This is a genomic window from Novosphingobium sp. HNCC26BN242 (genome assembly GCF_057180525.1).
This window is the reverse complement of record NZ_JBXUGM010000003.1, coordinates 55,135-168,055: the sequence shown is the minus strand read 5'-3', so window position 1 is coordinate 168,055 and position 112,921 is coordinate 55,135. Positions and strand designations below refer to the sequence as shown.

112 protein-coding genes, 3 tRNA genes and 1 pseudogene (2 of these 116 running past the window's edge) are annotated in these 112,921 nt (G+C 60.6%); 37 read left to right on the top strand and 79 right to left on the bottom strand.

Going from position 1 to position 112,921, the window contains the following annotated elements; genetic code table 11:
• Positions 1-517: the 3' portion of a lipopolysaccharide biosynthesis protein gene (locus AC2A1F_RS12925; RefSeq protein WP_484209184.1), read on the top strand. The gene continues 986 nt to the left of window position 1, outside the view; only the last 517 of its 1,503 coding nucleotides appear in the window; the start codon falls outside the window, past its left edge; its stop codon occupies positions 515-517.
• A 73-nt stretch (positions 518-590) separates the two neighbouring features.
• Positions 591-1,271 carry a sulfotransferase family protein gene (locus tag AC2A1F_RS12920; protein ID WP_484209183.1) on the top strand — a complete coding sequence of 227 codons (681 nt, stop codon included), beginning with the start codon at positions 591-593 and terminating at the stop codon, positions 1,269-1,271.
• Between the two features lie 251 nt (positions 1,272-1,522).
• On the opposite strand, the gene AC2A1F_RS12915 is transcribed toward AC2A1F_RS12920, so the two are convergent.
• The 21 genes and pseudogenes from AC2A1F_RS12915 to aspS form a co-directional block, all read right to left on the bottom strand.
• Complete coding sequence (locus AC2A1F_RS12915; protein WP_484209182.1) at positions 1,523-3,508, bottom strand: hypothetical protein; 1,986 nt, start codon at positions 3,506-3,508, stop codon at positions 1,523-1,525.
• Positions 3,509-3,821: 313 nt separating this feature from the next.
• A complete protein-coding gene (locus AC2A1F_RS12910; RefSeq protein WP_484209181.1) occupies positions 3,822-5,123 on the bottom strand; it encodes an outer membrane beta-barrel protein in 1,302 nt (433 codons plus the stop codon).
• A gap of 20 nt (positions 5,124-5,143) precedes the next feature.
• Positions 5,144-7,312, bottom strand: a complete 2,169-nt coding sequence (locus tag AC2A1F_RS12905; protein ID WP_484209180.1) for a GumC family protein — start codon at positions 7,310-7,312, stop codon at positions 5,144-5,146.
• Positions 7,313-7,479: 167 nt separating this feature from the next.
• Positions 7,480-8,991, bottom strand: coding sequence for a GMC oxidoreductase (locus tag AC2A1F_RS12900; protein ID WP_484209179.1), 1,512 nt, complete (start codon positions 8,989-8,991; stop codon positions 7,480-7,482).
• A gap of 165 nt (positions 8,992-9,156) precedes the next feature.
• Positions 9,157-9,849, bottom strand: coding sequence for a hypothetical protein (locus tag AC2A1F_RS12895; RefSeq protein ID WP_484209617.1), 693 nt, complete (start codon positions 9,847-9,849; stop codon positions 9,157-9,159).
• Between the two features lie 3 nt (positions 9,850-9,852).
• Positions 9,853-10,152 (bottom strand): annotated as a pseudogene (locus AC2A1F_RS12890) (glycosyltransferase family 2 protein); the annotation flags it as partial.
• Between the two features lie 10 nt (positions 10,153-10,162).
• Positions 10,163-11,251, bottom strand: coding sequence for a glycosyltransferase family 2 protein (locus AC2A1F_RS12885; protein WP_484209178.1), 1,089 nt, complete (start codon positions 11,249-11,251; stop codon positions 10,163-10,165).
• A gap of 161 nt (positions 11,252-11,412) precedes the next feature.
• Positions 11,413-12,399, bottom strand: coding sequence for a glycosyltransferase family 2 protein (locus tag AC2A1F_RS12880; RefSeq protein WP_484209177.1), 987 nt, complete (start codon positions 12,397-12,399; stop codon positions 11,413-11,415).
• Between the two features lie 66 nt (positions 12,400-12,465).
• A complete protein-coding gene (locus tag AC2A1F_RS12875; RefSeq protein ID WP_484209176.1) occupies positions 12,466-13,125 on the bottom strand; it encodes an acyltransferase family protein in 660 nt (219 codons plus the stop codon).
• 219 nt (positions 13,126-13,344) lie between these two features.
• Complete coding sequence (locus AC2A1F_RS12870) at positions 13,345-16,299, bottom strand: restriction endonuclease (protein WP_484209175.1); 2,955 nt, start codon at positions 16,297-16,299, stop codon at positions 13,345-13,347.
• Between the two features lie 470 nt (positions 16,300-16,769).
• Complete coding sequence (locus AC2A1F_RS12865; RefSeq protein WP_484209174.1) at positions 16,770-18,725, bottom strand: site-specific DNA-methyltransferase; 1,956 nt, start codon at positions 18,723-18,725, stop codon at positions 16,770-16,772.
• A 23-nt stretch (positions 18,726-18,748) separates the two neighbouring features.
• Positions 18,749-19,156, bottom strand: a complete 408-nt coding sequence (locus tag AC2A1F_RS12860; protein WP_484209173.1) for a hypothetical protein — start codon at positions 19,154-19,156, stop codon at positions 18,749-18,751.
• A 26-nt stretch (positions 19,157-19,182) separates the two neighbouring features.
• Positions 19,183-20,013 carry a DUF4391 domain-containing protein gene (locus AC2A1F_RS12855; RefSeq protein WP_484209172.1) on the bottom strand — a complete coding sequence of 277 codons (831 nt, stop codon included), beginning with the start codon at positions 20,011-20,013 and terminating at the stop codon, positions 19,183-19,185.
• Positions 20,010-23,030, bottom strand: a complete 3,021-nt coding sequence (locus AC2A1F_RS12850) for a helicase-related protein (RefSeq protein ID WP_484209171.1) — start codon at positions 23,028-23,030, stop codon at positions 20,010-20,012. The genes AC2A1F_RS12855 and AC2A1F_RS12850 overlap by 4 nt, the downstream gene beginning before the upstream one ends.
• A gap of 505 nt (positions 23,031-23,535) precedes the next feature.
• A tRNA-Thr gene (locus AC2A1F_RS12845) sits at positions 23,536-23,611 on the bottom strand.
• 60 nt (positions 23,612-23,671) lie between these two features.
• Positions 23,672-24,958 (bottom strand): adenosylmethionine--8-amino-7-oxononanoate transaminase, encoded by a 1,287-nt coding sequence (locus AC2A1F_RS12840; protein ID WP_484209170.1) that lies wholly within the window; start codon positions 24,956-24,958, stop codon positions 23,672-23,674.
• 31 nt (positions 24,959-24,989) lie between these two features.
• Complete coding sequence (locus tag AC2A1F_RS12835) at positions 24,990-25,517, bottom strand: 2'-5' RNA ligase family protein (RefSeq protein ID WP_484209169.1); 528 nt, start codon at positions 25,515-25,517, stop codon at positions 24,990-24,992.
• A gap of 233 nt (positions 25,518-25,750) precedes the next feature.
• Positions 25,751-26,728: an endolytic transglycosylase MltG gene (gene mltG / locus AC2A1F_RS12830; protein WP_484209168.1), complete on the bottom strand. Its 978-nt coding sequence runs from the start codon at positions 26,726-26,728 to the stop codon at positions 25,751-25,753.
• 28 nt (positions 26,729-26,756) lie between these two features.
• Positions 26,757-28,019 (bottom strand): beta-ketoacyl-ACP synthase II, encoded by a 1,263-nt coding sequence (fabF, locus tag AC2A1F_RS12825; RefSeq protein ID WP_484209167.1) that lies wholly within the window; start codon positions 28,017-28,019, stop codon positions 26,757-26,759.
• Positions 28,020-28,153: 134 nt separating this feature from the next.
• The gene (locus AC2A1F_RS12820) at positions 28,154-28,390 is read right to left on the bottom strand and encodes an acyl carrier protein (protein WP_292624576.1); all 237 of its coding nucleotides are present in this window, start codon (positions 28,388-28,390) and stop codon (positions 28,154-28,156) included.
• Positions 28,391-28,508: 118 nt separating this feature from the next.
• Positions 28,509-30,302 carry an aspartate--tRNA ligase gene (gene aspS / locus AC2A1F_RS12815; RefSeq protein ID WP_484209166.1) on the bottom strand — a complete coding sequence of 598 codons (1,794 nt, stop codon included), beginning with the start codon at positions 30,300-30,302 and terminating at the stop codon, positions 28,509-28,511.
• Between the two features lie 166 nt (positions 30,303-30,468).
• On the opposite strand from aspS, the gene rnd reads away from it, so the two are divergent.
• From rnd to AC2A1F_RS12800, 3 genes are all read left to right on the top strand, one after another.
• Positions 30,469-31,686, top strand: coding sequence for a ribonuclease D (gene rnd / locus AC2A1F_RS12810; RefSeq protein ID WP_484209165.1), 1,218 nt, complete (start codon positions 30,469-30,471; stop codon positions 31,684-31,686).
• 180 nt (positions 31,687-31,866) lie between these two features.
• Positions 31,867-32,763 (top strand): hydrogen peroxide-inducible genes activator, encoded by an 897-nt coding sequence (locus AC2A1F_RS12805; RefSeq protein ID WP_484209164.1) that lies wholly within the window; start codon positions 31,867-31,869, stop codon positions 32,761-32,763.
• A gap of 6 nt (positions 32,764-32,769) precedes the next feature.
• A complete protein-coding gene (locus tag AC2A1F_RS12800) occupies positions 32,770-32,922 on the top strand; it encodes a type II toxin-antitoxin system CcdA family antitoxin (RefSeq protein ID WP_484209163.1) in 153 nt (50 codons plus the stop codon).
• A gap of 4 nt (positions 32,923-32,926) precedes the next feature.
• Here the strand turns inward: AC2A1F_RS12800 and pgsA are convergent, their stop codons facing one another.
• On the bottom strand, positions 32,927-33,520 hold the full coding sequence (pgsA, locus tag AC2A1F_RS12795; protein ID WP_484209162.1) for a CDP-diacylglycerol--glycerol-3-phosphate 3-phosphatidyltransferase: 594 nt from the start codon (positions 33,518-33,520) through the stop codon (positions 32,927-32,929).
• Positions 33,521-33,658: 138 nt separating this feature from the next.
• On the opposite strand from pgsA, the gene AC2A1F_RS12790 reads away from it, so the two are divergent.
• Entirely contained in the window at positions 33,659-34,969 is a 1,311-nt protein-coding gene (locus AC2A1F_RS12790) for an MFS transporter (RefSeq protein ID WP_484209161.1), read from the top strand.
• A 3-nt stretch (positions 34,970-34,972) separates the two neighbouring features.
• Here AC2A1F_RS12790 and AC2A1F_RS12785 read toward each other — a convergent pair whose 3' ends face one another.
• From AC2A1F_RS12785 to AC2A1F_RS12775, 3 genes are all read right to left on the bottom strand, one after another.
• Positions 34,973-35,242, bottom strand: a complete 270-nt coding sequence (locus AC2A1F_RS12785) for a hypothetical protein (RefSeq protein WP_484209160.1) — start codon at positions 35,240-35,242, stop codon at positions 34,973-34,975.
• Positions 35,243-35,433: 191 nt separating this feature from the next.
• The gene (locus AC2A1F_RS12780; RefSeq protein WP_484209159.1) at positions 35,434-35,616 is read right to left on the bottom strand and encodes a CsbD family protein; all 183 of its coding nucleotides are present in this window, start codon (positions 35,614-35,616) and stop codon (positions 35,434-35,436) included.
• An 81-nt stretch (positions 35,617-35,697) separates the two neighbouring features.
• A complete protein-coding gene (locus AC2A1F_RS12775; protein ID WP_484209158.1) occupies positions 35,698-36,141 on the bottom strand; it encodes an EVE domain-containing protein in 444 nt (147 codons plus the stop codon).
• Positions 36,142-36,204: 63 nt separating this feature from the next.
• Between AC2A1F_RS12775 and AC2A1F_RS12770 the strand changes: the two genes are divergently transcribed.
• Complete coding sequence (locus tag AC2A1F_RS12770) at positions 36,205-37,146, top strand: isopenicillin N synthase family dioxygenase (protein WP_484209157.1); 942 nt, start codon at positions 36,205-36,207, stop codon at positions 37,144-37,146.
• 145 nt (positions 37,147-37,291) lie between these two features.
• Here the strand turns inward: AC2A1F_RS12770 and AC2A1F_RS12765 are convergent.
• Positions 37,292-37,367: transfer RNA gene (locus AC2A1F_RS12765), tRNA-Ala, on the bottom strand.
• A 168-nt stretch (positions 37,368-37,535) separates the two neighbouring features.
• Complete coding sequence (locus AC2A1F_RS12760; RefSeq protein WP_292632198.1) at positions 37,536-37,853, bottom strand: FYDLN acid domain-containing protein; 318 nt, start codon at positions 37,851-37,853, stop codon at positions 37,536-37,538.
• A gap of 198 nt (positions 37,854-38,051) precedes the next feature.
• Between AC2A1F_RS12760 and aroA the strand changes: the two genes are divergently transcribed.
• The 3 genes from aroA to AC2A1F_RS12745 all read left to right on the top strand — a co-directional run bounded on the left by aroA (position 38,052) and on the right by AC2A1F_RS12745 (position 40,527).
• Positions 38,052-39,377 (top strand): 3-phosphoshikimate 1-carboxyvinyltransferase, encoded by a 1,326-nt coding sequence (aroA, locus tag AC2A1F_RS12755; protein ID WP_484209156.1) that lies wholly within the window; start codon positions 38,052-38,054, stop codon positions 39,375-39,377.
• Positions 39,374-40,000 (top strand): (d)CMP kinase, encoded by a 627-nt coding sequence (locus tag AC2A1F_RS12750; protein WP_484209155.1) that lies wholly within the window; start codon positions 39,374-39,376, stop codon positions 39,998-40,000. The genes aroA and AC2A1F_RS12750 overlap by 4 nt, the downstream gene beginning before the upstream one ends.
• Before the next feature lie 122 nt (positions 40,001-40,122).
• On the top strand, positions 40,123-40,527 hold the full coding sequence (locus tag AC2A1F_RS12745) for a hypothetical protein (protein ID WP_484209154.1): 405 nt from the start codon (positions 40,123-40,125) through the stop codon (positions 40,525-40,527).
• A gap of 2 nt (positions 40,528-40,529) precedes the next feature.
• Here the strand turns inward: AC2A1F_RS12745 and AC2A1F_RS12740 are convergent, their stop codons facing one another.
• The 3 genes from AC2A1F_RS12740 to AC2A1F_RS12730 form a co-directional block, all read right to left on the bottom strand.
• Positions 40,530-41,987, bottom strand: coding sequence for a M48 family metalloprotease (locus AC2A1F_RS12740; protein ID WP_484209153.1), 1,458 nt, complete (start codon positions 41,985-41,987; stop codon positions 40,530-40,532).
• Between the two features lie 11 nt (positions 41,988-41,998).
• The gene (locus AC2A1F_RS12735) at positions 41,999-42,643 is read right to left on the bottom strand and encodes a LemA family protein (RefSeq protein ID WP_484209152.1); all 645 of its coding nucleotides are present in this window, start codon (positions 42,641-42,643) and stop codon (positions 41,999-42,001) included.
• 97 nt (positions 42,644-42,740) lie between these two features.
• Entirely contained in the window at positions 42,741-45,260 is a 2,520-nt protein-coding gene (locus AC2A1F_RS12730) for a TonB-dependent receptor domain-containing protein (RefSeq protein WP_484209151.1), read from the bottom strand.
• Positions 45,261-45,665: 405 nt separating this feature from the next.
• Here AC2A1F_RS12730 and rpsA point away from each other — a divergent pair, with 405 nt between their 5' ends.
• The 5 genes from rpsA (at position 45,666) to AC2A1F_RS12705 (ending at position 50,008) form a co-directional block, all read left to right on the top strand.
• A complete protein-coding gene (rpsA, locus tag AC2A1F_RS12725; RefSeq protein ID WP_484209150.1) occupies positions 45,666-47,372 on the top strand; it encodes a 30S ribosomal protein S1 in 1,707 nt (568 codons plus the stop codon).
• A gap of 206 nt (positions 47,373-47,578) precedes the next feature.
• Positions 47,579-48,343, top strand: a complete 765-nt coding sequence (gene gloB, locus AC2A1F_RS12720; RefSeq protein WP_484209149.1) for a hydroxyacylglutathione hydrolase — start codon at positions 47,579-47,581, stop codon at positions 48,341-48,343.
• A gap of 44 nt (positions 48,344-48,387) precedes the next feature.
• A complete protein-coding gene (locus tag AC2A1F_RS12715; RefSeq protein ID WP_484209148.1) occupies positions 48,388-49,413 on the top strand; it encodes a LacI family DNA-binding transcriptional regulator in 1,026 nt (341 codons plus the stop codon).
• Positions 49,410-49,727, top strand: a complete 318-nt coding sequence (locus tag AC2A1F_RS12710) for a type II toxin-antitoxin system ParD family antitoxin (RefSeq protein WP_484209147.1) — start codon at positions 49,410-49,412, stop codon at positions 49,725-49,727. The genes AC2A1F_RS12715 and AC2A1F_RS12710 overlap by 4 nt, the downstream gene beginning before the upstream one ends.
• The gene (locus tag AC2A1F_RS12705) at positions 49,724-50,008 is read left to right on the top strand and encodes a type II toxin-antitoxin system RelE/ParE family toxin (RefSeq protein ID WP_484209146.1); all 285 of its coding nucleotides are present in this window, start codon (positions 49,724-49,726) and stop codon (positions 50,006-50,008) included. The genes AC2A1F_RS12710 and AC2A1F_RS12705 overlap by 4 nt, the downstream gene beginning before the upstream one ends.
• 76 nt (positions 50,009-50,084) lie before the next feature.
• Here the strand turns inward: AC2A1F_RS12705 and AC2A1F_RS12700 are convergent, their stop codons facing one another.
• The 8 genes from AC2A1F_RS12700 to AC2A1F_RS12665 all read right to left on the bottom strand — a co-directional run bounded on the left by AC2A1F_RS12700 (position 50,085) and on the right by AC2A1F_RS12665 (position 56,807).
• The gene (locus tag AC2A1F_RS12700; RefSeq protein ID WP_484209145.1) at positions 50,085-50,636 is read right to left on the bottom strand and encodes a F0F1 ATP synthase subunit B family protein; all 552 of its coding nucleotides are present in this window, start codon (positions 50,634-50,636) and stop codon (positions 50,085-50,087) included.
• A complete protein-coding gene (locus AC2A1F_RS12695; protein WP_484209590.1) occupies positions 50,629-51,123 on the bottom strand; it encodes a F0F1 ATP synthase subunit B family protein in 495 nt (164 codons plus the stop codon). The genes AC2A1F_RS12700 and AC2A1F_RS12695 overlap by 8 nt, the downstream gene beginning before the upstream one ends.
• 136 nt (positions 51,124-51,259) lie before the next feature.
• Positions 51,260-51,487, bottom strand: a complete 228-nt coding sequence (locus AC2A1F_RS12690; RefSeq protein WP_011444975.1) for a F0F1 ATP synthase subunit C — start codon at positions 51,485-51,487, stop codon at positions 51,260-51,262.
• Between the two features lie 46 nt (positions 51,488-51,533).
• Positions 51,534-52,316 carry a F0F1 ATP synthase subunit A gene (locus AC2A1F_RS12685; RefSeq protein WP_484209144.1) on the bottom strand — a complete coding sequence of 261 codons (783 nt, stop codon included), beginning with the start codon at positions 52,314-52,316 and terminating at the stop codon, positions 51,534-51,536.
• Positions 52,317-52,355: 39 nt separating this feature from the next.
• A complete protein-coding gene (locus AC2A1F_RS12680; protein WP_292632182.1) occupies positions 52,356-52,676 on the bottom strand; it encodes an AtpZ/AtpI family protein in 321 nt (106 codons plus the stop codon).
• 218 nt (positions 52,677-52,894) lie between these two features.
• Positions 52,895-53,293, bottom strand: a complete 399-nt coding sequence (locus tag AC2A1F_RS12675) for a YdbL family probable chaperone protein (RefSeq protein WP_484209143.1) — start codon at positions 53,291-53,293, stop codon at positions 52,895-52,897.
• 29 nt (positions 53,294-53,322) lie between these two features.
• Positions 53,323-53,577 carry a YnbE family lipoprotein gene (locus tag AC2A1F_RS12670; RefSeq protein ID WP_484209142.1) on the bottom strand — a complete coding sequence of 85 codons (255 nt, stop codon included), beginning with the start codon at positions 53,575-53,577 and terminating at the stop codon, positions 53,323-53,325.
• Positions 53,574-56,807 (bottom strand): intermembrane phospholipid transport YdbH family protein, encoded by a 3,234-nt coding sequence (locus AC2A1F_RS12665; RefSeq protein ID WP_484209141.1) that lies wholly within the window; start codon positions 56,805-56,807, stop codon positions 53,574-53,576. Before AC2A1F_RS12665 ends, AC2A1F_RS12670 begins: the two co-directional genes overlap by 4 nt.
• 86 nt (positions 56,808-56,893) lie before the next feature.
• Between AC2A1F_RS12665 and radC the strand changes: the two genes are divergently transcribed.
• Positions 56,894-57,631, top strand: a complete 738-nt coding sequence (gene radC, locus AC2A1F_RS12660) for a RadC family protein (protein WP_484209140.1) — start codon at positions 56,894-56,896, stop codon at positions 57,629-57,631.
• Here the strand turns inward: radC and AC2A1F_RS12655 are convergent, their stop codons facing one another.
• Positions 57,632-57,754 carry an entericidin A/B family lipoprotein gene (locus AC2A1F_RS12655; protein WP_484209589.1) on the bottom strand — a complete coding sequence of 41 codons (123 nt, stop codon included), beginning with the start codon at positions 57,752-57,754 and terminating at the stop codon, positions 57,632-57,634. It lies immediately after the preceding gene.
• A 95-nt stretch (positions 57,755-57,849) separates the two neighbouring features.
• On the opposite strand from AC2A1F_RS12655, the gene AC2A1F_RS12650 reads away from it, so the two are divergent.
• From AC2A1F_RS12650 to AC2A1F_RS12620, 7 genes are all read left to right on the top strand, one after another.
• Entirely contained in the window at positions 57,850-59,817 is a 1,968-nt protein-coding gene (locus tag AC2A1F_RS12650; RefSeq protein ID WP_484209139.1) for an acyltransferase family protein, read from the top strand.
• Between the two features lie 92 nt (positions 59,818-59,909).
• The gene (gene purB / locus AC2A1F_RS12645) at positions 59,910-61,226 is read left to right on the top strand and encodes an adenylosuccinate lyase (RefSeq protein ID WP_484209138.1); all 1,317 of its coding nucleotides are present in this window, start codon (positions 59,910-59,912) and stop codon (positions 61,224-61,226) included.
• Positions 61,227-61,450: 224 nt separating this feature from the next.
• Positions 61,451-61,765: a LapA family protein gene (locus tag AC2A1F_RS12640; RefSeq protein ID WP_484209137.1), complete on the top strand. Its 315-nt coding sequence runs from the start codon at positions 61,451-61,453 to the stop codon at positions 61,763-61,765.
• On the top strand, positions 61,762-62,436 hold the full coding sequence (gene pyrF / locus AC2A1F_RS12635; protein WP_484209136.1) for an orotidine-5'-phosphate decarboxylase: 675 nt from the start codon (positions 61,762-61,764) through the stop codon (positions 62,434-62,436). Before AC2A1F_RS12640 ends, pyrF begins: the two co-directional genes overlap by 4 nt.
• A 4-nt stretch (positions 62,437-62,440) precedes the next feature.
• Positions 62,441-62,956: a GNAT family N-acetyltransferase gene (locus AC2A1F_RS12630; protein WP_484209135.1), complete on the top strand. Its 516-nt coding sequence runs from the start codon at positions 62,441-62,443 to the stop codon at positions 62,954-62,956.
• A gap of 70 nt (positions 62,957-63,026) precedes the next feature.
• Complete coding sequence (locus AC2A1F_RS12625; RefSeq protein ID WP_484209134.1) at positions 63,027-63,779, top strand: SIMPL domain-containing protein; 753 nt, start codon at positions 63,027-63,029, stop codon at positions 63,777-63,779.
• Between the two features lie 44 nt (positions 63,780-63,823).
• On the top strand, positions 63,824-64,468 hold the full coding sequence (locus AC2A1F_RS12620) for a phosphoribosylanthranilate isomerase (RefSeq protein ID WP_484209133.1): 645 nt from the start codon (positions 63,824-63,826) through the stop codon (positions 64,466-64,468).
• A 75-nt stretch (positions 64,469-64,543) separates the two neighbouring features.
• Here the strand turns inward: AC2A1F_RS12620 and AC2A1F_RS12615 are convergent, their stop codons facing one another.
• Positions 64,544-65,002: a hypothetical protein gene (locus AC2A1F_RS12615; protein ID WP_484209132.1), complete on the bottom strand. Its 459-nt coding sequence runs from the start codon at positions 65,000-65,002 to the stop codon at positions 64,544-64,546.
• A gap of 399 nt (positions 65,003-65,401) precedes the next feature.
• Between AC2A1F_RS12615 and trpB the strand changes: the two genes are divergently transcribed.
• The 4 genes from trpB (at position 65,402) to AC2A1F_RS12595 (ending at position 69,866) form a co-directional block, all read left to right on the top strand.
• Positions 65,402-66,616 (top strand): tryptophan synthase subunit beta, encoded by a 1,215-nt coding sequence (gene trpB, locus AC2A1F_RS12610; RefSeq protein WP_484209131.1) that lies wholly within the window; start codon positions 65,402-65,404, stop codon positions 66,614-66,616.
• 187 nt (positions 66,617-66,803) lie between these two features.
• Positions 66,804-67,604, top strand: coding sequence for a tryptophan synthase subunit alpha (gene trpA / locus AC2A1F_RS12605; protein ID WP_484209130.1), 801 nt, complete (start codon positions 66,804-66,806; stop codon positions 67,602-67,604).
• Entirely contained in the window at positions 67,601-68,452 is an 852-nt protein-coding gene (accD, locus tag AC2A1F_RS12600) for an acetyl-CoA carboxylase, carboxyltransferase subunit beta (protein ID WP_484209129.1), read from the top strand. Before trpA ends, accD begins: the two co-directional genes overlap by 4 nt.
• Before the next feature lie 106 nt (positions 68,453-68,558).
• The gene (locus AC2A1F_RS12595) at positions 68,559-69,866 is read left to right on the top strand and encodes a bifunctional folylpolyglutamate synthase/dihydrofolate synthase (protein WP_484209128.1); all 1,308 of its coding nucleotides are present in this window, start codon (positions 68,559-68,561) and stop codon (positions 69,864-69,866) included.
• Here the strand turns inward: AC2A1F_RS12595 and AC2A1F_RS12590 are convergent, their stop codons facing one another.
• Positions 69,867-71,195: an AmpG family muropeptide MFS transporter gene (locus AC2A1F_RS12590; RefSeq protein WP_484209126.1), complete on the bottom strand. Its 1,329-nt coding sequence runs from the start codon at positions 71,193-71,195 to the stop codon at positions 69,867-69,869.
• Between the two features lie 112 nt (positions 71,196-71,307).
• Between AC2A1F_RS12590 and AC2A1F_RS12585 the strand changes: the two genes are divergently transcribed.
• Together AC2A1F_RS12585 and rsmD are read left to right on the top strand one after the other, a co-directional pair.
• Positions 71,308-72,204 (top strand): pseudouridine synthase, encoded by an 897-nt coding sequence (locus AC2A1F_RS12585; protein ID WP_484209125.1) that lies wholly within the window; start codon positions 71,308-71,310, stop codon positions 72,202-72,204.
• Positions 72,201-72,746: a 16S rRNA (guanine(966)-N(2))-methyltransferase RsmD gene (rsmD, locus tag AC2A1F_RS12580; protein WP_484209124.1), complete on the top strand. Its 546-nt coding sequence runs from the start codon at positions 72,201-72,203 to the stop codon at positions 72,744-72,746. The genes AC2A1F_RS12585 and rsmD overlap by 4 nt, the downstream gene beginning before the upstream one ends.
• Before the next feature lie 144 nt (positions 72,747-72,890).
• Here rsmD and AC2A1F_RS12575 read toward each other — a convergent pair whose 3' ends face one another.
• Both AC2A1F_RS12575 and AC2A1F_RS12570 read right to left on the bottom strand, forming a co-directional pair.
• Complete coding sequence (locus AC2A1F_RS12575; RefSeq protein WP_484209123.1) at positions 72,891-74,186, bottom strand: MFS transporter; 1,296 nt, start codon at positions 74,184-74,186, stop codon at positions 72,891-72,893.
• 118 nt (positions 74,187-74,304) lie between these two features.
• Positions 74,305-74,973 (bottom strand): hypothetical protein, encoded by a 669-nt coding sequence (locus tag AC2A1F_RS12570; protein ID WP_484209122.1) that lies wholly within the window; start codon positions 74,971-74,973, stop codon positions 74,305-74,307.
• 122 nt (positions 74,974-75,095) lie between these two features.
• On the opposite strand from AC2A1F_RS12570, the gene AC2A1F_RS12565 reads away from it, so the two are divergent.
• Both AC2A1F_RS12565 and AC2A1F_RS12560 read left to right on the top strand, forming a co-directional pair.
• On the top strand, positions 75,096-75,425 hold the full coding sequence (locus AC2A1F_RS12565; protein WP_484209121.1) for a hypothetical protein: 330 nt from the start codon (positions 75,096-75,098) through the stop codon (positions 75,423-75,425).
• A 79-nt stretch (positions 75,426-75,504) separates the two neighbouring features.
• Complete coding sequence (locus AC2A1F_RS12560; protein WP_484209120.1) at positions 75,505-77,787, top strand: ATP-dependent helicase; 2,283 nt, start codon at positions 75,505-75,507, stop codon at positions 77,785-77,787.
• Between the two features lie 737 nt (positions 77,788-78,524).
• Here the strand turns inward: AC2A1F_RS12560 and AC2A1F_RS12555 are convergent.
• Positions 78,525-79,934, bottom strand: coding sequence for a DEAD/DEAH box helicase (locus AC2A1F_RS12555; protein WP_484209119.1), 1,410 nt, complete (start codon positions 79,932-79,934; stop codon positions 78,525-78,527).
• A gap of 141 nt (positions 79,935-80,075) precedes the next feature.
• Positions 80,076-80,663, bottom strand: coding sequence for a hypothetical protein (locus AC2A1F_RS12550; protein ID WP_484209118.1), 588 nt, complete (start codon positions 80,661-80,663; stop codon positions 80,076-80,078).
• Between the two features lie 162 nt (positions 80,664-80,825).
• On the opposite strand from AC2A1F_RS12550, the gene AC2A1F_RS12545 reads away from it, so the two are divergent.
• Positions 80,826-82,244: an FAD-binding oxidoreductase gene (locus tag AC2A1F_RS12545; RefSeq protein ID WP_484209117.1), complete on the top strand. Its 1,419-nt coding sequence runs from the start codon at positions 80,826-80,828 to the stop codon at positions 82,242-82,244.
• 108 nt (positions 82,245-82,352) lie between these two features.
• A complete protein-coding gene (locus AC2A1F_RS12540) occupies positions 82,353-83,132 on the top strand; it encodes a SapC family protein (RefSeq protein ID WP_484209116.1) in 780 nt (259 codons plus the stop codon).
• Between the two features lie 271 nt (positions 83,133-83,403).
• On the opposite strand, the gene AC2A1F_RS12535 is transcribed toward AC2A1F_RS12540, so the two are convergent.
• Positions 83,404-84,366: an N-formylglutamate amidohydrolase gene (locus AC2A1F_RS12535; RefSeq protein WP_484209115.1), complete on the bottom strand. Its 963-nt coding sequence runs from the start codon at positions 84,364-84,366 to the stop codon at positions 83,404-83,406.
• Positions 84,367-84,567: 201 nt separating this feature from the next.
• On the opposite strand from AC2A1F_RS12535, the gene cpdR reads away from it, so the two are divergent.
• Both cpdR and AC2A1F_RS12525 read left to right on the top strand, forming a co-directional pair.
• Positions 84,568-84,951, top strand: coding sequence for a cell cycle two-component system response regulator CpdR (gene cpdR, locus AC2A1F_RS12530; protein WP_484209114.1), 384 nt, complete (start codon positions 84,568-84,570; stop codon positions 84,949-84,951).
• A gap of 97 nt (positions 84,952-85,048) precedes the next feature.
• Positions 85,049-85,123, top strand: a tRNA-Val gene (locus AC2A1F_RS12525).
• A 40-nt stretch (positions 85,124-85,163) separates the two neighbouring features.
• Here AC2A1F_RS12525 and AC2A1F_RS12520 read toward each other — a convergent pair.
• Both AC2A1F_RS12520 and AC2A1F_RS12515 read right to left on the bottom strand, forming a co-directional pair.
• Positions 85,164-86,288 carry a glycosyltransferase family 87 protein gene (locus AC2A1F_RS12520; RefSeq protein WP_484209113.1) on the bottom strand — a complete coding sequence of 375 codons (1,125 nt, stop codon included), beginning with the start codon at positions 86,286-86,288 and terminating at the stop codon, positions 85,164-85,166.
• A 135-nt stretch (positions 86,289-86,423) separates the two neighbouring features.
• Entirely contained in the window at positions 86,424-87,188 is a 765-nt protein-coding gene (locus tag AC2A1F_RS12515; RefSeq protein ID WP_484209112.1) for a crotonase/enoyl-CoA hydratase family protein, read from the bottom strand.
• A 186-nt stretch (positions 87,189-87,374) separates the two neighbouring features.
• On the opposite strand from AC2A1F_RS12515, the gene AC2A1F_RS12510 reads away from it, so the two are divergent.
• Entirely contained in the window at positions 87,375-88,598 is a 1,224-nt protein-coding gene (locus AC2A1F_RS12510) for an NADP-dependent isocitrate dehydrogenase (RefSeq protein ID WP_484209111.1), read from the top strand.
• A 149-nt stretch (positions 88,599-88,747) separates the two neighbouring features.
• Positions 88,748-90,532 (top strand): cation:proton antiporter domain-containing protein, encoded by a 1,785-nt coding sequence (locus tag AC2A1F_RS12505; protein WP_484209110.1) that lies wholly within the window; start codon positions 88,748-88,750, stop codon positions 90,530-90,532.
• 5 nt (positions 90,533-90,537) lie between these two features.
• Here AC2A1F_RS12505 and AC2A1F_RS12500 read toward each other — a convergent pair whose 3' ends face one another.
• The 31 genes from AC2A1F_RS12500 to fusA form a co-directional block, all read right to left on the bottom strand.
• Entirely contained in the window at positions 90,538-91,104 is a 567-nt protein-coding gene (locus AC2A1F_RS12500) for a hypothetical protein (protein ID WP_484209109.1), read from the bottom strand.
• Positions 91,105-91,164: 60 nt separating this feature from the next.
• Positions 91,165-93,822, bottom strand: coding sequence for an alanine--tRNA ligase (gene alaS / locus AC2A1F_RS12495; protein ID WP_484209108.1), 2,658 nt, complete (start codon positions 93,820-93,822; stop codon positions 91,165-91,167).
• A 43-nt stretch (positions 93,823-93,865) separates the two neighbouring features.
• Positions 93,866-94,693, bottom strand: coding sequence for a class I SAM-dependent methyltransferase (locus AC2A1F_RS12490; protein WP_484209107.1), 828 nt, complete (start codon positions 94,691-94,693; stop codon positions 93,866-93,868).
• A 12-nt stretch (positions 94,694-94,705) separates the two neighbouring features.
• On the bottom strand, positions 94,706-95,332 hold the full coding sequence (locus tag AC2A1F_RS12485; protein ID WP_484209106.1) for a glutathione S-transferase family protein: 627 nt from the start codon (positions 95,330-95,332) through the stop codon (positions 94,706-94,708).
• 745 nt (positions 95,333-96,077) lie between these two features.
• A complete protein-coding gene (gene recA / locus AC2A1F_RS12480; protein WP_484209105.1) occupies positions 96,078-97,148 on the bottom strand; it encodes a recombinase RecA in 1,071 nt (356 codons plus the stop codon).
• A 271-nt stretch (positions 97,149-97,419) separates the two neighbouring features.
• Positions 97,420-98,214 carry an SRPBCC family protein gene (locus AC2A1F_RS12475; RefSeq protein WP_484209104.1) on the bottom strand — a complete coding sequence of 265 codons (795 nt, stop codon included), beginning with the start codon at positions 98,212-98,214 and terminating at the stop codon, positions 97,420-97,422.
• Between the two features lie 47 nt (positions 98,215-98,261).
• A complete protein-coding gene (locus tag AC2A1F_RS12470) occupies positions 98,262-98,912 on the bottom strand; it encodes an adenylate kinase (RefSeq protein ID WP_484209103.1) in 651 nt (216 codons plus the stop codon).
• Positions 98,913-99,010: 98 nt separating this feature from the next.
• Positions 99,011-100,378: a preprotein translocase subunit SecY gene (gene secY / locus AC2A1F_RS12465; RefSeq protein ID WP_484209102.1), complete on the bottom strand. Its 1,368-nt coding sequence runs from the start codon at positions 100,376-100,378 to the stop codon at positions 99,011-99,013.
• A gap of 150 nt (positions 100,379-100,528) precedes the next feature.
• The gene (rplO, locus tag AC2A1F_RS12460; RefSeq protein WP_484209101.1) at positions 100,529-101,053 is read right to left on the bottom strand and encodes a 50S ribosomal protein L15; all 525 of its coding nucleotides are present in this window, start codon (positions 101,051-101,053) and stop codon (positions 100,529-100,531) included.
• A 153-nt stretch (positions 101,054-101,206) separates the two neighbouring features.
• A complete protein-coding gene (gene rpmD, locus AC2A1F_RS12455; protein WP_054107573.1) occupies positions 101,207-101,383 on the bottom strand; it encodes a 50S ribosomal protein L30 in 177 nt (58 codons plus the stop codon).
• 6 nt (positions 101,384-101,389) lie between these two features.
• Positions 101,390-102,121 carry a 30S ribosomal protein S5 gene (gene rpsE, locus AC2A1F_RS12450; protein ID WP_292632110.1) on the bottom strand — a complete coding sequence of 244 codons (732 nt, stop codon included), beginning with the start codon at positions 102,119-102,121 and terminating at the stop codon, positions 101,390-101,392.
• A 2-nt stretch (positions 102,122-102,123) separates the two neighbouring features.
• On the bottom strand, positions 102,124-102,474 hold the full coding sequence (rplR, locus tag AC2A1F_RS12445; protein ID WP_292632109.1) for a 50S ribosomal protein L18: 351 nt from the start codon (positions 102,472-102,474) through the stop codon (positions 102,124-102,126).
• On the bottom strand, positions 102,474-103,007 hold the full coding sequence (rplF, locus tag AC2A1F_RS12440) for a 50S ribosomal protein L6 (protein ID WP_484209100.1): 534 nt from the start codon (positions 103,005-103,007) through the stop codon (positions 102,474-102,476). Before rplF ends, rplR begins: the two co-directional genes overlap by 1 nt.
• The gene (gene rpsH / locus AC2A1F_RS12435; RefSeq protein WP_292632106.1) at positions 103,007-103,402 is read right to left on the bottom strand and encodes a 30S ribosomal protein S8; all 396 of its coding nucleotides are present in this window, start codon (positions 103,400-103,402) and stop codon (positions 103,007-103,009) included. Before rpsH ends, rplF begins: the two co-directional genes overlap by 1 nt.
• A gap of 10 nt (positions 103,403-103,412) precedes the next feature.
• Positions 103,413-103,718 (bottom strand): 30S ribosomal protein S14, encoded by a 306-nt coding sequence (gene rpsN, locus AC2A1F_RS12430; protein WP_305616357.1) that lies wholly within the window; start codon positions 103,716-103,718, stop codon positions 103,413-103,415.
• 42 nt (positions 103,719-103,760) lie between these two features.
• Positions 103,761-104,342, bottom strand: coding sequence for a 50S ribosomal protein L5 (gene rplE / locus AC2A1F_RS12425; protein ID WP_292632103.1), 582 nt, complete (start codon positions 104,340-104,342; stop codon positions 103,761-103,763).
• Positions 104,335-104,652, bottom strand: coding sequence for a 50S ribosomal protein L24 (rplX, locus tag AC2A1F_RS12420; RefSeq protein ID WP_484209099.1), 318 nt, complete (start codon positions 104,650-104,652; stop codon positions 104,335-104,337). Before rplX ends, rplE begins: the two co-directional genes overlap by 8 nt.
• On the bottom strand, positions 104,652-105,020 hold the full coding sequence (rplN, locus tag AC2A1F_RS12415) for a 50S ribosomal protein L14 (RefSeq protein WP_292632099.1): 369 nt from the start codon (positions 105,018-105,020) through the stop codon (positions 104,652-104,654). Before rplN ends, rplX begins: the two co-directional genes overlap by 1 nt.
• A gap of 104 nt (positions 105,021-105,124) precedes the next feature.
• Complete coding sequence (rpsQ, locus tag AC2A1F_RS12410; RefSeq protein ID WP_484209098.1) at positions 105,125-105,394, bottom strand: 30S ribosomal protein S17; 270 nt, start codon at positions 105,392-105,394, stop codon at positions 105,125-105,127.
• A gap of 10 nt (positions 105,395-105,404) precedes the next feature.
• Positions 105,405-105,611, bottom strand: a complete 207-nt coding sequence (gene rpmC / locus AC2A1F_RS12405) for a 50S ribosomal protein L29 (protein WP_484209097.1) — start codon at positions 105,609-105,611, stop codon at positions 105,405-105,407.
• A gap of 11 nt (positions 105,612-105,622) precedes the next feature.
• A complete protein-coding gene (gene rplP, locus AC2A1F_RS12400; RefSeq protein ID WP_144902025.1) occupies positions 105,623-106,057 on the bottom strand; it encodes a 50S ribosomal protein L16 in 435 nt (144 codons plus the stop codon).
• 22 nt (positions 106,058-106,079) lie between these two features.
• The gene (rpsC, locus tag AC2A1F_RS12395; RefSeq protein WP_292632091.1) at positions 106,080-106,775 is read right to left on the bottom strand and encodes a 30S ribosomal protein S3; all 696 of its coding nucleotides are present in this window, start codon (positions 106,773-106,775) and stop codon (positions 106,080-106,082) included.
• A 2-nt stretch (positions 106,776-106,777) separates the two neighbouring features.
• A complete protein-coding gene (gene rplV, locus AC2A1F_RS12390) occupies positions 106,778-107,155 on the bottom strand; it encodes a 50S ribosomal protein L22 (protein WP_484209096.1) in 378 nt (125 codons plus the stop codon).
• Complete coding sequence (gene rpsS / locus AC2A1F_RS12385; protein WP_292632087.1) at positions 107,155-107,433, bottom strand: 30S ribosomal protein S19; 279 nt, start codon at positions 107,431-107,433, stop codon at positions 107,155-107,157. Before rpsS ends, rplV begins: the two co-directional genes overlap by 1 nt.
• A gap of 5 nt (positions 107,434-107,438) precedes the next feature.
• Positions 107,439-108,275, bottom strand: coding sequence for a 50S ribosomal protein L2 (rplB, locus tag AC2A1F_RS12380; RefSeq protein WP_292632086.1), 837 nt, complete (start codon positions 108,273-108,275; stop codon positions 107,439-107,441).
• A 9-nt stretch (positions 108,276-108,284) separates the two neighbouring features.
• Positions 108,285-108,590 carry a 50S ribosomal protein L23 gene (locus AC2A1F_RS12375; protein WP_292632085.1) on the bottom strand — a complete coding sequence of 102 codons (306 nt, stop codon included), beginning with the start codon at positions 108,588-108,590 and terminating at the stop codon, positions 108,285-108,287.
• Positions 108,583-109,206: a 50S ribosomal protein L4 gene (gene rplD / locus AC2A1F_RS12370; RefSeq protein ID WP_484209095.1), complete on the bottom strand. Its 624-nt coding sequence runs from the start codon at positions 109,204-109,206 to the stop codon at positions 108,583-108,585. Before rplD ends, AC2A1F_RS12375 begins: the two co-directional genes overlap by 8 nt.
• A gap of 3 nt (positions 109,207-109,209) precedes the next feature.
• On the bottom strand, positions 109,210-109,965 hold the full coding sequence (gene rplC / locus AC2A1F_RS12365; protein WP_484209094.1) for a 50S ribosomal protein L3: 756 nt from the start codon (positions 109,963-109,965) through the stop codon (positions 109,210-109,212).
• Between the two features lie 366 nt (positions 109,966-110,331).
• A complete protein-coding gene (gene rpsJ, locus AC2A1F_RS12360) occupies positions 110,332-110,643 on the bottom strand; it encodes a 30S ribosomal protein S10 (RefSeq protein ID WP_039334374.1) in 312 nt (103 codons plus the stop codon).
• A 171-nt stretch (positions 110,644-110,814) separates the two neighbouring features.
• Complete coding sequence (gene tuf / locus AC2A1F_RS12355; RefSeq protein ID WP_484209093.1) at positions 110,815-112,005, bottom strand: elongation factor Tu; 1,191 nt, start codon at positions 112,003-112,005, stop codon at positions 110,815-110,817.
• A gap of 92 nt (positions 112,006-112,097) precedes the next feature.
• Positions 112,098-112,921 carry the end of an elongation factor G gene (gene fusA, locus AC2A1F_RS12350; protein ID WP_484209092.1) on the bottom strand. Its footprint extends 1,249 nt past the window's final position, so 824 of the gene's 2,073 nt are visible here — the last part of the coding sequence; its start codon lies beyond the right edge, outside the window — the gene reads right to left on this strand; it ends in the stop codon at positions 112,098-112,100.

The window sequence follows — 112,921 nt, the reverse complement described above, 5'->3', positions numbered from 1 at the left end:
CATCGGGGGGCTGCAAGCGCTCGGCATGCTGGTGGGTCCGCTGGCGATGTCGCTCGATCAAACCCGCAGCCTTTTTCAGCGCGATATCGTGATTCTGGCGGTCAGACTTGTCGCATTAATCGGGGGAGCCTTGCTGATGGGGGTTCCCGGTGTCATAGTAGCCGTGGTGGCAACGGGTCTTTTCATACTTTTTCTGAACCTTGTATTCGTGAAAAGACTGATTCAAATAGCAGTTTTTCACCAAATCTTTGCGAACAACCGAGCTTTGGTGTCAGTATTGATCATGGCGGTTTTTGTAGTCTCGGGTGATCTGTTCACTCCAAAGGGAAGCGATTGGTTATCTCAAGTGATCAGGCTGGCGTCGCTGGTTGGGGGAGGTGCCGTGACGTATCTGACCTCAATGGCGTTTCTGTGGAGAGTGCAGGGCTGTCCAGCAGGTCCTGAATCTGAAGGACTGGTCGTTCTGAGAAAGGTCCTGAGCAAGGTATCGCACGCAACCGGGAAGACCATACCGTAAAGGCGGATCGGACAATCTCATTCAGTTCTAAAACTGTCTGGTTTGCAATTCTTTCGTGGAAAAGGAACAATTGATGAAAACTACTTCCCGAAATCCCAGCACTCTTACAATCCCCGATCGTGTAGCACAAAAGTTGATCCGTATGGCGGTAGCAACGCCTTTCATACCATCCCCACGACGCTATGACATTACAATAAGCACTAAGCACAAGTTTGTATGGTTTCGTAATCCCAAGGTCGGGACGCAGACCATTTTTAATCGTCTCGCTGACGATGCGGTTGAATTAGAAGTCGATAGTCCTTACGGAATTCACTATCTTCCAAAGCTTTATTCTGAATATTTTAAGTTCGCATTCGTCAGGAATCCCTGGGATCGTCTGGTTTCTGCGTGGCACAATAAGGTGGTTGATCGGAATTTTTATAAATTCGATGAAAAAACACATAGCGAACTGAAGGATTTCTCGAATTTCGTCGAGTGGGTGGAAGGTCTGGATCAGAAGACGGCAGATATTCACCTGCGGCAGCAAGTCACAATGATTGATATTGACAACTGCGATTTTCTGGGTCGCATGGAGAACTTTGAGAAAGATCTCGGGACTGTCTTCGACATCATTGGCCTGCCTAACAAGAGCCGTAGAAACGAAAACGTTACCTTGGTTCGCAAGACTTACCGTGAATATTACACTGATGATTTGAAAGATCGGGTCGAAAAAATTTATCGCAAAGATATCCAGATCTTCGGATATCAATTTTAACGCAACTCACTTTAGTCTGATTAAAGTTGACTGCGGCGCAGGTGGATCGGTTTGTTCCCATCCGCGCCGCACCGTATCGTGCGCGATGCGCAGAACCTCGCGCCTCCCATCCTTCCTTGCATAGACCCGAACGGTCGATCAAACCGCTCGTTACTCTTGAGAATTCGCCTGAAGTTGCAACCACAAGACCGGCCTGTCATCGTTGCAAACGCCTCCAAGGATGAAGGGCAACGTAACGATCGTGATCTAAGTCAATGCCGCCTGCGCAGTAACCGCGCTGCCACGCGCCGGCCAGTACGGATCCATAACAGCAGCCACCGTGCCAAAAGCCCTGCCCGCGCCTCTGCCATCTCTGGCCATAGTGTCGGCCCATGACCAAGGTTGAAACGTTGGCGCCACCGATAGGGAACAAGTTGCATCAACGCGGTGTTAAGCCGCCAGGGCTCCGCAATGGCATGGGCTCCAGACTGTTTGCCGTCAGTTTCGGCCAGCAGTTGCGTTAGACCCGCAAGCTCATAGCGGTGCGCTTGCGATACGAAGTGCCTTAACAGCGTATCTGTCAGAACAGTCACCTCGTCATTGCTGCAATCTGAAAGAAAAATGGTATCGGCGATACCCGCAAACTGAGCGATCCGGTCGGAGAGGTTCTGTGTCGCGGCTTGACGGACATTCGATACATCGCCTTCGGTTGCGCAATAGTTGCCGTCCGCAGTGCGGGCATATCCTGTCGCAGAACCATGCGGCGCCAATCCCATCAGATGTTCGACAAGAATTCGGCGGTCGAACACAAAGTTTGCGCTGCCATTGCGATCGAGACACCATGCCTGTTCGTAAAACATGGCTGAAGCCGGCCCTGCTATCGCTTCGGTCACGCGATGCAACGAAAGTGCAAGGTAGGCGCCTTCGCCAAATCCATTAGGGCCGTGGGCGTCGAGTATTGATTTGAATGCAGCCTGAAGATTGAGGAACCAGCCAACATCGAAAATCAGAAAGGGCGTTCCATCGAACATGCCCTCTTGTCGAAGGTAACCGACCACGTTGGCGCGGCGCTCCTCCAGTTCTCTTTGGCGCACATCGGAAAGTTGCACGTTGTCGATGGCCGAGACTAGCGCGTATATGGCCGCGTCATCACGTAAACGCGTGTCTGGCAAAATACCGATGTCGCCACTTGCCAGGCCGGGCTCCACCTCGGCCCAAAAATAGCCCAACCGCTCAACGATCTGTCGCGCCGTCAGGTCACTCCAGGATTGCTTGATCCAGAATGCGCCAAAGGCACCCAGATGGGGAATGGCGGCAATAAGTGAGCTACGCGACAGCCGGACATAACGAACGTCGATATCCTGCATTGCCGTGGGCATGCAAGACGCCGCGCGCCAGGGAACATAACCGTCGCGCGCAACAAAATAGATGCGCTTTGTTCCGGCATTGCGCGCCAGTTGCGCGGTCCAGCAGGCGATCAGCACGCCTAACGGTCCCAGAAACGCAGTAACCTCGTCACCTGCCCGTGCCGCACCGCTCTGAAGTCGGGCAATCCGCATCGCTGCCGCCATATGCGATGCCGCCATACCTACACCCGGTGCGGCCAGCACGGCCTTCTCAGCGGCGTTCAGCCGTGTATCAGGATAATGTTCCGCATTGATCCCGCGACGGCGTGGCTGATTGTAATCACTAGTAAGATTATCGCCCAGATGGAATAGCTGGCTAGCTGAAATCCCTTCGCTGATCAGAACATGGTCAAACAGCCTGCCGCTATGCTTCAGCAAACCAATTTCGCTCGATGCGTAAATCTCGGCTTCGTCTGTGCATAGATCGAATTTGGACAGCCATCGAAACAAGGTCTGGCAACGGTAATAGATGTCGGAAATGAAGATTACCCGGTGACCTGCAGCCCGTAAATGCGCGATCCGCTCTGCTATTGCAGGGTTGGGCAACAATTGCTCTTCATCACAGGCAATCTCGATTGCGCAATCTTCTGCGCAAATGTGTCCGGGCATCAGCCGAGCAAGCTCTGCCCATACCGCCTCGATTGTGCAATCTTCAGTGCCTGTGGCTGCATGAGCCCGCGCGTATGCCAGATCTCTGGCCGAGAGGAATGTCTCCACGAACCGTTTGCGATTGCCGGATAAGCATTCCCGCTGGGCCAGACGTTGGCCGACAAGCTTGATGACATCGCTCGAAATAGCAACTTTGCGGACGAGCACGGTGTCAAATACATCGAAGGAATAGACTTTGGTCATGCGCCAGCCATCCCGCCAAACCAGCCTGCCTGCATCGCGCAGTCCTTCATAAAGCTGCCAGTCTCAGACTCTGCTCGCGCAGCCATGAATGACGTTTGCCATGCCCAGATGTGCCCGGCGATGCCCAAAAAGCGCGGACTTTATCGAAAGCCGTGGACGTTGCGCACCGATGACGATTTTCTCACGCTGCCAAGACAAGCCTGCAGCCGCGACGGCAAAACTTTGCGGCAGAATGCCAGCGAGTTCAGCCGAAAAAAGACCAATCAGATCGGCATGCGGAACTGCTAAATCGGGCACTGAAGGCCCCCGCTGGTCAGAATGCATATCGCAGACCCAGCGTCGCGCTGTTTGCGCTGAACTCCAGAGCTCTGTTATTTGAAGAGCTACGAGCCACATGGCGCAAATTGAACGTCAGTCGCAACCGGTTGGTCAGATAATAGCGCGGCTCAAACGAGAATTCCCGTTCGCGACTGTTGCCTATATTGGTCCCGGTCGCCTCTGCCGGGTTAATCCAGGCCAATCGGGCGCGCGCAGAAACAATGAGTTTGCGAAGAAGCTCGTGATCCACTGACAGACGCAGTTCGTCACGCAAGTTCCCTGCAGTGTTGGGTGAGACCGTTTCGTCTATGTTGCGTTCGCTGTCGAAGCTGACAGTGGTCAAAGGCGTTGGGTTCCAGCGCACAGTCGCAAAATAGGCAAATGCCTTCACGTCCTTCACCGCCGGATCGGGATAGCGGAAATTAAGATAACCGATCCGAATCGTCGCTGTGATAAGTTCATTCAGCTCGCGCTGCACGCCGACTTCAAGCCGCGTACTGTCAGCGCTTCGGTCTAAGCCAGTCAGAGGGTCGAAGCCTGAATCGCCACGACGCAAGGCATAGCGCCGCGCTTCATACGAAAAACGTGAGAAAACCTGGGTGAACGGGCTAATATAATACCCAGCCTGTAGACTGCCGCTGACAATATCAAAGTTGCGGAAGGATTGATCGAGGTCCCGACCATTGGTCAAAAGAACATCGTCATACTTCCATTGGCGCACCCGCCCTTCGAAACCAAGGGCAAGATTGCCAAACCTCTGATCCAGTCTGATCCGGCCTCCAAGGGTAGAGAATGTTGCTCGCTCAGCGCTTGTCTGAATGCTGCCAAGATCTCCACGCCGCTCTGCCTGGCGCACAAGGTCAGCATCGAGACGCAGACGGGTCTGGCTTGAAACATCAATGCGCCCACTGGCCGCCAGGGTATACTCGCTAGCGTCTTCGGACGAATTCTCAAGATATGCCACACGCTGGAAGGATCCCAGCAGGCGAATCTGATGAACGTTCCAGTTTGACTCCACTTCGACGTGCGGGCGAACCGTCAATATGCCGTCGGATGTAGTATTGGAAGAACTCGCCAGGATATTGTCGTTATAAGACATCTCTGCATCAAGCATCGGCAGGATTGTAAAAGCGCCTGCACGTATTCCGTCCTCGCGCAACCGGGCTGCCTCTCGCGAGCGCACATCATCACCGAGGGTATCACCGCTTTGCCCAAATGCTGGCGATACCAAGGCTACCTGGCAGGTGCTTACCAGCAAGGCAAACGCGCCAACTTTGCGTGTCTGATCTAATGACAATTCCGTGCCCCCCAGCGTTGTCAGTTTACGTAATAACCGCGAAACTGCCTTTGGTAGTTATACATCTCATTATGGCCAGCACTACCTGCCTTGCGAATATCAACCTGACTAAGCGCAACACCGCTGATCTTTGCACCCGCGCCAATCAGGATTTCCAGTGTCGCCTCTACCGCGTCGAATGATGTCTTGGCCCAGCGAGCAATGACGAGAACCCGGTCTGCCGCTGCGGCAACCACGCGCGCATCGGCAACGCCCAAAACGGGTGCCGTATCAAGAATGATGACATCGAAGCGCTGGCGAAGTTCGTCCGTCATTCGCGCCATGTTCTCCTGCGACAGAGGATCTCGTGCATCGCTGGGCGGAGTGGAAGTGCCCAGCAGGTACATTCCGCTTGGCTCATGCAAAACCAGGGCGTCATCAAGCGACACTTTGCCAGCAAGGTATTCGACAAGCCCGGGCCGAGGCGCATTGATCAACAGCGCACTTGAACCCCTGCGCCGCAGATCGCAATCTACCAGAACGGTGCGCACTCCGCTGGAAGCGACGACGCGTGCTAGGCAGGTTGATGTTGTAGTCTTGCCTTCCTGTGGAAGAGCCGACGTAATCGCGATAACGCGACCACCATTTTTCGTCTGGTCGCGGCCACCTCCCAACATCATCACTGCCTGCAGCGAACGGAAACTTTCGGCAAAAAGCGAGAACGGGTGCGAAAGCACGTATTCCTGGGGTGGTTCAGCCGCGGCGACGCCGTTGAGCGTTGAGGCGACGTCGGGAATAGCCCCTGCATAGCGGATGCGCAGGCGCTTCTCTACGTCGCTCTTCGTGCGGACATTGCCACGCGCGTATTCCGCAATGGCAATCGCGGCAAGGCCGGCCAGAACGCCACCAACCAGGCCGATTACAGCTGCCAAACGGCGGTCGGGGAAGATTGGGCTTTCCGGTGCTGCGGCAGAATTGGTCAGGCGGGCATTGGCGGCCTGCAACCCTTCTTGTGCAGACGTTTCCTGCAGTCGCTTGAGGAAGGTTTCATAGATGCCCTTCGCAGCTTCGGCGCGCCGTTCAAGCTCCATCAGGCCAACCGCGGCGGAATTGTTGGCCGCAAGCGAACCATTTGCACGCGCCCGGCTTTCGCGCAGTGATGAAAGGCGCGAAGAGGCGACGCGAACATCTGCTTTAAGGTTGGACAAAATACGGTCGATTTCCTGCTGGATTTGCGAACGGATTTCGGTGAGTTCACTCTTTGCGCGGTTAAGGTCGGGATGAAGTGGACCGTACCGTGACGACATTTCGGCAACTTTAGTGCTGGCCGCAGCCTCGCTTTGCCGCAAGCTGCCAATCGTGCCAGAACCCAGCGCTGCACCGACATCGGCTCCACCACCACCTGCTCGAAGCTGCGCTTCTGCAGCGGAAAGGCGCCCTTGCTTTTCGGCAAGTTCAGCCTCTGCCTCGGAAATCTGCTGATTGAGCGTGGAAATCTCCTGCTCGGCCATTGTGGAGCCTTGCGCACTCATCAGGCCATTGCTGATCTTGTACTGCTGCAGAGCCGCATCGGCTTTTGATGCTTCGGCCCGCAACTCCGTCGTTCGCGCGGCCAGAAACTTTCCAGCATCGCTGTTGGCGTTTACCTTGGCTTCGCGCTGCGCAACAAGATAGGCGTTTGCAACAAGATTGGCTGCTGCCGCTGCAAAGGCGGGATCACTGGATTGGGCCGTCACGTCAATCACGAACGTCACCCCCACTCTTGCCACAGTAATGCTCTCCAGAAGTTCCTGGGCAAGCAGTTCGCGATCAGCAGATTTTGACCGGGGATCGGTTGGATAGCGGGTGGCATAGAGCATAGCCGCACGGCGCGCGATCTCAGGCGAGCCGATAATGCGCACCTGCGTTTCGATCGCCTCGCTGTTGTTTGCCATATCGCGGGACACCGCCTTCACATCGACGACGTTCGGACTGTCAATCTCCACGAGCAGGCTGGCAACGCTTTCGTAGATTGGCGTTCTGGTCAGTGTCCAGGCGGCTACGGCAGTGACCACGAGTCCGGCAACCACCAGGAAAAGCAGCAGGTTGCGGCGGAATGTAAGCCACAAGACACGAGGATCAGGCAAGATGGCTGGCCGCGTAGCAGTCGAGGCGCGCGGATCCTCGACCGGATCGAGCGCTGCGTTTTCACGCGTCAGTATGCCATTCATGGGTGTGCGTCCGCCTCAAATGCGATAGGCTATTGGCACCGTTCTATTGTGCACCTGCAACAAATGCAAACGCTCTACTACGGGCGCTGTTGCAATCTGGACTGATTGTTCTGAATCGGATCAATTTCTTTTTTTGTACTAAGGACGGTACCTGCCAAATCACGTGATCAACTGCTTTTTTGCTTCGTCAATCCATCTGCAAGCCTGATGGCAAACGCAACGATTGAGAGCGTCGGATTTACGTGCCCGCCGGTGGCCATCACGCTGCCGCTACAGGCATGCAAATTCGCAGTGCCATGAACTTTAAGATTCGCATCGACCACGCCATCAGCAGGCGACGCGGCCATGCGAGTTGCCCCAAGGTGGTGATGACTGTCGAGCATGAATTCTCGGGGCAAGGGTTCCTGCTCCATGACCCCGGCAACCGGCACCGCATGGCCGAGACCTGCGCGGTTGATCCAATCGACCATCAATGAAGTCACGCTGGCAAGCGTACGACGATCGCGGGGCGAAATGCGCCAGTCGATCACGGCTTCCTTCATGCCATTGCGATCACGCCGATCGCGCAGAAGAATGCGGCTGTCGACGCAGGGTTCCTGTTCAACATCAAGCGTGATCATTCCGCCCACATGCCCGAAAACTGGATGCAAGCCTGCGATGCGATGGAGGAGCGAACGGGCAGAGCGTTTCACGGCAAAATCATCGAATCGGGTGCCGTAGCGCCGATAGTCGATCCATGCAGCGGCGTTGAGCAATTCCTTGCTCTGTTGTGCCTCTGCCGAAAGACTGACGCCGGTCTGAAAGTGCTGCCCTCTTGGCTTGCGAAAGCGGTTGAAACCCTGCTGAAGAACGACAGACTGGTGCGGCGCTGCTTCAATCGTTGCGGTTACTGCCCGAAAGTGTTGCATGAAACAGCGCCCAAGCATCGGGATCACTGCGGCGAAACGGATCGGCTCGGCTTCGGCAAGATTAAGAAGCAATCGCGTGGTCTCTACCCCGCCACAAGAAAGGACGAAATCGTCAGCTTCAACCACCAGTTCCCGGCCGTCGCGAGTCTTGAGCCTTGCACTCTTCACCCTGTTGTCATGCCATTCATTCACGCCGGTCATCGTCGTATGGAGCAAAACGGTGACGTTGGCGGATCGGCGAAAAGCCTTTTTTACCCGGGTTCCCCAGTGTTGGAAGCGTTCACGTCTCATCGCCCAGTGGCGCCAGGCATAGGGCTCTAACGACGATGGCCGCCCACCTAACGCTGTTAGCGTGGAAAGCGGCGGGGCTTCATCCTGCCAGCCGGGCGCAAACCCGCACCAGCGCATCGCGCGGTCCTCGAATTTTGCCAATTCACTCCATTCAAGCGGCCAGCCACTGCGGTTGATCCAGGGGCGGGGTGCCAAGTCTATTGGATCGAGCATGCCAACGCGACCGGTCCAATAGCGTGTAAGCCCGCCAAGCGCATGGAACTGGTCCGTGATTTCGTCTGCCGGCTCGCCGATGGATTCGAAAAAAGTGTCCGGCTGAAGATCCTCGTCGACCTCAAGGCCGCCTGCCTCGACAACAAGTATCTGGCGCTTGCCATCATCAAGCTCACCGGCCAGTGTCAGGCCGGCTGCACCGGATCCGATGATGACAATATCAACTGAAAAGCGGGTTTGCTCGATCTGTCTGCCATCAATAATCATTTAAATTCGCCGGATCCCAATTCGGATTGAATGGAAGCTCTCCCGACAGAAGCTCAGGCTGAAAACCGATCGCCAGCCTAGAATATTTCCATATTATGTCCAATGCGACTCGCACAATTTCTGAAACAACTACAGGATTAACCTGTCCAATTGGGACAAATCCAATCAAGTGTCTGATGCAATGTGAAAATCAGACTGAGAAAGCAAAAATCGGTCGGCCGTAGTGTGGCATACAACCCCCGCCCTTCGCTTGTCGCGAATGATATCGATGCCGACGTGCGCCAATCCTAAGGGGCTTGTAGCCAGCGAAAGGGCGGCTCTCACAAGCCCGATGTCACGCTTTTCGGCAAGAAATCGGCGATGCTGCACCTTGCGTTCAATCGAGGCCTGATGGCGTTTCAGAACAGCTTTGGCTTCTCTCGATACCTGTGCAGTCTTTGCAAATTCCTTGCTTGCCGCAGCAAGTGCTTCAAGGTCCTGGATCGAGTGCCGTCCGCTGAGCGAACCGGCGTGTTCAATCGCTACGTAGCCGCAACACAAAGACAGCTTGAACTTTGCTCCGCCCATCAAGGCCTTGGTATAGAGCACGAAGTCCTCACCAAGACGGACCTCCTCCGCATAGCGCAGGCCTAACCGTTCGAGCATGGCGCGCCGCATGACCGGCTTGAGAAACCCCAGTTCACTGCGGCTCCGGCCAGGGCGCGAGATGTTGCGATCAACAAATTCGGCCAGCCCAAGCACCCTCTGCCGGTCTGGAAACGCCGCAAGGCGCTCCACCGGCAGCGCCGCGTGTTCAAACTCTTCGGGCCGGAACAAGATATTATCGGCAATCAAATCCCAGTCACCGCCAGCCGCCACAAGCGTTCGAAAGCGTCCGGGCAACAGCCAGTCATCGGCATCAAGCATCGTGACGAATGGTGCCTGTCCCAGCGACAGCGCGTGATTTCGAGCAGCCGCTGGACCCCTGTTCCGGGTGAACCGCTCAATCCTTAGCCGATGGTCGCCAGCCGCGGCACGCTCCGCCACAACAGCAGTTTCGTCGGTTGAGCAATCATCTACCACAATCACGCAAGCCACTTCAGGCTGCGCCAAAGCCGAAGCGACTGCTCGGCCGATTGAACTTTGCGCATTGTAAGCCGGGATCAGGACATCAACGTGCACGTTCCCTCCATCATCGCCAAATCGCCTTGAACAAGGCACGCGGCCATAATGCCATCGGCGAAAGGGAAGTCGCCTTGCTGATCTGTCCGGCCTTGAGCATGCGCGCCGAGGCTTGCGACAGATACCAGCGCATTTCCATGGCGTTGCGCATGGGCACAACACAGCCTTGTTTCAATGCATCGGCTACGACCCGGCAGTCTTCCTCGTCCAGTTCATATGGCCGATAATTGGCCAGTTCGAGCAGCTTGAAAGCCACCCGCAACCTGAACGGCGCCACTTCGTTCCGGTCCAGTTGGGGCTCAACAAGCGCCAGCATACCGGCAAGGCTGCTTGCTGCACGAAGGGTAGATATTGTCAGGTTGGTCAGGTCGGGTTCGGGCACAAGCGCCCTTCTGCGTTGCGCGCACAAAGCTCCCAACTGCGATCCCACTGCCATGATCCGGCCGTTCAGCACTGAACTGCCAGAGATCGAGGCCGTATGAAACCGATAGTCTCCCAGAATTTCGGTCAAATTGTGCAATCGCCCGATTTCCGCCAGACGCCAATACAAATCGCTGTCTTCCGAATGAGGCATAGCGCGATACCCCCCGGCGATGCGAACCGCGTCCGTCCTGGCCATAAGGAACGGATGGACAATGTACGGCTCGCGTACAGGGAACCAGTCCATGTCCGCGCTGGCCGGGTCGCCAGGATGCGGCATGCCGGCTATCGGCGCATCATCTTGATCGATATGGCGTACCCGGCAGCCCAACGCCACGCAATCTGGATGCTGCTGCAGATAAGCATGCTGCCTTGCCAGTCGATCAGAATAGCAAAGGTCATCAGCATCCATTCGCGCGATCAGCGGCGCGTTGGCAAGAGCCAGAGCCATGTTCAACGCAGCGACAATTCCAGCGTTTTCTTGGTGGATGATGTGAAACCGCGGGTCTGTTTTGGCAAAAGCATCCAGCATTTGCGATGATCGGTCGCTTGATCCGTCATCCACAATCAACACCCGGAAATCGGAAAACGTTTGCGCTGCCACGCTTTGTAGCGAAGCTTCGAGCGTTTCCTCGGCATTGTAGACCGGGATCAGAATATCGATTGCTGCGCCAGCCATCTATTTGCCGCTATCTGCTTTAATCGCATGCGAAGGCGATGAGTTGGCAATCCATATGCAGCCCATCGCAAATGGCATCTTCAACAAATTCCGGGCGTCGCTGAACGCCAGGCGCATGGTGCTGGCAAGCACCCGCTGTGCATGTTCAAATCCCTTTGGCGTCACGTCTTTCTAGCTTCGCTTATATAGCCACGCCACCACTCGTAACCCCACCACTTGAAAGAACGTTGCACCATATCAGGCTGCAATGTGGCGCGCAGCCACATCGTGCCCAGTTGCACGCAGGAAGGCACCAAGCGCAAGAATTTGCGCCCTTCCCAAGGTGCAGAGCGTAACGAGCCGGACTTGCGATCAAGCATGGCTCCGCTTCGTCCATCCCTGAATGCCTGGGAACGAAAGAAAGCCATCGTGGTCTGATTTGGCCTGACGATGTGATTGACGGTGGGACCTTTTACAAAGGCGGCACGCCACCCTGCTGCCGCAGCTCTTCGCAGAAAATCTGTCTCGCTTCCGGTCGGATAATTCGGATCAAGAGCATTCGGCCCGACTTTTTCGTCAAAGATCAGCCCGCTGTCGAATACACGGCGGCGCACAGCCATGTTCGGGCCAAAAATTTCGGTTGCCTCGATTTCACCCTCTGGAAAATCACGCTGGGAAAACGCAGCTTTGGATTCCCGGGCAAGCCGCACTATCCATCGCGGTGGATTGCCATCGAAATGGGCAATGATCCGTCCTCCGAACAGATCGTGGTTCGGGAAACGCGCTGCGGCTGCGATCCAGCCAGTAAGGAAATCAGGGTGCGGGATCGCATCGTCATCGGGCGTGATCACCAGTTCGCCTGTAACGAAAGGCAATCCTGCATTGAGCGCGCGATTCTTTCCTGCCACAGGCTCATCCACAATCGTGATCGGAAGCTTTTCTCTATAGTTCTCAACTATTTGGAGAGTATTGTCGGTGCTGTTATTGTTCACTACCACAAGCTGCCACGGACATTCCGTCGCCTGATCGGCATAGGCATCAAGAACCCTGGCAATCCACTTACCGCCATTGCGGCTTGCAATTAGTACGGTGAGAGGAACGGGATTACCTTCCACGCCAGTCATCAGGCACGAATCTTCCATCTTGGTGTAGTTTCTGGCATTCTGCATCGCACAATATTGTAAAAAAGCCACCGATGAATGGCTTGTTTCGCCGTATTGGTTGATAATGACACACTATGTTGCTTCGGGTCGTGGTCCTATCCAGCGGCGCAGTTGCCGCGTCACCGGTTTTTCAAGGCCAAGGTGGACGGCAATGGCTGTGGCATGGGCAAGACCAACGGCCAACACCAGCATGGCGATTACAACCCACATCGGAGCATTCGGCGGCACCAACTTGCCGATCCCCTGAAGTGAAAACGCATGCGTCAAATAAAGCGCGAAGCTGGCATCACCAAGCAAGGCAATGCCACGATTGCGCAATTGCCATCCACACCGATCAAGCGAAATCGCGCAGATTACCACGAACGTGGCCGGAAGACCGGAGACTACCGCCCGTGGCCACCCTTCAAGCCAGATCGCACTTGCAAACAGGGCGATGAACGACGCCACCATGAGCAGCACTGCAACTACAGGCACAAGCGCACGCTCACGGCCAAGCCCGAGCGCAACCGCCATGCCAAATGCAAACTCCAGCATAAGCTGATTGGTAAAGAAGCGAAGTTCCAAAGCTGCGGGGCGCAAAAGCAACCCCGCCAGCACAAGCAGTACGATCAATGCCATGGAAAGGAGTGCAGTCAGACGGATGCTGGCCTTTGTCAGGCCCAGCATCAGCGCAAAAATCATGTAAAAGACCATCTCGTAATTCAAGGTCCAGCCAACAAACAGGACTGGCATGACATGGAAGCAAAGCCCCTTTTCGCCCGGCACTTCACACGGTTGCGCGCAAGCTTCCAGCGCTTAGGGGAACCGCAAAATCGATTTACTGAATTGAAATCGTTCTGAAATTTTCAGTTCGATTTTGATTTGGCTCCCAATGTGGCCCCCAGCAGCTTAAACCTATTCCACTTTATCCGCTGTTCCATACGCCGTTGCGTGCTGATGTTCGCGGACGTTTCAGCCGCTTTTGACCAGCCTAACAAGGATGTCCTCGGCGGTTACGGCTTTGACGTATTCCACACCGATGGCTTTGAAGTGAGCCTCGCCGCAGCGGACTTTCGCGACCTCATTATCCCGTAATGCTGTGAAATCACTTTTCGACTCTGAAACGAGGTGCACTGACGGCGTACCACTGAGTCCACCAGTCACTGCCCAATCAGGGTTATACGTGCCAAGTGGGGTGTCGATCTTGAAGCCCGCTGGCAGCTTTGCAAACAGGCCTACCTGATCTGCGCTGTCGAGCATTTCGGCAATCGGCCGTTCGATCGTCTTGGAATCGACCCTGATGTGCGTGGTGGGTGCATGATCCACAGCAACAAGGTCTGCCTCATCAGCTTCAAACGGCTCGAAAAGGGTCTGCTCGAAATGCTCGCCGGTGCGTTCATAGGTAATTCCGGTAGTCAATATGTCGCGTCTAGCCAATGCGACCGCCTTGTGCGTCAGTTCCACGAACGCGGACGGGTTGTCCTTGGCCCACTGAAGCCGTTCTGATTTCACAAGGATTTGCGCCACGACCTTGCGCGGCAATTCGGTCCGCGCCGCCAGCTCCGAAAGAATGTCAGGCATCGGTCCCGCAAAACCGCCAATATGGCGAGCGTGCCCCACCTTCGCCCTGCCAGTTTCCACACCGTCCCGTGCAATGATCAGCTCGGCGCTGGCCCATGTGACGCGGGCCGTCGCCGGATCGGGCATACGTTGCAGGAAATCGACAGCTTTGGCGATCAAGTCATCATCGGTGAAGCTGAGGCGATACCTGGTTTTGGCAGAAACCTTGGCCCACATGGCGCGGAATGCGTCAGAGGCGATGGTCTCCTCCTTGCGCTCGACTGGCACCTTTGTCTCGGTGTTGTTGGTCAGACGGGTAGTCAATCGTTCCGCAAGGGCTGCAACGGCAATGCGCGCTTCGGGGATCAGCGATGGCGGCAAAGGCACGGCCCGTGTGGCAACGGCTTCGCGCATGGCATCCGTCACGCGGCCCAGCGCGTCCACCAACCCTGCCGATTCCCATCCTTCGAACACTGCGCGCGCTTCCTGCACGCCCAGCACCTGCGGTTCATTGGCCCCGGCTACCGGGTAATAGAGCTTGGCCAGCACTTCCACGCTCGCCCTGCCAAACGGGCGCTTGGTTTCCTTTTCCAGCTCGGTCTGCAGTTCATCTGCGTACGTGGCATAATCGGTGTCGGCTATCACGGTCAGGCGGGCGATGCCTTCATCGCGGCGGCGCAGGCCGTGGCTGTCCACCGGCAGACGCAGGCCCCGGCCCAGCGACTGGCGGCGTGATCTCTCGCTGCCCATCTCGCGCAGGGCGCAAATCTGGAACACGTTGGGGTTGTCCCACCCTTCGCGCAGGGCCGAGTGGCTGAACAGAAAGCGCAGCGGCTCCCCCTCGTCCAGCAGCTTTTCCTTATCGCGCATGATCAGGTCGAAGGTGCGTTCTTCCACCTTGTCATCAGAAGTGCTCTTCGAGAACTCCTTGTCCTCGAACGGGGTGACCGAATGCTTGTCCTGGCTGAAATAGCCGCCATGCGCCCGCACCGGATCGGCAGGCGTGGTGACGAACAGCGTCTTGAACTCCTCGCGCGCCGCCAGCTTGCGATATTCGCGCTCGAACACATCGGCCAGCGGGCCATTCTTCGGCCCCTCGGGCGTATAGACACGGTAGTCGCAAACCGATGGCACAAAGAACAGCGACAGCGTCTTGATCCCCAGCGGACGGTTGCGCAGCTCGGTGCGGAAGTGGTGCTCGATGGTCCGCGCGATCATTGCCGTGGTCAGACTGTCGCCGGTCCCATCGCCATGCACCTCGCCGCGCGCCATCGTGCGGATATCGCCCGGCAGCATAAGCTGCATGGTCTTTGCCCCGGCATCGATGTGGCCGATCTCCAGCCCGGCATAGATGCTGCGCCCCCCTGAAAGGTCCTGCACCGTATCGCCATCATGCGCCCAGGCCAGTTCGCGCTTCGGGCCAGCGCCATATTGCACATCCAGTTCGATCCGCGCGCGCGGCGCATGGCCTTTGCGCTCTTCCACATCCACCAGCCGCACAAAGGGGCTGTTGGCCGCGTCCTTGATGCTCGCCCCATCCACCCAGATGCGCTTGACCAGGCCCAGCTGAAAGGCGTCAAACGCATCCAGCCGGTATAGCGTATGCACCACATTCACCGGCGTTGCGGTGTACTTGAACATGGCAAGCGGGTTCATCGATTTCAGCGCCTTGCGCCCCGCCCCTTTCAGCCCGCCTTCCACCGATTGCGGTTCATCCACGATCAGGATGGGCTGCGTCTTGGCCACCCATTCTGCCGCGGCCTGATCGCCCAGCGCTTCCTGATTGGCGTCATAGAACACGTTGTTGGCGCTGTTGATCGATTGAATGGTAACGATCATCACCTGAATATCGGCCGCCGTGGCAAATTCGCGCACCCGGCCCAGCTTGCCCCTGTCATAGACAAAGTCGTTCAGCCGCACCCCGTCAAACTGCCGCTCAAAATGCTCGCGCGTCTGCTCGATAGATTTCTTCACGCCCTCCCGGATGGCGACAGAGGGCACCACGATCACAAACTTGGTAAAGCCATGGCGGCGGTTCAGTTCGATGATCGAACGCAAATAGACATAAGTCTTGCCGGTGCCCGTCTCCATCTCGATGGTAAAGTCCGCCGCGCCAAACGTCTTGTCCGGCTCCAGCGCATTGGCCTGCTGCACGGCCTGAATGTGGGGCAGCCAGTCGTCCCCCTCCAGCGAGCAGACATTGCCAATGCCCACGCCCTTTTCGCCCATTTCCATCTGGCCGGCGATCTCCAGCGGAGCCACCGTGAACGTCGCCTTCGATCCCGCTGTGGCATCGCCAAACACGCCCAGCACCGCGTCAATCGCAGCGCGCTGATGCGGCAGATCGTTCTCGAACACAAACTTCATGCGCGGTTTCTCACAATCCCAACCATCCCCATAACACGCCGCCGCCACTCGCCATTACGCACTGCACCCTCACCAAGCCCCACCCATCAAAACGCCCCCACGCGTCACCACCCCCACTCGTCACCCCCCCTTCCCTCGTCACCCCGGGCTTGACCCGGGGTCCCGCTCCCCGCCGCCAACCCGGCGCACGGAGCAAAAGCGGGACCCCGGATCAAGTCCGGGGTGACGATATGGTGAGCGCAAGCAGTGGAAGCACTTGCGCAATCCAGAAACCCAACCCCGAAACCCGCACCCCCAAACCCCCGTAACCCCACACCCCCGCAACCCCACACCCCTCGTCACCCCGGGCTTGACCCGGGGTCCCGCTTCCTGATCACAGCGCCGCGCACGGGGCAAAAGCACGACCCCGGGTCAAGCCCACGGTGACAGAACAGGCGGAGAGGGCGAAGGGGCAAAGCAACCCACCCCCATCAAATCGCGCCCAGTTTCTCAATCGCATCATCGCCCAGCCGCTGGCGCAGCGTGGCGGCGATGTTGGTGCGGGCCTCGGCAGAACGGGTGCCGCCCGGATCAAAGCCGCTGTCCTTGAAAAAGAACGTGGTCTTGTCGGGCGGAGCAATCTCGGCCAGCCAATCGGCCATGCCATCGGCCAGCGCGCGGGCGTGGTCTGCGGCAATATCGCCAAGGCACACCATCAGCGTGCCCCCGCCAAACATATGCACGGTTTGCCCGGCAATGGTGCGCGATTGCGATGGCATGGCAAGGTCGATCCCGGTTTTCAGCAGAAGCTCCACCAGCAGATCATCCTCGCTGCGGCCGGAAAGGATGTTGCCGGTGGCGTCCAGCAGATCGGCCTGCAAATCATCCCCCGGCTGCCACGGCTTCAGGTTCGATGTGGCCAGCTTGTACACGCGAAAGCCGGTATCGACTTGCGCACTGGGGTTATCGGCCTTCACTTTGGCCCCGGCCCGGCGCAGGCGTTCTTTGGTGAGTTCGGCGATGGTGCGGGGTTTGCCGAGTTTGTCGCAGAATAAGGCTGCTGTCTTTTGCTCAACCTTAGCGGGGTCAAGGCTTTCAGGCAGTTGAACGACCACAAACCTACGTTGTTTGCCATCTGCTGCGTTCAGCTTCATCACTGCGTTCGCGGTAGTTCCCGACCCAGCAAAAAAGTCCATCACTACAAAATCTTGCTCGGGATGCGCATATTGCAATAACGCCTCAATCAAACCAATAGGCTTCGGAAAAGAAAAAAGCTTTGGATCACCAAGAAGTGCAACAATTTCGGCAGTACCTGTTTGCGTGTAGGGGCCATCAATTATAGAGTTTGGTTTCGCGCCACGCTCTACGCCGTCTTCATTTTTAAGGTATTGCTTATAGGAAACAGACCATTTTCCATTTCGTTTTTCTAGCACCAAATCATTGTTTTCAAGAGCGGCAAGTGTCCGCCCCTTCTCCCATTGCCACTGCTTTTCTGGCCAAATTTCTTCACCGTTGTAAGGGATAGCGAAGCGCAGATTAGGCCGTTCATCATTGCTTGTAGTAGCCAGAGGTTGCAAACGAAATGGCCCTCTTACAGACAATTTTTCATCTTGAAACTTATAGTATTTCAGCGCTTCTGGATCTGGTGGAAGTTCAATCCTATCAACCGATGTTTTGTTCTTAAGGTAACAAAAAACATGCTCATGGTGGATTACCACGTGCTTTACTTTTGCCCCACCACCGTATGATTTTTTCCAGATTATATCGGTCACGAAATTTTCGCTTCCGAAAATCTCGTCGAGCAGCGAACGAACATTCGCCACTTCCGCATCGTTACACGACAAAAATAAGAAACCATCATCGCGCAGAAATTCTCTGGCGAGAGTAAGTCTTGGATAGATCATATTTAGCCAGTCAGTGTGAAACCGTCCACTGGCTTCCTTGTTGCTGGTCAACCGTACGCCATCCGCACCTCGCTGCCCCGTCAATGCTTCATAATTTGCTAAACTATCAGTGTAATTGTCTGGGTAAACAAAGTCACCACCCGTATTATAGGGCGGATCAATATAGATCAGCTTCACTTTGCCGGCATAGCTTTTGCGCAGCAGTTTCAGCACCTCCAGATTGTCACCCTCGATCACGATGTTCTTCGTGGTGTCCCAATCCACGCTGTCCTCTTTGGCGGGGCGCAGCGTGCCAAGGCTGGGGGTCAGGGCAAAGGCGCGGGCGCGGGCCTTGCCCTTCCAGTTCAGGCCATACCGTTCGGCCCCATCATCCACCGCATCGCCCAGCAACTGGCGCAGCACATCAAAATCCACTTTCCCATCGGTCACAATCGCGGGAAAAAGCGCCTTCAACGCCGCAATATTCTCCGCCACCACATCACCACTATGCGCCGCCGGATCATCACGGGTCACGCGGGGGATGGGGTTCACTTGATCAGACATTGGACTTCTGCTTCTTTCTGTTCTTATTCAGCCATGCCGCAACGCCGGGATGGCCCACATTGATGGCCCACATTGATGGCCCCTGTTGGCAGCAGAATTCTGTCTGCCACCAGCCGCTTCAGTTCTGCCTGCCGCTCTGTCGGATTTTTGGGCAACGGGCAACGCAGGCCGATAAGCACAACGTCCCGATCAATGTGCTGCACGGCGGCCATGCGGTGCTTGTTCAGAATTTTCGTGCTGATCGCTTTGCCACCAGCCTTTATCTCCGGTGGATTTGGTGCGCGCTTGCGCTTTTGCAAATAGCCGGAATACAGCAGGTCATCGTTCCCACCTTTGCTGTCCTTTTCTGCGGTATCAAACGCGGGATCGAACAGCCATTTTCTGCCCTGACAGAGCATGGTCGATCCGCCAATATAGCCGCCCTTGCCCACGTTGCCCCCATTTGCCGGTAAAGGTGTTAAGCCAGATCACCCCGCCACTTGTCCAGCGCGGCTTTGATATTGTGAATTTTTTCACCCAATTCCACCCGCCGCGCCAGCCGGGTTTCCTTGCGCATGGCAGCGCCTGCGCTCGCCAATTCCCCTTCCAGCCTGCCACATTCCACCAGGGCGGCGCGCCACCGCCGCAGCTCTTCCCCCGCAGCAGCCAGCCGAAATGGCCTGCCGCCAAACCGCGCCGCCATCAGCGCTTCGGCCCGCTCGGTCAGGCCCGTATACAGCGCCGCCAGATCGCGCGATGGCAACCGTGAAAGCGCCAGCGTGGCCACAAACAGCCGGTCTGCCACGCTCAGCGCGCCGGTATCGTGCAGCGCGGTCACCACCACGCGCCCCGCCTCGCGCTCGGCCATGCGTTTGGGCGCCAGCGATAGGCCTGCTCCAGCTTTGGCCCCAAAAGCGCCAATATCATCCCGAATGTCGTCGCCAATATCATCAGCAGCTTCATCTGCGTGGATCAGGATCACCGGCTGCGGAATGGCCCGGTGGATAATCTCTGCCAACCGGCTTGGCAGTGGCCCCCGCGTGCGGGCCAGCAGCAGGTTCACCGTCTGGATCAGCAACCCCTCGCTTGTCGCTGTGGCAATGCCAGTGGTTACCGGGTTGATCGCGGCAATCCAGTCCAGCCGCGCCAGCTTGCTCTCGATCAGCCGCTTGTCGGCGGCGGTGGGGGCGTTATCGGCAAGGGTCGCCTTTTTCACACGCTGGCGCGCTTGGCCCGGTGGCAGATCAAACGCCGCAATCAGGTCTTCGGCGGTGATGGGCCGTTCGCCCAATCCCGGCGGCGCGTTCATGCCGCCTCAATCACCGGAAACCACGCCACAACTTCCCAATCGTCCAGCCCGCTTGCTCCGCTCATCCCCTGCGGCGCGCCGGTGGTGAACAGGCTGTCCACGGCCCGTTCCTGCGCCGTGCCGGTCACCCCTGCCAGGGCTGCTTCCAGCAGCGCCGTCCAGCGCTCCATCCTGCACCCCTTGCGCGTTTCCCGGTCAAACCGCTGCCACATCTTCTGCCCCTCTTCCGGGTCAATCCGCGAAAGTTTGCGCAGGGAATCAAGGATGCGCTTGGGCGCGGAATGCGGCAGGTGGATCTTGCCATCGGCGCGCACATGCACCAGCGCGTGGGGGCGCAACGGGTCTTTGGCATCAAGCGCGGCCAGCGCGGCGGGCGTTTCGGCCCGCAGCACAAAGATCGCGCCTTCGGGCAGGTCATCAGACGCCGGAACCGGGGCATGGGCCGTCAGCGGCATTCGCGCAATCGCTGCACGTTCATCGTCCGAAATCTGGGCAAGATCCAGCCGCAGGTCATTCAGCGTCAGATCGGTAATCGCCACCCCTTGCGAAAGGTCTTCCAGCTCGATCACCTGATTTTGCATCGCCTCCAACTGGCGGCGGCGATATTCCAGATCGTTCATCCCGTTGCCGGGGTCGGCCTCGATGATGTTTTCCTCGCCCGTGGCCGAAACATCCAGCAGCTTCATGCGGCCCGATACCGTGCGCTCCAGCCCGATATAGGCATCAAGGTCCATGTTGGGCCAGAAATTCACCAGCCGGATGCGTTCGTTGATCGATCCCAGCCGGTCCACCCGGCCAAACCGCTGCACGATCCGCACCGGGTTCCAGTGAATGTCATAATTCACCACGCAGTCGCAATCCTGCAGATTCTGGCCTTCGCTGATGCAATCGGTGGCGATGATCAGGTCAATCTGCGGCTCGTCTGCCAGCGATTCCGGCCGGTTGCGGGCGCGCGGGGCAAATGCTGTCAGGATTGCGGCAAGGTCGGCTTTCAGGCGCGGGCTGGACACGCGGTTGCTGCCGCTGCCGGTCACCAGCGCGGTAATCCCGTCCACGTCCTGCGCCAGATTGTCATAAAGATAGGCGGCGGTATCGGCAAAGGCGGTGAACACCAGCACCTTGTTGTTGCCGGGGTTGATCTGTTCGGCGCGCTTTTGCGCAATCAGCTTGCGCAGTTCGTCCAGTTTGGCATCCCGGTCCGGCGTCACCGCGCAGGCCTGCCGCAGCAGCCGCACCAGCCGCTCCCGGTCGGCCTCCAGATCGCGCTCCCATGCAATCAGGTCGGCATCGGAAAGCAGCACTTTCACCCGCTTGCCCACGCCCAGCGCGTCAAACAGCGGGTCATCTTCGGCCAGGTCTTCAATGCCGGGCGCTTCCACCGCATCATCGTGCGCGGCAATCCGTTCGATCAGGGCGTCCACCGCTTGCAGCTGGCGCTCCACCGTCAGGGCAAAGGCGTGGACCGAACTTTCCATGCGTTTCAAAAGGTTAACCCGCATCAGGCCCACCAGGCTCTCTTCGCGGTCCAATTGCCGGAAAACCGATCCCCCCGCCTTGGCTGCCTGCGAATACCGCCGGTCATATTCGGCGCGCTTGTTGTTCAGAACATAGCGCAGCGGGGCATAAGCGGCCAGCGTCAGGCGGCGGATCTCGTCATTGATGCTGGCAATGGGCGGAAAGCTGCCATCGGATGAAACGTCGGTCTTGCGGTTGTCGGGCGGCAGTTTTTCGGGGAAGCGCCCAGTCTCGCCCAGGCCGTAATACCGCTCAATATGCTTGCGGGATCGCGCAATGGTCAACAGATCCAGCAGGCGCACGTAATCGAAACCCAACATATCCAACAGCTTCTGCGAAGTCCGCCGCTCCGCCGGCAGCGCCTGCCACTTGTTGAACGCCGCCTGCGCCAGCCGCACCGTCCCCGCAATACTCTTGATCCCCGCCCCCGCCAGCGCCGCGTCATTCCCCTCGGTCGCAAAGGCGATCTGGTTCTTCAAATCATTTAATCGATTATTTACAGGCGTCGCCGAAAGCATCAAAACCTTGGTCGGAATCCCCTCCCGCACAATGTATTTCATCAACTTGTCATACCGGCTCTCCCCCTCACGCCCCGAAGGCCGATTGCGGAAGTTGTGGGACTCATCAATCACCACCAACCCGTAATTGCCCCAGTTCACATGATCGAGGTCAATGTCACCCGACAATCCGCCCTCGCGGGACAGGTCGGTGTGATTAAGCACGTCAAAGGCAAAACGATCGCCAGCCAGAGCATTACGAACGTCGTTGCGTGTCCAAAGCGTCCAGTTCTCGCGAAGCCGCTTAGGAGCGAGAACCAGCACCCGCTCATTGCGCAGTTCGTGATATTTGATGACAGCAAGAGCTTCAAACGTCTTACCAAGCCCGACACTGTCAGCAATAATGCAGCCGCCCCACTGCCGCAGCTTCCCTATCGCGCCGAGGACACCATCACGCTGGAAGCGATAAAGCATCTGCCAGACGCGACTATCTTCAAGCCCAAGCCGACGGTCGGGCAGGACATCGTCATCGGACATCATGTCGGTGAACAAAGAAGCAAGACAGCGACGGTAGACGTCGGCAGCGGTGAAAGGCGCTGTGGCCTCATTTAGTGCAGCCTCAAGAGGGTTCACCTCCGGCGCAAGGGATCGGCTCCATAGCTCTTCGAACCAAGCCTTAAGGCCGTGAACCTCGGCAGGCTCATCCAGCAGCTGGATCATTCCTGCAGCGCGGCTAGGCGCTACTCCAAGACCGGCTGTGGTAAGATCGCAATCCCCGACAACCGCACGATTGGCACTTGGCGCAGCACACAGAAGGAGAGACTGACGAAGTGGCAGATCGGTGATCCGAGTTTCGGCGTCTGCCAGCCATTTCAAGCAATTCAGGCCTTCGCCGCGAAGTGTCAAGCGGTTGCGTCTGCGCCTATCTCCGGGGTCCGATTGCAGTGCGGTCTCGGGAGAAAGAAGCAGCCGTTCTAGCACATGTGTGGGCTGTAGGCGCGCCATGCCCGGAATCGAGGTTCCCAAGGTCGCTACAGATAGCTTCGCATCGGCTGGAAGATGATCAACGACACGTTCGGTGCCGACGTTAGAGAGCAATCGCATGGCGGCATATAATCATTCGACTTAGCTGCCGGATAGTCTCATTCGCGTCATGCCTTGCAGCATCACGGCGAGGGCATCTAAGCCGTGTTGCCAAAGAGGATTGACGTCTGCGTCGGTGCCATCGACGCGAGATTTCATGCGCCAAAGCATCCCGCCCGATGGTTGGACCAGCAAGAATAGCCCCTTTTCGTCGATCAACTTTTAGGGCTTCGCTTGCGGCTCCGAGTTTCGGATTGTGGTCGTCGAAAGTGCCATTGGGGGCCATGCCTTTCAACAGTTGCTAAATGGCCCCCAGAATTGCCTGATTAGAGACGAACGTCTGCGGGCGCTGGGGGTTAAGCCAGTCCAATTTATGGCAGATTTCCGGGGTTTTTCAACCAAACGCGGGCATTGGCGAATGGGAAAATGGTGCCGCTTAGGTGATTCGAACACCTGACCCCATCATTACGAATGATGTGCTCTACCGACTGAGCTAAAGCGGCCTGCCCTTGGGCAAGGGCGGCGTTTAGCCAGCGGTGGGGGGCTAGGCAAGAGGTTTTCCGCTAGTCGCGTGAAAGGTTTTGGCTCCACGTGCTGATGGCAGCTACCATCGCGGTGCCGACTTGAGCCAACTCCTCCTCGCTGATCGTCAGCGGTGGGGTGGTGTAGAGAATATCGCGGAAGGGGCGCAGCCAGACGCCGCGTTCAATGCAGGCGGCCGACAGCTGGTCAGCGGGCGCGGGTCGATCGAGCTGGACCACGCCAATACCGCCACGGGTGCGCACGTCCTTTACGCCGGGAAGGCCACGCAGCGGAGCCAGCATCAACTCCAGCTGCCGTCCTATTGCCTGAGCCTGCCCCAGCCTCGGTTCGCTTTCGAACAGGTCTAACGACGCGTTGGCAGCGGCGCAGCCCAGCGCATTGCCCATGTAGGTGGGGCCATGCATCAGTGCGTGCATCGGATCATCCGACAGAAAGCCATCGTGGATGCGTGTGCTGGCAATGGTGGCGGCCAGCGGCAGCGTGCCGCCGGTAAGCGCTTTGGACAGCGTGACGATATCGGGCTGCACGCTGGCGATCTGGCAGGCGAACATTGCATCGCCCAAACGCCCGAGGCCCACGAAAATCTCGTCAAAAATCAGCAGCAGATCGTGCTCATCGGCCAATCTGCGCAGCGCTTGCAGCGTGAAAGGATCGTGGAACACCATGCCCCCTGCCCCCTGCACCAGCGGCTCCACCACAATCCCGGCAAGTTCCCCGCGGTGGCGGGCCAGCACTTCGTCCAGTGCATCCTCTCCTGCCGCATCGCGGGGCAGATCGACCACAACCTGTTCCAGAAGAGCCCCTTTGAACAGGCTGTGCATACCCTCATCCGGGTCACACACACTCATCGTGGCAAAGGTATCGCCGTGATAACCGCCGCGAAAGCAGAGGAACTTTACCCGGCGCTGGCCGCGATTGAGCCAGAATTGCGCGGCCATCTTCATCGCCACTTCGACCGCGACCGAACCAGAATCGCTGAAGAACACGTGGTTGAGATCGCCCGGCAGCAGCGCGGCCAGACGGGTGGCAAGCGTGTAGGCCTGTTCATGCGCAAGGCCGCCCAACATCACATGCGGCAGGGTTTCCAGCTGCTGGCGCACGGCCTCTTCGATGTGCGGATGGCGATAGCCGTGGACGCAGGCCCACCAGCTGGAAATGCCATCAACCAGTTCGCGCCCATCGGCCAGTTTCAGCCGCACACCCTGTGCGCTGACAACGGGGAGCGGCGCGCGCGCTGTCTGCATCTGGGTATAGGGCAGCCACACGTGGCCGCGTCCGGTCCTGTACCAATCGGGGTGTTCGCTCATCCCCTTGCCCTGTCGTGCTTCACGCGCACGATCAAGCCCTGCGTTTGCCGCGAAAGCTCCAGCGGCCCGCAGTTTCCCACGGTCCGCCCCGATAATGGTGCAATTCAAGGCCCGTAAAGGCGAAGCTGCGGGGGAGAAGTTCTGCTGCCAGTTCCTGCTGCAACGCTCTTGATTGGGCGCGCAACACCTTGTTCTGCACAGTTACGTGGAGGCGCGGCACGCCCTGATCCTGTGCGGTCAACATGCCATGGAACATTTCGGCCATATGTGCGCGCAGATCGAGCATGGCGGGGCTGTGGATGGCTAAGGCCGTGCCGGTGGTCAGGTCCATCACGCTATCGATCCATGCCCCAACCGGTGCGACTTCGCTCGCCAATGCCGCCAAGAGCGTGCGCGCCTCGGCAAGCAGGCTGGGCGGGAGCGCGTGGAACAGCGTGACATGTGCTGCAAGTTGATTGCGTTCGGGCGGGTAGTGCATCTTGCGCAGGCGATCAGCCCAGCCCTGCACATCGGGCGGCAGAGTGGCGGTGATGACCAGAGGGGCGCGATCCGGGAGCATGGGCTTGCCTTGCACAAATCAGCGGCGCTGTTCGACACAAATCGCAAGGTGGCGGGAACATTCGGCAAAACCGCAAGTGTCCACATCAGCAGACGGTTCGGTACAGCCGCAATGTTCCCCGGAATCTGGACAGAGCGAACTCCAACCCAATGCCTCCGTAGACCTCCTTAGTATTCAATTCTTAAAATTGGAAGAAACTGCGAACCGTTTCGGAGAATTTTTCGCAACTGCACCTAAAGCTCACCACGCGCCTTTCGCAGGGCGAACCATTTGGCAACGTTGGCATTATGTTGTTGCAGTGTATCCGCGAAGACGTGCCCACCCGTGCCATCCGCCACCATAAAAAGTGCTGCCGTTTCGGCAGGATCGAGCACCGCAGCGATCGAATCCCGTCCGGGGTTGGTGATCGGCCCTGAAGGCAACCCGACCATGGTGTAAGTGTTATAGCCATTCACCGCCTGAATTTCTGATTGGCGGATGCGGCGGCCCAGCGGCTTGCCTTTGGTGATCGGATAGATGATCGTCGGATCGGCCTGCAGCAGCATGCCCTTGCGCACGCGATTGGAATAGAGGCCTGCCACCATGCGGCGCTCTTCGGGCTTGCCGGTTTCCTTTTCAACGATCGAGGCTAGAATCAGCGCTTCCTGCGGCGTCTTGGCGACCGTGCGGGGCGAACGTTTGGCCCACAGTTCGGCCAGCGTCTTTTCCATCGCCGCCTGCATGCGCTTCAGCACAGCGGCGCGGGATTGCCCCTTCTGCCAATCATAACTGTCGGGCAGGACCGAACCTTCGCTGGGCACAGGCACCGGACCGGTCAGATCCTTGTTGGCCATCAGCCGTTCGGCCACCATGATCGAGGGCATCCCTTCGGGGATCGTGATCAGGCGGCGGATGACTTTGTCGCCCTTGAGGATTTCAAGGATCGTGGATTCACTGGCGCCTTTGGGGATCAGGAACGCACCCTTGCGGACCTCGGTCCCGCCCCCCAACAGCCGCGCGCGCAGCTTGAACAGCGCGGCAGAGCGGATGGCACCCTGTTCAGCCAGATCATCGGCCAGCGCGCTAAGTCCCGCGCCCTGCCGCACATCGAATTCGATCTGCTGCTCAAGCGGGCCTGCCGCGATCCAGCCGCCCAGCAGCCATCCGGCAGCACCGACGATGGCAAGCAGCACGGCCAGCAGTGGCAGCTTCGAGCGACGACGGCGGGCCATCGGGTGCGTCTCCGGCCTTCTGCGCCCCTTAGTCTTCCACCGCCTTGACGATCACGCTGGCATTGGTGCCGCCAAAGCCGAACGAATTGTTCAGCGCCGCGCGCACCTTGCGGCGCTTGGCGACGTGCGGCACGAGGTCAACGCCCTCAGTACCTTCATCAGGATTGTGCAGGTTCAGCGTTGGCGGAACGATCTGGTCACGAATGGCCAGGATACAGAAAATTGCTTCCACCGCGCCTGCCCCGCCCAGCAGGTGGCCGATGGCAGACTTGGTGCTGCTCATCGAAGCGCCCGAAAGATCATCGCCCAGCACGCGCTTTACCGCGGCCAGTTCAATGGTGTCGGCCATCGTGGATGTGCCGTGGGCGTTGACGTAGTCGATATCGCCAGCCGTCATCCCGGCCTTTTTCAGCGCCATGCGCATGGCCAGTTCCGCGCCCTTGCCTTCGGGGTGCGGTGCGGTGACGTGGTAGGCATCGCCCGAGAGGCCATAGCCGACCACTTCGGCATAGATCTTTGCGCCGCGCGCCTTGGCGTGCTCGTATTCTTCAAGCACCACCACACCTGCGCCTTCGCCCATGACAAAGCCATCACGGTCCTTGTCATAGGGGCGACTCGCCTCGGTCGGGCGGTCATTGAAGCTGCAATTCAGGGCGCGGGCCTGTGCAAAACCCGCCACGCCGAGCGGGTTGATCGTGCTTTCCGCGCCGCCTGCCAGCATGATGTCGGCATCATCGTCGCGGATCATCCGCGCGGCATCGCCGATGGAATGTGCGCCAGTGGAACAAGCGGTGACGACCGCGTGGTTCGGCCCCATCAGGCCATACTTGATCGACACCTGGCCCGAGATCAGATTGATCAGGCGGCCGTGGACAAAGTGCGGGGAAACGCGGGCAGGGCCCTTTTCCTTCAACACAATCGATTCGCTTTCAATCCCCGGAAGGCCGCCGATTCCCGAACCGATAGAGCAGCCGGTGCGCATTTTCAGCGCATCGTCCATGTCGACAAGGCCAGCGTCTTCCAGTGCTTGTCCTGCTGCATCAATGCCGAAGACGATGAACGGATCGACCTGGCGCTGAATCTTGTGGTCCACGCGCTTGCTCGCATCGAAGCCATATTCATGGTCGGCAGGCTTCACCTCGCAGGCGATCTTGCACTTCTGGTCGCTCACATCGAACTTGGTGATCGGCCCTGCGCCGCTTTTGCCAGCGAGCAGGTTCTTCCACACGGTCTCCACATCAGCGCCCAGCGGGGTGACAAGGCCAAGTCCGGTTACGACGACACGACGCATTGAAATCTCCGGGAAATAAGCAAACAGGCCCAGCCCCTCGAAGAGGACTGAGCCTGCCGAAAAACTCCTCTGCCCGGCACAATGCGCCAAGACAGCCCTTCAACAAGCTCGGGGCAAAAGAGGAATGTGGGCAATCAGCCCTTGTTTTCGTCGATGTACTTGATCGCGTCCTGAACGGTCGAGATCTTCTCGGCCGCATCGTCAGGGATTTCGACGCCAAATTCTTCTTCGAACGCCATCACCAGTTCGACGATGTCAAGCGAGTCAGCGCCCAGATCATCGATAAAGCTAGCTTCTTCGGTGACCTTGTCGGCTTCAACGCCGAGGTGCTCGACTACAATCTTCTTAACGCGCTCGGCGGTATCGCTCATGGAAAGCCCCTTCGAAGGAAAGCGGTTGGTGTTCTTGTTTCGGGTTTCGCCCTAGTAAACGTTAGGCGCGCTGGCAAGGGGTGCGGTGAGGATCAGCCCACCACCGACCCTTCCCCCATCAGCTTTTGGTCTGCTCCACCACGCGGATGTTCAGTTCGCGCAGCTGCTTGAGTGCTGCGGGAGACGGCGCGCCCATCAGCAGGTCTTCGGCGCGCTGGTTCATCGGGAACAGCGTGATTTCGCGCAAGTTCTGCGCGCCACAAATGAGCATGACGATGCGGTCCACACCAGCAGCCATGCCGCCGTGCGGCGGTGCGCCATACTGGAATGCGCGGTACAGGCCGCCGAAGCGCTCTTCCACATCCGCTTTGGAAAGGCCGACGATCTCGAACGCCTTGACCATCGTTTCGGGCGACTGGTTGCGGATCGAACCGGATGCGATTTCAAAGCCGTTGCAGACCAGGTCGTACTGGAACGCATTGATCGTCAGCGGATCCTGATTGCACAGCGCGTCCATACCGCCCTGCGGCATCGAGAACGGGTTATGGCTGAATTCGACCTTCTTGTTCTCCTCGTCCCATTCATAGAACGGGAAATCGACGATCCAGCACAGCTCGAAAGCGTCCTTGTCGATCAGGCCCAGCTGGTCAGCCACCCGGGTGCGCGCTGCGCCTGCCAGCTTGGCGGCCTGTTCAGCCTTGCCCGCGGCGAAGAAGCAGCCGTCGTCCGGGCCAAGACCCAGTTTGTCGAACAGCACGGCCATTTTGTCCGCGCCATGGTTCTTGGCAATCGGACCCCCGAACACGCCTGCCTTGCGCGTGGCATAGCCAAGCCCGGCATGGCCTTCGGCGCGCGCCCAGTCGTTCATCTCGTCAAAGAACTTGCGGCTCTTGTCGGCGGTGTTCGGCGCCGGGATCAGGCGGACGGTGCCGCCGCCGCCGACGATCTTTTCGAACAGGCCAAAGCCGGATTCACGGAACTCTTCAGACACTTCGCGAATGATGATCGGGTTGCGCAGGTCCGGCTTGTCCGAACCGTACTTCAGCATCGATTCGGCATAAGGAATGCGCGGGAAGCTGCCGGTAGGCGTTACCTTGCGGACTTTTCCGTCCCTAGCGGCGAACGCCTCGAACACCCCGCCGATCACCGGCTCCATCGTCTCCCACACTTCTTCCTGCGTGACGAAGCTCATCTCCAGATCAAGCTGGTAGAACTCGCCGGGCAGACGGTCGGCGCGCGGGTCTTCGTCGCGGAAACACGGCGCGATCTGGAAATAGCGGTCAAAGCCCGCCACCATCAACAGCTGCTTGTACTGCTGCGGCGCTTGCGGCAGCGCATAGAACTTGCCCGCATGGATACGGCTCGGCACGAGAAAGTCGCGCGCGCCTTCGGGGCTGGATGCGGTCAGGATAGGGGTCGAATATTCGGTAAACCCAGCGCCTTCCATGCGGCGGCGCATGTCCGAGATGACCTTGGTGCGCGTCACGATATTGGCGTGCAGCGTCTCGCGCCGCAGATCGAGGAAGCGATAGCGCAGACGGATGTCTTCGGGATATTCCTGCTCACCCGCCACCGGCATCGGCAGTTCTTCTGCTGCCGAAAGCACCGTGGCCCCGCGCGCATAGACCTCAATCGCGCCAGTCGGCAGGTTCGCGTTGACGGTGCTGTCGGAGCGCGCCTTCACATCGCCATCGATGGTGACCACCGATTCCACACGCAACCCTTCGAGGATCGCCAGCGCCGGGCTGTCCACATCGGCGACGATCTGCGTCATGCCATAGTGATCGCGCAGATCTACGAACAGCACGCCGCCGTGATCGCGCTTGCGGTGCACCCAGCCTGAAAGGCGGACGGTCTGCCCGACATCGCTGCGCGTCAGCGCGCCGCAGGTATGGGAACGATAAAGGTGCATCGAAACTCTTTCCATTCGGTCTGCAATCGGGCAGGGAAAACACACGCGGCTAACAGGCGATGGCTGCGGATTTGTCAAGCCACGGCCCAGTTGCAGGCCAAGGCGACGTCCCCGGCAGGGGGCACCACCGGGCCGCTTTAACAGGCGCGCCATACAGAAAAGACCGATGAAGATACATCCCCTCATCACCACGACAGAAGCGCTGACCGAGCTGTGTGAGCGTCTGTACAAGGCCGATTTCATCACCGTCGACACCGAGTTCATGCGCGAGAACACGTTCTGGCCGGAACTGTGCCTGGTGCAGATCGCCGATGACAAGGAAGCCGCCGCGATTGATCCGCTGGCTCCGGGCATCGATCTGAAACCGCTGCTCGACCTTATGTGTGACAATGAAGACGTGCTCAAAGTCTTCCACGCGGGTGGGCAAGACGTCGAAATCATCTACAACCTCACCGGAAAGACCCCGCACCCGATCTTTGACACGCAGATCGCCATGATGGCGGTCAGCCAGTCCGAACAGATCGGCTATTCCAACCTTGTGGAGAGCTGGCTCGGCCTCACCATCGACAAGGGCGCGCGCTTTACCGACTGGTCGCGCCGCCCGCTGACCGAACGCCAGATCGAATATGCCATTGGCGATGTGACCCACCTTTCCAAAATCTTCCCCAAGCTGCTGAAGCGCCTGATCAAGACCGGGCGCGGGGCGTGGCTGGATATCGAGATGGAAAAGCTGGCCGACCCGGAGAACTACCGCGTCGACATGGACACCGTGTGGCAGCGCATCCGCGCGCCCAGCCGCAACACCGCTGTGCTGGGCCGCCTCAAGGCTCTTGCCGCATGGCGCGAACGCGAAGCCATCGACAAGAACATTCCGCGCGGGCGGATCATGCGCGATGAAACGCTGGCCGATATCGCCAGCCATCCCCCACGCGATCAGGCTGATCTTGCCAAAGTGCGCGGGCTTTCTGCCGGATGGAAGGAAAACGACATCGGCCGCCGCCTGATGCAGACGCTCGCCGATGCCAAACCGCTGACCGATGCCGAAATGCCGCCCAAGGCCCCGCGCGGTGCCCCCTTGGGCAAAGAAGGCGCACTGGTCGCCGACTTGCTCAAACTGCTGCTGAAGATCCGCAGCCGCGAGATCGACATCGCCGCCCGCCTGCTCGCCCGCACCGATGATCTGGAACTGCTCGCCGCTGGCCAGCGCAAGAACCTGTCGATTCTCGAAGGCTGGCGCTACGAACAGTTCGGCCGGGATGCGCTCGATCTGGTCGAGGGCAAGCTGGCTTTCGCAGTGGTGAACGGCAAGCTGAAGATGACGCACATCGATGATGTGGTTGAAAAGGGTGAAGTGACCGAACCCGAGGGTGCGGTGGAGGAATGATCCTTCGACAGGCTCAGGATGAGCGGGCTTCGACAGGCTCAGGATGAGCGGATGTTGGGATGACAAGCTCCGCACGTGCAGATGTTGTGATTTGCTGCGTAGGCACTAGGTCTACTCCCCAACCCCGCTCGTCCTGAGCCTGTCGAAGGACGCTGGCACCACGCCCGGACTGAAAATGCGATGAGCACCTACCTGCCCACTCTCAAGCAGTTGCAATACCTCGTCGCGCTGCACGAACACGGGCATTTCGGCCGCGCTGCCGATGCCAGTTTCGTCTCGCAATCGACGCTCTCGGCGGGCCTGCGCGAACTGGAATCGCTGCTGGGCGTGGTGCTGGTCGAGCGTACCCGCCGCGTCGTGCGCTTCACCCCGCTCGGCAATCAGGTGGTAGCCAAAGCGCACCGCCTTTTGCGCGAGGCTGAGGAGCTTTCCGAACTGGTGCAAAGCCACGGCGCGCCGCTGGCGGGCGAATTGCGCATGAGCGTCATCCCCACCATCGCCCCATTCCTGCTGCCGCGGATGCTGCCCCGGTTGCGCAAAGAGCGCCCGCAGTTGAAGCTGTTCCTGCGCGAGGAACCCAGCGCCGCCGCTATCGAATCACTCCACCATGGCCGCGCCGATTGCGTGCTTCTGGCGCTGCCTTTTGCCACGGGCGAAGTGGAAGCCGAGGTCCTGTTCAAGGACGAACTCTTCGTCGCCTTCCCCAAGGACGACCCGCGCGATCCGCCCGCCACGATCACGGCCAACCTGATCGACGAGACACGGCTCTTGCTGCTCGAAGACGGGCACTGTTTGAAAGAACATGTGCTGGCCGCCTGCAACCGGCCCGAAATGCGGGCCAGCGCAACGATGATCGGCACGTCCTTGCACACACTTGTACAGATGGTCGACAATGGCCTTGGCCTGACAATGTTGCCGCAAATGGCCATCGATGCAGGTATCCTGCATGATACCAATATCGTCGTCCGCCCCCTGACCTCCGACCACGCCTGGCGCGACATCGCGCTGGTGTGGCGCAAAAACAGCCCGCGCGCCGAGGAATTCCGGATGCTGGCGCGTGAATTGCGGGCGGGTTGACAGAACATGCAGCCGCAAAACAAGCAGCGCTCCGAAGCTACCGCAAGCAAACAATTGCAGGCAAAACGCTGGCAATTTGCAAATCGCGAAGCAGTGGAAAGTTCAAATGCCTTTGTAGAGCGCCACGGACTTCCTCTGGCAAAATACCGCCAGTTCTGACCCCTCAATCCATGTGCTTCAAACCGACGCGCAAGTAATCCCAGCCCGTTATCACCGTCAGCACAGCCGCCGCCCATAGCGTGGTCAGGCCCACGGTGTGCGGCACATTCACTTCAATGCTGCCGATGGACATGAGCCAGCCCGGCAGCGCCTGCCCAAGGATCAGTGCGCCAAGGCAGATCATCTGGAACGTGGTTTTCCATTTTGCCAGACGGCTGACCGGCACCGACACCTGAATGCCGCCAAGGAATTCGCGCAGGCCCGAAACGGCAATTTCGCGCAGCAGAATGATCAAACCTGCGATCACATGCATGTCGCCCACATACGGCCCACGCAAAATGCCCTGCGCGGTCAGCACCAGAATAACGGCCACCACCATGATCTTGTCGGCAATCGGATCAAGGAAAATGCCCAACTTGCTGACCGCACCTTGCGCACGGGCAAGGTATCCGTCAAAGTAATCGGTGATGCCCATCAGGCAATAGACGCCGAATGCAAGGCCATAGCCCAGCCGCCATTCCGGCCACCACAGCAGCACCGCAAGCAGGGGGACAGTCACAATCCGCGACAGCGTGAGCAGGTTTGGCAAGGTCAGCATCGGCTTTGGCCATAGCGCGCAAATGCGACAAACGGAATCGCAACATTCGCAGCCTACCGCATGCAGGTTCAAAACTGCTTGCCCAAGCCCCTGACCGGGCTAAGGGTGGCGCGAGTAGAGATGCTGGCAACGGATTAAATGACAACATCGACGCATCTGGTGCGCACGCGCCGTTTCCTGCCCTTGTTCGTCACCCAGCTTCTGGGGGCTTTCAACGACAATCTCTACAAGAACGCGATGGTCCTGTACGTCGTGTACAACGTCTATAGCTCCGAGGCAGAAGAGGCGCGCTTTTCCGCGATTGCATCGGGCCTGTTCATCCTGCCGTTCTTCTTGCTGTCTGCGCTGGCGGGCCAATTGGCCGATATGCGTGATAAAGCCAAGATCATCCGCGTGGTCAAAGCGGCCGAGATCGCCATTATGGTGGTTGGCGGTGCTGGCCTGTTCATGGCGTGGCTGGGGATGGAAGTGCAATCCATCGCCATTCCGTTGATGCTGGCCGCGCTGTTGGCGATGGGCGTCCACTCCACGTTCTTCGGCCCAATCAAATACGCAATTTTGCCGCAGCACTTGCACGATAACGAGGTTCTGGCTGGCACCGGTCTGGTCGAGGCGGGCACCTATATCGCCATCCTTGCCGGCACAATTCTGGCTGGTTGGATTCCGGTAGAGGTTGCCGCAGGCGGGGTCGTGCTAACCGCGCTGATCGGCTATATCTCGGGACGGCAAGTGCCCCCTGCCCCGCCGCTGCAAGAAGCGCAAAAGATCGATTTCAACACGTTTACGGCCTCGTGGAACCTGATCCGCAATACAATGCGGCACCGCCAGGTGTTCATGGCTATCGTTGCCATCAGCTTTTTCTGGACGGTGGGCACCGTGCTGTTCATCCAGTTCCCACCGCTGGCCAAGAACGTGCTCTATGCCAGCAAGGAAGTGGCCAGCCTGTTCCTTGTGATGTTCTCGGTTGGCATCGCCATCGGTTCGATGTCGATCAACGCCCTGCTCAAAGGCACGGTATCGGCGCGCTATTCTCCGGCTTCGGTGATCGTGATGGGGCTGTTCGTTATCGCATTTTACGCGGTGTGCCGGATGTGGCCAGACATGCCGGGGCAGGCATTGATGGATGTGTCTACCTTCATTGTCCAGCCGCTCGCCATCCCGTTGCTGCTCAGCCTGCTGGGCATCGCGGTGGCAGGCGGCATGTTCGTTGTGCCGCTCTACGCCTTCCTCACGACGGTAGTCGACAAGTCCGAAACTGCCCGCACGATTGCTGCCAACAACATCGTCAATTCGGGCGCAATGGTTGCAGGCGCACTGATCGCCGGGGCCTTGAGCAGCGCGGGCGTGGCGCTGGTTGACCAATTGCTGCTCGGTGCAGCGATGTGCGTGGTTTCGGCGTGGCTCGGCTGGCTGCTTTACAAGGCCGAAAAGGCCGCGCAGGCCGCCTGAAGGTCAGGCGATAAACGCCATCACCGCCAGAAAGCAGGCGCAATAGGCGATCATGAAATCGCGCACGTCCTGCATGGTGATGCGTTTGAAATCAACGGGATCGGATCGCACATCCATATCGCGCAAGCGTTCTTCGGCTTTGCGCATGGCCGCAATCACTTCTGGCTCAAGCCTTGGCAGTTCGCGCAATGCATGTCGTGGCAGAGATGCGCGAAACGGGTGGCGGGCGGTGCCATAGGCGGCACCTGCGGCGGTTGCGAATGACCTGTTCATGCCATCTGCTTAACGCTTTCTTTACCTTTAGAAATGGCAGATTTCCGCCATCTCGGGATCGTTCCAACACGGGACAGAAGTTGCCTGGCCGATAAACGCGAAAGGCCGCCCCTTGCGGGACGGCCCTTTTTACGACTGGCGAGGGGAAGCTTGCGCCAGTCTTTTGTTCAAATTCAATCAGTCAGATGATGTCAGACGTTGTCGCCCAGCGCACCCTTGACCTTGCCCGCAACCTGCTGCGCTTCGCCCTTGCGCTCCTGCGCAAAACCGTCGGCCTGCAGCTTTTCATTGTCGGTTGCCTTGCCCACGGCCTGCTTGATGTTGCCGGCAGCTTCGTTGGCGAGACCCTTGGCCTTGTCGGTCAGTTCACCCATCGTGAATCTCCTTGATCTGTGGGGCAGAAGCGGTCCGCCCTCTCGGAGAATACTACGCGCAAAGGGGCAGGGTGGTTCCCGTCAAACGGCATCAGCCATTTTCAGGATCAGCGCCCACTCCTCGGGCCGCACCGCCCCCACCGACAAACGCGAAAGGCGAATCAGGTCCATCTCCTGAAGCTCCGGCGTCGCTTTCACCTGCTTGAGCGTCACGCTCTGCGGCAGCTTTGACACAGGCTTCACCTTCACCGCCGCCCATTTGCCTTCGGGGTCCGTCGGATCGGTCAATCCGCCCTGGCTGATCACAATCACGCCCACGATCTCGATGCCGATGTTCGAATGATAGAAGAACGCAAGGTCCCCGGCCTGCATCGTGCGCAGGTTGCGCGCGGCAAGATGGTTGCGCACCCCGTCCCACGTCCCTTCGCCCTCGGCCACCAGATCATCCCAGCCATAGACGTCGGGTTCGGACTTCATCAGCCACAAGTTGCGGCCAGTCGTATCTGCGATGTTGATTTTGGTCATGAAACCCCGCGCGTTTCCCGTTACAGGCAGGTCCATAGCGACAATTGTGCGAACTGGAACACCATGCCCCTTGATACACTGCCGGTTATTTCGCTGAACAGCGAGCCGCACGCCCTTTCGCGCGAATTGGGTGAGAGTTTTCAGACCTTTGGCTTTGCGATGGTGAAAGACCACGGCATCGACCCGGAACTCATCGCCCGCGCGTGGGACCTGACCGCGCAGTTCTTTGCCCTGCCCGAGGACGAAAAGCGCAGCTATGCCATTGCCGGTCTTGGCGGCGCGCGCGGTTACACGCCCTTCGGCACTGAAATTGCCAAGGGCGCAAAAGTCCATGATCTCAAGGAGTTCTGGCACGTTGGCCGCGATCTTCCGGCCGATCATCCGCTGGCCGCAATGTCGATGTACCCCAACATCTGGCCCACCCGTCCCGAAGGCTTCCGCGAGACATTCGAGGAACTCTATGCCGAATTTGACCGCGTCGGCGCGCGCATTCTGGCGCGGATCGCGGTTTGGCTGGGGCTGGATGAGCATTGGTTCGATCCGGCGATCGAAGACGGCAATTCGGTGATGCGTCTGCTCCACTACCCGCCCCTGCCCGCCGATGCGCAGCCCGGTGCGATTCGCGCAGGGGCGCATGAGGATATCAACCTGATCACGCTGCTGCTTGGTGCAGAGGAAGCCGGACTGGAATTGCGCACGAAATCAGGCGATTGGATCAGCGTATCGCCCCCCCAAGGCGCGCTGGCGGTCAACATCGGCGATATGCTGCAACGCCTGACCAACCACGTCCTGCCCTCCACAACGCACCGCGTACGCAATCCTGAGGGCGAGCGGGCGCGGCACAGCCGCTATTCGATGCCGTTCTTCCTGCACCTGCGCAGCGATTTCCGGTTCGAAACTTTGCCCGAGTGCATCAGCGATGAAAATCCAGACCGCTATCCGGTGTCCATCACCGCCGACGATTACCTGCAGGAGCGTCTGCGCGAGATTGGATTGAAGAAGTAGCTTTCAGCGGTGCGCTCAGGACGTCTTGCTGCGTCTTGAGCGCACTCAGGCGCAGCTAGGTGCGTCTAGGTGCACTTCAGGAATCGTAGCCTGATTGACGCGGTAAAACGCAAAAAGCCGCCCGAAGGCGGCTTTTCTGGTGAAATGGTGGAGCCTAGCGGGATCGAACCGCTGACCTCCTGCATGCCATGCAGGCGCTCTCCCAGCTGAGCTAAGGCCCCATATTTCTAACAGCTGCGGTGGGAAGCAGACTGTTCCGGCGGGTAGGCCCTGCCGGGAGCCGCGCCTCTAAGGGAAGGCTTCCCGGCTGACAAGACCATTTTTTGACGCCGGATGATTTTTCGGAGCCAGCCTGCCTGGCCAGCTCCGAAATGCGTTACACCCAGAGATCAAACTTCGTCGTCGTCGCCGCTCTGACCCGGAACGCCCAGATCATCGTCGCCGCCAAGATCGACGTCGTTGTCGGGCGAATCGCCGTCCTCGTCGATGTCCAGATCTTCGTCGGCCAGATCGACGTCGGGCACAGCGTCAACCTTCTCCTTCTGGATCTCCTCGTAGGGGATCGGCTGCTTCGACTTCAGCACCGGCTCGGCGGTCCAGGTGTATTTGCATTCGACGCAGGTGATCGGGTCGGTGTTGCCCAGATCATAGAAGCGGGTGCCACACTTCGGACAACCGTGCTTGGCGCCCCATTCCGGCTTGACCATGAAACTTCCTCAAGACTGGCCCGGCACGACAAGATTTCGCGCGGGCGGAGAAACTGCACGCTTGATGGGTCCGCAGCTTCGCGGAATCAAGAGAGGGCGCGCCTTGCCATAGCGGCGCGCTGCTGTCAAAAGCCGCGCGCTTTATTGGCCCTCCCCAATGCGAAAGACTTGAACGTGTCCTCACACGACCTTGCGCAAATGCGCCCCCGCCGCTTCACCGCCAATGGCCCGCTGAAGGGCCGCATCCGCGTGCCGGGCGACAAATCGATCAGCCACCGCTCAATCATGCTGGGCGCACTGGCGGTGGGCGAGACGCGGGTGACCGGGCTGCTGGAGGGCGAGGACGTGCTTTCCACTGCGGCCGCCATGCGCGCGATGGGCGCAACGATTGAGCGCGATGCAGACGGTATGTGGCACGTGCACGGCGTGGGCGTGGGCGGGCTGCTGCAACCGCAAAGTGCGCTCGACATGGGCAATTCCGGCACGTCCACGCGGCTGTTGATGGGGCTTGTCGCCACGCATCCGATTACCGCGACGTTCGTGGGCGATGGTTCGCTGTCCAAGCGGCCGATGGGGCGCGTGATCGATCCGCTGTCCACAATGGGCGCGGAGTTTACCGCCAGCCCCGGCGGGCGGCTCCCCCTCACCCTGCGCGGAATTTCGCCTGCGGTGCCCATTGAATACCGGCTGCCGGTGGCATCGGCGCAAGTGAAGAGCGCCATTCTGCTTGCCGGGCTGAACACACCAGGGATCACCACCGTGATCGAGCCGATCCCCACGCGCGACCATTCGGAACGGATGCTGCGCGGGTTTGGTGCGGAGTTGACGGTTGATTTGGCCGATGACGGCGCGCGGGTGATCCGCGTGCGTGGTGAGGCGGAACTGAAGCCGCAGGATATTGTGGTGCCGGGCGATCCATCGTCTGCCGCGTTCTTTGTGGTGGCGGCGCTGCTGGTCGAAGGGTCTGACCTTGTGGTGGAGAACGTGGGGCTGAACCCCACGCGTGCAGCGCTGTTCGATGTGCTGCGGTTGATGGGCGGGAGCATCGAGGAACTGGATCGGCGCGATGTGGGCGGCGAGCCGGTGGCCGACCTGCGCGTGCGCCATTCGCTGCTGACCGGCATTGATGTGGACCCCGCCGTGGTGCCGAGCATGGTGGACGAATTCCCGGTGCTGTTCGTGGCCGCCGCGCTGGCCAAGGGGCGCACGGTGACCACCGGCCTTGAAGAACTGCGCGTGAAGGAAAGCGACCGGATCAGCGCGATGCGCGCTGCGCTGGAACTGGTGGGCGCGATCGTGACCGAGACCGAAGACGGACTGATCATCGATGGCACCGGCGGCGATCCGCTGCCCGGCACCGCCGAGGACGCACGCGTCGTCACACACCTTGACCACCGCATTGCCATGAGCATGGCGATTGCCGGCATTGCCAGCAAGCGCGGCGTGGAAGTGGACGACACGCGGCCCATCGCCACCAGCTTTCCGGTGTTCGAGAGCCTGCTCGACGGAGCCAGAGCCGCATGATCATCGCCGTGGATGGCCCGACCGCTTCAGGCAAGGGCACCATTGCCAAGGCGCTGGCCGCGCATTTCGGCCTGCCGCATCTGGACACAGGCCTGCTCTATCGCGCGGTGGGTCGGCAGGTGATGCTGAGCGGCGGCAATCCCGATGATGCGCCCGCCGCGCTGGCAGCCTGCGATTTTGCGGAAAGCGTGCTGGACGATCCCGAACTGCGCAGCGAAGAAGCCGGCGGCTATGCCAGCCGTGTTTCGGTGCATCCTGCCGTGCGCGCGGCGCTGCTGGCGCGGCAGCAGGCCTTTGCGAACCAGCCCGGTGGCGCAGTGCTGGACGGACGCGACATTGCCACCGTGATTGCCCCCCACGCGGACGCCAAGCTGTTCGTCACCGCCAGTGTCAGCGCGCGCGCGATGCGGCGCTGGGTTGAGATGCGCGGGCTGGGCAAAGATGTGGAACGCGAGGCGATTGAAGCCGATCTGGCCGCACGCGACGAGCGCGATCGGAACCGGACGGAGGCACCGTTGCGGCAGGCCGAAGGCGCAGCGTTGCTGGATACATCTAAACTGACGAAGGAGATGGCGGTGGCGATGGCAATTGCGCTGGTAGAAAAGCAGATGGCGGCGCGCTGAACGCAGGCTGGCCGATCCTTGCTGCTGTGGGTCGCAAAGAGGCGACCCAAAGCGAATTAGCGCAATCTTAATCGTGATGCGGGACTTTCTGCCAGCATAGCAGGCAGTCGAGGAGCGCCGTCATGTTGAAGCTGTTCCAGAGCATGGGTCACATGGTCCGGGCCATGATCGCCTTCGGCTTTGCCGCATTCTGGGGCTATTGTGCGTGGCAGTGGCATGAGTTGGGCGAGGCTGGCCCCGGCATGCCGACCGTTATCGGCACGGCTACTTTTGCCATGCTGGCGGGGCTTGGCGGCATGGTGAGCCTGTTGCGCGTAGGATTCACCGCCACCACGCCAGCGGCAGCAGCGTTAAAGACCAACAAGTGGGATGAAGAACCGCGCACGGACTTCGATGCAGATGCCGTGATCGCTCGCCATCTGGCCAAGCGTCAGGCCTCTGACGCTGCCGCACCTGCGCCTGAAGCTGCATCCGAAACGCGCGACGTCCCTGGTGCACCGACATTTGGCCGCAAGCGCGTCATGTAATCCTATCGGGCGCAATCGTTGCTTGTGCCTGAACTGTTGTTGCAGAACGTCCCGCCCATGTTCATGCCGCCGAACATCGCGGCCATGGATACCGGGTTGAACGTGTTCGCATATTTGCGCCAGTTGCCATCGGCAGGCCAGTGGAACACCAGCAAGGCCGCCATGACCGCCGCAACCGGCACGCGCAATTCCGGCTTCAGGCCGAACAGGTTGCGATCATCCTTGGTGCGCCATTCGAACCAGTCGTTGCACTGCGAGACGTAGGCTTTGTAGCCCTTCCAGTCAGTCAGCATCATGACCAGCAACGCATTGTTATCGATCAATGGGGGCTTTTCACGCGGCTTTTCCTCGGGCGGGGCCACCGGGACGAAATGCTCTGCGCTATACCGCCGCCCGAACCGTACGCGCCCTTCTGCCGGTAAGCCCCCGGCAGCGCCGTTGCGAGTATCGCGCCGCGCCCGGCCCGGTTGCATCAATGCGCCGCTTAGTTGCGTGATCGTCTGCAGCCTTTCGAGCACCGCCGGATGGCTTCCCCCATCGGTGTCACTGCGCCCATCGAACAGCACATCGTCAAACGGTTCACTGCCTGCAAAAGCGCCTTTGCCGCCGATCTTTGCCAGCGCCGAATGCAGCGCATCGGGCCGGTGTGTCACGCGGATGGCGTCGGCATCAGCGATATGAAAGCGCGAAAGCTTCACGCTGCGCCGCGCCATCCGTGCGATTTCCAACGAAGCCTTGGTGATCATGCCCGATAGCAGCAGGATCGTCAGAAAAGGCGGCAGGAAGACCACGATGATCAGTTGCCGCCAGTCCTCTATGCGAAACACGTTATTCACCTGCAGCAGCACTGCTGTGCGCATCAATGCGAAGTTTGCCGCCAAGACGCGCGTATCGCCATTGCGGATTTGCGAGGCAAGGTTGGCCAGCACTGCCGCCAGTTCATCGTCATCCAACTGTTGCAACAGGCCCCGGGTCACCGCGATCAGGCCTTTCTGCGGCCCTTCGCCAACGGCCAACGCATTGGGCTGTGCCACTTCGATGATGCCGAAGCGCGGGGCACGGATGCCCAGCGCAATGCACTGCTCTTCAGCAATGTCTATAAATCGCCGCTCATCGATCCGCGACACATCCTGCACCGAAAGCTTGGTGCGGATCGCCTCGGCGTGCGAGCCATAGAGCCACACGAACAGCGCCGCTGAAATCGCGGTCATCGGCAGGCCATAGCGAACAAAGTAGCCCACAGGATCGACGAGGATCACGTGCGCCGGATCGAACATCAGCAGTGGCAGCATCGCCACCAGCCCACCGATCATGTGGACCGACAGCACATAGAGCCCGAATACCTGCCAGAAGCGGTTCCGGTTTTCGTGCGTATGCGTGACGAAGCCTTTTGCGCCACCCCCGGTTAACCCGCCCGGCGCTGCCAAAGGTGCGCCGCCAGCTTGCAGTTCCGCCGCCATCTTCGCCGCCTTCAGAACGAGGCGACTACAGGTTCGCTATACTGCGCCCGCTTTTCGCCCAGGCTGAACTTCTCGTGCCGCGCTGTCTTGGCCATGCCGTCGATCAGGTTGTAGGGGAAGGACCGGCGCACCGCGTTCAGCTCTTCCACCGACAGGTTGTAAAACTTGCGCGCGGCATTGATCCGGTCTTCCATCCGCACCATTTCGGCCCGCAACTCGCGGAAATGCACGGAGCTGGCCAATTCAGGATAGTTCTCGGTGATCGCCCACAGGTTGTTCAGCGATTGCCCGACCTGCAGTTCCGCTTCGAGCCGAGCGTTCCCGGCAGAGGCCATCGCGCGGGCGCGCGCGTCGATCACATCGCTCAGCACCTTGTGCTCCTGCGCGGCGAAGCCTTTGGTCGTGGCGATCAGGTTGGGGATCAGTTCGTGCCGTTCGGCCAGAATGGCGTCGATATCACCAAAGGCCGCGCCGCAGCGCTCGTCCAGTTCGCCCAGCAAGGCATGCTGGCTCCGCAGCTTCAGCAGGGCCAGCACCACCACGATCACCAGCAGCCAAAGCCACCACAGATCAAGCAGGAAGTTGGTCGAATCGACCGATCGATCAAAAATTCGGGTTGCTTCCGAAAATGTCTTATCCTGTTGTGCTGTCGCCACGTGCCAGTCCCCTGCCAATCGTGGCGACAGGATAATCTGCACTTCCTTTGCAGACGGTTAAACGCCGCCAGACCGGCAGATTAGCAAGCGACTATCCTCAGAAGGCGAAGCGCAGCGATGTCTGCACCGTCCGTCCGTTTGCTGCGCGGGCAAAGCCGATGCCATTTGCCGGAACGCTGGCCTGGTTGACTTCGAAGATGCCGAGCGTGTTGAACAGGTTCTGCGCGCTGACCGTCAACCGCAGGTTCCCGGCGGGCTGAGCCTCGATAAAGGCGCCCACGGTGGTGAAGCCCGGCATGCGCAGGAGGTTGCTGTCCTGAGCATAGGACCCGGTGATCGTGACAATGTTGGCCCCGGCAGCAAATGTGCCAAAATCGATCTGCGGCACGGCGACAAGCACCCAGTCTGGTTGGTGGCGCGGCTCGTTGCCGGTCAGCGCGGGGTTGAGCCGGTCCTCGGTGATCTTGGCCTTGGTATAAGTTGCCGCCAGCATCAGGTTGAATGGCCCGTGGGTGAAGTTGCCTTCCAATTCGACACCTTCGGCTGTGTAAGTGCGGTCGGTAGCGTTGGCCGCGCCGTTAAGGACATTCTGGTCCTCGGCCTCGACATGAAACACCGTGCCGTTAACGGTGATGCCACCGCGGCGAAGTTTGAAGCCAGCCTCGTACTGGATCACCGTGTCCTGCCGATCAGGCGCTGCGACATTGCCGGTCAGCGCATCGACGGTGGGGGTGAACAGGATTTTGTCGGCCGCAGCACGCGCCCCGCGGCTATAGCGGGCGAAGACCGAGAAGGGTTCGGCCACGCGGTAGTTCACACCCGCTGAATAATTCAGGTAGCCATAGTCGTAATTGACCGGCGCAGGCCGATCGAGCGGCAGGAACGCGGTGCGTGTCTCAGCCGGATTGATTGTGCCATCGCGGTTGAAATCGAAACTGGTCAGGCCTGCACGCCCGCCGCCCAGATCTGCACCGAACAACTGCCCGCGCACCCGCCCGGTATCGTACCGCAAGCTGCCGCCGATGGCGAGTTTGCCAACGTGGAAGTTGAGCGAACCATAAGGTGCGAGCACGCGGTAATCGACCTTGAAGATGCGCCGGAACAGGCTGGATTCACGCCCGAAGGCAAAATAGCCGTTAAGCGTTTGCGGTTGGCCTGCGGCGTTGAAAATATCGACCTGCGCGGTCTGGCCATCGCCTGCCGCGTCCACGATCATCGCGGTGTGAAGCCATGTCGTGTCGAGTTCCTGCGTGGCAAGGTAAAGGCCGCCGGTGGTGGTCAGCTTGCCGCCGCCCACATCCCACACGCGGGTGGCGCGCAAGTCGTTGGTGAAGTTGTCGAGCGAGTTGGCCTGAACGAAGCTGACGAAATACAGCGAAAGGAGGCCATTGCCGTTGATCATGCTGCCGTTCGGGATGGCTTGCCCGGCAAGCGGGCCGCTGGCGTAGGCAGCAGTCGACCCGGGCCCACCGATCGAGTTGGCGAAGGCAGAAACGGTGTTCTGACGATTGGGGAACATGCGACTGAAATCGCCGCCGTTGACCGCATAGCGCGCGCGTTCGGTGATGGTCCAGTCACCCAGTTCGAACGATGCTTCAAAGCCGATTGAGCGCGACTTGGCGCTCTGACCGGTATTGATCGGCAGGGCGACGGGCTGGTTGTTGCGATCAAGCGTTACGACCGGGCCGAGGAATGGCGACAGCGTCGAATCCTGGCGCAAGTCGAAGCCGGGAAAACTGCTGAACACCGGAGCCTCGTTGGTGCCGGTGATGTTTACAGCGTAAGGGGCAAAGGTTGGCGAGCGGTCATCGAGCACCTTAAAGTAGGCGCGGATGTAGCCGCCTTCGAACGTGCGGGTAATGTTGGCCTTGATCTGGCCACCGCGCCAGCCGGTGAAGCCGATGTCGCGCGGGCCGGTGCCCTGCCGGTAGAAGCCACCGATGTGGAAGCGGGTATTCTCACCCAGCTTGGCACCATAATCAAAATCGAGCCGCTTTTCATCGAAGTCGAGCCCAGCGGTGATCTGTGCGCGGCCACCTTCCTGTTCGCCAGTGCGCGAGATGACATTGATGATCCCGCCCGGCGAGTTTGAGGCAAAAGTCGAGGCAGAGCCCCCGCGGATCGTCTCGATCGCATTCACGGTGAAATCGTTTCGGAGATAGACGTCGGTGGCTACGTTGAAGAGATCGCCGAATTCGAGCACCGGCAGGCCATCTTCTTGAAACTGCATATACTTCGAACCACCAGCAGCCAGCGGCAGGCCACGCACGGTGTAGTTGTTGTTGCCCTCGCCAATCCCAGTGGCCACGCGCAGGCCCGCCATGGTCCGCAGCACATCGCCCAGCGGGCGCGGACCGAAGCGGTCGATATCGTCGCCCTTCAGCGAAGAGGTCGATGTTGCGCTGTCGAGCCGGTCGCGGCCCTTGGCCATGCCGGTGGAGAAGATTTCGGCGACCGGTTTCGCTTTGGCCACATCGGCATCCACGGTCTTGCTCTCGTTGCCGGTGTCGGCCCCGGTCTGCGCGTCGGTAATATTCCTGCCTCCGTCATCGGCCAAGGCTGGCGCGGAAAGGACCCCGCTGAGCGTAAGGGCGAGCAAGGTTTTCAGATGTCTCATGGCAGGTTCCCCCAGTCGTTTCGGCACAACCTCCAGCGTAGATCGATGGGTTGCGTGTTGCCTGATAGTCCCGAGGGTGTTTGCACTTGTGAAAGCGCGCCTAGGGGGTGGCGCTAGGGAAAACCGCACCGCTATGGTTAACGAAGCGCTACACCACGCGCACGCTCCAAGCCGCCGCAGGCACAGAGCAACCGATCAGCCCCATTTTCCTTGCTTTTCCTGAGCCCTCCGCCTAAGCGCCGGCGGTCCGCAATGGCCTTGGCCAGATCGGATGCCTTCGGCAGCATCCGGCTCCGTGGGCAGTTCGGCCCTTTTTGGCCCACGGTTCGCATGGTGCGGCACGTGGAGGAAAGACCGGCGGAAACAACCGCCTGGCCGGGATACTTGTTACAGGAAGCTTTGAATATGGCTACCAATCCGTCGCGCGACGATTTCGCCGCGATGCTTGACGAATCGCTTGGCGGAGCCGCCAACGGTGGCTTTGAAGGCCGCGTCGTCAAAGGCACCATTACCGCAATTGAAAACGACAAGGCCGTCATCGACGTAGGTTTGAAGAGCGAGGGCCGCGTTGCCCTGCGTGAATTCGCCTCGCCCGGCCAGCCGCACGGCCTTTCGGTCGGCGATGAAGTGGAAGTTTATGTCGACCGCGTCGAGAACGCTGACGGCGAAGCGATGCTCTCGCGCGACCGCGCTCGCCGCGAAGCCGCATGGGACAAGCTTGAAAACGAATTCGGCGAAGGCAAGCGCGTTGAAGGCGTGATCTTCGGCCGCGTGAAGGGCGGCTTCACGGTCGACCTCGACGGCGCCGTGGCGTTCCTGCCTGGTTCGCAAGTCGATATCCGCCCCGTGCGCGATGTGACCCCGTTGATGGACATGCCCCAGCCGTTCCAGATCCTGAAGATGGATCGCCGCCGTGGCAACATCGTGGTTTCGCGCCGCGCAGTCCTCGAAGAAACCCGCGCCGAACAGCGTTCGGGCCTGATCATGAACCTCAAGGAAGGCCAGATCATCGACGGCGTGGTCAAGAACATCACCGATTACGGTGCGTTCGTTGATCTTGGCGGCATCGACGGCCTGCTGCACGTGACGGACATGAGCTACAAGCGCGTGAACCATCCTTCGGAAGTGATCGCCATCGGCGACACGGTGAAGGTGCAGATCGTTCGCATCAACCAGGACACGCAGCGCATCAGCCTGGGCATGAAGCAGCTGGAAAGCGATCCTTGGGATGGCGTGGCTGCGAAGTATCCGGTGGGTGCAAAGCTTTCGGGCGTTGTCACCAACATCACCGAATACGGCGCGTTCGTGGAACTGGAAGCTGGCATCGAAGGCCTGGTCCATGTTTCGGAAATGTCGTGGACCAAGAAGAACGTCCACCCCGGCAAGATCGTTTCGACCTCACAGGAAGTCGACGTGCTCGTGCTCGAAGTCGACAGCGACAAGCGCCGTATCTCGCTTGGCCTCAAGCAGGCACAGCAGAACCCGTGGGAAGCGTTTGCAGACAAGCACCCGGTCGGTTCGACCGTGGAAGGCGAAGTCAAGAACGCCACCGAGTTCGGCCTGTTCATCGGTCTGGACGGCGACGTGGACGGCATGGTCCACATGTCGGATATCGCATGGGGCATCTCGGGCGAAGACGCGCTGGCCCTGCACCGCAAGGGCGAGCAGGTTTCGGCCGTCGTGCTCGACGTGGATGTGGAAAAGGAACGCATCAGCCTTGGCATGAAGCAGCTTGAAAAGGGTGCTCCGGCCGCCGGTGGCGTTGCTGCAAGCGCAACCGGATCGCTGCGCCGCGGTGAAGTGACCACGGTGACCGTGCTTGAAGTGCGCGATGGCGGGCTTGAAGTGCAGGCTGGCGAAGACGGCGCAACCGGCTTCATCAAGCGTTCGGACCTGGGCCGTGATCGTGACGAACAGCGTCCCGACCGCTTCCAGGTTGGCCAGAAGCTCGATGCGATGGTCACCGGCTTCGACCGTTCGAAGAAGCCCAACTTCTCGGTCAAGGCGCGTCAGCTCCATGAAGAGAAGGAAGCGGTGGAACAGTATGGTTCGTCGGATGCCGGCGCTTCGCTGGGCGACATCCTGGGTGCGGCGCTGAAGGCTCGCAACTAAGAGTGTTCAGCTTGTGCGTCCCCGCGAAGGCGGGGACCTCAGGCCACCAAGCGCCACGCCGACTGAGGCCCCCGAGTTTACCCTGAGCGGCTGGCTTGCCAGCCAGCCGAAGGGCGGGGGAGCGGTTGGTGAGACAAAGCAAGGCCCGTCCGGAGAAATCCGGGCGGGCTTTTGCTTTGTGGCGCGCAGGCGGCTAAGCTGAGGGCATGACACTACAGATCCACCAGTTCCCGTGCCTGTCCGACAACTACGGCTTCCTTGTGCATGACCCTGCGAGCGGGGAGACGGCGTGCATCGATACGCCTGATGCGCAGGCTTACTTGCGCGAGGCGGAGGCGAAAGGGTGGAGGATTACGCAGATCTGGAACACGCACTGGCATCCTGACCATGCGGGCGGGAACGGGGCGATCAAGGCGGCGACGGGCTGTTTGATCGTGGCGCCTGCGGGGGACGCGGCGAAGATTGCAGGTGTGGACCGAGTGGTGACACAGGGCGATGTGGTCGCGCTTGGGGCGTACTCTGCACACGTGATCGATGTCGGCGGGCACACGTTGGGGCACATCGCCTATCATGTGCCTGAGGCGGCGGTGGCGTTCGTGGGCGACGCTTTGTTTCCGCTAGGCTGCGGGCGCATGTTTGAAGGGACGCCCGATCAGTTCTGGGCCAGCCTTTCCCGGCTGAAGGCTTTGCCGGTGGAGACGACACTTTACAGCGCGCATGAGTACACGCAGGCCAACGCGCGATTTGCGGTGTTTGCCGATCCCGACAATGCGGCCTTGCTGGCCTATGCCGATGAGGTGGAAGAGAAGCGTGCTCGGGGTGAGTGGACGGTACCGACCACGCTTGGTGCCGAACTGGCCGCCAACCCGTTCCTGCGTGCGGATGATGCGGACATGGCCGACCGATGGGGCGGTGCATCCCCGGTGGAGACATTTGCCGCGTTGCGCACCGCCAAGGACACTTTCCGCTGACGCTGTTCCTGCTAAGGACAGGCTGACCCGGGGGACGTATTTTGGTGAACGACAGGAAGATCATCCGTGTAACGTCGTTCGACGTGGCCGAGGCGGCGGGCGTGAGCCAATCCACGGTAAGCCGTGCGCTGGCAGGCGATACATCGATCAGTGAGCCGACGCGCCAGCGCGTGATCGAGGCAGCGCGGCGGCTGAACTATCAGGTGGACGAGAACGCGGCGCGGCTGCGGCGCGGGCGCACGGGCACGCTGGCGGTGGTGATGATCTGCCGCGAGGCGCAGGACCGCAAGGACATCAACCCGTTCTATTTCTCGCTGCTGGGCAGCACGTGCGCGGCGGCATCGGCGCGCGGGTATGAGACGCTGGTGGCGTTTCAGGATGCGCCAGAGAACTTCTGGGGGCACTTTCAGGAGCGGCGCAAAGCCGATGGGATGATCGTGATCGGCACGACCACGAATACAAAGGCGTGGGACTATTTCCGTGACATGCCGCAGGGCACGCACTGGACCTGCTGGGGATCGCCCGACAACGACATGCCGTGGGTGCGCAGCGACAACCTTTCAGGCGCAACGCTGGCCACGCGGCACCTGCTGGTGCGCGGGTACAAGCAGATCGTGTGCATCGGTTCGGCCACATCGCCGCAGCGGCAGTTTCAGGAGCGCTATGAAGGCTATGCCGAGGCCATGCTCTCAGCCGGGCTGGAGCCGCGGCTGCAACAGGTGGACAGCGGGCTGGCGCGCGAGGAGCAGGGGCGGCTTGCGGCGATTGCCTTGGCCGAAAGCGGAGAGCCGTTCGACGCGATCTTTGCGGTGTGCGACGAAATGGCGCTCGGCGCGCTGAAGGAATTGACGGCGCGGGGCTATGCCATCCCCGATCAGGTGGGCATCATCGGCTTTGACGGCATCCGTGCGGGCGCATGGTCTACCCCTCCCCTCACCTCGATCGAACCCGACTTCCAGATGGCTGGCGCGCTGCTGGTGGAGCAGTTGCTGGCGAAGATAAACGGGACGGAAGGATCTGGGCGGCGCGTGCCGGTGCGGTTGGTGATACGGGGGTCTACGCGGGCTTGAGGCCGCTTGAAGATCGACGGCATTTGTATTACTTTTTGGTACTCTCCTTTTTGAAAGGGTCGATTGTGCCGCGCAACACGTCCGTCACCATTGGTGAACACTTTACCAATTTCATCGCCTCACAGGTCAAGACCGGACGTTATGGTTCGGCTAGCGATGTCGTGCGGGCGGGTCTTCGGCTGCTTGAAGACCATGAGGCCAAGGTGCGGGCGCTTGAGCAGGCTCTGATCGAAGGCGAAGAATCAGGTCAGCCGCAGCCGTTCGATTTCGATGAGTTTAAGGCGCGCAAACGTCGGGAATTCGAGGAACGATGAAAGCTCTGCGGTTTTCGCCAGCAGCTTATGCAGACATTGATAAGATCTGGGATTACACGGCTGAACAGTGGTCTGTGGATCAAGCTGAGAGCTATACGGACAACTTGCAGGACGCCTGCGAAAACATAGCGCGCGGCATCAGAACCGGCAGGGTTAGTGTTAGAGCGGGTCTATTCAAAAACCGCTGTGGTTCACACATGATCTACTACCGCATGACGAAAGATGAGGTTGAAATCATCCGCATCCTGCATGGCAAACAGGACGTTGAGCGTCACCTTTAATAGCAAACAAAAACCCCTCCCGGCTTTCACCGGAAGGGGTCTCGTATTCTTTCAGCCCTGATGCGCGGTTAGCAGATCAGTTCACCAGACCGGCGATGGCTCCATCTACCAGCGCCTTGTCGGCTCCGGCGGAGTGGTTCGTGGCAATCAGCTGGCGGGCTGCAGCCGTGGCGGCTTCGGCGGCCTTGGCGCGCAGGTCGTCCACGGCGGCGCGTTCGGCGGCGGCGATCTTGTCGGACGCCATCTTCTCGCGGCGGGTGATAGTCATGGCAGCGTCGGCTTCGGCCTTGGCGATGATCGCGGCGGCTTCGGTCTTTGCATGTTCGACCATCGACGCCGCGTCCTTTTCGGCGTTGGCGATCTTGGCAGCGTATTCAGCGCGCAGCTTTTCGGCTTCGGCGCGGAGCACCTTGGCTTCATCGAGCTGCTTGCGGATTGCGCCGATCTGCTTGTCGAGCCCGCCGACGATCAGACCTGGAACCTTCTTGTAAACAAGAATACCAAGGAAGATGGCCATCGACAGCGCGACCCATGCGCTTGGCCCGAGGCCCAGCGCAGAAGGTTCGACGTGGTGTTCGGCGGCGGCACCGTGTTCGACCACAGCGGTTGTTTCAACCGGATTAGCCATGCGCGAGAACTCCCTTCACGGCGGCGCGGGCTTCATCGGCAGGGATCGACAGGCCGGCGATGCGGCTTGCGATATCCTGCGCGGCTTCGGCGGCGACGCCTTCCACTTCGCCCAGCGCCGCAGCGCGAGCAGCGGCAATGCTGGCTTCGGCGGCTGTCACGGTCGCGTCAATGCGCGCCGCAGCAGCAGCGAGGCTGGCTTCGGTAGTCTTGGCGGCATCAGCCTTGGCCGCAGCGATAACGGCCTGGGCGGCAGCGCGCTGCTGGTTGGCCTGAACGCGCCATGCCTCTTCCTGCGCATCGGCGGCGGCCCGTGCAGCTTCGGCAGCGGCAAGGTCATCGGCGATCTGCTTGTCGCGGCCGTCCATCGTGGAGACGACCTTGGGCAGCATGCCCCGGCCGATCACGAAGAAGACGATGCCGAAAAACACCAGCAACCAGAAAATCTGGCCCGCATAAGTGTCTGCCAACTGGGTGATCTGCGGCATGCCGCCCTTCTTTTCAGGAGAAGGAAGGTTTGCTGCGGCTGAGGCAAGCTGCACGAGAAGAGACATGATGTTGCCCGTTTGCGTGCCGGACAACTGCGCCGGTTGGCGCAATCGTCCGGTCAGTCATTTGTCAGTCTTAGGCGACGAAGATCAGGATCATCGCGACGACGAACGAGAGCAGGCCCAGAAGTTCGGCGGCGGCGAAGCCGATGAACAGGCGGCCCTGCTGGCCATCAGCGGCGCCGGGGTTACGGAGCGCGCCTTCGAGGAACTTGGCAAACACGTTGCCCACGCCGAGCGAGGCAAGGCCTGCACCAACAGCAGCGAGACCAGCACCGAGCAGCTTTGCGCTTTCTGCGTCCATGTCAAAAAACTCCTTTTCAATCCGTCTGGATAAGTGTTGCGGGTTATTAGTGAAGGTTCTCGGCGTCGTTCAGATAGACGCAGGTGAGCAAGGCGAAGACATAGGCCTGAATGCCTGCCACCAGAAGTTCGAGCGCGCAGATGCCGATCATCAGCACGAAGCTGGGAAGGGCCGCGAGGAAGAAGATGCCAACGCCAGCATTGGTGCCAGAGATGACGAAGCCCGAGAGCACTTCGAGCAGCACGTGCCCGGCCATCATCGCCACGAAGAGACGCAGGCCGAGGCTGAACGGGCGCACCATGAACGAGATCAGCTCTATCGGGAAAATGATCGGGATCATCAGCACAGGTGTGCCGTGCGGCACGAACAGCGAGAAGAAGTGAAGGCCATGCTTGGCAAAGCCGACGCCGAGCACGATGGCAAAGCTCATCACTGCAAGCACGCCGGTGACCGTGAAGTGGCTGGTGGCCGTGAACGGGTGAACCCCGACCAGCGCCAGCGGCATCAGGCCAAGCATGTTGGCAAACAGGATGAAGGCGAAGAGCGAGAACACATAAGGCAGGTACTTGCGGCCAGCCTTGCCGATGTTAGCCATCAGCAGGTTGTCGACAAAGCCGGTAAGCCCTTCGACGGCCATCTGCCAGCGGCCCGGTACAAGATGCTGCTTGGCACCGCCAGCTACAAACACCACGATCGCAGCGGTGGTGATTGCCATCCACAGCGCCGAATTGGTGAACGCGATGTTGTACCCCCCGATAGCCCAGCTCTCGGTCCCGAAAAGGGTCTCAATCGTGAACTGGTGAACCGGATCGACCTTGCCTTCGGCCACGCGCAAAACCCCGTATCAGTCGAATACAACAACAGCGCCCTATTCGGGGCGCCGGCTCGAAATTCGGATGATGTTGCGGAAGGCCACGACGACCCCCATGAACAGCATCACCAATAACCCCCAAGGGCTTGTTCCGGCGAACTGGTCGATGACCCAGCCGATGAACGCGCCGCCTGCAAGACCCCCGATCAGCTCCGCCAGCACGCGGTTGCCCATGCGGTAATTCGCATCGGTTTCCCCGCCTGCCTTTGGCCGGTTGCGCTCCTCTTCCCGCTCTCGAAGGGCTTTCAGCCGCTTGTCGAGCGCGTCGATCCGCGCATCCTCGCCGATAGGCTCAATCCCGGACGGTTCTTCATCCATGCTTCTCTCCTGTCAGTTGCCCGACCAAAGTGCAGCATAAACGACGTATCACCGCCGAGGGCGCCGCCCCCTTAGGCGGGGGGTAGATGCGAGTCAACCGTCACAAACCGTGTCTGGACCATGGGACGAGTGCAAATGCGAACGCCCTCCCCCGCAACTGCGAGGAAGGGCGCAAAAGCCAGTGTTTTCGGCTGGCGATTCGTATGCGTGCCTTTGCCTTACGGGCAGCGCGAATCACGCAGCGGAGGGCCGTTACCGCGCGTCTGCCATGAGCCATCAGGCGCCTGATACTTCTCACCCGGCTTCGTCTGTGCGATCAAAAGGCAGCCTGACGTGAGAGCATACTCTTCGACGGTGGCTTTGTTAGCCTGCGCCTTTTCGGCATAGACGGCCTTGCGCTTGATATTGATATCTTCAACCACGGCACGCAGGGCAGGAGCCGCCGGGGTGACGAAGCCCAGATAGCCGTCCATCTTCTCCCCCACCTGACCGGCAGCACGCGCGGCGGCGTAGGCCGGATCGCGATTCTGCGCGGCCGCAGGCATGGCGATTGCGGCCAGCGCAAGGCCGGTTGCAGCCAGCGTGGCGAAACTCTTGCGCATCGAAAGTGTGGCCATGGTCATTATCCTCAAACCTGCCGGGTGCATCAGAAGATGTCCGGGTTGCTCTCGATCGTGGCGTTCGCGTCTTGTGCGAGCCGGTACACGACCTCCTGCTTGATGTTGATGTTGAGTTCGATCACGATCGGCTTGTCTGGTGCGTTCACCGAGATGCAGCCAGCCATAGCCAAAGCCCCCATCAGCGGCAGCGCGAACAGGGCGCGATGCCTGAAATGTGATCCGTTTTCCATGCGCCAGTTCGTTGCAGGGTTCGCGGATCGGGTCAATTCCGGGTTCCTCATGGCAGTGTTCCGCTTTCTGCAGGCTGAATGTTCTGTTGTTGTCCGGGCAGCACGATAACGGGAGTGCCGCCGGGGCGCACGCCATTGCCAAAGCGCTGGAGCGCGCGCCCCTGCGCATCGACGAGGCCCAGCGTGCGCGGGTCCTTGACGAAGGCCGGGTCGTACATGGCCTTGAACGACGTCATGATCTGATAAAACGGCGCGCGGATGTTCACATTGAACTGGATCGGCAGGTTCGCAACCTGTTTGGTAATGAAGTTTCTTTTTGTCCCAACGCCTTGCTTCACCCCATCGAACTTCACGTTCGTGACGATATCACCTTCAAGATCGCCGCGCATGGCAATGGCCATCGTCTTGTAATCAAGCGATTTGAGCGCATCGAACGCAAAGTTGGCCATTGCACCCATATTCTCATACGTCAGCGCGCCGACATAAGACACGTTGCCTCCCGGCGCGCGCGACAGCAGCGTACCTTCCTCAATTCGCCCCCCGTTGGCATCGAACACCAGCGGAAATTGACCATCGAAAATGCCGGTGGCTGAAAGATTGCCCAGTTCCATCTTTTCGATGAACTTGGCCGCATCGATGCCGATGACGGTCATCGTGTAGCGCCGCGCTTCAGCAATACCGAGGCGGAGGTCGGTGGGTTCCAGCACCAGCGTGCCGTTGAGGAACGGCCAGCGCGCATCATGCAGGCGCAGGACCTGGTCTGGCAGGAGCGTGAGATCGATCACGCCTTCGTTTACTTCGATGCCGGGGTTGATCGAGGCAACGGTCACCTTCTGGTGCGGCGCGCTGACCATGCCGAGCAGATCGGTGAATTCGATGCGCCCCTTCAGGCCCTTGGCCGGGCCGAAAGCGGCGGCAAGGTCCATGGTGTCGGTGCCGAAGTTGCCGGTGCTGGTGACGGTGCGCGGGTTCCAGTCGATGCGGCCGGTGCCGGTGACTTTGCCTTCAACATTGGCGACAACGCCGAGCGCGAGCCGCGTGAGCTGTGCAGGCTGGAAGCCCTTGTCGAACACCAGATTTGGCACTGAGAGGTCGGCATGGCCGGTGCCGGTGTTCAGATCGTGGCGGATCGCAGCCGAGCCGACTTCGCGCATCGTCTTTGCTTCGCGCAGCAAGGCATTGGCGGTGATGCGATTGTCGGCCAGCGTCAGCGTCGCGCCATCGCTACGCAGCTGTTCGAAGCGCGCGGGATCGAGCCGGTCGGTCAGATCAAAGCCTGCGGCGGTCAGCGAGAGCCTGCCATCGGCAAAGCGCCACTGGCCCGAGGCGTTGGCAAGATTGAGCGGTACAGCGGCAAGGCTGGCCTCCACCCCACCGAAGCGGCCGGTGAAATCCCTGCCAAGCTGTGCATCGAGATCGGCGAGGCGGAAACGCGCGGCGTTTTCGGGGGGACCGAGCGTCACGTCGACGGCTTTAGCATTCAACGTGCCGGGCCAGGCAAAGCCAACCGCGCCGGTCGTCAAAGTCACCGGGGTGTCGCCAAGGCTTCCGGTCAGGTTGAGAGCAGGGGTTCCCGCAGCAATGCGCAGGCCAGACTGGCCGTTACGCACGATGGCCGCACCGCCCGGCGGGCAGAGCGCCAGCGTGTTGCCATCAAGCGCGACGCTGCCAAGCTCCAGCCGGTCAAACCGCGCCTGAACGCAGCGCTTCCACAGTGCCAGATCACCGCGCGCGCCATAGCTGCCGTTCACAGGCAATATGAGGTTCTGCACCGAACCGCCCGGAATCGCCCCGGAAACCTGGGCGGTGCCCGAAAAGCCGAGCGAACCATCCGGCACTTGCGCGATCATCATTTCCGGGATGGCGAGCGATCCGCCTTGAGCCCGCCAAGGCGCGAGCGCGAGGCGGAACAGGGCCTGTCCGGCGCGGCCGCGCTCCATCCGTCCGGTGATGCGAGGTAGGCCCGCGCCGCCCGTCGTGATGTTGCCCGCCAGCAGCGGCGGGCCATCAGCGCTGGCGCTGGCAAGCTGGAAGCGGGAAAGGTTGAGCAAGGCCTGCCCGCTGCCGCCGGTCAACTGCGCCTGCGGCACCACGAGCGAAAGCGCATTGCCATTGCGGCGCAGCGTGACTTCGCCAGTCAGGCGGCTGCCGCGCTCTTCCGAGGTCAGGCTGGCGCGCATCTGCGCGAGCATCGGGGCCATCAGGGTGCCGCTGGCGCTGCGCTGGGCAGCATCGAGAGCGCCGAGCAGCGCGGTGCCCTGCCGCAAGCCCTCCCCCTGCAAGGTGCCGCGAAATTCTGCCCGGTTCATGCCATCGCGGGCGCGAATGGCGCCATCGATACCAAGCAGGCCAAAACGGACGCCGTTGCTGGCCACGCTGCCGGCATTGGCCTCAATCCGTCCGCTCAATGCGCCATCACGCAAGGCAAGCCGCGTGTCGAGCGCGAGAGATTCGGCGGTGACGCCGGGGAAGGCCAGCTTTTGCCCACGCACTGCTGCATTTCCGGTGACGCCTGCAAAATCCTTGTCGGCCAGCGCATCCAGCTCAGCGGTCAGCGGTCCGCTACGCACTCCGCCATCACAGGCAAGGTTTGCCAGCCGCAAAGGCCCGGTGAACGAGGGGCGCTCTTGCCGGACGCTGATTTTGCCGAACAATTGCGCGGCGCTTGCCGTGCATCCCGCCAGAGCGAAGCTAGGTGCCGTGGCGGCAAGGGTTCCGGTGAACCCGTCTTGCAGTGCACCGCGCCCTTCCATCGCAAGGCCGATCTTGCCGAAATCGGTCAGCATCAGGCCGCGTCCGTCCTGAATGGTCAGATCAAGCTTGGGCAATGCGAACGGGGCATTATCGGTTTTGGGCGCGAACAGCACTTTATCCAGCGCGCCAAAACTCAGTTTCCCGTTGAGGTATTGCCCGTAAAGCTTTGGCTGAATGAGGGTTATGTCGCCAATATAAGGCGCGCCCCAGCGATAGCGGATCAAAACCACCGCCCGTTCCACGGTCAGGTCCGGGCGCTTGGGATCGCCGACAACGAGCTTTGTCAGGACCTGCTGGCCGGGGCCGATGCTTTCGATCTCATAAGTGGCGGGCAGGCCATAAGCGGCAAGTTGGCCCACGATGATTCGGTCGGCCAGACGCTCCTTTGACAGCCACAGACCGCCGCCTGCCAAGGCGACCAAGGCAAGCGCTGAAAACCCCGCGCGTCGCCAATTTCGCGAGCGCGCAAGGGCAGGATTGACGCCTTGTTCAGCGCCGGATTCCGCCATTTCGAAACGATCTGCCATCTGCCCCCTTCTTGCGCACTCCCGCGGCTTGGGCAATGCACGGCGTGGAACGCGCCAGCACCTTTTCGGTGCCCGCGGGGGGATGCATGGCCGACCACACCCAACTCTTTCCTGAACGAGAGCCTGCAAAGGGCAAGAAAGCCTCGTTCGACGGCGGCGATCCCAGCGGCCATCGCGCGCGGCTGCGCAAGCGGTTGCTGGAAGGAGGCGACGATTCGCTGGCCGATCATGAGCTAATCGAATACCTGCTGATGGTCGCTCGCCCGCGCATCGATACCAAGCCAATCGCGCGATCACTGGTGCAGCGCTTCGGCAACCTTGCAGGGGTGCTTAATGCAGATCCCCAAGCGCTGGCGCTGCATCCCAACATGGGCGAGACAAGCGCAGCGGCGCTTTATATCGTGGGGGTGGCCGCGCGGCGTCTGGCAAAAATCACGGTGCGTGAACAGCCGGTGCTATCAAACTGGCAGGCGCTGCTGGATTATCTGCACATCGATATGGCGCATTTAAACGTGGAGCGGGTGCGTGTGCTCTATCTCAATACGCAGAACATGCTGATCCTCGATCATCTGGTGGGCGATGGCACGCTGGACGAAAGCCCCATCTACACGCGCGAGGTGGTGAAGAAAGGTTTGGACGTGGGCGCAGCAGCTATGATCCTCGTCCACAACCATCCATCAGGATCGCCGCAGCCCAGCCGCGCTGACATTCAGATCACCCACAAGATTACCGAAGCAGCGCGGCTTATGGGGATGACGGTGCACGATCACATCATCATCGGGCGCGAAGGGCATACCTCGCTGAAGGCCAAAGGGCTGATCTGATCAAATTGCCTTTTCGCCAGCCTTGCCCACAGATTCGATATCGCGGCCCAAACCCTTCACGGTGTTGCAACCACCCAGAGCGACCGAAAGCCCGAGCACGGCGATAACCAGAACTTTGCGCATCATCCAACTGCTCCAGAATACTGAACGATAGTCGCATATCGCGGCAGCGACGCGCTGGCAATTGAGGCCAAAGGCATAGGCCGGTTGCGCCAACGATGACGATCCGCCATCAAGCCTGCATTCCGGCAGAGGGCGGGCGATCATTGCAGCACAGGCGTGAAATCGAAGGGCTGCGGGCCGTGGCGGTGCTGCCAGTGGTCCTGTTTCACGCCAAGGTGCCGGGCTTTGGCGGGGGCTTTGCCGGAGTGGACGTATTCTTCGTCATCAGCGGTTACCTCATTACGCTGGCCATTCTGAGTGCTCGCCGCGATACGACCGGATTTTCGCTTATCCGTTTTTACGAGCGGCGCGCGCGGCGCCTTTTGCCCGCCTTGCTGCCGGTCTTTGCAGTAAGCCTGCTGCTGGCCTGGTTCGTCATGATTCCGGCCGATTTCCGGCAGTTTTCAGCAGCACTCGCAGCGAGTGCGGGCTTTGCGGCGAACATGCTCTTCGCCCGTCGCACCGACTATTTCGATAGCGACGAAGGCCTGATTCCGTTGCTGCATATGTGGAGTCTGTCTGCTGAGGAGCAGTTCTACCTGCTCTATCCACTGTTGCTGCTGGGCTTACTGGCTCTGCAGCATAAAACGCGGTGGAAGCCGGTTTTGCTGGCGGGCCTCGCAACTCTTGCCCTCGGTTCTTTGATGCTGGCGCTGTGGCTGCTTCCGATAAACCAACCGCTTGCCTTTTTCTCTTTGCCAACGCGGGCATGGGAATTGCTGACAGGTGCGCTGTGCGCCGCTTTGCCAGCGCCGCGAAGGGCATCGGGTATAGCGGGCCTTACCGGCGTTGCGCTGATTGTCACTGGCTTTGCGTTTGCCGTGCCGCAATCGACGCCGGGATGGGCCTTGTTGCTGCCAGTGTGCGGGGCCGCGCTAATCCTGCGTTACGGCAGCGGCAAGTGCCTTGCCGGAAAAATGCTTTCGTTCAGGCCTTTGACGGCAATCGGCCTGGCATCGTATGGCATCTATCTGTGGCATAATCCTCTGCTGGCAACGGCTGACTACATCTGGTTTGGCGAGCCGCCTTGGTGGATGACGGCAACGGCAATCGCGCTTTCGTTGTTGCTGGGCTTTGCATCGCTGGCTTGGATTGAACAGCCCGTGCGCTCCGGCAAAGTCCTGCAAAGCAGATGGATGCTTACCGTGTTCTGCGCTTCTGGCCTTGCGATCACGATTGGCCTTGGCCTTTCCGGGCACCTGCGATGGCTGACGCCGCGCAGCTATGCCGCAAGTGTGACCTTGGCCAACGAGACGCCGCCGGGCCGCGATGAAGGTGTTGCGATCCCTGCCGGGTCTGCGCCGATCGATCTTGTCGTTTATGGCGATAGTCATGGCTGGCAATATTTTCCGGCCCTGAAGGAGCGGTTCGGGAATAGCGCGGCATTGACCGTGCCGGGCTGCCTTTCACTTCCCAATGCCATCAGCCGCGATGATTCGTCCCCCGATACCGAAGCCTGCGCGCGGCTGCCGCAAGACTTGGAGTCATTGGCAAGGGACCGCAGGGTTGGAACAGTCGTCTGGGCGCAACGTTGGGACCGGGAACTGTTCGAGCGCGGATCTTTGCGCAAGGCAGGACAAAGTTCGGGCACAGGGTGGGCAGCGCTACGCGAGGGTATCCGGCAAGTGCGGGCAAGCCTTCCTGCTTCAACCAGGTTGGTTCTTGTCGGCAATGTGCCGACGGCGCTGGCCGCAGGTTCGCAAATGGATGGCGGCTATCTGCGCTGCCTTGCCTATATGAATGTCATTTGCCCCACGTCCTTCGACCGCCACATGGCCGAAGGGCATCGCATCAATCCGCTGCTAAAGGATCTGGCCCAACAGCTTCCCAAGACGACGTACTACGATCCTGAAGAGGTCCTGTGCGATGCGCAAGGTTGCGCGCTGGTGCGGCAAGGTCGGTCTTTCTACAGCGATTGGTCGCATCTTACCAGGTTCGCCGCCAACCGCGTGGTGGGCCGGATAGCTCCCGTGATCGAAGCGCGAATGGCAGAACCTGCTGACAAACCTCACGCAGGCCGCTGATACGCACCCTCTTGCTATCCTGCGCCCCCTTCCCTAGCGGCGCGGGCACGAACTTTGCGTTTGCCCCGAGCACTACGATACTGGAGTCGAACATGGTCCCCCGCTACGCCCGCCCCGCCATGACCGCGATCTGGGAGCCGGAAGCCCGCTATCGCATCTGGTTCGAAATCGAGGCGCATGCGACCGAGAAATTGGGCGAACTGGGCGTAGTGCCGCCAAGCGGGGCCAAGGCGCTGTGGGACTGGTGGGCAACCAACCCGGTGATCGATGTGGCCGCGATTGATGCTATCGAAGCGGTGACCAAGCATGATGTGATCGCGTTCCTTGATTGGGTGGCGCAGCAGGTCGGCCCGGAGGCGCGATTCATGCATCAGGGCATGACCAGCTCCGACGTGCTCGACACCACTCTCAGCGTGCAGTTGGCTCGGGCTTCAGACCTGCTGATTGCCGACATCGACGCGCTTCTGGAAGCGATCAAGCGCCGCGCGTTTGAACACAAATATACCCCAACCATCGGCCGCAGCCACGGCATTCATGCTGAGCCAACTACATTCGGCAAGAAGCTGGCCGAAGCCTATGCCGAATTCACCCGCTGCCGGGCGCGCCTTGTCGCGGCGCGCGCAGAAGTGGCCACTTGCGCGATTTCCGGCGCGGTGGGCACTTTTGCCAATATCGATCCGTCGGTTGAGGAATACGTGGCCGACAAGATGGGCCTCGCGGTAGAGCCGGTATCCACGCAGGTGATCCCGCGTGACCGGCACGCGATGTATTTTGCCACGCTGGGCGTGATCGCCAGCAGCATCGAGCGGCTTGCAGTGGAAGTGCGCCATCTGCAACGCACCGAAGTGCTGGAGGCCGAGGAATACTTCTCACCGGGCCAGAAGGGTTCGTCGGCCATGCCGCACAAGCGCAATCCGGTGCTGACCGAGAACCTGACCGGCCTTGCGCGGATGGTACGGTCTGCCGTCACGCCTGCGTTGGAAAACGTGGCGCTGTGGCATGAGCGCGATATATCACACTCGTCGGTCGAGCGCTTTATTGGGCCAGATGCCACGATCACGCTGGATTTTGCCCTCGCCCGCCTCACTTCGGTGATCGACAAGCTGCTGGTCTATCCTGAGCGGATGCAGAAGAACCTCGATAAGATGGGAGGCCTTGTCCACTCGCAGCGGGTGCTGCTGGCGCTGACGCAGGCGGGGCTGGAACGCGATGCCTCGTACCGCTTGGTGCAGCGCAACGCGATGAAGGTGTGGGAATCAGACGGGCAGCTTTCGCTGATGGAACTGCTGAAAGCCGATCCTGAGGTGACCGCTGTGCTGAGCGCAGAGCAGATCGAGGACAAGTTCAACCTCGATTACCACTTCAAAGCCATCGACACGATCTTTGCACGGGTGTTTGGCGAGGCTTGAAGGCGAGTACGATCACTACATAGTTGCTACATAGTTGCGTCCCCGCGCAGGCGGGGACCTCGGGCAGCTAACGCAACCGTCCCGTAACAACCCTGAGGCCCCCGCCTTCGCGGGGGCGCATTCCACGCAAGGCGGTGAAGCAGCCCATAGGTCCGAGGGTCTGGCCAATTGCGCCAAGCTGCCTTAAGCACACGTCAGGACGGGCTGCTCACGGAGCGAAAGGCATGGCAATGCTGCGCACGATATTCTGGGTTCTCGTCGTGGCCGTGCTGGCCGCGTTTACGGTGGCCAACTGGCAGCCGGTGGAAGTGCGGATCTGGGATGGCTTGCTGCTGGAAACCCGGCTGCCCGCGCTGGTGATTGCCGCATTCCTGTTGGGTTTGGTGCCCACCTGGCTGCTGTATCGCGCTACGCGCTGGCGCATGAGCCGGCGCATCACCACGCTGGAAACGCAATTGAACGTAAAGGCCGCGCCATCGCTGACATCAACCAGCCTGGATGCGGCATCCCCTGAAACCACGAAGAGCGAAACCCTGTGAGCAATCCGATCTACCTTGCCCTCGATCTGCCCCGGCTCGACGCCGCGCTTGCCCTTGCCCACAAGGTGAAGGGGCATGTTGGCGGGCTGAAACTGGGGCTGGAATTCTTTTGCGCGCATGGCCATCATGGCGTGCACGAAGTGGCCAAAGTGGGCCTGCCGATCTTCCTCGATCTGAAACTGCACGATATTCCTAACACCGTGGCAGGCGCGATGCAGTCTATCCACGTGCTGGAACCTGCCATCGTTACGGTCCACGCCAGCGGCGGTCGCGCGATGATGGAAGATGCCAAGGCAGCGGCGGGCGAGCATTGCAAGGTTGTGGCAGTAACCGTGCTGACCAGCCTTGACGACGGCGACATGGCTACCGTGGGCATCAGCGGATCGGCTCACGATCAGGCGCTGCGTCTTGCCGATCTGGCGCAGGAAGCCGGGCTGGACGGCATCGTGTGTTCAGGGCACGAAGTGGGTGAAATTCACAAGCGCTGGAAGAACGGCTTTTTCGTGGTGCCGGGCCTGCGCCCTGCTGATGGCAAGCTGGGTGACCAGAAGCGTTCGGTCACCCCGCGCGCCGCGCGCGATGCCGGGGCCAGTGTACTGGTGATCGGCCGCCCGATCAGCCGCGCCGATGATCCCGTTGCAGCCGCCCGCGCGATTGAAGGTACGCTATAAGCCGATGATTCGCTTTACCCTTGCCAAAGCCCATGATGTGCAGCGCCTGCGCGCGCTGGTGGAAAAGGCCTATCGCGGCGAAACGGCCAAGCTGGGCTGGACGCATGAAGCGGACCTGCTGGACGATGAACGCACTAGCGAGGCCGAACTGGCCGAAACAATCGCCGATAAAGCCGCGCGCGTGCTGCTGGCTGAAGTCGAGGGCAAGCTGGCCGGTACGGTGACTATTCGCGATCTTGGTCGCGATCTGGGCAGTTCACGCGCCTATCTTGGCATGCTCTGTGTTGACCCTGATCTGCAGACCGAAGGCCTTGGCCGCGCGCTGCTGGCCGATGCCGAAGATATGGCGGCAGAAGAGTTCGGGGCCGAAATCATGGAAATGACGGTGATCGATGCGCGCACCGAATTGATCGCATGGTACGAACGGCGCGGCTATGTCCGCAGTGCCGAAACGCGGCCCTTCCCTTATGGAGACGCCGATCGTTTCCGCATGGTGGTGCTGGAACGAAGCCTGCGCTGAACGGTTCATCGCTGCGTAACGTCGCTGCGCCCACTTGGGCAGCAATGACATTTACCGGAGATACCCCACCATGAAGCGCAAGTTCCTTTTCGCCGTCGCCCTTGCGGCGCTCACTCCCTTTGCAGCACAGGCGCAAGTCATGTCTTCAGGTCCGGTTGTAAGCGCAGGCAATACGCTGCTGAACATTGCGGCTGAGGGCAAATCCGTGCGCACGCCCGATCTTGCGGTGTTTACCGCAGGCGTGACCACGCAGGGCAAGACCGCTGGTGAAGCGCTGACCGAGAACGCCCAGCGCATGACGGCCGTGATCGCCTCGCTGCGCAAGAACGGAATCGCCGAGCGCGACATCCAGACGAGCAATCTTTCAGTCAACCCCGTCTACGGCCAGCCCAAGCGCCTGCCCGACGGATCGATGGAGGAGCGTGAGCCGGTGATCGTGGGCTATCAAGCCAGCAATCAGGTGACCGTGCGCCAGCGCAAGCTGGACCAGTATGGCAAGGTGATCGACACACTGGTGGCAGCAGGCGCGAATCAGGTGAACGGCCCAAGCTTCCAGATCGACACGCCCGATGGTGCGATGGACGAAGCGCGCCTGGCCGCGATGAAGACGGCGCGCGCGCGTGCAGATCTCTATGCCAAGGCCGCGGGCCTGCGCGTTGTGCGCGTGCTGTCGATCACCGAAAATGCCGGTTGGGCACCTCCGCAGCCGCAGGTCATGTTCGCCAGGGCCGACATGGCATCGGCACCAAAGTCTTCTCCGGTGGCCGCAGGCGAGCTGGAAATGACGGTGACGGTCAACGTCAGCTACGAACTGGCACAGTAAGGCCGAATTGACAGGGGCGGCGCGTGTCTCCTAACGCGCCGCTCATGTTTGGACCGGATATCAAGATTTGCGGGGTCACCACCCGCGAAGCGCTCGACGCCACGATCCGTGCGCAGGCGAGCCATGTCGGGTTCAATTTCTTCCCGCCATCCCCGCGCTTTCTGAAATTCGCCGATGCACCCGCGCTGGCAGCACAAGCCGCCGGACGCGTGATGCGCGTGGGCGTGTTCGTGGATGCCGATGACAGCTTCATCGCCGATGCAGTGGCTGCGGCAAGTCTCGATGCGATCCAATTGCATGGCAAGGAAGACCCGGCCCGTGCAGCGGCCTTGCGCGCGCGGTTTGGAAAACCCGTCTGGAAGGTCATCTCGGTGGCAGGGCCAGGCGATGTGGCCAAGGCAGCGGCCTATACCGGTGTCGCCGATTTCATCCTGTTCGATGCCAAGACGCCCAAGGGCGCTGCGCTTCCCGGCGGGCTGGGACTGGCGTTCGACTGGGACCTGCTGAAGGCTTACAAGGGTCCGCTGCCATGGGGCCTTGCGGGCGGACTTGCCCCGGCCAATGTCGCAGACGCCGTTCGTGGAACCGGCACTTCGATGGTCGATGTATCTTCGGGCGTGGAAAGCGCTCCGGGCGTGAAGGACGAGACGCGCATCCGCACCTTCTGCTTCAACGCGCGCAACGTCTGATCCACAAAGAAAACGGGCGGCCTCAAAAGAGACCGCCCGCCGGCATTCATGATCACATGCGCAACGCGCGAGGGATCAGAACTTCACGCCAACGCCGACAGCAACGGCATCGACATCATCGGTGCTGTCCTGAACGAAGAAGTGGCGATATTCGACCTTGCCGTAGAACTTGCCGAACGAGTGCTGATAACCAGCACCGGCCGTCCACGTGCCATCGCACAGGTCGCAGAATTCGGTGTTGTAACCGCCAACGGCATAGAGCTTGCCCGCGTCGGCAATCTTGGCACCAAGACGACCGTTGAAGCCGAACGAGACCTTGGTGTTATCGGTCAGCAGCTTGTCAGCCGTGACTTCAGCGCCGACAAATGCGGTTTCGCCGAGGTCATAATCGTAACCTGCAGCAACGCCTGCAATGGCTTCGCTTTCACCAGCGCTCCACGCCACGCCACCGCGTGCTTCGACGCGGGCTTCATTGGCAAAAGCGGGAGTGGCCGCAACAAGCGAGGCGGCAAGAGAGATGAGAACCAGACGCATATTTTGTACTCCTGACATTTTTGGCCCCTTCGTTTTGAAGGTGGCGATCGGTCAGATAGTTTTTGATCAAATCCTTGCCAATATAGAAAACCGTAATTGGCATAAATCAATGACAAATTGTGACATAGCTGCAACATTACATCAGATTTTACCAAATTGAGTACTTGAATTTTATTTACCCATTATTAACGCAAAGAAGGCGACCCCTTGCGGAGCCGCCTTCACGATGTGGCACTTCGGCGTTAGACTGCTTCATCTTGCCGCAAGATGAACGTCTCATGCAGGTTCTCGCAATGCAGCATGAAATGCGGGTGGCGGCCCTGCCCCAAAGGGCCTGACAATGCGAATGGGGCACTGCAAATCTGGACTTTCCTGCGTGGCTCTGCCAAGCGACGTGGCATGAACGCCCCTGCCCCAAACAGCTTCCGCACCCTCCCCGATGACCGTGGCCACTTCGGCCAGTTCGGTGGGCGCTATGTTGCCGAAACGCTGATGCCGCTGATCCTCGATCTGGAAAGAGAATACCGCAAGGCCCAGGCCGATCCGGCATTTCAGGCCGAGTTCGACGATCTGCTGGAGCACTATGTTGGCCGCCCCAGCCCGCTCTATTTCGCGCCCCGCATCACTGAAGAGCTGGGCGGCGCACAGATCTGGTTCAAGCGTGACGAACTGAACCATACCGGCGCGCACAAGATCAACAACTGCATCGGGCAGATCCTGCTCGCCATGCGCATGGGCAAGACGCGGATCATCGCCGAGACGGGCGCTGGCCAGCACGGCGTGGCCACCGCCACCGTCTGCGCGCGCTTTGGCCTGCCCTGCGTGATCTTCATGGGCGCAACCGACGTGGCGCGTCAGGCGCCCAACGTGTTCCGCATGAAGCTGCTCGGTGCTGAAGTCGTTCCGGTAACCGCAGGTGCGGGCACGCTGAAAGACGCGATGAACGAGGCGCTGCGCGATTGGGTGGCGAACGTGCACAACACGTTCTACATCATCGGCACCGCCGCCGGGCCGCACCCCTATCCCGAAATGGTCCGCGATTTCCAGAGCGTGATCGGCAAGGAAGCGCGCGTCCAGATGATGGACCGCACTGGCCGCCTGCCCGATGTGCTGGTTGCAGCCATCGGTGGCGGATCGAACGCCATCGGGCTGTTCCACCCGTTCCTTGATGACCCAAGCGTGAAGATGCTCGGCGTCGAAGCGGCGGGCCATGGACTGGACAAGGAACACGCCGCATCGCTCGCAGGCGGACGCCCCGGCATTCTCCACGGCAACAAGACCTACCTCTTGCAGGACGAGGACGGCCAGATCACCGAAGGCCACTCGATCAGCGCTGGCCTCGACTATCCCGGCATCGGGCCTGAGCATTCTTGGCTCAAGGAAATCGGCCGCGTCGATTATACCTCGGTGACGGACAAGGAAGCATTGGACGCGTTCCAGCTGCTCTGCCGCACCGAAGGCATCATCCCCGCGCTGGAACCCGCCCATGCGATTGCTGCGGTCCAAAAGCTCGCGCCGACGATGGGCAAGGACCAGATCATCCTCGCCAACCTGTGCGGACGCGGCGATAAGGATATCTTCTCGGTTGCGGAGCATCTGGGGGTTTCGTTGTGATGGGCTCAAAGATAATGAACCAAAACGCTGCCCAAAAAGGCCTCATGTTTGGCTTTAGCGTAGTTTTCCTTTTGCTTTGGATGGTTCTTGATCGCTCGGAACGAACTTGGCCTATTGTACCGATCACTTTGCTTGCCATCGCGGTTGCGTGGTGGCTGGGTGACCGGCTGATCTGGAAGCGACGCAAATGACCCGCCTTTCAAACGCCTTTGCCAAGGGCCGCCCTGCCCTCGTCACGTTCGTCACCGGCGGTGACCCGACACCCGACGCCACGGCATCCATCCTCGACGCGCTCGTCGAAGGTGGCGCTGACGTGATCGAACTGGGCATGCCTTTCACCGATCCGATGGCCGATGGCCCGGCGATCCAGTTGGCCAACTTGCGCAGCCTTGGCGCGGGCACAACCACCGCCGCCATCTTCCGCATCGCCACCGCATTCCGCGCGCGCCACCCGGAGGTGCCGCTGGTGCTGATGGGCTATGCGAACCCGATGACTATTCGCGGGGCCGACTGGTTCGCCGCCGAATGCGTGAAAGCGGGCGTCGATGGCGTGATCTGCGTGGACATTCCGCCTGAGGAAGACCCCGAGCTTGGCCCTGCCCTGCGCGGCGCGGGCGTTTCGCTGATCCGCCTAGCCACGCCGACCACCGACCATGCGCGGCTTCCCGCCGTGCTCGATGGCTCTTCGGGCTTTCTCTATTACGTCTCGGTCGCTGGCATCACGGGCATGCAACAGGCGGCACAGACCAGCATTGACGAGGCTGTTGCCCGTATCAAGGCCTCGGCCACGATCCCGGTCGCCGTCGGCTTTGGCGTGCGTACGCCCGAACAGGCCGCTGCCATCGCCAAGGTCGCGGACGGCGTCGTCGTCGGCTCGGCGCTGGTCGATCTCGTCGCCAAACATGGCGCAGATGCTGCAGGTCCGGTCAGGGAACTCACCGCCGCGCTGGCCGCTGCCGTCCACTCTGCCCGGAAGGAACTCGCATGAGTTGGCTCAACAAAGTCCGCAACGCCCTCCCCTTCACGCCGAAGCGGGACACGCCGGACAACCTTTGGATCAAGTGCCCTTCGTGCAGCGAAATGCTGTTCACCAAGGACTATGAGGACAACCTTTCGGTCTGCCCGCATTGCGACCACCATGGCCGCATCGGCGCAGACGCGCGGCTCGACCAGCTGCTGGACGCTGGCTACGAACTGCTGCACGCGCCGAAGGTGAAGGAAGATCCACTCAAGTTCCGCGACAGCAAGAAGTACGTCGACCGCCTGCGCGCCGCCCGCGCCGCCAATCCCCACGCTGATGCACTGACCAACGCTTTCGGCAAGATCGAGGGCCAGAAGGCTGTCGTCGGCGTGCAGGAATTTGCGTTCATGGGCGGATCGATGGGCATGGCCGTAGGCAATGCTTTCGTGGCTGGATGCGAACGCGCAGTGCGGGAAAAGTGCCCCTACATCGCCATTACCGCTGCAGGCGGCGCGCGCATGCAGGAGGGCATCCTCAGCCTGATGCAGATGCCGCGTTCGACCGTAGCGATTTCGCGCCTGCGCGCTGCGGGCCTGCCCTATATTGTGGTGTTGACCGATCCCACCACCGGCGGAGTCACCGCCAGCTACGCCATGCTGGGCGATGTGCAGATTGCCGAACCCGGCGCACTGATCGGCTTTGCCGGACAGCGGGTGATTCAGGACACGATCCGCGAAAAGCTGCCCGAAGGTTTCCAGCGCGCAGAATACCTCCATGCCCACGGCATGGTCGATATGGTAACGCATCGGCGCGATCTGAAGGTCACGCTGGCGCAGTTGATCGACTATCTGATGGCGGGCAAGGCGGCGGCGTGAGCATTCTCCCCTCCCGCGTGCGGGAGGGGTCGGGGGTGGGCTGTTCCAACACCTGCGCCTGCCTCTGCCCACCCCAAACCCCTCCCGCTAGCGGGAGGGACTTCCCATGAAGGACTTCGCCATTTCGGATAGCCCGGCGGTTCAAGCCCAGCTTGACCGTCTCGGGGCACTATCGCTGCCTTCGGGCCGCCTCGGCCTCGATACAGTGCGCGAGTTATGTGCGCGGTTGGGCGATCCGCAGAACCACTTGCCGCCCGTGTTCCACGTTGCCGGGACAAACGGCAAGGGTTCGACTTGCAGCTACTTGCGGCATATGCTGGAGGCTGAGGGGCTGACTGTCCACTCCGCCACCAAGCCGCACCTCGTGCGCTATAACGAGCGCATCCGCATCGCAGGAAAGCTGATCGAGGACGAGCTGCTCGCCGCGCTGCTTAAGGAAGTGCTCGATGCAGGCGCAGGACTGGACCCGAGCTTTTTCGAGGTGACGACGGTCGCCACATTCCTCGCCTATGCGCGGCATCCTGCCGATGTCTGCGTGATCGAGACCGGGCTTGGCGGCAGGCTTGATGCGACCAACGTGATGCCGACCGCTGCGGTCTGCGGGATCGCGACTTTGGGCTTCGATCACGAAGCGTTCCTGTTGGCCCCTGAACAGGGCGTGCCGACTGAGCCTTTGGCGCGGATCGCGTTCGAGAAAGCCAGCATAGCAAAGCCCGGCGTGCCGCTGGTGACGATGGCCTATCCGGAAGTGGCGGCGGATTCCGTGGCGGAAACCGCTTCGCGCATTGGAGCGCCTTTGATCATGCGCCGACGTGGTTGGGATGCGCAGATCGACGGCGCTATTCACTACCGCGATGAACTGGGCGATCTGACCCTGCCCCTGCCAGCGCTGCCCGGTGAACATCAGGCCGAGAATGCCGCGCTGGCTGTGGCGATGATCCGGCATCAGACTGCTGTTTCAGTCTCACTTGCTGCGATAAGCAAAGGCATCGTCGAAGCACGCTGGCCCGCGCGGCTTCAGCGCCTTGGCGCGGGGCCGCTGACGGCGCACGCGGGCGGACGGACAGTCTGGCTCGACGGCGGCCACAACCCCGACGCAGGCCGCGCCATCGCCCGCCATCTTGCCTCGCAGCCACCGGTGCATCTCATCATGGGCATGCTGGCCAATAAAGACCCGTCGGCGATTCTGAAGCCTTTGGCAGACCGCGCGCTATCACTCTCGGTCGTCCCCGCACCGGGGCATGACGCGCACAAGCCGCAAGACTTCGCGCCTTTCACCAGCCTGCCCGTGCGCAGCTTTGCCACCGTGCCAGAAGCGCTGGCCGCGCTTCCGTCGGAGGGTGATGTGCTGATCGTTGGCTCACTCTACCTTGCGGGTGAAGTGCTGCGGCTGAACGAGGAAGTGCCGGACTAATCAGGCAAACGGGTCAGCGTCAGACTTTTCCCCGCCCGCAGTGCCCATCGCCGCATCGACCAGACCGCTGCGCCCCATCCACCAGAACAGCGCAACGCCCGGCAGCGCCAGCAGCGTGGTGAGCACATAGAAGTTCACGTAGCCCATCGCCTCGATCAACCCGCCCGCTGTGGTGCCGGTGGCGAACCGCCCGACCACGCTCGCACTGGCCGAAATCAGCGCATATTGCGCGGCGGTATAGCGCAAGTCGCACAGGGCCGAGAAATAGGCGACGACCACCACCCCGCCATAGCCTGAGGCAAGGTTTTCAAACCCGATTGCGCCCGCCATGCCGAGGTTGGAGTGGCCAGCCGCCGCCAGAGCGGCAAACGACAGGTTCGAAACCGCCATCAGGACCAGTGCCAGCAGCACCGAATTCTTCAGTCCCATGCGGGTATAGGCAATGCCGCCGATGAATATGCCGATCAGATAGGCCCAGAAGCCCACGCCAATGTCCCAGATCGCAATCTCGTCGTTGCTGAAGCCCAGATCGTTGAACAACAGACGGAAGGTGAGGTTGGCCAGCGTATCGCCGACTTTGTGAACAAGGATGAACACCAGCACCAGCCACGCCCCGCTGCGCCGGAAAAACTCTCCGAAAGGGCCGATAATGGCGCTGAATACTTCGCCCACGCCCTTCTTGCCCACCGGCTCGCGGTGGCGCGAAGGTTCGCCCAGCACAAGCGCGGTGAGCATGGCAGGCAGCGCGAACAGCGCGCAGATCAGATAGGCAGCGCTCCAGCCGTATCGGGCCGAAACCACCAGCGCCAAAGCCCCAGCGCCTGCAGAGCCAATGCGCCAGCCATACTGGCTCATCCCCGATCCGGTGCCCAACTGGTAGGGCTTCAACGTCTCGATCCGGTAGGCATCGATCACGATATCAAACGTGGCACCCGCCACACCCACCAGCACGGCGGCGAGCACCGTTGCGCCAAGATCGGCTGAAGGATCGACCAGCGCCAAATTGGCCACCGCCGCCATCACCAGCACGCCTGCCAGCAGCATCCACGAAACGCGCTGTCCCATACGGCCCGGCAGCGGCAGATGCACGCCATCGACGACCCACGCCCAGAACACCTTCAGATTGTAGACCAGAAACGCCAGCGTGAACGCGGTCACCGTCTTCTTGTCGATCCCGTCCTGCGCCAGCCGCGTGGTCAGCGTTGCGCCGATCATCGCATAGGGAAAGCCCGACGACATGCCGACGAAGAACGCGGCCAGCGATTCCTTTTCTGTGTACGGTCGGACCGAATCCATCAGGCTGCGTGGTCGGCTCTCTTCTGCGTTCATCGACGCGGATGCTCCCTCAATATTCGCCCTGCAGACTAGCGCCCAATTGTCGGGACGCCAGACCTTCATGACTCGGGGTGACGGATTGCGCGTTTGCGCGTAAGGGCGGCGCATGACTTTACCCCCAAGAAATGGCGGCGAACGCCCGAAGAGGTTCAGCCCTCGCAACGCCGCCCCCGAAAAGAAGCCGTTCTCCATGCGCAGCGGTGCCCCGCGCACCTCGCAGCCCGTCGTGCCTGCCAAGCGCGCGCTGGCTGAAGACGGGACTGAGCGCGAGGGCGACCGCATCGCCAAACTGCTCGCCCGTGCCGGAATCGCCAGCCGCCGCGAGGTCGAGCGGATGATCGAGGATGGCCGCGTCAAACTCCACGGCGAAGTGGTGACCACTCCCGCCACATTGCTGACCAGCCTCAAGGGCGTTTCGGTGGACGACAAGCCGGTTGGCCCCATCGCCGCCCCTCGCCTGTTCCGCTTTCACAAGCCCGCAGGCCTGATCACCGCCGAGCGTGATCCCACCGGCCGCCCGACGATCTACACCGCGCTGCGCAATTCGATGCCCCCCAACGCCCCGCGCGTAATGCCCGTCGGCCGCCTCGACGTGAACACCGAGGGGCTGCTGCTGATGACCAACGATGGCGAGCTGAAGCGCGCGCTGGAACTGCCTTCAACCGGCATCCCGCGCACCTATCGCGCCCGTACCTTTGGCGAGATTAGCCAGGCACGGCTTGAAGAGCTGATGGAAGGGATCGAGATCGATGGCGTGCGCTATGGCCCGATCAACGCCAATCTGGAACGCAGCGCCAACCGCAACAAGTGGATTGAAATGACGCTGACCGAGGGCAAGAACCGCGAAATTCGCCGCGTGCTCGAACACCTCGGCCTTGAAGTCTCGCGCCTGTTGCGCACCAGCTATGGCCCGTTCGAACTGGCTGATCTGCAGCGCGGATCGGTGGAAGAAATTCCGCAGGTTCAGGTCGAACGCTTCCGCAAGACGTTGAAAGCCAAATGAGGATCATCGCAGGAGAATGGCGCGGTCGTCCGTTGCGCGCGCCCGATGGTGATACCACCCGCCCTACCGCAGACCGCACGCGCGAGACGCTGTTTTCGATGCTCGCCAGCCGCCTTGGCAGCTTTGAAGGGCTGACCGTGGCTGATCTGTTTGCAGGTTCTGGCGCGCTCGGCCTTGAAGCGCTGTCGCGCGGGGCCGCCACAGCGCTGTTTGTTGAAAACGACGCCGCTGCCGTCCGCGCCATCCGCGCCAATATTGCCGCGCTGCGCTGCGCCCCGCAATGCGACGTTCGCGCCTCGTCGGTGCTGACACTGGGCAAGGCGACGCAGCCGCTCGATCTGGTGCTGCTTGATCCGCCCTATGGCACAGGCGCGGGTGCAGTGGCGATCGAGAAGCTGGCGCGGCTTGGCTGGATCGGCGAAGGCACGTGGATCAGCCTGGAAACGGGCCTCAAGGAAAACCCCGACGTACGTATTTGCGAGGTCGATGCAGAGCGCAAGGTCGGCAAGGCGCTGATCACGCTGATGCGATTGAAGGCATAGGTCCTCCCCGTTTTTGCGAAGCACAAATGGGGAGGTGGCAGGCACCGCAGGTGACTGACGGAGGAGCGGTCCCCCTCTACCACCAGCTGCGCTGGCGGTCCCCCTCCCCAATTGTCCTTCGGAAAATCAGGGAGGAATTCGCGTTTAATCCCGCAGCTTCGGCGCGAACCATACGCCAGCCACGGTCGTCGCTCCCGCCAGCGTCAGGAACAAGCCAACATAGGCCGTGCCCCCCACCGCTGCAGCCCATGCCGCCGCAAAGGGAGCAAGCGCTCCACCGATAATACCGCCAATATTGAACGCCAGCGAGATGCCGGTGTAGCGCACCGCCACCGGGAACAGCGTGGGCAGCCATGCTCCCAGCGGTCCGTACGCAAGGCCCATCACGAACAGCGATCCAGCAAGCGTGGTGAAGACGATCGGCAGTGAGCCCGATCCCAGACCCGAACCGAAAAAAAGCCCAATCATCGCCGTAAGCGCAGCGCCCGTACCCAGCACGCGCTGGACCGAAGACTTGTCAGCCCAGTATCCCGCCACCAGAATTCCCAGCGCGAAGAACAAGTTGGCGCCCAACTGGATGCCAAGGAATTCCTGCTTAGCATAACCGAGCTTTGTGGTGGCGAAGGACAGCGCGAAAGTCGTCGCCAGATAGAACACGGCAAAACATGCCACCACGCCTGCGATCCCGGCCAGCACGGCAGGTGTGTGATGGCGCAGCAGGCGGGTGATCGGCACGTTGGGCGGAGGGGCCTTTTCCAGCTCGGCCTTGAACGATGGCGTCTCCCCGATCTTCAATCGCACCCACAGCCCGACGCCGACCAGCAATGCGCTTGCCAGAAACGGCACGCGCCAGCCCCAACTGGCAAAATCCGCGTCCGAAAGGCCCAGCCCCAGCAGCAGGAACAGTCCGTTGGCAAAGAAGAACCCGACCGGCGCACCCAGTTGCGGGGCGCTGCCAAAACGCGCCTCCCAGCCCTTGGGCGCGTTTTCCACCGCCAGCAACGCGGCTCCGCCCCACTCCCCGCCAAGGCCGAAGCCCTGCCCGAAGCGCAAGCAACACAGCAGCGCGGGCGCAATCCAGCCAGCCATCGCATAAGTCGGCAGGAACGCAATCAGCAGCGTCGAAATGCCCATCAGCAGCAGCGAGGCGACCAGCGTGGACTTGCGCCCGATCCGGTCCCCGAAATGCCCAAACACGATGGCGCCCACCGGTCGCGCGAAGAACGCCAAACCAAAAGTCATGAACGCCAGCAGCGTCTGCGCGGTCTGCGATTCGCTGGGGAAGAACAGCGGCCCGATCACCAGCGCGGCGGCCGTGGCGTAAATGTAGAAATCGTAGAATTCTACCGCCGTACCCACCAGACTTGCGCTCAACACCCGCGCATGGGTTTTCAAAGGGTGCAAGGTGACGTTTCCTCCCGCCAGCGTCATGACCGGCATGGCGGGATTACGGTGCGCCTCCCCTTACGGCAAGCGGGTTAGCGCAAAGGCCGCAACTTACGGAAAAGGGCGCAGGACCTTGGCCCCGCGCCCTCTATCGTCGCATCAGATGAAGCTCTTACACACCGCCACGGTTGCGGCAGCTGTCCTTGATGGTCTTGCTGCACAGCGGATAGTCCTTTGGCGACGCCGTGCCCGCGTTGCTCGCCATCTCCGCACCAGTTGACGCTCCAGCCGATGCACCAGCAGTCGGCGCGCTGGCAGGTTCAGCATCGATCATGGCTGATTGCGCGGCACCGGCATCGGCTGTCATGCCGGTCGATCCGCGCTGGTACTGCATTGGCTGAGCAGGAGCCGCGCCAGCCGCCGAGGCGGACTGACCATTGACCTGGGCCGTGATCGAAGGCCACACTTGCGCGCGCTGCTCCGGCGTCATCGCATAGACCTGCCCCCTCTGCTCGTCCGTCAGCGCCCACCAGCCCTTTTGCTGGGCTTCATCCAGCGTCCAGAAGTATTCTTGCTGGCTTGATGGCCATGCGGCGTACTTGCTCTTTTGCTCAGCTGGCCATGAATCCATCACGCTCAGCTCTTCCGGGCGAGGTGAGTAGGCTGCAGCCGTTGAGGGATCAGTTGCCGCATTACCCTGCTGTGCCATGGGAGCCGTGGAATCCGGCATTGTAGCAGATGCCCCCGGCGTCTCTGGCGGCGTTGCAGATTGTGCAGACAGCGCCATGGGCATGGAAGACAAGGTAAGTGCCAGCACGCTGGCGGAAAGAATACGACGCATTGTGAAAGCTCCTTCGAATATCAGACTATGCGTTGCACAGTCCGTTCATCGATCCAGAGTTCCCGCTTTGCGATAAGGTGTGGCAGGATATGTGACGAGGCGCAGTCAAAGCGCCAAATCGGATGAAAAACCCGCACAGGCCTGCCCCTGCAAAGAGAACATTAACCACCCACCCGCTATTTGTTCGTACGGACGCGAAAACGGGGGTTAAAGTGGCAGATTTGTTGCGGAACATGCTGATGGGGGTGGGCTGCCTCGGCCTCCTCTGGCTTGGATCGTGCGCAATGGTTGGCGCAGGCACCGCTGTGGCGGTCAACAGTTCGTCCGAAAAAATTGGCAAATGGTACCAAAAGGAAGAGCTGAAACACCATAACGAGCGAGCCAACAAGGCTGCCGCCTATCACGAGCATTCCGATTACAACGCGGACTATTACGAAAACTACGAGAACTGATTCAGCCACGCGGTAGCGGATGACAGGCCCTTGTTGCATCCCCTTGTGACCGGGGGCAATGTTCTCTAACCGTTCCTGCGTGTCCCAGATTGCGAATCAAGAACAGAGCTGGCTCGACGGCCTGAACCCGCCCCAGCGTGAGGCGGTGGTGACCACCGAAGGTCCGGTGCTGATGCTGGCAGGCGCAGGCACCGGTAAAACCGCTGCCCTCACCGCGCGCCTTGCCAACCTGCTGCGCCAGCGCTTGGCTTGGCCCAGTGAAATCCTGTGCGTCACCTTCACTAACAAGGCCGCGCGCGAAATGCGAGAGCGCGTTGGCGCACTGATTGGCCCAGCCGTCGAAGGCATGCCCTGGCTCGGCACCTTCCATTCCATCGCGGCCAAGATGCTGCGCCGCCACGCCGAGCTGGTCGGCCTGCAAAGCAATTTCACGATCATCGACACCGACGACCAGTTGCGCCTGCTCAAGCAGCTGATCGTGGCCGAAGGTGTGGACGACAAGCGCTGGCCCGCCAAACAGCTGGCCGGGCTGATCGACAAGTGGAAGAACCGCGGCCTCAACCCCGCCGATCTCGATGCGCTGGAGAATGAGGCCTATGCCAATGGCAAGGGCCAGCGCTTCTACGCACTCTACCAGAACCGGCTGAAGGATCTGAACGCCTGCGATTTCGGCGACCTCACGCTGCACATGCTGAACATTTTCAGGCGTGAGCGCGACATTCTGGAGAGTTGGCAGCAGCGCTTCAAATACGTGATGGTGGACGAATATCAGGACACCAACGCTGTGCAGTACCTGTGGCTGCGCCTGCTCGCCCAGAACCGCAAGAACATCTGCGTGGTGGGGGACGATGACCAGTCGATCTATTCCTGGCGCGGCGCAGAGGTTGCCAACATCCTGCGGTTCGAAAAGGATTTTCCGGGCGCCAAGGTGATCAAGCTGGAGCAGAACTACCGCTCCACCCCGCACATTTTGGGCGCGGCATCGGGCTTGATTGCGGAGAATTCCGAACGCCTTGGCAAGACGCTGTGGACCGAGGTCGACGGCGGAGACAAGGTGCGCGTGATCGGCGTGTGGGACGCGCCCGAAGAAGCGCGGCGGATCGGTGAGGAGATCGAACGGCTTGAGCGCGAGGGCGCAGCGCTTGATCGCGTCGCCATCCTCGTACGCGCGCAGTTTCAGACGCGCGCAATCGAAGACCGCTTCATCCAGATCGGCATGGGCTATCGCATCGTCGGCGGCTTTCGCTTTTACGAGCGCGCCGAAGTGCGCGATGCGCTGGCCTATCTGCGCCAGATCGCCAGCCCGCAGGACGACTTGGCGTTCGAGCGCATCTACAACACTCCCAAGCGCGGTCTTGGCGACAAGACACTGGAAAAGCTGCACCGCCACGCCCGCGCGCGCGGGGTCCCCCTCTCGCTGGCGGCGGTCAAAATTCTCGATACCGATGAACTGCCTGCCCGCGCGCGCAACACCCTCGGCGTGCTAATGCGCGATTTCGCGCGCTGGCGCGATGCGGCCAAGACGCTGGTCCCCGCCGAACTGGCACGTACGATGCTTGATGAAAGCGGCTATACCGCCGCCCTGCAGGCCGAAAGGACCGCCGAAGCCGCCGGACGCCTCGAAAACCTCACCGAACTCGCCCGCGCGATGGAGGAATACGAGACGCTGGGCGATTTCCTCGAACACGTCAGCCTCGTGATGGACAACGAGAACACTGCCGACGAGGACAAGGTCACGATCATGACCATCCACGCCGCCAAAGGGCTGGAATTCGAAAACCTGTTCCTGCCGGGCTGGGAAGAAGGCGTGTTCCCCTCGCAACGTTCACTGGACGAAGGCGGCCTTGCATCGCTGGAGGAGGAACGCCGCCTCGCCTATGTCGCGATCACCCGCGCGCGCCGCCGCTGCACGATCCTCCACGCCGCCAATCGCCAGATCTACGGCCAGTGGACCAGCTCGATCCCTTCGCGCTTCATCGGCGAACTGCCCGCCGAACATATCGAGGAGGAAACCACGCTATCGGGCGGCGCATCGATGTGGCGCGCCAACTGGAGCGAGCGTGACGATCCCTTCGCCCATGTCGCACAGGCCAACGCCAACCGCGCCGCCTCGCGCGGCCCCGGTTGGCAACGCGCCGCCGCGCAACCCTTCACCCCTGCCCCCCGCCGCATCGCCGAACCCACCCGCAGCGCCGCCAGCTTCGCCGCCAAACCCCGCGGCGACATCGCCGTAGGCGCGCGCGTTTTCCACGAAAAGTTCGGCTATGGCACCGTGGCCGAGCAGGAAGGCAACAAGCTGGAGATCGACTTCGAGAGCGCAGGGCGGAAGCGGGTGATTGATAGCTTTGTTAAGGTGGCCTGAGGGCGTTGCCTTTGTCGCTCGCTATTGCTGGGCGTCCGAATCTGCCCACAATCGGCATTCCTGCAGGAATTTGTGATCGCCGAAAACAGCCCTAATCTAACCTAAAGTCGTAGTCAGGTCGGAACCGCATTTGCTGCATGTTCGCGCCGGCCACGGGGTGCTTATCATGAAGCGGCGCAGAAATACCGATCGCCCGCACTTTCGACAGGCGATGAGAAAACTTCCGACGCCGCCTGTTATCAGCCACGCGATGGCCAAAGGAATCACCACAACCATAACGGTTTCAAATGGCAAATCGAACGGCATCAACAGGAGCGGAACACCCCACACAATAGCAGGCATGGCGAGTACCACAGCGATCATGAAACGCTGCCCTCTTTTATAGGGGCTAGTATGGCTGGAGGCTCGCACTCAAAAGGAAATAGCGAAGCGAACGACAGCAATCCATCTCGTTTTTCAGCAGCGGAGTGGCCAAAGCCGACTATTCGCTGCCATCCCGCAAACTTGCCTTGATCTTCCTCCCGTCACCCCGTGCTTGACACGGGGTTGGGCTATTCTTCCAGCGCTGCGCCACAAGAGAAAAGCCAAGGCCCGGATCAAGTCCGGGCCGACGAATTCATTGCACAGCATCCTGTCCCAATCGCCCAACATCCGTTCGTGTCGAGCGAAGTCGAGACACCTGCGCTGAAATCGGTGTCTCGACTTCGCTCGACACGAACGGAGCCGGGTGGCCCTAGTCAGAGCGCCGAAACCGCTAGAAATTCCGGAATCGGACCGTTCCATTCGCCGGGCTTTGATAGCGCTTCAGACTGGTCGCGGTAGTGCGTGGATTCGCGGCGCGGGGCGCGTTCGGCGCGCGGTTCGGCTTTCGGCTCGGCCTTGGGTTCTGGCTTGGCTTCGCGTTCAGCGCGCGGCTTGCGTTCCTCGCGAGCAGGACGTTCGCGGCCGCTTTCGCGCTTGGGCTCTTCCTCGCGGCGCTCTTCTGCGCGCTCGGGCTTGGCTGCGCGGGGCTTACGTTCGGGCTTTTCGGCAACCTCGATCTTGAACTCGGGGATCTTGGTGCCCTGCAGCTTCTCGACGTTCTCGATCGATTCGAGGTCTTCGTCGGAAACCAGCGTGAACGCACGGCCCGTCGCGCCGCCACGACCGGTGCGGCCGATGCGGTGGACGTAGTCGTCGGGGTGCCAGGGCGTGTCGAAGTTGAAGACGTGGCTCACGCCCTTCACGTCAAGCCCGCGCGCGGCAACGTCGGAGGCGCACAGGATCGTGATGTGGCCGTCCTTGAACTTCTGCAGCTCGGCATTGCGCGATGCCTGATCCATGTCGCCATGTATTTCGCCCGCAGCAAAGCCGTGGCTCTGCAACGACTTGGCCAGCTCGCGCACGGTCGTCTTGCGGTTGGCAAAGACGATGGCAGTGGTCACGTTGTCGGTTTTCAGCAGATGGCGCAGCACTTCGCGCTTCTGGCGCGATGAGCAACGGACTTTGTGCTGGACGATGCTGGTATTCGTGCTGGCAGGACGCGCCACTTCGATCATCTTCGGGTTCGACAGGAACTTGTCGGCCAGCTTCTTGATCGGCGGCGGCATCGTGGCCGAGAACAGCAGCGTCTGGCGCTGGGCCGGAAGCTTGGTGCAGATGTTCTCGATATCGGGGATAAAGCCCATGTCGAGCATGCGGTCAGCCTCATCAATCACCAGCAGATCGCAGCCCGTGAGCAGGATCTTGCCGCGTTCGAACAGGTCCATCAAGCGGCCGGGCGTGGCGATCAGCACGTCAACGCCGTCCTGCAGCGCCTTGACCTGATCGCCCATCTGCACGCCACCGATCAGCAGCGCCATCTTGAGATCGTGGTTCTTGCCGTACTTTTCAAAGTTTTCGGCAACCTGTGCAGCCAGTTCGCGCGTGGGCTCAAGGATAAGCGAGCGCGGCATCAGCGCGCGGCGGCGGCCATGGGCCAGAATGTCGATCATCGGCAGCACGAACCCAGCGGTCTTGCCGGTGCCGGTCTGGGCAATGCCGATAATGTCCTTCATCATCAGGACGGCGGGGATAGCCTGCGCCTGAATCGGGGTTGGCTCGTCATAGCCGGCATCAAGCACCGACTGGAGCAATTCATCCGAGAGGCCGAGGTCGGCAAACTTCATGCAGGCAATTTTCCGAAAATAAGAGACGGCGCAATATTGGCACCTGCTGGACTGCCTGCCTTGTGCAAAGACGCCAGCGTCGCCCGCGCGCTATGCCGGAACGGGCCGAAAAGTCAAGAAATGCGAATGGTCCCGAATGCTTCAGTCATCATCGGGAACAAGTTCGCGCATCTTGGTGATCGCGCAGTTTGTCCCGGCGCGTGAATGGATCGTATCGCGACCGGCGCAAAGCCGCCCGTCATCATTCCGATCAACATAAAAACCTGAATAGAAATCGCGCGCATGGCACGCCTTGTCGAGGCTTGCGCCGATCATCTTGCGGTTGCGCGTGATCAATACCAGCCGGTCCTGCGATCCGATCTGCACCCCTGCGATGCTGGCAATCGGCAGGCACTTGTCAGCCTTGCGCTCGAACAGGCGAGGAGGCTGCTGCGGCACGGAAAAACGCGGATCAGGCGGCGGCGCCAGCATGGAACCGGGCATACGCGGGGCAATGCGGATGATCATGCGCTGTTCGATCCGCACCTGATTCCACGTCTGCTCTCCCAGCCCTTGCGCCAAAAACGAGTGGAGGTCAGCACTTGCGGGAATTTCTTCGAAAATCGGCGAAGCAACCGGAATGGTGGCACCAGCCCATTCATCCGGCATCTCCGGGGCGACCAAACGCTCTGCCGTGCCAAACGACAACAGCATCCCGATAGGGGCCAAAAGATTGAGAAGACTGGACATTCAGATTATGCGAACTTTCGTCAACCCCCTGCAAGCCTGATGAGACCCTGCCTCGAAACCGGCTTACGATTACCCCTAGACTGAACGCTTGAACCTTTGCTTAACCTGCCAGCAATCAAAAATGAATTGCCCTTGCGCGCAGGCCGCAATAGCCGATGCGGCATGAGCGATGCGTTCCTGAAGGAAGCGGCCCGCCTGCTCGGGCCAAAAGGGCTGACAACAGAGCCTACCGAACTTGAGCCCTGGCTGACCGATTGGCGTGGCCGATATACTGGCCGGGCCCTGGCCATGGCGTCTCCGGCCAGTACTGACGAGCTTTCCCAGCTCGTCCGTCTTTGCCATCAGCATGGCGTGCCAATCGTGCCTCAAGGGGGCAACAGCGGCATGTCGGGCGGCGCAACGCCTTTCGATAGCGGGCGCGAACTGCTGCTCTCGCTGCGCCGAATGAACCGCATTCGGGCAATAGACCCCGCAGCCCGCACGGCGACCTGCGATGCAGGCGTTATCCTGCAGGTGCTGCACGAAGCAGCCGAAGCCCTCGATCTGCGCTTCCCGCTCACGCTGGGCGGCAAAGGATCGGCCACCGTTGGCGGGCTGATTGCCACCAACGCCGGCGGCACGCAGGTTTTGCGTCATGGATCAATGCGGGCGCTGGTGCTCGGGATTGAGGCTGTGATGGCCGATGGGTCGGTGCTCGATCTGCTCACGCCGCTGAAAAAGGACAATCGCGGGTTTGATCTCAAACAGTTGCTGATCGGCTCGGAAGGAACGCTCGGGATCATCACTGCCGCAACTCTGGCGCTGGTTCCAGCCATTGCCGGGCGCGTGGTGATGTGGGCGGGCACCTCCTCGCTGCATGAAGCGCGCGGCTTGCTCCTGCTGGCGCAAGACATGGCTGGCGATCAGCTCGAAGGTTTCGAAGTGCTGCCACAGCACAGCCTCGAAGCGGTACTGGATTATCTGCCCGATGCGCGCGCGCCGCTGGCCGATGCGCATGAATGGCACGCGCTCATCGAACTTGTTGCTACCGATGCCAAGACCGCAGCACGCCTGCCCGAAATTGCCGAATCCCTGCTCGGCACCGCGCTGGAACGCGGGTTGATCGCGGATGCGACCATTGCAGCGAGCGAGGATCAGGCCAATCGCCTCTGGCTGATTCGCGAAACGATCTCGCCTGCCGAACGGGCTATTGGTCCTGCCATGCAGCACGATATCTCGGTTCCAGTTGATCGCATGCCGGCGTTTGTCGAAGCCGCCGTGCCTCGCCTTGAAACCGATTGGCCCGGCACCCGCGCGGTGTGTTTCGGGCATCTGGGCGATGGCAACGTGCATTTCCACGTCATCGCCCCGCCGGGTCGCGAACGCACTGAATGGGAAGCGCACGATGGCAAGGCGATCAGTGCGCAAGTGCACGACCTCGTTAACGCGTGGGGCGGATCGATCTCTGCCGAACACGGCATCGGCCGTTTGAAGCGGGATGAATTGGCTCGTCTGGAAGACCCGGCCCGGATCGCTGTTATGCGCGCGGTAAAGCAGGCGCTGGACCCCCAAGAACTGCTGAACCCGGGAAAGCTTGTCTGACACCGCTTGCGCGCTATTCTGGCAGTCCCTAAGAACCGCCCGTCCCGCGTGTTGCGGCCAGCGCCGTTTATGCCGCGCGTTGTTTGTTGCTTATTGGAGAGATGCAAAATGGCCAGCGCGCCGCAAGCCAACCTGCCGATGTTCTACAACGATCTGATGCCGCTCAACAGTCGCGATCACGCGACGTGGAAGGCCAAGAATGCGGATACCGCGCCCTGGCTCATCGGCCAGCACGCTATCCCTTTGACGGCAGAGGAATTTCCGCAAGCCGCGCGCCACTACCCGATCATCTTTGCTTCGGGCGATAATCCCGTTCCGCTGGCGCTGATGGGCCTCAACGAAGGCGTCAATGTCTTTGTGGACGAGGGTGGCAAGGTCACTCAGCCGATCTACATTCCGGCCTATGTGCGCCGCTATCCGTTCCTTCTGGCTAAGCTCAATCCCAGCAGCGAAGAGCTTTCCTTGTGCTTCGATCCTTCCGCCGGGCTGCTGGGCGAATCGGACGAAGGTCAGCCGCTGTTTGCCGATGGCCAGCCTTCTGACGCCACCAAGGCCGCGCTCAGCTTCTGCGAACAGTTCGAACAGGCAGGCCAGCGCACGCAGGCGTTCATTGACGAACTCAAGAAGCATGATCTGCTGATGGAAGGCGAAGTTGCCATCCAGCAGGAAGGCAATGAACAGCCTTTCATCTATCGCGGCTTTCAGATGATCAATCAGGAAAAGCTGCGCGAAATCCGCGGCGATGTATTGCGTGGATGGGCGCAGAGCGGGCTCCTGCCGCTGCTTTATGCCCATCTGTTCTCGCTTGAACTGATCAGCCAGATCTTCGGCGCACAGGTCCAACTCGGCAAAGGCCCGATCCCGGCGATTGCCGTTCCGGCAGCCTGAAACACGCCCTCGCAAACGCGCAACACTCAGAAAAGAAAACGCGGCGAGCCTCACGGTTCGTCGCGTTTTTGTTTGGAGTGTTGCAAAAATCACTCGAAAAGCCTTGCAGGCCCTCTGCTGGTCACCTATCTTGAAGATGTTGCGGTGTGGCTCCCCTCATGGCCCACCGTGATTTGGTACACTTCGGTGTACCTCCTCCCTGAACCTTGGCCACCTGGAGCTTGCTCCAGGTGGTTTTTTCTTGAGCTTTTCTTGAGCAAAGAGTTGCGCGCTATTCCGCCGCCGCGCGCCAGCGGCCACGATCCGATGTGCGGCCAAGTTCGGCCGCATCCACAGCCAAGCGGCGGACAAGTCCGATCAGCAGTTCCACAGTTGCGTCAAAGCCCGGCCCCGGTTCAGTCATGCGAGGATCAAGATAGCAGGTCCGGTCAATCTCAAGCTGCAGGCAGTGCAGCCCCTCATGCCGCCGCGCATGGCGCTCAAGCACATAGCCGCCGGCATAGGGCCGGTTGTGCGATGTCCGGCAGCTGGATTCAGCCAGCACACTGAATGCCGATGCAACGATGCCGCCATCGCATGAAGCGCCGAACCGGTCCCCGATTACAAATTCGGGCGCACGCTCCCCGGGGCAACGGGCAGCCAGCGGTGGCATTGAATGAAGATCAATCAGCAGCGCAGCACCCCACCGATCACGAATCGTCTCAAGCGTGTTGGCCAGCGCACGATGATAGGGCTGGTGAATCGTCGCGATGCGCTCGTTCAGCTCGCTATGATCCAGTCGCCGCTTCCACAACTCGCCGAGGCCCGGTAAACGACGGGGCACAAGGCCAAGGCCACTGCGCGCCCTGCGTCCAAAGCCGCTGGGCGCAGCCGATGCATCGGCCGGTGGCCCCCCCAGCATGTCCCAATCGACATCATCGCTGGACCGGTTGAGATCGAGCATGGCGCGCGGTGCCCGCGCAACCAGCAGCGCCGCCCCGGTGACCTTCGCCACCGCCTCTCCCAGCAAATCGGCATAACGGTCCTCCAGACGAGGCGTGGCGAAAGCCGGATGCCGCATTCTGTCGAGCAGGGATTTGGTATAGGCCCGCCCGGCATGCGGAACCGCTATGACCACCGGGATTGGCGAGGGATCCGGCAGTTTCAGCGTGTATGCAGGTACGCCAGGGTTGCCGGGGACCGACCCGCCATGGATCGCATCCGAATCAGCATCATGCTTACCGGTTTGTATCATTTCACAACCGTGCAACCGATTCGCTGCCAAGTCAAAATCCTGTCCAGCAACAAAGCTTCTGTCGCAGCCATTTCCGTGTAACTTGGCGCAAAAGGGCTTGGCGAGGAAACCAGATTGTTAACCTGACCATCCTATAGTTAGGTCATCGCACCCCCTGCGTCCCCGCCCCAGAACGATGCTCTTGAAGAAAACAGGTTGGCCATGATCCGAATCCTGCTCGCCGAAGATGAAGAGGCGATGCGCACCTATCTCAGCCGGGCATTGGAAAATGCCGGGTTTTCCGTTGTCGCGGTGGATCGCGGCACGGCGGCCATCCCTCTGCTTGAAAACGAGCATTTCGACCTGCTGCTGTCGGATATTGTGATGCCAGAGATGGACGGCATAGAACTTGCCCAGCGTTGTGCCGAAATCAGCCCCACTACCAAAGTCATGTTCATCACCGGCTTTGCAGCAGTAACGCTCAAGGCGAATCGTGAAGCACCACAGGCGCGTGTCCTGTCCAAACCGTTCCATCTGAAGGATCTGGTCATGGAAGTGGAACGCGTGTTCGAAGATGCGCCTTTTGCCGGATCGCGCCAGCCCTGACGCAGATTCCCACTTGCCTTGGATTCGTGCCAAGGCTAATGGGCCGCTTCCCATCCACGCCGCGCCTGCCGCAGCGTTCGGGAAAGCACGATGGTGCGGGCGTATAGCTCAGTGGTAGAGCACTATGTTGACATCGTAGGGGTCGCAAGTTCAATCCTTGCTACGCCCACCATCGGATAGAAAGGCGGCCCTTCGGTGCCGCCTTTTCTGTTTTAGCTTGCTAGTCCAGCCTGTTGATTCGCACGGCGCAGCAGCACCACAAACAGTGCCAGCACGATCACCGGCGCAATCGGCACACCGATCAGCACGCCCAGCGGCCGGGCAAAGGCCGGGGCCGCAAAGGCCAGAGCCGCAATTGTCCGCTCCCACGGCATCGCCACACCCTGCACAAGTACAATCAGCGGAAAGGCCAGAACAACGAAGTCGTAGTCGAGAACGAACGGCGTAGCCAAAAGCGCACCGGTCAAAGCCGCCGCCGCCACCTCGCGGCTAAGGCCCTGCTGCCACGCCACCCGCGCCAGCAGCACCGCAACACTGAAACCCAGAAAGCCTTGCGCCGCATAGGCGGTGCCCACCGGAACCCCGATCAACCGCAGCCCGGCAAACAGGCTCTGCATCTTGCCAAAGCCAATGGCGCCGCCCGCCATCGCGGCTTGTGCGGGTCCGGCCAAATCCAGCCATTGTCGCCAGATATCCGCTCCGAAGGCCAGCGTGGCCAGCGCCATGCTCGCCACCACGGTCACTCCGGCCCAACCGATCACACGCCATTGCCGCGCCGCGATCAGCACGACTGGCACCAGCACGCCGAATTGCGGCTTGAACGCGGCAAGGCCAAACAGGAGTCCCGCCGTGGCCACCTGCCCGCGCACCGCACAAAGGAACCCGCCGCCCAGCAAAGCCGCAAGCAGCAGCGATGTCTGCCCATGGGTCAGCGATATCAACAAAGGCGGAAAAGCGGCCAGCGCCAGCCAGTTGATCCGCCACGCCCATTCGCGCACGATCAGAATCAATGCGCTGCCGGTAGCCACCAACCACCCCGTCAGGGCGGTGAAATACCCGGCCAGTCCCAGCAGCCAGCACCACAGCAGAAACAGCGGCGGATAATAGAACGCGGTATATCCGGCCTGATTGGGCCAGACCACGCTTTGCGCCGCCGCATGGACTGCCGGATCATAGGGATTGCCCCCGGCCTGCACCACCTGCCCCGCCGCCCAGAAGCTGACGAAATCGGTGCCAAGCAACCGTCCTTGCGGATCAAGCCCGCCGCGTGCGGTGATCAGCAGCCATGCCAGCGAAAGTCCGTTGGCCAGCGCGAGTAACCACAGGTAAGCCGTCACCCGCTGCGGGTTCAGCCAGGCCCCTGTTCGGGCCGCAGCCCATATCCCATCAGATTTACCGTCCGGCCCCATGCGCACCGGATGTGCCGCACGGGGACCGGCCTGTCTATCCTGAAGCGCTTACTTGCCCGACGCTCATTTACCTTGCCAGTTGGGCCTGCGCTTTTCGGCAAAAGCCGCTGCACCTTCGCGCGCATCACTCGACATAAATACCGGCGCGATATAGGCCTGCTGCTTGGTCCACATCTCGGCCTCGGTCCATTCGTGCGAATCGCGGATGATGCCCTTGGACGCGATCAGCGCCAGCGGCCCATTCTCGGCAATGCGCGCCGCCAGTGCCTTGGCCGCATCGATTGAGGGTCCTTCGGTGATCTGGTTGATGAAGCCCAGCTCATAAGCGCGCTGCGCTGTTATGAAATCACCGGTCAGCGCCAATTCCATCGCAATGCGCGGCGGGATCTGGCGCGGCAGCTTGATCAGCCCGCCGGCCGCCGCCGCCAGCCCGCGCTTGGCTTCGGGAATGCCGAACTTCGACGCTGCGCTCGCCACGATCAGGTCGCACGAAAGCGCCAGTTCCATGCCGCCTGCCAGCGCATAGCCATCGACCGCCGCAATCACCGGCTTCTTCGGCGTCCATTCCGAAAGCCCGCCAAAACCGCGCCCCGGCACCGAGGGCGATTCGCCGCGCAGAAAGCCCTTCAGGTCCATGCCCGAACAGAACGTCCCGCCAGCGCCAGTCAGAATCGCACAGCGCAGATCGGCTTCGGCATCCAGCCGGTCCATCGCCGCCGAAATTCCCTCGGCCGCTGCCTTGTTCATCGCGTTCTTGGCGTCGGGCCGGTTGATCGTGACGATCAGCACATTGCCATCAACTTCGGTAAGGACTTCGGCCTCGCTCATTGCTTCTCTCCGCATGAAATCTCATCCGGCATTAACCGGTCACTTAAAACATTGCCTTGCCCTGCCTTCCGTGTCCAGTCTCCCCACCCTAATTATTGCGGCATCTGGCAGCCTGCCTTGCACCCGTCGTCGCCTCTGCTAAGGGAAACCGCGATTTATCTCCCCAGTGTGAAAGACAGGACGGACATGGCGAAGATCAAGGTGAAGAACCCGGTCGTCGAACTCGACGGTGATGAAATGACCCGGATTATCTGGGAATGGATCCGCGAGCGTCTGATCCTTCCCTATCTCGATATCGACCTGAAGTACTACGATCTCTCGGTCGAAAAGCGTGACGAGACGAACGACCAGATCACCATCGATTCCGCCAATGCGATCAAGCAGTACGGTGTCGGCGTAAAGTGCGCCACGATCACGCCGGATGAACAGCGAGTTGAAGAATTCAATCTCAAGTCGATGTGGAAGTCGCCCAACGGCACGATCCGCAACATCCTGGGCGGTGTCGTTTTTCGCGAACCCATCGTGATCCAGAACGTGCCCCGGCTCGTTCCGGGCTGGACCGATCCCATCGTCGTGGGCCGTCACGCCTTTGGTGACCAGTATCGCGCCACCGATTTCCTCGTCCCCGGCCCCGGCAAGCTGCGCCTGGTTTGGGAAGGCGACAATGGCGAAACGATTGACCGCGAAGTCTTCAATTACCCGTCTGCGGGCGTCGCGATGGCGATGTACAACCTTGATGATTCGATCCGCGATTTCGCCCGCGCTTCGCTCAACTATGGCCTGAACCTTGGCTGGCCAGTGTATCTGTCGACCAAGAACACCATCCTCAAGGCCTATGACGGCCGCTTCAAGGACCTGTTCCAGGAAGTGTACGAAACTGAAGGCTTCAAGGAAAAGTTCGCTGAAGCCGGCATCAGCTACGAACACCGCCTGATCGACGATATGGTCGCCTCGGCGCTCAAGTGGTCGGGCAAGTTCGTCTGGGCCTGCAAGAACTACGATGGCGATGTGCAGTCCGATACCGTCGCGCAGGGCTTCGGCTCGCTCGGCCTGATGACCTCTGTGCTGATGACGCCCGATGGCAAGACGGTGGAAGCCGAAGCCGCCCATGGCACTGTGACCCGTCACTACCGCCAGCACCAGCAGGGCAAGCAGACCTCGACCAACCCGATCGCCTCGATCTTCGCATGGACGCGTGGCCTCATGTATCGCGGCAAGTTCGATGACACCCCCGAGGTTGTGAAGTTTGCCGAAACGGTCGAACGCATCTGCATCGAAACCGTCGAAAGCGGCAAGATGACCAAGGACCTCGCGCTGCTGATCGGCCCCGATCAGGCGTGGATGACCACCGAAAAGTTCTTCGAAGCCATCGTCGAAAACCTCGAAGCCGAAATGAAAACCTGGGCCTGATTTGGGGACCTTAGCCTAGGACATTCATTGCCAAACATCCAAAGGCCCCGGTTCACACCGGGGCCTTTTTTTCGCAAGAAGGCCAGAATTCAAGCACATCGGTAGAGCTAGCGGGTGACTTCGCGTCGCTCCTCCCCTAACCTTATCGCATGGCAGGCAATCTCGAACCGACAACCGCACTATCCGATGTCCTCGTGGTCCTTGGCGCTGCCGGGATCGTCATTCCGGCCTTCGCGCGGCTGCGCATCACCCCAATCATCGGCTTCATCCTCGTTGGCCTTGCCGTCGGCCCCTTCGGCCTCGGCTCGCTCGTCAGCCAGTATCCGTGGCTCTATCATGTCACGATCACCGATCCGGCAGCGATCACGCCCTTTGCCGAATTCGGGATCATCCTGCTGCTGTTCGAAATCGGGCTCGAATTGTCGTTCAACCGCCTGTGGGACATGCGCCGCCTCGTCTTCGGCCTTGGCGCGATGGAACTGGGCGTGTCAGCCTTCCTGCTGGCCGGAGTGCTGATGCTCTCGGGCCTTCCGATCAGCGGCGCATTCGGACTTGGCCTTGCGCTCGCGCTGTCATCCACCGCCCTCGTGCTGCCCATATCCGGCACGCAAGGCCCGGTCGGGCGCGCCGCGCTTGCCATGCTGCTGTTCGAAGATATCGCTCTGGTTCCGATCATCTTCATTCTGGGGGCCTTTGCACCCTATGCGATTGCCGATGCTGGTCCATCGCTAGGCGAAACACTGCTTTACGGGGCGCTTGTGGTTGCCGCGTTGCTCGTCTTCGGACGATTACTGCTCCCACGCCTGTTCGCGCAGGCCGCGCTTACCAAAAGCCCCGAACTGTTCCTTGCAGCTACGATGCTCGTGGTCATCGCATCAGCGCTTGCCACATCGATGGTCGGCCTGTCCCCGATCATGGGCGCACTGCTGGCCGGACTTTTGATCGCTGAAACCGAATACCATTCCGAAGTCGAGGCAATTACCAAACCGTTCAAAGGCCTCGCACTCGGCGTCTTCCTGATCACCATCGGCATGGGCATCGATTTGCGCGTGGTCTGGGCGCAGATCGGGCCGCTAACCTTGGCCGTGCTGGGCGTGGTGATTCTCAAGGCCGTGGTCACCGGCTTTGCTTTGCGCGCCATGGGCAAGGCCCGCGCCACCGCACTGCAAACGGGCATCCTGATGGCCAGCCCATCGGAAACCACTCTGATCGTCCTGACCGCCGCCGCAGAAGCCTCGCTGATCGACCGCGAAACAGCGCAGTTCTGGCAAATCGTGACAGCCATCGGGCTTACGATCACACCGATGTTGGCTAAACTTGGCGAAACATTGGCCGGCCGCCTCGACAAGGACACTGCCGACGCAGGCCAGACCATGTCCGTGCCAGAACCGGACGGCGAGCGCGTGGTGGTCATGGGCTTTGGCCGCGTCGGACGGCTGATTGCCGAGATGCTCAGCGTCCACGGTGCGGCATGGCTGGGGATTGATACCGATCCTGTCATTGTGCGCGCCGCACGCCACGACGGCCTGCCCGTGGTGTTCGGCAATGTCGACAGCGAAGCCGCGATCGAACGGCTTGGTCTCGACAATGCCAGAGCCATGATCCTGACGATGGACGAGCCCGTCCTGATCTTGCGCATGGTCAAGAAACTGCGCAGCGCGCACCCGGACCTGCCAATTATCGTCCGCGCCCGCGACGCCAGCCACGCAGCCGCACTCTATAAGGCGGGCGCCAGCCACGCCGTGCCCGAAACGCTGGAAAGCTCGCTGCAACTGTCCGAAGCCGTGCTGGTCGATCTCGGCTTCCCGATGGGCCCTGTCATCGCCTCAATCCACGAAAAGCGCGATGAATTCCGCCAGAAGATCAAGGAAGAGGGCGAACTCAATTCCCTGCCCCGGCTAAAATCCGCCTCGCTACGCGAAAGGAGCGCCTGAAGCGCCTACTGGCCGCGCGTGACGCGCACAGTAAGACCCGCGTCCCCGGTCAATGTCACCGTTGCACCGGGAGCGATCGCCACGGTACGATCAAATCCCACGTTCGAAACGCCGCCTTCGCAAGCAGGGCCGGGCCGCGTCCAGTTCACGCTGACGTTGAACTGCTCAACATTCTTCGGCCCTTTTTCCCGCCGCGAGACCGAGACACGGAAAGAGCTGGTGACGTTCGAAAACCGTGGCACGCCATTGCCATCCGCCGGGCAGGCGTCATAAGCCTCGTTCAAGTTCATATTGTAGGACGCATTGCTGTCCCCAATGCGCAAGTCGCCCTTATAAAGCGTTGCGCCGCCACCCATGACCTCAACCGACACCGGCACAGGCTTCAACCGCACAGGCCGCGAATACGGATAATATGAAGGCGCAACTGCAATAGGCGCTGGCGGCGGTGGAGGGACCATGATTTCCCCACGGGTCGGCGGCTCGAGCTTCGTCGATTGCGCCTGCGCCGCACCTGCGGAACCGATCACAAACGCAATGATCGCCAGCACCCTTGCACCATCCTGCGTCGTCATACCGCTTCCTTCATCGTCAAAGCATGCTTGAAGCTATGCCAGCACAGTTGCAGACACAAGTCAGCCCGCCAGCACGGCCCTCGCCGCAGCCACAGATTCCGCCGCCTTCGAACCATCCGGCCCGCCGCCTTGCGCCATATCCGGGCGGCCACCGCCGCCCTTGCCGCCCAGCGCTTCCACGCCCGCACGCACCAGATCGACCGCACTAACTTTGCCGACCAGATCCTCGGTCACAGCAGCCGCGATAGAGGCCTTGCCCTCGTTCACCGCCACGATCACCGCCACGCCCGATCCCATGCGCTGCTTGGCCTGATCCAGAAGTCCGCGCAGGTCCTTGGGGTCCAATCCTTCGAGCACCTGGCCCGAAAACGTCACCCCGCCCACGTCCTCGTCGGCGCTTTCAGCTTTCCCGCCGCCGCCCCCAAAAGCACCGGCGAGCGCCAATGCCTTCTTCGCCTCGGCCAGCTCACGCTCCAGCTTCTTGCGCTCGTCCATCAGCGCCGCAACGCGCGCTTCCACGTCCTCAGGCGTCGTGCGCAGGATAGCGGCGGTGCTCTTCAGCGCATCCTCGCGCGCCACAAACCACTGCCGCGCGCCCTCACCGGTCAGCGCCTCGATGCGCCGCACTCCCGATGACACCGCGCTTTCGCTGACAATGCGGAACACGCCGATATCGCCCAGCGCGCGCACATGCGTGCCGCCGCACAGTTCCACCGAGAAATGCTTGTCCACCGCGCGGCCCATGCTCAGCACGCGCACTTCATCGCCATACTTCTCGCCAAATAGTGCCATGGCCCCGGCCTCGATGGCATCCTCGGGGCTCATCAGCCGCGTCGTCACCGGCTCGTTCGCGCGGATCTCGGCGTTCACTTCGGCCTCGATCGCGGCAATATCCTCTGCCGTCAGCGCGGTCGGCTGCGAAAAGTCAAAGCGCAAGCGGTCTGCCGCCACGAGCGAACCCTTCTGCGTCACGTGCCCACCCAACCGGTTGCGCAGCGCCGCATGCAGCAGGTGCGTGGCCGAATGGTTCGCACGGATCGCATCGCGGCGCTCCACATCAATCGCCAACTTCACCACATCGCCCACTTTCACCGATCCTGCGGTGACCGTGGCATTGTGCGCATGCAATCGGCCCAGCGGCTTGGACGTATCGCCCACCGCCAGCACCAGCCCGCCAGCCCCGGTAATCGTGCCCGCATCGCCGGTCTGCCCACCGCTTTCGCCATAGAACGGCGTCTGGTTGACGATCACGCTCACCACATCACCCGCCGCCGCGCTGTCCACTTCCTTGCCATCCCTGACCAACGCAACAACCTGCGCCTCGCCAGTGGTGGCCGTGTAGCCGGTGAATTCGGTCGCGCCCACGCGCTCGGCAATGTCGAACCACACTTCGCCGTCGGCCGCTTGGCCCGAACCCTTCCAAGCCGCGCGCGCCGCTGCTTTCTGCTGCGCCATCGCCGCATCAAAGCCTTCGCGGTCCACGCTGATCCCGCGTGCGCGCAGGGCGTCCTCGGTCAGGTCATAGGGGAAGCCATACGTGTCATAGAGCTTGAACGCGGTTTCGCCCGGCAGCTTGTCCCCCTCGCCCAGCGATCCGGTCGTCTCGTCGAGCAACCGCAGTCCGTTGGAAAGCGTACGCCGGAACTGAACCTCTTCGCGCAGCAGCGTTTCCTCGATCAGCGGCTGCGCGCGCCCCAGCTCAGGATAGGCCGCGCCCATTTCGGCCACCAGCGCCGGCACCAGACGGTGCATCAGCGGATCGCGCGCGCCCAGCAGGTGCGCATGGCGCATCGCGCGGCGCATGATCCGGCGCAGCACATAGCCGCGCCCCTCGTTCGATGGCAGCACTCCATCGGCCAGCAGGAAGCTGGTCGACCGCAAATGGTCGGCAATCACACGGTGGCTGGCGGTATTCTCACCCTCGGCCTTGACCGACGTCAGGCTTTCCGAAGCCGCAATCAGCGCCTTGAACGTGTCGGTGTCATAGTTATCGTGTTGACCCTGCAGCACCGCGGCAATGCGCTCCAGACCCATGCCGGTATCGATGCTGGGCTTGGGCAGGCTTCCGGTGATTTCACCCGCGGTCTGCTCGAACTGCATGAACACCAAGTTCCAGATCTCGATGAACCGGTCCCCATCTTCGTCCGGCGATCCCGGAGGTCCGCCCCAGATGTGGTCGCCGTGATCGAAGAAAATCTCCGAACACGGCCCGCACGGGCCATCATCACCCATCGCCCAGAAGTTGTCCTTGGTAGCAATGCGGATGATACGATCTTCGGGAAGCCCTGCGATTTTCTGCCACAGCGCAAACGCCTCGTCGTCGGTGTGATAAACGGTGGCGATCAGCTTGTCCTTGGGCAGCCCCCATTCCTTGGTCAACAGCGTCCACGCATGCGTGATCGCCTGATCCTTGAAATAGTCCCCGAACGAGAAATTGCCGAGCATTTCGAAGAACGTGTGATGCCGCGCAGTGTAGCCAACATTGTCCAGATCGTTGTGCTTGCCGCCTGCCCGCACGCACTTCTGCGAAGACGTCGCGCGCGGCGTAGCCCGCGTCTCGAACCCGGTGAACACGTTCTTGAACGGCACCATCCCTGCGTTCACGAACATCAGGGTGGGATCGTTATAGGGCACCAGCGGCGCGGACTGCACCACATCGTGCCCGGTTGAGCCAAAGTAGTCGAGGAAGGACCGGCGAATTTCGTTCGTAGAAGTCATAATCTGTCGATTAGGCGACCGGTCGGCGCGCTACAAGCACGTTTCATCCATTACGGTGATCGGACGAAGCACTTACCACCCAGGCTGCGGCAGGAAATGCCACGCGGCCGCCTTCCAGATGGGCTTCCACCAGCGCCAGCAGCCGCTCTTCCACCTCGCTCCGCTGCGGCTCTGGCAGGGTGCGCAGTGCTGATGCCGCCGGGCCGATTCGCCGGAACAGCGCCATCGCCTCGCCTACCGGATCGGCCCCGGTGCCTGCCACATAGGCAAAGTCTACCGGCACGAACTCGTGATCGGTCCATCCTGCCATGCACAACCGCACATGATCGGGATCGGCAAAGGCGAACGGCCCCGGCGCAAAGCGCTGCGGCACAGGCGGCTCGCTCGGCGGCAGCAAGCCAGCGATTTCCCGCGCCCAACCATTCTCCGCAGCCTTGCGAAAGCACGAAAACATCATCCGCGCCCCCGGCTCCGCAACGGCGGCCAGATGCGCAAAGGCCTGCGGCGGATCGGGAAAGAACATCACCCCATGGCGCGAAACATACAGATCAGGCCGCCCGCCATCGGGCTGCCAGTGCGAAGCGTCCGCCATCAGAAACCGCACATTGCTGGCAGAAGCTCTCGCGCTTGCCGTGGCCACTAGGTCCACCGAGATATCGACGCCGGTCACCACAGCCTCCGGGCGCGCCTTTGCCACCGCAATCGCAAGCTCCCCCGCCCCGCAACCCAGATCCACAATCTGCCGCCCCGGCTCAGCCACAATCGCCGCCAGCAGATGCGGCGTCAGCTCGCCAAAGCTGATGTCGGTGCGCTGCCATTCCTGCGCCCAGCTGCGGCCTACAGTGCCTTGCCAATCCGTCGCGCTCGTCATCAACCGTTGCCTTTACATGCCGAAGTAATCGCCGCCCTTCTTCCGCGCCCGCTGCCAGGCTGGACGTGCATGCACGGCAGCCACAAACGCAGCGAGCTTGGGGAAATGCACCCCTGCACCCTGCATCACCGCAATTTCCGCCGGGAAGCTCAGCATCACATCGGCCCCGGTCCAATCATCGCCGATAAAGTGCCCCGATGGCTGCAGGATTTGCTCCATATAGCCAAAGTGCGCCGCCAACTGCTCATCAATACGCGGCTTGAGCGGCGCTGCCGCATCTCCCAGACGCGACGTATAAATCTGCATCAGCACCGGCGTCATCGCCGACCCTTCGGCAAAATGCATCAGTTCCAGATGGCGTACCGCCTCGTCTGAACCCGCCGCAGGCAACCACGCGCCATTGCCATAGCGCTCGCACAGCACTTGCACGATCGCCCCTGATTCCTCGATCACGCGCCCGTCGATCTCCAGCAACGGCGATTTGCCCAGCGGATGCACCGCCTTCAGTTCGGGCGGCGCAAGATTGGTCACAGCATCGCGCTGATAGTGCCGGATCTCATAGTCGATCCCCAGCTCTTCCAGCAGCCACAGCACCCGCTGCGACCGGCTGTTGTTGAGATGATGCACGACAATACCCACAGCGACTCTCCCGATGATTTAAGCGCAAGGTTAAGGCCCAACCTTCAGAACGCAAACGAAAGGTGTTTGGCTCGCTTGCAAACTCAAATGACCAGCAGCTCAACTGCACGTTGCGAGCGTCGCCCTAAGGACAAGGAGTTTCGCGCAGAGGACGCAAAGGAAGCAGAGATGGTGCGCCGGGATTAAAACACTTTTCGACCGATCTAGGTCACCGTGACGGGGTCGAATTGGCTTCAGCGCAAGGCGCGAGGAACGAGAAATGCAGTTGCATTGTGACTGTCGATCAACGCTGCGCTGAACCCAGTTCGGCCCGCCGCGCAGCGGTTGCAAATGGAAGTTGGCTGGACGGCGTTACGTCGCTTACAGGTGTAACCAACCCCGGCCGCGCGCCGCGCCTTGCCATCAAGCGTCGTCTCGCAAACACCGTGATCCAGATTGGTCGGAAAGTGTTCTAGTGGCAAGCTAACCCAATGACCTTGTGATAGCTGCGGCATTCGATTTCGTTAAACGGCTTTGCCGCCGCTTGGCCCCCATTGCGATCTCTTCTTCCTTTGCGGACTCTGCGCGAAACACATTCTCCGCATGGGACTGCCGACGAGATCGCTGAAATCATCCAATGGACGTGCTTGCAAACCATTTAATCCCTAAACAAAAAGCCCGCACGTTCCTGCCGGGGAACGCGCGGGCTCTTTGGTCTGGCGATCAGGGGTCCGGGGCGGTGCATCCGGCCTGACGCCTTGAAGGATCAGATGTCGTCGTCCGCGTCCGGGCCAGCCATCAGTCCTTCGGCAACCTGATCGGTGCGGCCACGGATCGCGGCTTCGATGCGGTTGCAGATCTCGGGGTTTTCACGCAGGAAATTCTTCGAATTTTCGCGGCCCTGACCGATGCGGATCGAATCATAGCTGAACCATGCGCCAGACTTTTCGACCACGCCGGCCTTCACACCAAGATCAAGGATTTCCCCGATCTTGGAAATGCCTTCGCCATACATGATGTCAAATTCGACCTGCTTGAACGGCGGAGCGACCTTGTTCTTCACCACCTTCACGCGCGTGGCGTTGCCAACGATCTCGTCACGATCCTTGATCTGTCCGGTGCGGCGGATGTCGAGGCGGACCGAGGCGTAGAACTTCAGCGCATTGCCGCCGGTCGTCGTTTCAGGATTGCCGTACATCACGCCGATTTTCATGCGCAGCTGGTTGATGAAGATCACCATGCAGCGCGAACGACTGATCGAACCGGTCAGCTTGCGGAGCGATTGGCTCATCAGGCGGGCCTGAAGACCCACGTGGCTGTCACCCATTTCGCCTTCGATTTCGGCGCGGGGCACCAGTGCAGCAACCGAGTCCACCACCAGCACGTCAATCGCGTTAGAGCGCACCAGCGTATCGACGATTTCGAGCGCCTGTTCACCGGTATCGGGCTGCGATACGATCAGTTCATCAATGTTCACCCCAAGCTTGCGGGCATAGACCGGATCAAGCGCATGTTCGGCATCGATGAACGCAGCCGTGCCGCCACCCTTCTGGGCCTCGGCAATGACATGCAGCGCCAGCGTGGTTTTTCCCGAGCTTTCTGGACCGTAGATCTCAATCACTCGCCCACGCGGCAAACCGCCCACACCAAGCGCGATATCAAGGCCCAGCGATCCGGTGGAAATCGCTTCCACCTGCATCGTTTCTTTCGAGCCCAGCTTCATGGCCGAACCTTTGCCAAACGCACGGTCAATCTGTGCAAGGGCCGCGTCGAGCGCCTTCTGACGATCCATGTCCTTGATCTTACCTTCCTCGATGAGCTTGAGCTGAGCCGCCATGGCTTCGTTTCCCTTGCTAGAGTTGGCTCACATGAACCGTCAACAAGGCTTATGTACTCTTTCTGTTCTCATAGAACAAGTGGGGAACGAAAATAATTCTCCGCAATGGCGATAACTCTTCCCAAACTTCTATCGGGGAAAGCAATTTCCGTCACGCAGCAGCGTACGAACCCTGTGGGAAAGCCTGTAGCCCGCCCACACATTGATGCAAAAGATGCTTCGGAAATGAAGGGACCGCCAGTTCTAACAGCGCCGATTCGCTACAACCAGCTTACCGACCTTCTGGCAGCGGTTTCGCTGTGCCGGGGAACAGCTTGTCCAGCGCCGACTTTACGGACTCGCCAGCCTCGACTTCATCCTTCGTCAGGTCCGGCGTATAACTGGACTCTTCATTGGTGGGCGCGGCATCCTCGCTAACGGGCTCTGCTACCAGCGGTTCAGGCGCTTTAGGCTCATCCAGCGGCAGTTCCGGTCCTGCAGCAACGGCCTTCACCGGGCCCAGCACTTTAACCAACCTGGCCAATTGTCCTTCGAGCACTTTATCAACCGCGCCGGAGATCACCTCAGTCTTATAGCGCATGAAGCCACCGACCACATATTCCCACAGAACCCGCGTCGCCTTGCCGCCGCTTCCATCCACCGGCTTGAAGGTGGCGGTCATTGTGCCATTCACGGCCTCTGATTGCAGCGGCCCCAACCCGCCAACCAACCGCAAGGCGCGATAAGGTTCGGCATAGACCACACGCATGTGCATGACAGAACCGGGCTTTTGCGCGGCCAAGGCATCCTTGGGCACAGGCAGCTTTTCGCAAAAACAGCCATTGGCCACCGGATCGAGCGTAAGGTTCAGCGCCTCACCCGAAAAAGTGTGCTCCGCCGACCACCAGAGCGATGGCGTAGTAAAGGCCTTCCACGCATCAGCAGGGCTGGCTGCCACTTCTGCCGAAACGCGCAGCACGAACCCCGCTTCGGTCTTCAGCGCCACTTCCGCACAGGCTGGAGCGGCAAAGCCTGCCAAAGCCATCGCCAGTCCCCCGGCGGTCACCACGTTTGCTATCATGCGCATTGCCAAGGCCTCCTACCGCCCTGAAAAAGCGGCATCATCCAGCCCTGTTAGCGCGTGCCGACGATCGCCTCAATGGCTGCCGTCACCGCGTCCATCTCCGCCATGCCGTCCACCCGGGCAACGATGCCGCGGGCGTCATAGATCGGCAGGATCGGCGCTGTCTTGGCGCGGTATTCAGCCATCCGCGTGCGCACGGTGTCTTCGTTGTCATCGGGGCGGCGCTTGAATTCGTGGCTGCCGCACTTGTCACACGTGCCTTCGACCACAGGCTTCTCGAACACGTCGTGATAGCCCTTGCCGCAACTGGCACAGGTGTAGCGCCCGATGATCCGCTCGACCAGCGCGTCCTCGTTTACGTCCAGTTCGACGACATGGTCCAACCGCTTACCCCGCGCTTCAAGGATCGCATCAAGCGATGCCGCTTGCGGAGCCGTGCGCGGATAGCCGTCAAAGATAGCGCCTTGCCCCTCGGGCAGCGCGTCCAGCTCATCGCCGATCAGCGCCGAGACGATCTCGTCCGAAACGAGCTCGCCCGCTTCCATCACCGCCTTGGCCTTCAAACCGACCGGCGTTCCCGCCTTCACGGCGGCGCGCAACATGTCGCCGGTCGACAGCTGCTTCATGCCATGCCGCTCAACCAGACGCTGTGCCTGGGTGCCCTTGCCCGCGCCCGGAGGGCCCAACAGGATGATGTTCACGCCTTTTTATCCCCTCTTGCGACTGCTGCCCTTAGTCCAATTGGCCCTCAGCCCAAATGGTCCTTCAGCCCAATTGAACCCTCAGCCCAATTGAACCCTCAGCGCAGTCGGCCCTTCAGCTTCGCCTTCTTGATCAGATCGCCATACTGGTGCGCCAGCAGATGCGACTGGATCTGGGTGATTGTATCGACTGTCACGTTGACCACGATCAGCAGGCTGGTGCCTCCAAAGAACACCGCACCCATGCCCGTTTCGGCCATGATATATTCCGGAACCACACAAACCACGGTGATGTATGCAGCACCCAGCACGGTAATGCGAGTCAGCACATAGTCGAGGTAGTTCATGGTGTTTTTTCCCGGACGGATGCCAGGAATGAAACCACCATTCTTTTTGAGGTTCTCGGCCGTTTCTTCCGGGTTGAACACCACGGCCGTATAGAAGAACGCGAAGAAGATGATCCCCAGCGCATACAGCACCATGTAGAGCGGCTTGCCGTGGCCCAGATACTGGTTGAGCGTCACAATCGCCTGACCCATCGTGGTGTCGGGCGAGATCGAGTTGCCGGCAAACTGCGTGATCGTGAGCGGCAGCAGCAGCAATGAGCTGGCGAAGATCGGCGGAATGACGCCCGCGGTGTTCAGCTTGAGCGGCAAATGGCTGCTATCGGCCTGCATCATCCCGCGCTGCGTGGCGCGCTTGGGATACTGGATCAGCAACCGGCGCGATGCGCGTTCGAAGAAGCAGATCGCCAGCACCAGCACCACCAACATGATCACGATGCCAACGATCAGGAACGGCGAGATCGAGCCGGTGCGCCCGCCTTCGAACAGGTTGCCAAAGAACTTTGGCAACTGCGCCACGATCCCGGCCATGATAATCAGCGAAACGCCGTTGCCGATCCCGCGCGAGGTGATCTGTTCACCCAGCCACAGCAGGAACATCGTACCACCGATCAGCGAAATCACCGCACCCACGCGGAACAGCATGCCGGGGTTGACCACCGCCTGCAGTCCGCTCGACGCGCCGTAAGCCTCAAGCCCGGAGGCGAGCACCCAGCCTTGAATGGCGGTCAGGAACACCGCGCCGTAACGCGTATACTGGTTAAGCTTCTTGCGCCCGCTTTCGCCTTCCTTCTTCATCGCCGCAAGGGTCGGATGAAGCGAAGCGGCCAGCTGCACCACGATCGATGCGGTGATATAGGGCATCACGCCCAGCGCGATCAGGCTCATACGCTCCAGCGAACCGCCAGAAAACGCATTGAAGATATCAAGCACGCCACCGCGCGTCTGATCGTAGAGTGTTTCCATGATCAGCGGGTTCACGCCGGGCAACGGCACGAAGCTGAGGAAGCGGAACACGATCAATGCGCCGACTGTGAACCAGATGCGGTTCTTCAGCTCGGTTGCCTTGGAGAAGTTGGCCAGATTCAGATTGCTGGCGATGTTATCGGCGCGTGATGCCATTTCGGGGTTCTAAGCCTTGCTGCGAAACCGGGCCAAAGGCTCCGGGTCTCGGACGTCTTGTCCTAGCCCATATAGTGCGGGGTGACAAAAGTCGAACCCCTGCAATGCCGAAATCCCCGCCCGACTGGCGGGCGGGGATCGGGAAGGTGCTTACTTGGCCTTGTTGGCCTTGTTCACTTCGCGACGAGCCGTCTTCTTTTCATGCTCGCTGGGCACAGCCTCGGGCAGTTCAACCGAACCGCCAGCCTTCTGCACCGCGTCAAGCGCGCCCTTGCTCACGCCGTCAACCTTGAAGGTGACCTTGGCTGTGAACTCGCCCTTGCCGAGCAGACGCACACCATCCTTGCCGCCACGGGCAAGGCCTGCAGCTTTGAGCGCTGCGTGATCGACCGGAGCCGAAACATCGATCTTGCCGGCATCGATGAACTTCTGGATCATGCCCAGGTTCACTTCGGCAAAATCCTTGGCGAAGATGTTGTTGAAGCCGCGCTTCGGGATGCGCATGTGGAGCGGCATCTGGCCGCCTTCGAAACCGTTGATGCTGACGCCCGAACGCGCCTTGGCTCCCTTTTGACCGCGGCCGGCAGTCTTGCCCTTGCCCGAGCCGATGCCACGGCCAACGCGCATGCGGCCCTTGCGGGCGCCATTGTTGTCGGAGATTTCGTTCAGTTTCATGTCGTGCACTCGCTTTCGCTTTTGTCGCGCTGAATGGAAGGGGCGCCCTTAGGCCAAAGGCCGCAGCATGTCACCCCTATTGGTGAATCGATTCAAACGGAAAACCCCGGCACATGGCCGGGGCGTCCCTTAATCCCTAATGGAAACCGTGGGTCAGTCGACCACGGCCACCATGTGGGGAAGCTTGGCAATCGCGCCGCGCACTTCAGCTGTATCTTCCAGCTCAACCACGCGATTCATCTTGCCCAGGCCCAGACCGATCAGAATCTTCTTCTGGTGTTCGGGGCGACGGATCGGCGAGCCGATCTGCTTGATCTTGATCGTAGCCATGACCGATTACTCCGTAATGGCGTCAGCAGCGGCTTCGGCTTCAACCACCGAAGCGCCACCACGGCCGAGCAGATCGGCAACCTTCTTGCCACGACGCTGGGCAACCGACTTCGGCGAAGTCTGGCTGACAAGCGCGTCGAAGGTTGCGCGGATCATGTTGTATGGGTTGGATGTGCCGACCGACTTGGTCACCACGTCAGCAACGCCAAGGCTTTCGAACACGGCGCGCATCGGGCCACCGGCGATAATACCAGTCCCGGCAGGCGCAGTGCGAACGTTGACCTTGCCTGCACCGAAACGGCCCTTGCCGTCGTGATGCAGAGTGCGGCCTTCCTTCAGCGGCACGCGGACCATGGCGCGCTTTGCAGCGGCAGTGGCCTTGGTGATCGCTTCAGGCACTTCGCGGGCCTTGCCCTTGCCAAAGCCTGCACGGCCCTTGCCGTCGCCGACCACGACCAGTGCAGCAAAGCCGAAGCGCTTGCCGCCCTTGACGGTCTTGGACACGCGATTGATGTGGACGAGCTTTTCGATCAGCTCTTCACCACCATCATCGTCACCGCCACGGCCACCGCCACGACGATCATCGCGACGGCCACCACGGTTGCCACCGCGATCGTTGTTGCCGCCACGGTCATTCCCGCCACGGCCGCGACCACGGCCACGACCTTCACGCTGCTGCGGCTCACCGCCGGTCGCCTCGACCGGAGCGACGCCATCCAGGTTGGTTTCGTCAGCCATTGTCAGAACTCCAGCCCGCCAGCACGGGCAGCATCAGCCAGCGCCTTCACGCGGCCATGGAAAAGGAACCCACCGCGGTCGAACACGACGGAGGAAATGCCAGCGGCCTTGGCCTTCTCGGCGATTTCGGTGCCCACCTTAGTGGCGGCATCGATATTCGCACCGATAGACTTCTCGCCCTTGACCAGCGTCGAGGCTGCAGCAAGCGTCTTGCCTGCAGCATCGTCGATGATCTGAACGTAGATGTGACGGCCGGAGCGATGCACCGACAGACGGGGACGCCCGCCCGAACGCGCCTTCAGCGCCGTACGGACGCGACGGCGGCGGCGTGCGAAGAGAGACAGCTTTGCCATTACTTCTTCTTCCCTTCCTTGCGGAAGATAAACTCGCCGCGGTACTTGATACCCTTGCCCTTGTAAGGCTCGGGCTTGCGCCAGCGACGGATCTCGGCGGCCACCTGGCCGACCTTCTGCTTGTCGATGCCAGAGATTTCGACCGTGGTGTTATCCGGGGTCTTGATCTCGATGCCTTCCGGCACGGCGAAATCGACGTCGTGGCTGTAGCCAAGCTGCAGCTTCAGGTTCTTGCCCTGCGAATTGGCACGATAGCCAACGCCGGTGATTTCCAGAACCTTGGTGTAGCCCTGCGTGACGCCCGTCATCAGGTTGTCGACCAGAGTGCGCTGCATGCCCCAGAAGGCACGCGCCGCTTTGGTATCGTTGGCGGGCTTCACCGAAATGGTGTCGCCTTCGACGATGTAGCTGATTTCATCGCGGAGCGTGAGCGTCAGGGTGCCCTTGGGGCCCTTAACGGTCAGCACGCCGTCCGCAATGTTCGCAGTAACACCACCGGGGATCGCTACTGGTTTCTTGCCGATGCGGCTCATCAGAACACCTCCGCCAGCACTTCGCCACCGACGTTGGCAGCGCGCGCTTCGGCATCCGAAAGCACGCCCTTTGGCGTCGAGACGATGGTGATGCCAAGGCCGTTGCGGATTACCGGAAGTTCCTTGGAACCCGAATAGACGCGGCGGCCAGGCTTGGAGACACGGGCAACATGCTTGATCGCAGGCTGTCCTTCGAAATACTTCAGCTCGATGCGCAGCTGCGGGTGGGCGCCGGTGGCGTCCTCCGAAAAGCCACGGATGTAGCCTTCGCGCTGGAGAACTTCGAGCACGTGTGCACGCAGCTTAGAAGCGGGCGAAAGGACGGTGTCCTTCTTCGCCTGCTGGCCGTTGCGGATGCGGGTGAGCATATCACCCAGGGGGTCGGTCATTGCCATCGGATGATCCTTACCAGCTCGACTTGGTCAGGCCGGGGATAAGGCCCTTGTTGCCCTTGTCCCGCAGCTCGATCCGGCAAAGGCCGAACTTGCGATAGTAGCCGCGCGGGCGACCGGTGGTTGCACAACGATTGCGCACCCGGGTCGGGTTCGCGTTGCGCGGAAGCTCGGCCATCTTCAGGCGGGCGATCAGACGCTCGGTTTCTTCGAGCGACTCATCGTCAGCAATAGCCTTAAGCGCAGCAAACTTTGCCGCGTACTTTACAACGAGCTTCTTGCGCTTCTCGTTCTTGTTGATGGAACTCAGTTTCGCCATGGACTTAAGCTCTCTTCTTCAATTCTGGTGAGCCAACAACGTTCAAGCAGCCTGCTGCTCTTCAGCAGCTTCCTGCGGGAACGGGAAACCGAACAGACGCAGCAACTCGCGCGCTTCGTCGTCGGTCTTGGCGGTTGTGGTGACGATGATATCCATGCCACGCACCTTGTCGATCTGGTCGTAGCTGATCTCTGGGAAGATGATCTGCTCCTTCAGACCCATCGCATAGTTGCCACGGCCATCGAACGACTTCGGGTTCAGGCCCCGGAAGTCACGGATGCGAGGCATTGCAACGGTGATCAGGCGGTCGAGGAATTCATACATGCGTTCGCGGCGCAGGGTAACCTTGCAACCGATCGGCATGCCTTCACGCAGCTTGAACTGCGCGATAGACTTCTTCGCCTTGGTGATGACAGGCTTCTGGCCAGCGATCAGCTCCATTTCGGCAGCTGCAGTCGTGACCTTCTTCTTGTCCTGGCTCGCTTCGCCCACGCCCATGTTGAGCGTGATCTTTTCGATGCGCGGGATTTCCATCACGTTCTTGTAGCCGAACTTGGCCTGCATCGCGGCTACGATTTCGGCATCATACTTCGACCGCATACGCGGTGTGTATTTGTCAGACATCGATAGCCTCCCCGGACTTGACGGCCACGCGGACCTTCTTGCCATCGCGCTCTTCGAAGCGGACGCGGGTGGGCTTGCCATCCTTGTCGGCTACCGAAACCTTCGAGATGTGCATCGGCGCTTCAAAGCGATCGATGCCACCCTGCGGGTTGGTCTGGCTTGGCTTGCGGTGACGCGCGGCGATGTTCACGCCCTGCACGACAACCTTCTCATCCTTGGGAAGGACCTGCAGGACAGTGCCGGTGCGGCCCTTGTCCTTGCCCGAACGAACGACGACAGTGTCGCCCTTCTTGATCTTAGCGGAAGCCATTACAGCACCTCCGGCGCAAGGCTGATGATCTTCATGAAGCCCTTGGCGCGCAGTTCACGCACCACAGGTCCGAAGATACGCGTGCCGATGGGCTCTTCGTTCTTGCCGACGAGCACCGCGGCATTGCCGTCGAAGCGGATGACCGAACCGTCGGAACGGCGAACATCCTTGCGGGTCCGCACGATCACGGCGCGATGAACATCGCCCTTCTTGACGCGAGCACGCGGCTGCGCTTCTTTCACCGACACCACGATGATGTCGCCGACGCTTGCGAACCGACGCTTAGACCCACCCAGCACCTTGATGCACTGAACGCGCTTTGCGCCGCTGTTGTCCGCCACGTCGAGATTGGATTGCATCTGGATCATTGATCCGGTTCCTTCTCACTGGCTTGCCGGAACCAGTCCGGCAGTTCCAAAAATCAAGTCGGGGTCCGCTATACGACTTGTGCCGCAAAGCAACCCCAAACTGCTCAGACGTCCGCTTCTACCGCGGTGCCCTTGCTGGCCGTGACGCGGTCGATGACCTTCCACGTCTTCAGCTTCGAAATCGGCGCAGTCTCTTCGATACGCACGGTTTCACCAGCCTTGAAGGCATTCGCCTCGTCATGAGCGTGATACTTCTTCGAGCGGCGGATGATCTTCCCGTACAGCGGGTGCTTCACCTTACGCTCGACCTTCACGACCACGGTCTTGTCGGTCTTGTCGGAAACGATCGTTCCAACGAGGATTCGCTTTGGCATACTTTCGTCCTTACGCCTGGGCCGACTGAGAACGCTCAGTCTGCAGCGTCTTGATGCGCGCGATGTCGCGACGGACTTCCTTGATGCGCGCGGGGCGCTCAAGCTGGTTCGTCGCGCCTTGGAAACGCAGGTTGAACTGCTCGCGCTTCAATTCGGCGAGGTCAGCGGTAAGCTGGTCATCGCTCTTGGCGCGAAAGTCTTCGATCTTGGCCATCATTCGGTTCCCAATCACTCGCCACCAAGGTGCGAAGTATCACCCAGGCGGGCAACGACCTTCGTCTTGATCGGCAGCTTCATTGCGGCGCGGCTGAAAGCCTCGGCCGCCAGCGGACCGGGAACGCCATCGAGTTCAAACAGGATGCGACCCGGCTTTACACGGGCTGCCCAATATTCGATCGAACCTTTGCCCTTGCCCTGACGGACTTCGGCAGGCTTCTTCGACACTGGCACATCGGGGAACACGCGGATCCACAGGCGCCCTTGACGGCGGATGTGGCGCGTGATCGCACGGCGGGCCGCTTCGATCTGGCGGGCGGTAACGCGTTCCGGTTCCAGGGCTTTGAGGCCGTAGGAGCCGAAGTTCAGGTCCGTGCCACCCTTGGCCAGACCGTGGATGCGGCCCTTGAAGGTCTTGCGGAACTTGGTCTTCTTCGGTTGCAGCATGGTGCTTCTCTAACCTCGAGGATCAACGAGCCGGACGGACGCCGGAAGTCTGAGCTTCCATCATCAGTCGGTCCTGCGCCATCGGATCATGCCCCAGGATCTCGCCTTTGAAGATCCAGGTCTTGATACCGATGATGCCATAGGCGGTGAGGGCTTCGGCTTCGGCGTAGTCGATGTTCGCACGCAGCGTATGCGCCGGAACGCGACCTTCGCGGTACGATTCAACGCGCGCGATTTCCGCGCCGCCAAGACGGCCGCCACAGGTGATCTTGATGCCTTCTGCACCAAGTCGCATGGCCGACTGCATCGCACGCTTCATCGCCCGGCGGAAAGCCACACGGCGGATGAGCTGATCGGCAATGCCCTGAGCAACCAGCTTGCTGTCGATTTCCGGCTTGCGGATTTCGACGATGTTCAACTTCACATCGCTGTTGGTCATCGCGGCCAGCTTCGAGCGCAGCTTTTCGATGTCTGCACCCTTCTTGCCGATGATTACTCCCGGACGGGCGGCATAGATCGACACGCGGCACAGCTTGGCCGGGCGTTCAATCACCACCTTCGAGATCGCAGCCTGCGGCAACGCTTCGACGATGAACTTGCGGATCGCAAGGTCTTCCTTGAGCATCTGCGCATAGTTGCGCCCTTCGGCGTACCAGCGGCTGTCCCAGGTGCGGTTGATCTGCAGGCGCAGACCGATGGGGTTCGATTTATGACCCATGATCAGGCCTCCTCAACTTCGCGAACCACGATCCGCAGCCGGCTGAACGGCTTCAGAATGCGGGTCGACTTGCCACGACCACGGGTGTGGAAGCGCTTCATCGTGATCGACTTGCCGACCGAGGCTTCTGCCACGACCAGTGCGTCAACATCGAGGTTGTGGTTGTTTTCCGCATTGGCGATCGCCGAAGCGAGAACCTTGCGGGCGTCAACCGCCATGCCCTTCTTCGAGAAGGACAGGATGTTCATGGCCTCTTCGACCGGACGGCCACGGATCAGCGCCGCAACCAAACCCAGCTTCTGAGCCGAACCACGGATCTGCGTGCCAACCGACAGCGCTTCCTTGTCGCCTACGCGACGGGGTGCCTTAGGCTTGCTCATCAGCGCTTGCCCTTCTTGTCAGCGGCGTGGCCAGGGAACGTGCGCGTGGGCGCAAATTCACCAAGCTTATGACCGACCATCTCTTCCGAGACAGAAACCGGGATGAACTTGTGCCCGTTGTAAACGCTGAAGGTCAGCCCAACGAACTGCGGAATAATGGTCGAACGACGCGACCATGTCTTGATGGGGGCCGCGCGCGAGCCGGCATCGTGAGAGGCTTCCGCCTTCTTCAGCAGATGCAGGTCGACGAAGGGGCCCTTCCAGACGGAACGTGCCATGGTTGTTACCTCTTCTTCTTCGCGTGGCGCGAACGGATGATCATCTTGTCCGTAGACTTGTTGTGACGGGTGCGGGCGCCCTTGGTCGGCTTGCCCCACGGCGTCACAGGATGACGGCCACCAGACGTACGGCCTTCACCACCACCATGGGGGTGATCGACCGGGTTCTTGGCAACGCCACGAGTCAAAGGACGCTTGCCCAGCCAGCGGTTACGACCGGCCTTGGCAAGGTTCTGGTTGGCATTGTCGGGGTTCGACACGGCACCAACGGTGCCCATGCAGTCACCGCGCAGATAACGCTGCTCGCCCGAGTTCAGACGCACGATCACCATCCCTCGGTCACGACCGACTAGCTGGACATAGGTGCCTGCCGACCGTGCGATCTGGCCACCCTTGCCCGGCTTCATCTCCACGTTGTGGATGATCGTGCCAACGGGCATCTGGCTGAGCAGCATGGCATTGCCAGGCTTCACGTCGGTCTTTTCGCCGGCAACCACCACATCGCCAACAGCCAGACGCTGGGGTGCGAGGATGTAGGTCTGCTCACCGTCTTCGTACTTCACGAGTGCGATGAACGCGGTGCGGTTGGGGTCGTATTCCAGACGCTCAACCGTGGCTGGCATGTCCCACTTGCGACGCTTGAAGTCGATGAAGCGGTACTTCTGCTTGTGGCCACCGGCGATCCCGCGCGATGTCACATGGCCCTTGTTGTTGCGGCCGCCGGTCTTCGACTTGCCTTCGGTCAGCGCCTTGACCGGCTTGCCCTTCCACAGCGACGACTTGTCGACGAGGATCAGGCCGCGCCGGGCGGGGCTGGTCGGATTATAGCTCTTGAGTGCCATGGTCTAGCCTCAGATCCCGCTGGTGACGTCGATCGACTGGCCTGCGGCCAGGGTCACGACTGCCTTTTTGACATCGGAGCGCTTGTAGGGCTTGCCCTTCCAGCGCTTGGTCTTGCCCTTCTGCGTCAGGGTGTTCACCTTGGTGACCTTGACGTTGAACAGGGCTTCAACCGCTGCCTTGATCTCCGGCTTGGTGGCCTTTTCGGCGACCTTGAAGACCACGGCGTTGTTTTCGCTCAGCAGCGTTGCCTTTTCGGTGATGTGGGGAGCCACAATCACGTCATAGTGCCGCGTGTCGATCGCTTCCTTAGCCATTGAAGCGCGCCTCCAGCTTTTCGACAGCAGAGCGCGTCAGCACCAGCGTGTCATGCTTCAGGATGTCGTAAACGTTCGCACCGATTGCGGGCAGTACGTTCACGCCGATGATGTTGCGGGCAGCCTTGGCGAAGTTGTCGTTCACCGCGTCGCCATCAATCACCAGCACCTTGCGGCCCCAGTTGGCCTTGCCGAGTTCGGCAACAAGCGCCTTGGTCTTGGCTTCGATGTCGAGATTGTCGACAACCACCAGACCGGCCTTCGCCTTGGACGACAGCGCCATCTTCAGGCCGAGCGCACGAACCTTCTTGTTCAGCGAAGGGTTGAAGTCACGAACGCGCGGGCCATGAGCCTTGCCGCCGCCGATGAAGATCGGTGCTGCACGGTCGCCGTGACGAGCGGTACCGCCGCCCTTCTGGTTGCCCAGCTTCTTGCCGGTGCGTGCAACATCCGAGCGCTCACGCGCCTTGCGGGCAGTGCCGCGGCGCTTTTCAAGCTGCCATGTCACCACGCGGTGCAGAATGTCTGCGCGGGGTTCAACGCCGAACACGTCTTCCGACAGTTCGACTTCACCCTTGCCGGCTGAGCCGTCGAGATTGAGGATCTGAACCTTCACGACTTAGCCCTCCTGACCTTCGGTGGCTTCGACAGCCGCAACTTCTGCGGGCGTGTCGGCAGCTGCCGAGTCATTGCTGTTGGCGGCCTGCTTGAGGCCTGCGGGATAGGGCGCTTCAGCGTGACGTGACACCTTCACGGCATCGCGAACCAGCAGCCATGCGTTCTTCGAACCAGGGACAGAGCCCTTCACGAAGATCAGGCCGCGCTCGTCATCTGTACGGACGACTTCGAGGTTCTGCTGGGTGCGCTGACGATCGCCCATGTGGCCAGCCATCTTCTTGTTTTTGAAGACGCGGCCCGGATCCTGACGGTTGCCAGTCGAACCATGCGCACGGTGAGAGATCGAGACGCCGTGCGTTGCACGCATGCCTCCGAAGCCCCAACGCTTCATGGCGCCCGCAAAGCCTTTGCCCTGCGTGTTGCCGGTGATGTCGACATACTGGCCATTGGCGAAGTGCGAAGCAGCGATCGTCGAGCCGACTTCGAGCAGCGCGTCTTCTGCAACGCGGAACTCGGCGACTTCCATCTTCAGCGGAACTTCTGCCTTGGCAAAATGCTCGCGCTGCGGCTTGGCAACATTCTTTTGCTTGGCTTGACCCGCACCGAGCTGAACCGCGACGTAACCGTCACGATCTTCCGTGCGAACCGAAACCACCTGGCAATTTTCTAGCGACAGGACAGTAACCGGCACGTGCCGACCATCTTCCTGGAAAAGGCGAGTCATCCCCACCTTCTTCGCGATCACGCCGGTGCGCATGATCCATACTCCATAACAGAGGCATGCCAGGCCCATCCCGACATGCGTGTTCAGCCCGTATGTGAAGCGCGCCCCCGACCGGGCTGAATACTTCCACTAGACGCAGAAGCAATCGGGGGACGCTTGCCCGGCTATGCTCTCAAAGAGCGGCGCCGGAGGTATCCCATTGTCAACGAGGCTTTTGTTACCCCGGAAACTCTGGCCCTTCACTTCCGTGAAGGTCTCGGGAAGACCGAAGCCTTCCCCAACTTGCGTCCCCGCGAAGGCGGCGACCTCAGGCCGGCTTGCACCAACCCTCAAAAACTCGGAACTGATAACGGACAGCCCAACCGATGAAGGCCCCCGCCTGAGCGGGGGCTGGCCCGCTTACGCGAGCTTGATCTCAACGTTCACACCAGCGGCGAGGTCCAGCTTCATCAGCGCATCGACAGTGGCAGCATTGGGCTGCACGATGTCGAGCAGGCGCTTGTAAGTGCGGACTTCGAACTGCTCGCGCGACTTCTTGTCGATGTGCGGGCCGCGGTTCACAGTGAACTTTTCGATGCGCGTGGGAAGCGGAATAGGACCGCGAATCAGCGCGCCGGTGCGGCGAGCGGTATCTGCAATTTCTCCAGTGGCCTGGTCGAGCACACGATGATCAAAGGCCTTCAGGCGAATGCGGATATTCTGGGCGTCCATGTCCGTTTACCGATGCGAAAGAGCAAAACAAAAAGTCAGTCGACCTGCCCTCTACCCCACCCCATTTTCTGAAGCTCGGGGAGAGCGGGCCAACTGGCTGAAAAGGCGATCAGTTCGTAAGAAAACCGACCGGCGGGAAGAGCGAATCTCCCCGCCGGTGCGCGGCCTATATTACTTCGAGATCGTGCTGACAACCCCCGAACCGACGGTACGGCCACCTTCGCGAATTGCGAAGCGCAGACCCGGATCCATCGCGATCGGAGCGATCAGCTTGACAGACAAGGTAAGGTTGTCGCCCGGCATCACCATTTCAGTGCCTTCGGGGAGAACAACTTCACCGGTCACGTCGGTGGTGCGGAAGTAGAACTGCGGGCGGTAGTTGGCGAAGAACGGCGTATGACGGCCACCTTCATCCTTCGACAGCACGTAGACTTCAGCCGAAAACTCGGTGTGCGGCTTGACCGAACCGGGCTTGCAGAGAACCTGGCCACGCTCAACGTCTTCACGCTTGATACCACGGATCAGCGCGCCAACGTTGTCGCCTGCTTCACCCTGATCGAGCAGCTTGCGGAACATTTCGACGCCGGTCACGACAGTCTTCTGCGTGTCCTTGAGGCCCACGATTTCGACTTCTTCGCCAACCTTGACGATGCCGGTTTCGATACGGCCGGTCACCACGGTGCCGCGACCCGAGATCGAGAACACGTCTTCCACAGGCATCAGGAACGGCTTGTCGGTCGGACGCGGAGGCTGTGGGATGTAGCTGTCGACAGCGGCCATCAGTTCGTTGATCGAGTTCTTGCCGATTTCGTCGTTGCGGCCTTCGAGAGCTGCAAGCGCCGAACCCTTGACGATAGGAATGTCATCACCCGGGAAGTCGTACGACGAAAGCAGTTCGCGCACTTCCAGTTCAACGAGTTCAAGGATTTCCTCGTCGTCAACCTGGTCAACCTTGTTCATGTACACGACCAGAGCGGGCACGCCAACCTGACGAGCGAGCAGGATGTGCTCACGGGTCTGCGGCATCGGACCGTCAGCAGCGTTCACGACCAGGATCGCGCCGTCCATCTGGGCAGCACCGGTGATCATGTTCTTCACATAGTCAGCGTGGCCGGGGCAATCGACGTGCGCATAGTGGCGATTGGCGGTTTCGTATTCGACGTGCGCGGTCGAGATCGTGATGCCGCGCTCGCGCTCTTCAGGAGCCTTGTCGATGTTGGCATAGTCAGTGAAGGTTGCGCCGCCGGTTTCGGCGAGAACCTTCGTGATTGCGGCGGTCAGCGTGGTCTTGCCGTGGTCAACGTGACCGATGGTGCCGATATTGCAGTGCGGCTTTGTCCGCTCAAACTTAGCCTTGGCCATTGTTCAAACCTTCTTTTTCAATGTGTGCAGATACTGCGGGAAATGGACGGCACCCGCTGAATCGAGCGCCGCCCCTAATGCTATCCGTGCGCTTATGCAAGCTTCGCCTTGAGTTCGGTCGCGACGTTGGCCGGGACTTCGTCATAGTGGTCGAAGAACATGGAGTAGTTTGCGCGACCTTGCGTGAACGAGCGAAGCTGGTTCACGTAGCCGAACATGTTGGCAAGCGGCACCATGGCGGTGACAGCCTGCGCGTTACCGCGCGAATCGGTGCCCTGAATCTGGCCACGACGCGAGTTGATGTCGCCGATCACGTCACCCAAATATTCATCTGGAGTAACGACTTCGACCTTCATGATCGGCTCAAGAAGCTTGATGCCGGCCTTCTGCGCGGTTTCACGCATAGCACCACGGGCGCAGATTTCGAAGGCCAGGGCCGACGAGTCGACGTCGTGATAGGCACCGTCGTAAAGCAGCACTTCGAAGTCGATGATCGGAAATCCGATCAGCGAGCCGGTCAATGCGGTTTCACGGAAACCCTTTTCGATCGCGGGGATATATTCCTTCGGAATGTTACCGCCCTTGATTTCGTCCTTGAACGAGAAGCCCGAACCGCGTTCGCCCGGCGTCACCTTCACCTTGATACGGCCGAACTGGCCTGTGCCGCCTGACTGCTTCTTGTGGGTGTGATCAAGCTCGATCGGCTTGGCGAGGTATTCGCGATAGGCCACCTGCGGCGCACCGACGTTGGCCTCGACCTTGAACTCGCGCTTCATGCGGTCGACCAGGATTTCGAGGTGAAGTTCACCCATGCCCTTGATGATGGTCTGGCCCGATTCGTGATCAGTCGAAACGCGGAACGAAGGGTCTTCGGCCGAAAGACGATTAAGCGCGATGCCCATCTTCTCTTGGTCAG

Excerpts from the sequence above, each read along its gene's own strand:
- AC2A1F_RS12880 (WP_484209177.1), bottom strand. The coding sequence starts at position 12,399 with ATGCAGAATGCCAGAAACTACACCAAGATGGAAGATTCGTGCCTGATG.
- AC2A1F_RS12785 (WP_484209160.1), bottom strand. The coding sequence starts at position 35,242 with ATGAACAGGTCATTCGCAACCGCCGCAGGTGCCGCCTATGGCACCGCC.
- AC2A1F_RS12875 (WP_484209176.1), bottom strand. The coding sequence starts at position 13,125 with ATGCCAGTCCTGTTTGTTGGCTGGACCTTGAATTACGAGATGGTCTTT.
- rplF (WP_484209100.1), bottom strand. The coding sequence starts at position 103,007 with ATGAGCCGCATCGGCAAGAAACCAGTAGCGATCCCCGGTGGTGTTACT.
- AC2A1F_RS12840 (WP_484209170.1), bottom strand. The coding sequence starts at position 24,958 with ATGAGCGAACACCCCGATTGGTACAGGACCGGACGCGGCCACGTGTGG.
- AC2A1F_RS12745 (WP_484209154.1), top strand. The coding sequence starts at position 40,123 with ATGTTGAAGCTGTTCCAGAGCATGGGTCACATGGTCCGGGCCATGATC.
- AC2A1F_RS12375 (WP_292632085.1), bottom strand. The coding sequence starts at position 108,590 with ATGGCTAAGGAAGCGATCGACACGCGGCACTATGACGTGATTGTGGCT.
- AC2A1F_RS12900 (WP_484209179.1), bottom strand. The coding sequence starts at position 8,991 with ATGATTATTGATGGCAGACAGATCGAGCAAACCCGCTTTTCAGTTGAT.
- mltG (WP_484209168.1), bottom strand. The coding sequence starts at position 26,728 with ATGGCCCGCCGTCGTCGCTCGAAGCTGCCACTGCTGGCCGTGCTGCTT.
- AC2A1F_RS12705 (WP_484209146.1), top strand. The coding sequence starts at position 49,724 with ATGAAAGCTCTGCGGTTTTCGCCAGCAGCTTATGCAGACATTGATAAG.
- rplB (WP_292632086.1), bottom strand. The coding sequence starts at position 108,275 with ATGGCACTCAAGAGCTATAATCCGACCAGCCCCGCCCGGCGCGGCCTG.
- AC2A1F_RS12590 (WP_484209126.1), bottom strand. The coding sequence starts at position 71,195 with ATGAACGCAGAAGAGAGCCGACCACGCAGCCTGATGGATTCGGTCCGA.
- AC2A1F_RS12690 (WP_011444975.1), bottom strand. The coding sequence starts at position 51,487 with ATGGACGCAGAAAGCGCAAAGCTGCTCGGTGCTGGTCTCGCTGCTGTT.
- trpA (WP_484209130.1), top strand. The coding sequence starts at position 66,804 with ATGACCCGCCTTTCAAACGCCTTTGCCAAGGGCCGCCCTGCCCTCGTC.
- secY (WP_484209102.1), bottom strand. The coding sequence starts at position 100,378 with ATGGCATCACGCGCCGATAACATCGCCAGCAATCTGAATCTGGCCAAC.
- AC2A1F_RS12570 (WP_484209122.1), bottom strand. The coding sequence starts at position 74,973 with ATGCGTCGTATTCTTTCCGCCAGCGTGCTGGCACTTACCTTGTCTTCC.
- AC2A1F_RS12505 (WP_484209110.1), top strand. The coding sequence starts at position 88,748 with ATGGCAGGCAATCTCGAACCGACAACCGCACTATCCGATGTCCTCGTG.
- rplC (WP_484209094.1), bottom strand. The coding sequence starts at position 109,965 with ATGCGCACCGGCGTGATCGCGAAGAAGGTGGGGATGACTCGCCTTTTC.
- rplE (WP_292632103.1), bottom strand. The coding sequence starts at position 104,342 with ATGTCTGACAAATACACACCGCGTATGCGGTCGAAGTATGATGCCGAA.
- purB (WP_484209138.1), top strand. The coding sequence starts at position 59,910 with ATGGTCCCCCGCTACGCCCGCCCCGCCATGACCGCGATCTGGGAGCCG.
- fabF (WP_484209167.1), bottom strand. The coding sequence starts at position 28,019 with ATGCGTCGTGTCGTCGTAACCGGACTTGGCCTTGTCACCCCGCTGGGC.
- AC2A1F_RS12640 (WP_484209137.1), top strand. The coding sequence starts at position 61,451 with ATGGCAATGCTGCGCACGATATTCTGGGTTCTCGTCGTGGCCGTGCTG.
- rsmD (WP_484209124.1), top strand. The coding sequence starts at position 72,201 with ATGAGGATCATCGCAGGAGAATGGCGCGGTCGTCCGTTGCGCGCGCCC.
- AC2A1F_RS12555 (WP_484209119.1), bottom strand. The coding sequence starts at position 79,934 with ATGAAGTTTGCCGACCTCGGCCTCTCGGATGAATTGCTCCAGTCGGTG.
- AC2A1F_RS12595 (WP_484209128.1), top strand. The coding sequence starts at position 68,559 with ATGAAGGACTTCGCCATTTCGGATAGCCCGGCGGTTCAAGCCCAGCTT.
- AC2A1F_RS12780 (WP_484209159.1), bottom strand. The coding sequence starts at position 35,616 with ATGGGTGAACTGACCGACAAGGCCAAGGGTCTCGCCAACGAAGCTGCC.
- AC2A1F_RS12695 (WP_484209590.1), bottom strand. The coding sequence starts at position 51,123 with ATGCCGCAGATCACCCAGTTGGCAGACACTTATGCGGGCCAGATTTTC.
- AC2A1F_RS12790 (WP_484209161.1), top strand. The coding sequence starts at position 33,659 with ATGACAACATCGACGCATCTGGTGCGCACGCGCCGTTTCCTGCCCTTG.
- AC2A1F_RS12680 (WP_292632182.1), bottom strand. The coding sequence starts at position 52,676 with ATGGATGAAGAACCGTCCGGGATTGAGCCTATCGGCGAGGATGCGCGG.
- AC2A1F_RS12665 (WP_484209141.1), bottom strand. The coding sequence starts at position 56,807 with ATGGCAGATCGTTTCGAAATGGCGGAATCCGGCGCTGAACAAGGCGTC.
- rpsC (WP_292632091.1), bottom strand. The coding sequence starts at position 106,775 with ATGGGTCATAAATCGAACCCCATCGGTCTGCGCCTGCAGATCAACCGC.
- AC2A1F_RS12500 (WP_484209109.1), bottom strand. The coding sequence starts at position 91,104 with ATGACGACGCAGGATGGTGCAAGGGTGCTGGCGATCATTGCGTTTGTG.
- AC2A1F_RS12740 (WP_484209153.1), bottom strand. The coding sequence starts at position 41,987 with ATGGCGGCGGAACTGCAAGCTGGCGGCGCACCTTTGGCAGCGCCGGGC.
- rpmC (WP_484209097.1), bottom strand. The coding sequence starts at position 105,611 with ATGATGGCCAAGATCGAAGACTTTCGCGCCAAGAGCGATGACCAGCTT.
- AC2A1F_RS12675 (WP_484209143.1), bottom strand. The coding sequence starts at position 53,293 with ATGGCCACACTTTCGATGCGCAAGAGTTTCGCCACGCTGGCTGCAACC.
- radC (WP_484209140.1), top strand. The coding sequence starts at position 56,894 with ATGGCCGACCACACCCAACTCTTTCCTGAACGAGAGCCTGCAAAGGGC.
- AC2A1F_RS12515 (WP_484209112.1), bottom strand. The coding sequence starts at position 87,188 with ATGAGCGAGGCCGAAGTCCTTACCGAAGTTGATGGCAATGTGCTGATC.
- rpsQ (WP_484209098.1), bottom strand. The coding sequence starts at position 105,394 with ATGCCAAAGCGAATCCTCGTTGGAACGATCGTTTCCGACAAGACCGAC.
- AC2A1F_RS12750 (WP_484209155.1), top strand. The coding sequence starts at position 39,374 with ATGATCATCGCCGTGGATGGCCCGACCGCTTCAGGCAAGGGCACCATT.
- rplN (WP_292632099.1), bottom strand. The coding sequence starts at position 105,020 with ATGATCCAGATGCAATCCAATCTCGACGTGGCGGACAACAGCGGCGCA.
- tuf (WP_484209093.1), bottom strand. The coding sequence starts at position 112,005 with ATGGCCAAGGCTAAGTTTGAGCGGACAAAGCCGCACTGCAATATCGGC.
- AC2A1F_RS12850 (WP_484209171.1), bottom strand. The coding sequence starts at position 23,030 with ATGGCGCGCCTACAGCCCACACATGTGCTAGAACGGCTGCTTCTTTCT.
- AC2A1F_RS12620 (WP_484209133.1), top strand. The coding sequence starts at position 63,824 with ATGTTTGGACCGGATATCAAGATTTGCGGGGTCACCACCCGCGAAGCG.
- accD (WP_484209129.1), top strand. The coding sequence starts at position 67,601 with ATGAGTTGGCTCAACAAAGTCCGCAACGCCCTCCCCTTCACGCCGAAG.
- aspS (WP_484209166.1), bottom strand. The coding sequence starts at position 30,302 with ATGCACCTTTATCGTTCCCATACCTGCGGCGCGCTGACGCGCAGCGAT.
- AC2A1F_RS12550 (WP_484209118.1), bottom strand. The coding sequence starts at position 80,663 with ATGTCCAGTCTTCTCAATCTTTTGGCCCCTATCGGGATGCTGTTGTCG.
- rpsJ (WP_039334374.1), bottom strand. The coding sequence starts at position 110,643 with ATGGACGCCCAGAATATCCGCATTCGCCTGAAGGCCTTTGATCATCGT.
- rnd (WP_484209165.1), top strand. The coding sequence starts at position 30,469 with ATGAAGATACATCCCCTCATCACCACGACAGAAGCGCTGACCGAGCTG.
- rplV (WP_484209096.1), bottom strand. The coding sequence starts at position 107,155 with ATGAGCAAGCCTAAGGCACCCCGTCGCGTAGGCGACAAGGAAGCGCTG.
- AC2A1F_RS12760 (WP_292632198.1), bottom strand. The coding sequence starts at position 37,853 with ATGGTCAAGCCGGAATGGGGCGCCAAGCACGGTTGTCCGAAGTGTGGC.
- AC2A1F_RS12490 (WP_484209107.1), bottom strand. The coding sequence starts at position 94,693 with ATGACGAGCGCGACGGATTGGCAAGGCACTGTAGGCCGCAGCTGGGCG.
- AC2A1F_RS12630 (WP_484209135.1), top strand. The coding sequence starts at position 62,441 with ATGATTCGCTTTACCCTTGCCAAAGCCCATGATGTGCAGCGCCTGCGC.
- cpdR (WP_484209114.1), top strand. The coding sequence starts at position 84,568 with ATGATCCGAATCCTGCTCGCCGAAGATGAAGAGGCGATGCGCACCTAT.
- AC2A1F_RS12730 (WP_484209151.1), bottom strand. The coding sequence starts at position 45,260 with ATGAGACATCTGAAAACCTTGCTCGCCCTTACGCTCAGCGGGGTCCTT.
- AC2A1F_RS12820 (WP_292624576.1), bottom strand. The coding sequence starts at position 28,390 with ATGAGCGATACCGCCGAGCGCGTTAAGAAGATTGTAGTCGAGCACCTC.
- AC2A1F_RS12565 (WP_484209121.1), top strand. The coding sequence starts at position 75,096 with ATGAAAAACCCGCACAGGCCTGCCCCTGCAAAGAGAACATTAACCACC.
- AC2A1F_RS12835 (WP_484209169.1), bottom strand. The coding sequence starts at position 25,517 with ATGCTCCCGGATCGCGCCCCTCTGGTCATCACCGCCACTCTGCCGCCC.
- AC2A1F_RS12905 (WP_484209180.1), bottom strand. The coding sequence starts at position 7,312 with ATGAATGGCATACTGACGCGTGAAAACGCAGCGCTCGATCCGGTCGAG.
- rplR (WP_292632109.1), bottom strand. The coding sequence starts at position 102,474 with ATGGCAAAGCTGTCTCTCTTCGCACGCCGCCGCCGTCGCGTCCGTACG.
- aroA (WP_484209156.1), top strand. The coding sequence starts at position 38,052 with ATGCGCCCCCGCCGCTTCACCGCCAATGGCCCGCTGAAGGGCCGCATC.
- AC2A1F_RS12535 (WP_484209115.1), bottom strand. The coding sequence starts at position 84,366 with ATGATACAAACCGGTAAGCATGATGCTGATTCGGATGCGATCCATGGC.
- AC2A1F_RS12545 (WP_484209117.1), top strand. The coding sequence starts at position 80,826 with ATGAGCGATGCGTTCCTGAAGGAAGCGGCCCGCCTGCTCGGGCCAAAA.
- AC2A1F_RS12865 (WP_484209174.1), bottom strand. The coding sequence starts at position 18,725 with ATGTCTGATCAAGTGAACCCCATCCCCCGCGTGACCCGTGATGATCCG.
- AC2A1F_RS12650 (WP_484209139.1), top strand. The coding sequence starts at position 57,850 with ATGACGATCCGCCATCAAGCCTGCATTCCGGCAGAGGGCGGGCGATCA.
- AC2A1F_RS12585 (WP_484209125.1), top strand. The coding sequence starts at position 71,308 with ATGACTTTACCCCCAAGAAATGGCGGCGAACGCCCGAAGAGGTTCAGC.
- rpsE (WP_292632110.1), bottom strand. The coding sequence starts at position 102,121 with ATGGCTGACGAAACCAACCTGGATGGCGTCGCTCCGGTCGAGGCGACC.
- rplX (WP_484209099.1), bottom strand. The coding sequence starts at position 104,652 with ATGGCTTCCGCTAAGATCAAGAAGGGCGACACTGTCGTCGTTCGTTCG.
- rpsA (WP_484209150.1), top strand. The coding sequence starts at position 45,666 with ATGGCTACCAATCCGTCGCGCGACGATTTCGCCGCGATGCTTGACGAA.
- rpmD (WP_054107573.1), bottom strand. The coding sequence starts at position 101,383 with ATGGCTACGATCAAGATCAAGCAGATCGGCTCGCCGATCCGTCGCCCC.
- AC2A1F_RS12885 (WP_484209178.1), bottom strand. The coding sequence starts at position 11,251 with ATGGCTGGCGCAGCAATCGATATTCTGATCCCGGTCTACAATGCCGAG.
- AC2A1F_RS12670 (WP_484209142.1), bottom strand. The coding sequence starts at position 53,577 with ATGAGGAACCCGGAATTGACCCGATCCGCGAACCCTGCAACGAACTGG.
- AC2A1F_RS12870 (WP_484209175.1), bottom strand. The coding sequence starts at position 16,299 with ATGAAGTTTGTGTTCGAGAACGATCTGCCGCATCAGCGCGCTGCGATT.
- AC2A1F_RS12475 (WP_484209104.1), bottom strand. The coding sequence starts at position 98,214 with ATGCGCATGATAGCAAACGTGGTGACCGCCGGGGGACTGGCGATGGCT.
- AC2A1F_RS12625 (WP_484209134.1), top strand. The coding sequence starts at position 63,027 with ATGAAGCGCAAGTTCCTTTTCGCCGTCGCCCTTGCGGCGCTCACTCCC.
- AC2A1F_RS12615 (WP_484209132.1), bottom strand. The coding sequence starts at position 65,002 with ATGCGTCTGGTTCTCATCTCTCTTGCCGCCTCGCTTGTTGCGGCCACT.
- AC2A1F_RS12655 (WP_484209589.1), bottom strand. The coding sequence starts at position 57,754 with ATGCGCAAAGTTCTGGTTATCGCCGTGCTCGGGCTTTCGGTCGCTCTG.
- rpsH (WP_292632106.1), bottom strand. The coding sequence starts at position 103,402 with ATGGCAATGACCGACCCCCTGGGTGATATGCTCACCCGCATCCGCAAC.
- recA (WP_484209105.1), bottom strand. The coding sequence starts at position 97,148 with ATGGCGGCTCAGCTCAAGCTCATCGAGGAAGGTAAGATCAAGGACATG.
- rplP (WP_144902025.1), bottom strand. The coding sequence starts at position 106,057 with ATGCTGCAACCGAAGAAGACCAAGTTCCGCAAGACCTTCAAGGGCCGC.
- AC2A1F_RS12510 (WP_484209111.1), top strand. The coding sequence starts at position 87,375 with ATGGCGAAGATCAAGGTGAAGAACCCGGTCGTCGAACTCGACGGTGAT.
- AC2A1F_RS12770 (WP_484209157.1), top strand. The coding sequence starts at position 36,205 with ATGCCCCTTGATACACTGCCGGTTATTTCGCTGAACAGCGAGCCGCAC.
- AC2A1F_RS12915 (WP_484209182.1), bottom strand. The coding sequence starts at position 3,508 with ATGACCAAAGTCTATTCCTTCGATGTATTTGACACCGTGCTCGTCCGC.
- AC2A1F_RS12775 (WP_484209158.1), bottom strand. The coding sequence starts at position 36,141 with ATGACCAAAATCAACATCGCAGATACGACTGGCCGCAACTTGTGGCTG.
- AC2A1F_RS12805 (WP_484209164.1), top strand. The coding sequence starts at position 31,867 with ATGAGCACCTACCTGCCCACTCTCAAGCAGTTGCAATACCTCGTCGCG.
- AC2A1F_RS12700 (WP_484209145.1), bottom strand. The coding sequence starts at position 50,636 with ATGGCTAATCCGGTTGAAACAACCGCTGTGGTCGAACACGGTGCCGCC.
- AC2A1F_RS12920 (WP_484209183.1), top strand. The coding sequence starts at position 591 with ATGAAAACTACTTCCCGAAATCCCAGCACTCTTACAATCCCCGATCGT.
- rpsN (WP_305616357.1), bottom strand. The coding sequence starts at position 103,718 with ATGGCGAAACTGAGTTCCATCAACAAGAACGAGAAGCGCAAGAAGCTC.
- trpB (WP_484209131.1), top strand. The coding sequence starts at position 65,402 with ATGAACGCCCCTGCCCCAAACAGCTTCCGCACCCTCCCCGATGACCGT.
- pgsA (WP_484209162.1), bottom strand. The coding sequence starts at position 33,520 with ATGCTGACCTTGCCAAACCTGCTCACGCTGTCGCGGATTGTGACTGTC.
- AC2A1F_RS12800 (WP_484209163.1), top strand. The coding sequence starts at position 32,770 with ATGCAGCCGCAAAACAAGCAGCGCTCCGAAGCTACCGCAAGCAAACAA.
- AC2A1F_RS12855 (WP_484209172.1), bottom strand. The coding sequence starts at position 20,013 with ATGAACGCGCCGCCGGGATTGGGCGAACGGCCCATCACCGCCGAAGAC.
- rpsS (WP_292632087.1), bottom strand. The coding sequence starts at position 107,433 with ATGGCACGTTCCGTCTGGAAGGGCCCCTTCGTCGACCTGCATCTGCTG.
- AC2A1F_RS12575 (WP_484209123.1), bottom strand. The coding sequence starts at position 74,186 with ATGCCGGTCATGACGCTGGCGGGAGGAAACGTCACCTTGCACCCTTTG.
- alaS (WP_484209108.1), bottom strand. The coding sequence starts at position 93,822 with ATGACTTCTACGAACGAAATTCGCCGGTCCTTCCTCGACTACTTTGGC.
- gloB (WP_484209149.1), top strand. The coding sequence starts at position 47,579 with ATGACACTACAGATCCACCAGTTCCCGTGCCTGTCCGACAACTACGGC.
- AC2A1F_RS12540 (WP_484209116.1), top strand. The coding sequence starts at position 82,353 with ATGGCCAGCGCGCCGCAAGCCAACCTGCCGATGTTCTACAACGATCTG.
- rplO (WP_484209101.1), bottom strand. The coding sequence starts at position 101,053 with ATGAAACTGAACGAAATCTCCGACAACAATGGCGCCCGCAAGGGCCGC.